Source organism: Halorubrum sp. FL23, from assembly GCF_052439115.2.
Lineage (GTDB): Archaea > Halobacteriota > Halobacteria > Halobacteriales > Haloferacaceae > Halorubrum > Halorubrum persicum.
In genome coordinates, this window is sequence record NZ_JBQVRO020000006.1 from 55,437 (window position 1) to 164,298 (window position 108,862).

Below are 108,862 nucleotides of genomic sequence, written 5' to 3' on the forward strand. Positions count from 1 at the left end.
TGTCGCCGTCACCCCCGCCGTTCGCGAGGTCGTCGTCGAGGAGGTCGTCGAGGTCGTCCATCGGGTCGCCGTCGGACGCCTCGCGCTCCTTGGAGGGTTGCATGCCCGAGAATTCGCCCGTGAGACCTTGTGTCTTGCGCCGAGCCCGAATCGAAGCGCCGATCGGCGGTTCTGCAGCGGGTCCATGCGATACGATACCGCTCGCCGTTTCACCGGAAACCCGGTGTCCCCGGGTCGGACCGCGACCGGTTCCACCGCGGTAGCCGCGCGCGAGTACGGCTCACTCCGAAGCGGGCGAGGGTTCCCGAGAGCCCCACACCAGCTTGTCGACGAGTTCGACGGTCATCGCCTCGTCGATGGCCACCTGACAGGAGAGCCGCGGGTAGCCGAACCGGTCCGCCACGCTGTCGTGCCAGTGTTCGGGTGCGGGCCCCTCGCGGATCCGGACGCCGCAGGTCGCACAGAGCCCCCGGCCCCGGCAGTTGAGTCGGTGCGTCGCGGCGGCGTACGGCGACAGCCCCGCCTCCAACAGCACCCGACGGAGGTTCCGTCCGGGGGCGACCGCGAGTTCGGTGCGCTCGTCGCCGTCGAGGACGGTCAGCGGAACGGTGTCGTCGCCGGAGCCGGTCATGCGATCGGGATTCGGGCTCCGAACGGATAGGACTGTGCTCGCTCCGCCCTCGCACCGACAAGCCGGTCGGTTCGCCGGCGTGACGCGAAGCGGGACCCGGAACGGCTTTCCGGGTCCGCGTCGACCCGGACGACATGGACACGCGTCGCGCGCTGCTCGACGCCCTCGGCGACGGCCCAGTCTCCGGCCCCGCGCTCGCCGCCGACCTCGACGTGTCGCGAGCGGCGGTGTGGAAGGCGGTCGAGTCTCTCCGGGAGGAGGGGTTCGCGGTCGAGTCGACGCCCGAGGGGTACGTCGCTCCCGATGACCCCGGCTACTCCGCCGCCGGCATCGAGTTCGGGCTCGACGCCCCCTACGCGATCGAGTACCACGCCCGGCTCCCGTCGACCAACGACCGCGCCCGCGACCTGGCGACCGAGGGGGCTGACGGCGTCGCGGTCGTCGCCGACGAGCAGACCGGGGGACGGGGGCGGCTCGACCGCGAGTGGGTCGCGCCGAGCGGCGGGGTCTGGCTCTCGCTCGTGACCCGACCTGACGTGCCGCCCGCCCGCGCCCCGCTGTTCACGCTCGCGGCCGCGGTCGCGACCGCGGACGCCTGTCGGGAGGCGGGCGTCGACGCCCACATCAAATGGCCGAACGACGTGCTCGTGGGCGGTCTCGACGGAGAGCCCGATAGCGACGCCGACACCGAAGGTCGCGGCGGTCGCAAGCTCGCGGGCATCCTCACGGAGATGCAGGGCGAGGCCGACCGCGTCTCGTGGCTCGTCGCGGGGATCGGCGTCAACGCGAACATCGGCTCCGACGCTCTCCCGCCGGGCGCGACCTCCCTGCGGGAGGAGCTCGGCGACCCCGTCGACAGGCGCCGGTTCGCCGCGACGCTCCTCGAACGCTTCGCGGCGCTCGCGGGAGCGCCGGACCGGATGGACCGGATCCTCCCGGCGTGGCGCGAGCGCGCGAGCACGCTCGGTCGCCGGGTCCGCGTCGACACCCCGAACGGGCCGGTGACGGGTACCGCGGTCGACGTAGAGTCGCCGGGCACGCTCGTGATCGACACGGACGCCGGGCCCCGCCGGGTCCACGCCGGCGACTGCGAACACCTGCGCGACGCCGGCGACTGAGCGTCGGTCGGGGTCACCCGCGACAGACGGAACTCGGCGGCTGCCGACTACCCCTGCCCCGTCGCCTCGGACTCCCCGTCGGCCGACGGCCCCCCCTCGACCGCCTTCTCCTCGGTCGCTTCCCCCGGCACGTCGCCGTCTAATCGCACCGTCAGCACGGGGACGCTCGACCCCCGGACCACCTTCTCAGCGACGCTCCCGAGGAGGAGGCGGTCGATCCCGCCCCGTCCGTGCGTCCCCATCACGATCAGGTCGCAGCCGTTGTCCTCGGCACACCGAATGATCTCCTTGCTCGGGGTGCCCTCCGCGACAGCCGTCTCGACGCCGACGTCGGTCTTCGCCGCGAGGGTTTCGACCTCCGAGACAGCCTGCTTCGCGTCGTCCCGGAGCAGGTCGCCGACTCCCTCCCACGAGCTCTCCATCGGCATCCCCGCGTAGCTCGCCGTGTCGACCACGTACAGCGTGTGGACGCTCGCGCCGTGGACCGACGCGAGGTCGATCGCGTGTGCGACCGCTCGCTTCCCCTCGGCGGAGCCGTCGGTCGGGACGAGGATCCGATCGTACAAAGTCATACGTTCACATGGATCAGGGTGATGCCGGCACATAACTCTTTGCGCGTTTTGCTGGTTCTCACGCGGCGGAGCCGTCGGGATTCCGACGAGGCGTGCGCTTAAGCCCTCGCGTGCCGATATCTACGCCATGACATCCGAAATCAACCTCTCACACGTGCAAGAGGAGTTCGCGGATCGATCGTTCCCGATTGCGCGCGAGTCCCTCTCCGAGTCCTGCGCGGGCACGACCGTCCTGTTCGCCGACGGCGACGCCGACCTCGGGGACCTCGTGGCCGACATCGACCAAGAGCGGTTCGAGAGCGCCGAGGACGCCTTCGCCGCGCTTCAGAACGTGCTCCCGGTCGAGGCGCTCGGGGAACCGGGGCAGTCGGACGGCGACGCCTGACGGCTCCCGATCCCTCGTCCCTCGTCACCTGTACGCACGCCACGGCGCGTCTCGCATCGCTTTTCACCGTGGATCGCGCACTGATAGTAATGAGTTACCGGATCGGTCTCGTCGGCAAACCCTCGGTCGGGAAGTCGACGTTTTTCAACGCCGCGACCATGAACGACGTGCCCGAGGGCGCGTACCCGTTCACCACGATCGACCCGACCGTCGGCGAGGCGTACGTCCGCGTCGACTGCGCCGCCCCCGAGTTCGAGGAGACCTGCACGCCGAACGTCGGCGTCTGCCGCGAGGGAACCCGCTTCGTCCCGGTCAAACTGGTCGACGTCGCCGGCCTCGTCCCGGGCGCCCACGAGGGGCGCGGGCTCGGCAACCAGTTCCTCACGGACCTCAACGAGACCGACGTGCTGATCCACGTCGTCGACTTCTCCGGCACCACCGACATCGAGGGCGAGGCCACCGAGGGCCACGACCCGCGCGAGGACATCGACTTCTTGGAGGAGGAGCTCGACGCGTGGTACCTCGACGTGTTGGAGAAGGGGCTCGAGAAGTTCGAGACGCGCTATCACGGCGCGGACGCCGCCATCGAGGCGGAGCTCGCCGAGCAGATGTCCGCGTTCGGCATCGACAAGGACCGGATGAAGCAGGTGATCCTCGCCGAGGGGCTCGAACTCGACCCCGAGACGTGGGACGAGGCGGACAAGGCGGCCCTCGCCCGCGAGATCCGCAAGCGGACGAAGCCGATGGTCGTCGCCGCCAACAAGATGGACACCCCCGAGGCGCAGGCGAACTGGGAGGAGATCACGACCGATCCCGACTACGACCACCTCTCGTTCGTCCCCGCGAGCGCCCACGCCGAGAAGGCGCTGAAGAACGCGGACGACGCCGGCGTCGTCGATTACACGCCCGGCGAGAGCGAGTTCGACCTCGTCGGTGACGTCTCCGGCGAGCAGGCGGCGGGCCTCGATCAGATCGGCGAGTTCGTCGCCGAGTACGACGGGACCGGCGTGCAGGGCGCGCTCGAAGCCGCCGTCTTCGACGTGCTCGGCTGTATCGCCGTCTTCCCCGGCTCCGCGAACGGGAGCAAAGACGAGAAGGGCGTCTTCCGCGACTGCTTCATCCTCCCGGGCGGATCGACGACCGAGGACTTCGCGTTCCACATCCACTCCGACATCGGCGAGGGGCTCCTCCACGGCACGGACTGCCGGAGCGGCCGACAGGTCGGCACCGACCACGAGCTCTCCCACCGCGACGTGATCGAACTGGTCTCGACGAAGCAGGCCGCGCCGTAAGCCGTCGTCGAGCGAGACCGGCCGCCCGTCGAACTCACTTATAAGGCCACACCGCGCCTACTCGTTCGTATGGAACGTACCGTCACGGTGGTCCCCGAGGCCGGACTTCACGCCCGCCCGCCCTCGAAGCTGGTGCAGGCTGCGAGCCGGTTCGACGCCGACGTGTCGATCGGTCGCGCCGAGGACGGGGACGACGGGCTCGTCCGCGCCGACAGCATGCTCTCGGTGAGCAGGCTGAACGTCGTCCGGGTCGTTGATCAGCTTCTTCATAATCAACGTCCATGGCACTCTCGACGCCATTAAAGATGAGTACCGGCCCCTACGCGTCCAATTCGTCGACGATCCGCTCGCGGACGTCGCCGGCGTCGACGGGCGCCCACGCCTCGATGTCGTAGGTCACGTCGGCGAGCAGCTCCAGTCGCTCCGCGTCGCCCGCCCCGATCGCGGCCACCGCGTCCGCGGACAGCCGATCCAACACCGCCCCGGAGAGCGTCTCCCGGTCGACCTCTCGATCGGGAACGTCGAGAATGTGCGGGAGATCCTCGGCGTCCGCCGGCAGCGACGGGAACGCCGCCGGGCCGACGGCGAGGGCGATCGCGTCGCCGTCGGGGATCTCACCCTCGCCGTCGGCGTCTCCCACGTCGCCCGGATCCGCCACCGCCTCCGGCCCGGTCCCCGCGCCGGCCTCCGCGAGCGCCGCCGGCGGCGCGGGGACGAGCGCATATTCCGCGACTGCGACGTCGATGGCGGCGGCGATGGCCTCGTCGTCGACCTCGGCGCGCTGTTTGAACGCGAGCTCCGAGAGCGCCCGCGACAGCTCCTCGCGGGTGAGCCACTCGAACAGGTCCACCACGCCGGCGAGGTCGTCGCGGGCGGCGACGCTGGGGTCGCCGTCCATGATCAGTCCTCCCCCGGCGCTGCGTCGGCGCCCGAGTCTGCTCGCCGCGGCCGGTCGATATCTCCCGCCCTCTGATCCGACCGGTCCGGACTCCCCGACCCCGATTCCCGAACTGCCGCGAGGTCGGCCCGGGCCGCGTCGGCGATTTCCGCGGGCGTGACGGGGGCGTCGCGCCACGCCGGCAGGCGGGTGTCCGGCCCCGGCGGTCCGAGGGCGTCCGCGTACGTCGCGACCTGCTCGCGTTCGGCCGCGCGGTCGTAGTCGAGCCCGTTGAACGCGGCGTCGGTCTCGTAGCCGCGGATCAGCCCGTCGGCCGCCTCGCGGTAGCGGTCGGCGAGCGCGTCGTACTCGATCTCGACGCCGGCGCCCTCGACCGCGCGGAGGGTCGCCTCACCCACCGCCCGGCTCATGTCGGCGAGCCCGGTCGGGCCGTCGACGGACCGGTGATCGTGTTCGTACCGGCCCAGATCGACCTGCGCGCTCCCCGCGAAGCCGGCGTGCGCGAACGTCTCGCCGAGCGTCCCGACCTCCAGTCCCCAGCCCCGCTGGACGCGGAGCCGCGAGACGAGGTCGGTCGTCGCCGCGAACTCCCCGGCGAGCGCGTAGCGGAACGAGTCGAGGTACTCCAACACTCCGGCCTCCCGCCGCTCGGTGGCGTCGGCGAGCGCGCGGACCAGCGGTCTGAAGAACAGCCGGAACAGCCGCCCGTACAGCGCCCCGTCCTCGACGCGGGCGTAGTACCCCTTCGAGAACTCGTGGCCGTGCGCGAGCGGGAACAGCAGCCGGGTGACGAACTCGGGCGAGTACGTCTTCGTGTCGGCGTCGTGGACGACGACGAACTCCTCCTCTAAGGCGCGACCGAGCCCGAGCCACACGTCCCGCCCCTTCCCGCGGCTCCCGTCGAGACCGCGGGCCGCGAGCAGCTCCGTGAGTCGCGGCCCGCCGCACCAGAGGGGCTCTACGGTCACGTCGAACCCGTCGAGCCAGTCGGCGAAGGGCCCGACGCGCTCGGCGGGCGCGCGGAGGGGGACGATGACCCGCGCCGGATCGACCGCCTCCAGCGCCGTCAGGACCCGATCGGCGGCGAGCGTCCCGTACTCGCGCTCCGTCATCGGCACGACGACCGCCGCCCGGCCGGTCGGGGCGTCCGGCCGGTGGTCGGTCAACGCGTGCAGCGTGGTCACGCGCTCTTGTACGTACTCCATCTACCCACTACACGGGCGGGACGCCCTAAATAGGTGCGATACCCGTGCTTCCGTGCCGGTCGCGCCGCCGGAGACGCCGGTCAGGCGACGCGCTCCGCGCCAGCGGCGCCGCCGGGAACGCGCCCGGCGTACTCGAGCACCGCGTACGCGGCGATGACGAGCGCGAGTCCCCCCGACAGCGAGAGAAACACCGCGTCGTAGCCGGCGCCGGCCTCGATCGCCTCGCCGACGACCCACGAGCCGGCCGCCTGCGTCGTCATCATCCCGGCGGAGTAGACGGCGTACGCCGACGCCCGCGACTCGTCGGGCAGTGACGCGAGCAGGTAGGTGTCGCTCGCGGGAAACAGCATGTGGATCGCGAACCCGACGACGACGCTGGCGGCGACGACCGCGATCGTGCTCGAGGAGACTACCACGAGGATCACCCCGGCGAGGAACGTCGACACGATACCGAGCAGGAACGGAACGTGCGGGAGCCGATCGGCGAGGTCCCCCGAGACGAGGAACGCCGGGACGCCCGCGGCGAAGATCACCGTCAGCAGGTTCCGAGCGGTCGCTTCCGGGATCCCCTTATCGATCATGTACAGCTCGTAGAAGTTGAACAGCCCCTGCCAGACGAAGCTCGTGAGTCCCATCAGGACGACGCCGGCGAGGATCAGCTTCCACTCGGAGCGCGCGCCGGCGAGGAAGTCGGTGTCGCCCGCGCCGGCGTCCGGGAGGTCCGTCCGGCGGGCGAAGAGGACGAAGACGGCGGTGGAGGCGGCGGCGACGACCGCGAGCCCGTAGAAGGCGAGCCGCCAGTCGTACCAGAGCGCGACCGTGACGACCGGCGCGGCGGCGACCGCGGCGAGCTGGCTCGCCATCCCGTGTACGCCCATCACCCGCCCGACGCGGGTCGGGAACAGCTCCGCGATGAAGGGGTTGGCGGCGACGAAGTAGACGCCGGAGGCCAGGCCGATCGCGAACGCGGCCGTCATCAGCGTCGGAACGCCGGGCGCGATCGCGACGCCGAGCGCGCCGAGCGTCAGCATCGCTCCGGAGACGAGGATCACGTACTGTCGGGAGAAGCGCGTGAGCGCCCATCCCGCCGGGAGCCGCGGGGCGGCCGAGCCGAGCCACGCGAGGGTGACGATCAGCCCCGCCGTCCCCTCGCCGATCGCGAACTCGCCGATGAACTCGCCCACGAGCGGCGCGAACACCACCCGCGCGAAGTTGACGAGGAAGACGATCGCACACAGCGATCCGAACAGCCGACTCCGTGACACAGGCGGCGTTGTCGGCGGCGGGAGACAAGAGTTGCGAAAGGGACGCGACCGACCGCCGTCGGACGGGGTTTTTATACCGTCACGCGATCAACGTCGAGTCATGAAATCGACGCGGAAGGGGCTTCGCGACGGCGACCTGTTCAAGGACACCTACGAGCGGCTGAACTGCGCCGACTGCGAGAAGGTACTCAAGAAGAAGAACGACCCGGACGAGGTGTTCTCCGTCCGCATCTGTCCCGAGTGCAAGGCCGAGTTCAAAGAGCTTCGCTGACCCCGGTCGGCCGAACCGCCGACTGAACCGGCCGTCCCGCGTCCCCGCGTATCTGGTTCCTTCGCTTTCAGCTGCCCCCGTGCTCAGCCGACCGAGTCGATCGCGTCGTTCACCGACGACAGCACGGGACCCGCTTCGTCGGCGACCAGACCGATCCACTGGTACCCGGCGAACGCCTCGGCGACCGGGCGGGCCTCGGGGTCGCCCTCCGCGAGCACGGCGTCGTGTTCAGCGAACAGGGACCGGAACTGCGCCCCGAGCCACCGCGCCAGCGGGTTCGCGCTCGTCGCGAGTTTTTCCACCGCTTCGGTCGCGTCGTCACGCGCACCGCCGACAGCGGCAGCGTCGGTCGGGAACATCGTTTCCCCCTCCTCGATCCGCGCGGCGAGGGCGTCAAGCGCGCGCAGCCGGACCCGCGCGAGCGCCGTTCGGGTGAGCGCGGTCGCCGGGTGGTCCGGTGTCCAGTCGTCGACCGGGATTGGGTCGAACCGGAGTTCGTCGAAGGTCCGGTAGACAGCGCCGGACAGCAGCGAGACGCTCGGCGCGTCGCGCGGGACCGGTCGGTCGTCGAGGAACGCCTCGGTCCCGGGGTTTTGTCGGAGCCGGTCGGTGTCGTCGCCGTGGAGCTCTCGGAGCCGGTCGCCGATCGCGGCGCCGACGCGCTCCGCCGCTTCCCGGAGGGGGGCGTCCACCGATCGCGGCTCGGAGAGCGACCTCTCGTACCGGTTTCGGAGATACCGACCGATCTCGACGTGCGACTGCACCCGCTCGGCCTCGCCGACCGTCTCCCCGGTGCGAAGCGGGTTCGCGCTTCCCGCGATCTCGCCAGACCCGCCGACGAGGTCCCGCCGCCGAGCGGTGTCGAGCCAGCGCTCGATCGGCCCGTACACGGCGGCTCCGGCGAGGGGGTCCGACGCTTCTCCCGGGAGGGTCTCCAGCGTCTCGGCGGTCCGATGCCGGACCGTCCCCACGCCGGCCGTCACCTCCTCCGGGTCGCCCTCGGTCGTCACGGCGGCCCACGTGCCGACCGCGGTCGCGGCGTGACCCCGCGCGGCCGCGAACCGCTCCGCCCGCCGAATCGGGACGAGCGACTCTTCCGGCGCCGGGAGCGCCGCCCGGGCCTCATCGCGCCCCGCCGCGATCTGCTCGCGGATCGCGCCGTTCGGGAGCGTCTCCGCCGGTAGCGGAGCGGGGATCGGTTCGAGGAGGCGGTCGACCCGCTCCGCGAACGCGGCCGAGACGGCCGGCTCGATCGAGACCGGGACGAGCCGCGGTCGGTCGGGAACCGGCGCCGCGAGTGCGCGCGACACCCCGTCCGTGTCGAGCGACGGCGGGTCGTCCCAGAACCGCTGCCCGCGGCCGCGACCGCCGTCGAGACACCCGGCCAGCGCGAGCGCGCCGGCCGCCAGCGCGCCGCGGCGGGTGACGCGCCGCGTCACGAGCCGTCACCCCCTGTCCCGCCGTCGGCCGATCCGGGGTGGTCCGTCTCACCGAGCGCCGTGTCGCTCCCCGGAACGGTCGCGTTCGCGTCGATCCGGTCGTACCGGGTCTCGACGGTCCGACAGGGCGACCGCCCGCTCGACCCCGACCCGCGGAGCGGCGAGTCGAAGGCGGCGGGCAGCCGGAACAGGAGCCCGACGGCGTCCCGCCTGTCGGCCTCGCACTCCGCGTCGGGGGGCCGGAGCTCGCGGCAGTACTCGTACTCGACGTGGCCCGGCCGCCACGACACCGACCGGATCCGGTACCGGTAACACGACTCGATGCCGGCGCGAGCGACGAACACCGACTCCGTCTCGTAGTCGGTCTCGTCGAGAAACGACCGGACCCGCGCCCGCCCCTCCTCGGCGACGCCCGCGGCGACCGTCAGCTCGGCCGCTCGCTCGTCGCTCGTCACGATCTCGCGCCCGACCGGGGCGGGGTCGGTGGTCGCGCCCTCACCGCCGTCCTCGTCGCTTCCGACAGCGAGGTCGACGACGACCGCCTCGCCGCCGGGGTTCCGGACCTTCAGCAGGGTCGGATCGCCGTCTCTACCCGAGGCCGATTCCTGTTCGGCTGCCGGATTCGAGCCGTCGGCGCGACTCTCCGTGCCGAGACACCCGCCGATCGCGATCGCACCGAGTGACGCGCTCCGGAGGAGGGCTCGCCGCGTGGGGGACATGCGTACGGCTTGGACCGGTCCTGCCAAACCTCTTTTCCCGGCCGCCTCCCCCCGGTTCGGTCTCCGCGCCTACTCGAACACCGCGTCGAACGCCGACGCGCCGAGGGGGTCGAACGTCCCGGCGGCGACGTTCTCGCGGAGGTGATCGAGGTCGCTCGCGCCGACGAGCGACGAGGTGACGCCCGGCGCGCTCCGGGCGAAGTTGAGCGCGCGCTGGGCCGGCGTTTCGCCCGCGAGCGTCGCGTCGACGTCGCTCGGGATCGCGCCGTCGACGGCGAGTTCGCCCTGCCCGATGCTCGCGCTCGTCACCACGGAGAGTCCGGCCTCGTGGGCGAACTCCAGCGCCGAGACCGGCTCCGCGTCCGCTCCGCCTCCCGGCGGGCGCTGGTTCCGCCGGGTGAACGCGTCCGCCATCGCGACGTTAAAGGGGAGCTGAATCGCCTCGAACCCGTGGTCGTCGTCGGGGCCGACCGCCTCGCCGGCGGCCTCGGCCCGCGAGAGCACCTCCGCGAGCGAGAGGTACCGCTCCTCGCCCTCGGGGACCCGGAACGCGTCCCACGTCGCGACGCCGTACGCCCCGATGTCGCCGGCGACGCGTCGCCGCTCAAGGACCTCGAAGGCCGCCTCCAACTGGTCGTACACCGCGCTCCTGGAGCGCGTCCCCAGCTGCGTCTCCGGGTTGTGGACGTAGTAACAGTCGATCGTGTCGACCCCGAGTCGGTCCAGCGAACGGTCGAGCGACCACGCCAGATAGTCGGGCGCGATCGCGTGCGACCCGTTCGCGAGGTCGTCGGGTGCGACGATCCCGGGCTCGACGAACCGCTCGCGGACGAACGCGGCGGGATCGGCCGGCCGCTCGCCGTCGAACGGGAGGAACCCCCCCTTCGTCGCCACCACGACCGCGTCGCGGTCGATCGGGGAGTCCCGGACGGCCTCCCCGACGACGCGCTCGGCGCGCCCACACCGGTAGTTTGCGGCGGTGTCGACGTGGTTCACGCCGGAGCGGAGCGCGAGGTCGATCGCCTCGCGGTAGGCGTCGTCGACGGCGGGCGTCGGGGCACCGAGGTACGTCCCGAGCCCGATGCTGGAGGTCACGCCGGGGCCGAACCGGCGGAAGTAGGTGCGCCCGAAGGCGTCGCCGAACTCGTCGCGGTAGTCCCAGAGGGCCTCGCGGGTCGCCATACGCGCTCGAGTAGTCACCTCGCGGGTAAAAGTCGCGCGGGAAGTCCCCCTCGGGGCCCTCCGCCGTTACGCCTCAGCCACTCCGCCGTTACGCCTCAGCCACTCCGCCGTTACGCCTCAGCCACTCCGCCGTCACGCCTCAGTCACTCCGCCTGTCGCCGCTCTCGGCGTCAGACGCTCGCATGACGCCGACGCAACGACTATACGTCGTCCGAGAGACCGTGAGCCAATGGCCTCGCTCACCGACCACCTGTCCGATCTCGTCGAGGACGCCGACGCGGTGCTGCTGTTCTCGCCGACGAACTCGTTTTACGATCGGTTCGAGGACGGCGACACCGAGGTCGTCGTCGTCGCGCCGGACAACGACATCGACGCCGAGGTGTTCGTCGAGCTCCCGCTCCCGTTCGACAACGTCAAAGACCGGATCCGGTTCGGCATCGAGGGGGCGATGGACGACGACCTCGTCTCCCAGGGGGACGAGGTGGTCTGTATCGCGTCCGTCTTCGACGGCGGATCGGACGCCGTCGTCCGGGTGACCGTCGACGAGACGGTCCACACCGGAATCTACGACCTGTTCGTCAACTCCCGGGCGGAGCCGAGCGTGATCCGCGACGTGTTCGAGGTCGCGATCGAGCTCGGACAGAAGGGGCAGAAGGGGAAGCCGGTGGGCGCGCTGTTCGTCGTCGGCGACGCGGGGAAGGTGATGAACAAGTCCCGCCCGCTGTCGTACAACCCCTTCGAGAAGTCGCACGTCCACGTGGGCGACCCCATCGTCAACGTGATGCTGAAGGAGTTCTCGCGGCTCGACGGCGCGTTCGTCGTCTCCGACTCCGGGAAGATCGTCTCCGCGTACCGCTACCTCGAACCGGGAGCGGAGGGGGTCGACATCCCGAAAGGGCTGGGCGCGCGCCACATGGCCGGCGGGGCGATCACCCGGGACACGAACGCGACCGCGATCGTCCTCTCCGAGTCTGACGGGCTCGTGCGGGCGTTCAAGGCAGGAGAACTCGTTCTGGAGATCGATCCGGAGGAGTACTGATCGAGATGTCAGCGGTATCGACACGGCTCTCCGAGTTCGTCGCGGCGGTCCCGGACCGGCTCTGGCTCGCCCTGTTCGTGCTGCTGTTCGGGCTGTTGGCGGCGTACGTCGTCGGCGTGATCAACCGCCGTCTGCTCACCCGCGCGGGCGTCCCGGAAGTGATCGAGGGGACCGCCTTCGAGCGCACCGCCCGCGAGTTCGACACCTCGACGGTGCGTATCCTGGCGAAGCTGTCGAGCTACTTCATCGTCGCCGTCACCGTCATCATCGCGCTGACCGTCGCCGACGTCAACTACCTCGAACAGTTCTGGTCGGGCGTCGCGGCGTTCCTCCCGCGGCTGTTCGTCGCCGCCGTGGTTCTCATCGTCGGCATCGTCGTGGGCGACAAGGCCGAACTGCTCGTCACCGAGCGGCTCCGCGGGATCAAACTCCCCGAACTCGGCGTGTTGCCGCCGCTCGTGAAGTACAGCGTCGTGTACGTCGCGGTGTTGATCGCGCTCGGGCAGGTCGGGGTACAGACGCTCGCGCTGATCGTGCTGTTGGGGGCGTTCGCGCTCGCCGTCGTGCTGTTCGCCGCGCTGGCGACGAAGGACCTGGTCGCCAGCGCGGCCGCCGGGGTGTTCCTCCTCCTCCGGCAGCCGTACGGGATCGGCGACGAGGTCCGCGTCGCCGGCGAGCGCGGCATCGTGCAGGAGGTGGACCTGTTCGTCACCCGCATCGAGGCCGACGGCGAGGAGCACGTGGTGCCGAACCACTCGGTGTTCCGCGACGGGATCGTCCTGATTCGGGAGTGAGGACCGAGCCGAACAGCCACTCGCCTCTCCTCACCGTTCCCACACAGTGGGAGCAGCTATCACGGTATAACTCCGCGGGGGATCGACTATCACCCATGAGCCACCACGCCACCGCCGCCTGCGACGGCTGGGACGGCAGCGAGTGCGAGGGGACGATCCACTGTCCGCCGCGCTGTCCGCGCTTCGTGGACAAACGGGGCGCCCGGTGGACGATCCGCCCCGCGGTCGCCGAGGACGCCGCGGCCCTCGCGGAGATGTACGAGGGGTTCGGGACGGCAGACCGCGCACAGGGGCTCCCGCCGGTGACCCGGAACCGCCGGGCCGACTGGCTCGACTCGATGCTCGCCGACGGGAGCAACGTCGTCGCCGAGCGGAACGGCGAACTGTTCGGCCACGCCATGTACACGCCGACCGACGCGGCCCGCCCCGAACTCGCGGTCTTCGTTCATCCCACGATGCAGGGGCGGGGCGTGGGGACGGAGCTCTGTCGCCACGTGATCGCCGACGCCGCTTCCGGCGGGCGCGAGGGGCTCGAACTCCACGTCGAGAGCGGGAACCGGGTCGCGCGGAGCGTCTACCGGACCGTCGGCTTCGAGCTCGCCGACCGCAGGGGGGACATCCGGATGACGCTCGACCTCGACCACCCGATCGCCACCGAGGTCCGCTTGCCCCCGCTCGCTCGCGAGGGGCCGTCCGAGCCGCTTCCGCGGGAACCGGTCCCGATCGAAGCCGGCGGGTCGCGGGTCGCGGGCGCAGACGATTAGGATCGACCGGGGGGACTCCCGGACCCACAGCGCCTCCCCCGCCCCGACCGCGCCAGACACGCCACCCTGACCGCAACGATTAGGCCCGGCGGCCCCCACGATACCGTAGCCGTGGAGGACGCCATCGAGTGGCTGCGGAACCGACCGTTCTACGAGGGACAGATCGCGGATCACCGCCGTCTGCCCGCCCGCGAGCCGGCGTACCGCGACGTTGACCTCGCGCCCAGAATGGCGGACGCGCTCGCGAAGGACGGGATCGACCGCCTCTACCGCCACCAGGCCGAGGCGATCGAGGCGGTCCGCGACGGCGACGACGCCGTGCTCGCCACCGAGACCGCGAGCGGCAAGTCGCTCGCGTACACCGTCCCCGCCTTCGAGGCGGCGATGGATCACGGGGGGCGAACCCTCTACATCGGGCCGCAGAACGCGCTGATCGCGGACCAGGAGGAGTCGCTGTCGGCGCTCGCTCACGGGCTGGGCTTCGGGAGCGGCGTCTCGGTCGAGTCGTACACGGGCCGGCTCTCGCGGTCGGAGAAGCGGGCGGTGCGCGACCGGGAGCCGACGGTGTTGCTGTCGAACCCGGACATGCTCCACTACGCGCTGCTCCCGTACGCCGGCCGCCTGTGGGACTGGTTCTTCTCGTCGCTGGAGTACGTCGTGATCGACGAGGTCCACAGCTACCGCGGGGTGTTCGGCTCGCAGGTCGCCCTGACCCTGCGCCGTCTCGCCCGGACCTGTGAGCGGTTCGGGTCGACCCCGCAGTTCGTCTGCTGTTCGGCGACGATCAACAACCCCGTCGAACACGTCGCGACCGTGACCGGCCGCGACCCCGCGGGGATCACTCTCGTCGACGAGGACGCGTCGGGGCGCGGGCCGCGCGATTGGGTGTTGTGGAACCCGCCGGAGTACGACGACGACTGGCGGGAGCGCGGGAGCGGTCGCCGGAAGTCGAGCCACGCCGAGAGCAAGCGGCTCTTCGTCGATCTGGTGACCGCCGGCGCGCAGACGCTGACGTTCACGCGGGCCAGACAGACCGCCGAGCAGTACGCGACCGACAGCGCGAGCGACCTCCGGGAGCGGGGCGAGCGCGACCTCGCGTCGAAGGTCGGCGCGTATCAGGCGGCCCTCACCGACGACCGGCGCCGCGAGATCGAGGCGGACCTCCACGCCGGCGACCTCCGGGGCGTCTGGTCGACGAGCGCCCTCGAACTCGGCGTCGACGTGGGCGGCCTCGACGCCGTCATCCTCGACGGCTACCCCGGCACGCGGATGTCGGCGCACCAGCGCGCGGGCCGGGCGGGCCGCGGCGACGACCCCGCGCTCGTCGTGATGGTCGGCGGCGAGGACCAGCTCGACCAGTACCTGATGCGCAATCCGACCGACTTCTTCGAGGCGCCGCCGGAGGACGCGATCTGCGACCCCGAGAACGACCGGCTGCTCCCCGGTCACGTCGCCTGCGCGGCCGACGAGAGCTGGCTCTCGCCAGCCGACGAGCGGTTCTTCGGCGAGTCGTTCCCCGGCGTCGTCGCCGATCTGACCGACGAGGGAACCCTGACGCGGCGGGAGGCCGCCGACGGCACCCGCTGGACTCACGCGGGGTCGTCGAGCCCGCAACAGTCGGTGAGCCTCCGGACCGCCGGCGACCGCGAGATAGACCTGATCGACGCCTCGCGCAGCGAGACGCTCGCCTCGCTCGGGTTCGGCGACGCGCTCCGCGACGCGCACCCCGGCGCCATCTACCACCAGCAGGGGCGCACCTACGAGGTGACGAACCTGGACCTCGAGCGCGACGTGGCCGAACTGCAGTCCTCGTGGGCCGACTACTACACGTAGCCGCTCACGGAGAAGGACATCGTCGTGAACGAGGACCTCGGCGAGCGCGCGCTGTCGGCCCGCCCGGACGTGCCCGTTCGGTTCGCGGACGTGACGGTGACGGAGCGGATCACGGGGTTCGTCCGAAAGGACACCAAGACCGGCGAGTCGCTCGGGGAGTCGACGCTGGACCTGCCGGAGACGACGCTGCGGACGAAGGCGCTGTACTTCCCGGTGCCGACCGATGTCGAGTCAGAGATACGCGCGCTCGGCGATCCGATCGACAGCGGGTCCTCCGACACGGGCGGACGGGGCGAGACCGACGACGCCGAGGCCGCTCCGGACGGCGGCGACCACGCCTTCAACGGCGGGATCCACGCGGCGGAACACGGCATCATCTCGCTGTTCCCGTTCCACCTGCTCTGTGACCGCGCCGACGTGGGCGGGATCTCGACGCCGTATCACCCGCACACCGACGCCCCGGCGGTGTTCGTCTACGACGGCCACCCCGGCGGCGTCGGGCTCACGCGGCGCGGCCACGAGCGGATCGAGGAGCTGATGACTCGCACCGCCCGGCTGATAGCCACCTGCGACTGCGAGGGCGGCTGTCCCGCGTGCGTCCAGTCGCCCCACTGCGGGAACGCCAACGAGCCGCTGGCGAAGGCGCCGGCGGTTCGGCTGCTGGAGGCGTTGACGGGTAGCGACGCGGATCGCTGATCCAGCCGGCGACGCGGCGCCCGACGGCGTCCACCCAAAGTCACTTGCTACCGGACACCGACCGATCCGTCAATGGGAATCGATCTCGACGACGCGGCGGATCCCGCGGCTCGAGCGATGGAGTGGCTCGTGTTGGGGGCCGCGTACTTCCTGCTCATCCTGTTTCTCATCGGCGTGTTCGACCTGTTCGTCTCGCTGTACCGGCTGCTCGTCACGGGCGATTTCACCGACCCCGTCGAGGTCGTGGGGTTGCTCGACAGCGTGCTGCTCCTGTTGATCATCGTCGAGGTCCACCGGACGCTCGTGGCGCACGCGCGCGGTCAGCCCGTCCTGCGGATCGTCGTGAGCGCCGCGATCATCGCCGCCTCCCGGCGCGTGATCAGCTACCGGCTCGACGAGTACGCCACGGTGGAGGAGGCGCTGCTCGCGGCGGTCGCCATCGGCGTGCTGGTGCTCGCGCTCACGGTCGCGTACTTCCTGCTCGATCGGGTGAGCGTTCCGGGCCGTCTCGAACTGTGATCCCGGTGGTTTCACGGTCCTCGCGGCCGTTGGTGCCCCATGGAGCTGTTCTGGCACCGACGGGACCTCAGAGCCGCCGACAACGTCGGACTCGCGGCCGCGGCCGGCGCGGGTGACGACGACCGAGGGCCGGCCGCACCCGTGTTCGTCTTCGATCCCGACGTGCTCGACCACGCGAGCGACGTGCGCGTCCGCCGCCTGATCGACGGGCTCGCGGCGCTGCGGGACGACTACCGCGAGCGCGGCAGCGACCTCCTCGTCGCTCGCGGCGACCCGAAGGAGGTCCTCCCCCGACTGGCCGCCGCCGTCGGCGCCGACCGCGTCGTCTGGAACCGGGACTACTCGGGGCTCGCACGCGAGCGCGACGCCGGCGTTCGGCAGGCGCTCAACGAGGCCGGGATCGACCGCGAGGCCCACCACGACGCGGTGTTACACACCCCGGACTCGATCCGGACCAACGCCGGCGACCCGTACTCGGTGTACACCTACTACTGGAGGAAGTGGACCGACCGCGAGACCGATCCGCCGGCGCCGACGCCCGAGGCGACCCACCTCGCCGACGCGGCGACGTTGCGGGCCGCGGTCGGGTCGGACGACGGAGGGGATGCCGACGCTCGCGCCGACGGCGGCGTCGAATCCGAGCGCGTCGCCGTCGGTGACCTCCCCTCACCCGCCGACTTGGGGTTCGGAGAGCCGGACGCGTCGATCGGCCCCGCCGGAACCGCGGCGGCCCGGGACCGGCTCGACGCGTTCCTCGCCGAGCCGGTGTTCGACTACGAGGCGGAGCGCGACTACCCGGCCCGCGAGGCGACCTCTCGCCTGTCCGCCTTCCTGAAGTACGGCGAGATCGGGATCCGGGAGGCGTACGAGGCGACCGAACGCGCGCTGGACGCGGCGACGGAACGCGCCGAGAGCGGTTCGGAATCCACCGACGACGCCGACGACGAAGGCCCGGTCGCCGCGGTCGAAGAGTTCCAACAGCAGCTCGCGTGGCGGGAGTTCTACACGCAGGTGTTGTACCACAACCCGGCGGTCGTCACCGAGAACTACAAGACGTACGAGGAGGGGATCGCGTGGCGCGACGACCCGGACGAGATCGCGGCGTGGAAGCGCGGCGAGACGGGGTACCCCATCGTCGACGCCGGCATGCGCCAGCTCCGCGAGGAGGCGTTCATGCACAACCGGGTGCGGATGATCGTCGCCTCCTTCCTCACGAAGGACCTGCTCGTCGACTGGCGTCACGGCTACGACCACTTCAGGGAGCGGCTGGCGGACCACGACACCGCCAACGACAACGGCGGGTGGCAGTGGGCGGCCTCCACGGGAACCGACGCCCAGCCCTACTTCCGCATCTTCAACCCCATGACGCAGGGGGAGCGGTACGACCCCGACGCGGAGTACATCAAGGCGTACGTCCCCGAACTGCGCGGCGTCGACGCCGACCTGATCCACGAGTGGCACGAGCTGTCGCCCACCCAGCGCGCGAACGCGGCGCCGGAGTACCCCGCGCCCGTCGTCGACCACTCGGCGCGGCGAGAGGAGGCGTTAGCGATGTACAAGCGAGCGCGCGGTGAGGACCCGGAGGAGTAGGGGGCGTCAGGTCGCCCCGAGGACCGCATTCACTCCTTCCGCTGCGCGTCCGACACCGCGCTCACCAGCGCGCTCACCGGAAAGTCGTCGTCGTAGTCGAACGACGCGAACACCGCGTCGTATCGGTCTGAGGGGAAGAGGAACACCGCGAGATCGTCGAAGAACAGCGTCTGTGCCCTGTACTGGCTCCGACCGACGAGCTCTTTGAAGTCGTCACCCGTGATCTGGTTCGACATCACCAGCTGGTACGCCTCGTCGAGGTCGGCGTCCGAATAGCGGTCCTTCACGTCCTCGCGCACGTGTTCGACCTCGAACGAGACGCTCCGCAAGTCGGCGACGATGCGGGGCGTTGGTCCGTCGAACTCCAGGATCGCCTCTCCGATGAGCGACATGGCCCTGCGATTCGGCTTCCGGACCCATAAATGGCGCCGAAACGCCGACCCCTCCGAAACGCTAGCCGCTCCGGAGAGGAGCGTCAGAACAGCGCGTCGCTCTCGTCGAGGACGCGCGCCGGGCCGCCGATCTCCCAGATGTCGGTGTCGATACCGATCTCGGCGATCCGGCGCTCGACCTCCTCGGCGTGGTCGGCGAGCGTGTTAACGTACACCGAGGCACCGGTGTCCGTCGAGAAGTAGACCGGGACGCCCTCCTCGCGCAGCTCGCGGACCGCGTTGAAGACGGCGATCGTCTCGGGCTGCCAGTACACCCACCCCGCCGGCCCGGTCATGGTGGTCGCAGTGAGGGAGAGCGAGTCGTGCTCGGCGGTCTCGAAGATCCGGTCGAAGTCCCCCGCGCGCAGCGCGTCGGTCATCTCGACGAGCTGGTCCTGCACGTGGGCGGTCCGGGCCTGCATCATGTGGCTCGCGGCGGCCTCGCGGTGGGCCTCTTCCGTCTCCTTGTACGCCGGGACGTGCGCGGCGACGATCCGCAGGTCCTCCTCGGGGTCGAAACCGTCCTCGCTCACGCCAACGTCGAGGCGGTGCGAGCGGCAGTCATCGTCGTTGAGTCCGGCGTCGAGCCGCGAGTACGCGCCCGTCACCGAGCGCGCCGCCGACGAGGAGCCGCGGCGGGCGACGGTGGAGACCTCCGGGAGCGAGAGGTCGAGTCCGGCGGCCTCGGTGAGCGCGAGCGCGGCCGCCGCGAAGCCCGACGAGGAGGAGCCGAAGCCGATGTTCGACGGGAAGGAGTTCTCGCTCTCCAGCCGGACGGCGGCGTCGACGCCGGCCAGTTCGCGGACGTGGTCGACGACCATGTCGATGCGCTCGGCGGCGCGCCCGTCGACCGCCTCGCCGCCGATGACGTAGGTGTCCTCGCTCGCGTCGGGCTGCCACTCGACGGTCGTCGTCGTCGCGGTCGGGGCGGTACAGAGGCTGATGCTGTCGTGGTACGGGAGCCGCAGTTCCTCGTCGCGCATCCCGTGGTACTTGACGAGCCCCTGGATCGGGTGGGCTCGCGCGGTGGCCTTCTCGGTCATACCTCGGGAAGCGTTCGGCGGGGGATTAGTCGTTGCGATGCACGAGACGGCGACCGCGGTCCCTCGCACGCCCGGCGCGGTCCGAGCGCGAACTCACAACGCCCGACGCGTCCCGCCTTCAGCCACCGTACCCCTCGGGGTCGATGGGGCCGCTGAACACGCGGTACAGATACGTGAAGTACCAGAGGACCACGGCCAGCGCGGGGAGCCCGAGGACCGTCACGAGGTTCAAGGCGAGCGGGGAGACGACCGCCGCCCTGAGGCTCAGGCCGGTCGGGGGGTAGATCGTCGGGTACACCAGGAGCGCGATGAGCGCCGTCAGCAGCGCCGGGAGCGCCAGCGCGCTGGCGAGCCACGCGCGGTAGGCGCCGCGTCTGGCGAGCGCGATGCCGCCGACGCCCGCGGCGACCGAAGAACCCACCACCGCGGCCGCGGCCAGCGACCGGAGGGTGTCGGCGGCACCGCCCGCGTCCGTCAGGAGGACGGTCGTCAGCAGGGCGACCACGCCGCCGAGGTACGCGAGCGTCGCGCCGACTCCGTACGGGCGCAGGTCCGCCGCCAGCGTCGCGTCGCTCTTGGCCGCGATGAACGCGGCGCCGGTGACGACGGAGACGGCGACCAACCCCGCGCCGGTGAGCAGCGCCGGAAGCGACAGCGTCGCCGCGTCGAACACCCAGCGGCCGGCGAGAGTCCCGAACAGCAGGGGCGCGAGGAAGCTCCCCCCGACGAAGGCGGCGTCGCAGTAGCGCTTCCACCGCGCGTCGCTCCGCTGTTCGCGGAGCTCCGGGCCGACCCCGCGGAACAGCAGCGCGAGCACGAATCCGATCGTCAGCAGGTAGTGGTCCGCCAGCAGCCGCGAGTACACCCGCGGGAACGCCGCCAACAGCATCGTTCCGAACGCGACGAGCCACACCTCGTTCGCGTCCCACACCGGGCCGAACGCGGACAGGAGCGTCTCTCGCTCGTGTTCTGACTCCCGCGTCGCGTACAGCATCCCGATCCCGAAGTCGAACCCGTCGAGGACGAGGTACATCCCCAGCGCGAACATGACGACGCCGAACCACACCTCCGGCAGCGACGCGACGAGGTAGGCGTCGACCGGGATCAGCGGCTCAGTCACCGTCGTTCACCCCGGGGAGCGGCCCGTACCAGCGGTCGTCGCTCGACGGCTCTCTGCCGAGCCGCCGGAGCTCGGCTCTGACGAGCCACTTCAGCACGTAGAGCGCCGCCGCCAGCAGGCCGACGTAGACGACGACGAACCCGATCAGCGTCAGCGTCGCCTCGGTCCCGGTCAGCGTCGACGAGACCGCCTCCGACGTCTTGAGTTCGCCCTGGATCACCCACGGCTGGCGCCCGATCTCCGTGACGTACCACCCCGTCAGCAGCGCGGCGTAGCCGAGCGGTGAGGCCGCGATCATCGCCTTCAGGTACCAGTCGCTGTCGGACAGCCGCCCGCGGGAGAACAGGTAACCGCCCCACAGCGACAGCGCGATGAACAGGAAGCCGAGCCCGACCATGACTCGGAACGACCAGAACACGAGGGCCACCGGCGGGTTCTCCTCGTACTCGTTCAATCCGATCACCTCGGCGTCGAAGTCACCCCCGCTCGCGAGGAACGACCCGAGTTTGGGCAGGCTCACCGTGATGAGGTTCTCGGCGCGGGGGTCGACCATCGCCTCCGGGCTCGTCGGCACCGCGAGCAGGTGTAGGTCGGCCGACCCGGTCTCGTAGTGGGCCTCCATCGCCGCGAACTTCTGCGGCTGGGTGTCCTCGACGTGGCGCCCGTACGCGTCGCCGTGGACCGCCTGCAGCGGGGCGGAGACGAGCAGTATTACCACCGCGAGCCGCAGCGCAGTGTTCCACGCCCTCGCGTCGCGCTTCTTCCAGACGATGTACGCCGAGACGCCGCCGACCAGGAGGGCGACCGAGATGACCGAAGCGTTGATCATGTGAACGTACATCCACCCCATTCGCGGGGTGAAGAACGCCGCAATCGGGTCGGTGAGCCTCGCGACCTCCATCCCGTTGCGGGTGATCATCTCGTACCCCCGCGGCGTCTGCATCCAGGCGTTGACGACGAGGATCCAGAACCCCGACAACCACGCCCCGACCCCCACGAGCACCGACGACGCGACGTAGCTCCGGTCGCTCACGCGGTCTCGGCCGTACAGCAGCACGCCGAGGAACACCGCCTCGAGGAAGAACGCCATCTTCGCCTCGAAGGCCAGCGGGCCGCCGATCAGCTCGCCGGCCACCGCCGAGAACTGCGGGAAGTTCGTCCCGAACTGAAAGCTCATCGGGATGCCGGTGACGGTTCCCATGACGAAGCCGACGGCGAACACCGTCACCCAGAACGAGCGCAGCTGCGCGAACCGCTCGTCGTCGGTCCGAACGTCCTTGTAGGTGAAGTAGACCATGAACGGCGCGAGGCCGACCGAAAGTGACGCGAAAATGATGTGGACGGAGATCGTCCACCCGAACTGTGCGCGGCTCGCGAGTTCTGGCGAAAGGGCCGCCACCCAACTCGGATCGACGGCGCCGAAAAGCGCGATCGGGTTCATTCGTCTCCACGTAGTCGAAGCCGCCCAAAGAGGACTCTCGCTGTTCTCTTTTTCGAAGACTGTACTACAGCAATTTATTGTCGTCACGCCGTAGTTCGTGTAGAGAGAACACAACACTGGCCTCGAGAGCGACGTTTCTCGAAGGTGGCTCGAAGGTGAGACGACGCGCTCTCGCCCTTGCGTCCCCGCGACGGCGACGTGATCGAGGGGAACCCTTTTTGAGGAGTCGGCGGGTACTCCGCGCCATGACCGAGTACACCGTCGAGTTCGTCGGCACCGGCGAGACGATCGAGGTGGCCGACACGGAGACGATCCTCCAGCCCTGCATCGAGGAGGGTATCGCCCAGGAGTACTCCTGCCGCGTCGGGATGTGTCTCGCCTGCTCCGCCGAGATCGTCGAGGGCGAGGTGACGCAGCCCGCGGCCCGCGGGCTCACCGACGAGGAGGCCGAGGAGTACGCGCTCACCTGCATGGCGCGGCCGCAGTCCGACCTGAAACTCGACCGCGGAAAGTACCCGCCGAGCATCGAGGACGACGCGGCGACCGAGGCGGGCGGCGGAGGCGGGGCGGCGGCAGACGACGACTGAGACGTATCGGGCGAGCGGGGTTATCCTTTCAAGTGAACTGTAGTTCGTCGTCGATCGGCCGATCGGTAACAGATAGTCACCTGTGGATCGGCAGTGATCACCTCCAAAGCCCCAGCCGCGAGGCGCCACGCGCCTCCGGCAGCCGGCGGCAAAGCCCCCGGCGACTGCCCCTTTGAACCCCGCCCGACCGCACCGCCTCACGCCTCCCCAGCCTCGTCGCTCGGTCGGGGCTCCCGACGGTCGCCCGCTCCCTCCCGACTCCCTCGCACGCGCTCCTCGTGGCCGCCGAAGGCGACCACTCGGAGGCGCGCGCCACCGCCTCGTTTATATATATATATATATCCCATCGCCGCTCACTTCTCGAAGCCGTTCTCCGCCACGAGCCGCCGGACCCCGGCGTACGCGACCGCGGCGATGCCGACGTAGGCGACGACCAGCGCGGTCGTCGCGGCGTCTGCGCTGTCGATCGCGAGCCGGGCGACCGCGTTCGCGGGACCGCCGGCCATCGCCGTCGCGCCGCCGAAGAGGACGAGCACGCCGATCGAGTAGAGGAACTGCGCGGCGCGCCGGTCCGGCGCCAGCGCCGCGATGGCGAGCGCGAGCGCGACGACGAGGGTCGTGAGCGCGGTCATCAGGACGAGGATCGACGGCACGTTGGCGACGGGCGTCCCGTTCGCGCGGAGGAGGAGCAGCCACAGCAGCGCCTGTCCGGGGGCGATCGCGACCGCCGCCAGCGCCTTCCCGTCGACGATCTCCCCGAGCGTGACGGGTGCGACGCGAAGCAGCTCGAAGGTCCCCTCGTCGATCTCCTCGGTGATCGAGTCGACCACGAGCGACCCCGAGATGAAGACGGGGAGGAAGACGAGCACCGGGATCAACACGGTGTACGTGAACGTGAAGTACGGGCTGGTGCCCGTGCGCTCGGGCAGCGGGAGCGGCGACTCGCTCAGGGACCCGGCCCGGTCCGCGCGCTCCTGCCGTTCGTAGGTGCGGAGCAGGTCGCGGAGCTGGACGACGATCACGGTGGTCTCCACCGTCGCGTCCGGGGCGGTGACCACCACCGAGATCCCGCCGTCGTCGTTCCGGTTCGCGACCACCACCGCGTCGGCGGCGCTGCGGTCGAACGCGAGCCGCGCCGCCCCGGCGTCCTCGTAGCGCGTGACAGACGCCCCGTCGACCTCGCTCGCGGCGCGTTCGAGGTCGGTCACGGCGTCGCCCGCGCCGGCGACCTCGACCTCCGCGCCGCCGAGCGATCCGGGGTCGTACATCGAGACGAGCCCGACGACGAGGAACGACGAGAACGCGGCGATGAACAGCTGGATACCGATCGCGAGCAGGATCGTCTTCTCCGCGCGCAGCCCCGCCAGCTCCCGCCCGGCGATCGTCAGCCGGCTGTCGCGGTTACGCATAGACGCGCACCACCCCGAAGTTGTACGCGGCATGGATCAGCGTCGCCAGCGCCAGCGTCAGGGCGTAGTACGCCCGACTCCGGCTCGCGCCCACCGCGGCGACGGTCGTCGCGAACCCGTGAAGCAGGAGCGGCGCGAAGAAGAGCCCCGCGAGGGCGATCGGGGGGAGCCCCTCCATCCCGGCCACGCTCCCGAAGGCCGCGCGGCCGACGTACAGCTCCGTGAGCCCGACCGCCTGCACGACCGCGGTGGCCTTCTCCGCGAGGAAGAAGCCGACCGCCGAGGCCGCCCCGACCGCGACGGCGACCCTGTCGGTCCGGGCGAAGGCCTCGCGCTCGAACCCGGCGTAGAGGTGGACGCTCTTGGCGACCTCCTCGATGAACGCGATCGTCACCAGAAGTACGGGGATCGACACCGTCACCGGCAGCGCGAACAGCAGCGCGACGGCCAACAGCTCCGCGACGAACACGAACGGGATCGTGCAGGCGGTGAGGAGCGCGACCGGCGCGAGGGCGCGGAGCCGGTCTCGGGGCGCCCGGTCGGAGCCCGCCTGCCCGACCGCCGCGAGACGCACCGCCAGCGCGTCGAGGAACTTCCGCCCGACCGGCTTCTGCGTGAACATGTCCTCCTCGCGGTACACCCCGAGCCCGAGCCCGAACAGGAGCGCGGCCCCGACCGTCATCGGCCCGATGGAGAAGAGCACCTCGCCGGTCCCGACCGCCTCGCCCTGCAGGTCGAACACGACCAGCGTGAGCGGCGACACCAGCGCCACGGGCGTCACGTTCGTGAAGATCGCCGGCACGAACGCGTACGTCGTGAGGAGGACGCTCACCCCCACCGTGACGAAGGTGAGCTCCTTGAACGACCGCGCGAACATGGCGCCGACGAACGTCGCCGCGAGGAAGGTCACCGCGACCGGGAGCACCGCGATCACCGAGAGCGCCCCGCCGCCGACGGCGACCGCGATGGCCGTCGTGACGAGCGCCGCGACAGCGACGTACGGGAGCGTCTTCCCGGCGACGATGTCGACCGGCGAGAGCGGCGTGACGAGCAGGGGCTCCCCGCGCCGGTTCGTCCGCTCGTCGAGGACCGAGGAGCCGTACGCCTGAATGAGGAAGTTCATGGGGACGAGGAAGACGAACGCGAGGAGCAGCGAGACGAACGGGAAGGGTGGCGAGATCGACCCCGGCGATCCGACCGTGTCGGCGCCGAACGCCCCGCCGCCGACCGAGGGGACCGCGAAGCCGTCGGTGTCGCTCGCGGTGTCGCCGCCGCTCGCGGTGCCGCCGTCGCCGGCGGTGTCGCCGCCGACCGACCCGCCGCCGGTCTCGGCGTCGCCGCTGCCACCGCTTTCCCCGCCAGAGTCGCCGCCGTCGCCGCTCCCGCCGGTGCTCCCGTCGCTCCCGCCCTCCCCGCTCCCGCCCTCCCCGCTCCCCTCGTTCCCGCCGCCGCTTCCGCCCAGCGTCGACCCCTCGTCGAGCCCGCTCGTCCGACCGACGTACTGGAGGGTGACGGTGATCGGGAACGCGGCCGTCCGGTTCTCCTCGGCCGCCATCAGCCGCTCGTTGTGCGCCTCGACCGCCTCGCGGAACTCGGCGGCCGCCGCCTCGCCCTTCCGCGTGTCGCTGGCGCGAACGGCGACGGTCTCGACCGACCCGCCTCGTTCGCCGCCGAACACGACGAGGTCGGCCGTGTCGCCGAGGGCCGCCCCCTCTGCGGGGACGCGTGTCAGCGCCGGGGCGTCCTCGACCGCCTCCGCGTAGGGCGAGTCGCGGTCGACGCCCACGCGGTACACGTCGCGGTCGACGTCGAGTCCGACGACGCCGGCCGCGAGCCCCCCGCCGAGAACGACGCCGGCGACGAGCAGGAGCGCGAGCGCCGCGAGCAGGGTTCGGCGGTCGACGCCGCCGCTCGCCCGCGCCGTCTCCCAGCGAGCGACCCGGAGGATCCGCCGAAGTCGGTCGATCACTCGGCGCCCTCCGGCGGCTCCGTCGGTCGCGCCCCGTCGCGCTCGCTCCCCGTCGGCGCGGCCTCGTCACCCGCTTCGCCGTCCGAACTCCCGGCGGCCCCGCCGCCACCGGTGTACCGTCCCGGCATCGGCCGGCCGACGATATCGAGGAACACGTCCTCCAAACTCGGCTCTCGGGTGCGGATGTCGACGACCTCGCCGCCCGCGGCCGCCGCGGCCTCGCGGACCGCCTCGACGGCGTCCATCGTCGGCACGGTCGTGCGGAACCGGTCGCCGACCTCCTCGGTCGCGGCGTCGAGGTCGTCGCCGTCGCCGAAGACCCCGACCAGCGCGTCGATCCGCGCGGGCGACACGTCGGTGAACACGCGGTACGTCGTCTCCCCGTGTCGCTCGCGGATCCCGTCGACGCTCCCGCGGGCGACGATCCGTCCCTCGTTCATCACCGCGACCCGATCGCAGACGGACTCGACGTGGTAGAGGTTGTGCGCCGAGAACACGACGGTCTTTCCGGTCTCGCGCAGCTCGCGGGTGAACTCCAGCACGGAGTTCGTCGTCACCGGGTCGAGCCCCGAGGCCGGCTCGTCGTACACGAGCACGTCGGGGTCGTTGACGAGCGACCGGGCGATGGCGACCTTGCGTTTCATCCCCTTCGACATGTCGCCGAGCCGGCGCTCGCGGTGGTCCAGTTCCAGCCGGTCGAGCGCGGCCTCGATCCGCTCGTTCGCGGCCTCGCGCGGCACGTCGTACAGGTCGGCGAAGAAGCGCAGGTACGACAGTGGCGTCATCTCCTCGTACAGCGGCGACTCCTCGGGGAGGAACCCCAACCGGCGGCGCATCTCCGGGTCGTCGGAGGCGAAGCCGGCGACCTCCACCTCGCCGTCGGTGGGGTCGACGAGCCCGGCGAGCACCTTTAGCGTCGTCGTCTTCCCGGCGCCGTTCGGGCCGACGATGCCGAACACCTCGCCCTCGGCCACGGAGAAGGTGCTGTCGACGACGGCGGCGAACTCCCCGTACGTCTTCCGCAGCCCCTCCACTTCGATCATGCGCTCGTGTCCGCCGTCGTGCGGGTTAAACTCACGCCCGCGGCTATCACCCGCGAGAACGCGGCGGGCGGTGTCGACGTAGGGGGAGGGAGGAGGTGACCCGTCGGGCCGGTGGGTCAACGGCGGTCGCGGGACGACTGATTCCCCCGCCGGTAGCCTTACAGCGTCGCTTCGACAACACGTCTCGTATGAGTGACCGACGGGGGGTCACGGATGGACGCGACGACGCGCCCGATGGGTCCGGCGGCGGCGCCGCGTCCGATCATCCGGGCGAGCGGGCGGAGGACGCGGCGTCCGGACGCCGGAACGGCGACGCCGCGATCGATCCCGCGGTCGCCGCGACGACCCGAGAGGAGCTGCGCACCACGTTCGACTATCAGGTCGAGCGGCTCCGCGAGATCGACAACAAAGCCATCGAGATCCTGAAGGCGAACCTCCTGCTCATCGGGATCGTCGTCACCGGCGGCTCGATCGTCGTCCAGACGACCGTGGACCTGGCCGTCTTCTTGAACCCCTTCACCGTGGTCGGGGGGCTCCTCCTCCTCGCGTCGACCGGGCTGGCCGCGGTCACCTACACCGCGTCGGACCTCCGCGGCGGGCTGGACCTCAAGGCCGTCGACGCGGTGATCACCGCCGAACGCGGGGAGGGAGAGGGGCCGCGGGACGCGGGCGCCAGCGCCCCCGGGTTCGAGGAGCGGCTCCTCCGGAGCTACGCCGAGTGGATCGACTACAACGCGCGCGTCACCGCAGTCAACGACCTGTTAGCGACGGTGACGGTGTTGCTGATATTCGTCGCCTTCGTCTACGTGATCGCCGGCGTCGTCGTGGGGGCGGCGGGCCTCCCAGCGGTCGGGTCGTGGGTCTCCTTCGTCGCTCTCACGGCCGTTTCGGTCGCCTTCACGTGGGTCGCCGCGCACATGGACCACCTCGGTCCCGAAACCACGCACCCGTCGGCGTCGTTCGCCGGGATCCCGATCTCGAAGGGCGGGGACAGGCGGCAGGCGTGGTCGTCGCTCCGGGCCATGCTCGGGCGGGCCCCCACGGAGGAAGAAGCGCCCGGAATCGCGACGATCGAGACGGAAGCCGAGGCGGAAGGGGGCAGCGACTCCGAGCCCCCGGAGACGGAAGGAGAGGGTCCCTCCCGGTAAGTCGGAGACGACGGCCTACCGGCGGCTCACGAGCGCGGTCGAGCCGACTCACCCGCGGATACGGCTCCCCGATCGGTATGTTGCGCGAAAGACGCAAGAAAACAGCGGTCGGGCGAGCTACTCCTCTTCTTCCTCTTCCTCGACGGGGGCGCGTCCTCGTTCCCAGACGCCTTTCGCCGATGTGTCGTTCGGGGCCGTGTGCGAGACGTCTTTCATGGTGTCGCGATCGTTTGCCATCTTGGCATGGGGTAGCGAGGATCTCCGTATTAACCCTTCGTGGAAAGAGATAATGATACCTAGTACCATTTAAGGAATTAATATGTGTCGGTTTAAGCACGACGGGACCGTTGAACGTATCGTGAATTATCGGTCTCGTCTCGGCAGCGAATCGAACGGACGTTTCGATCTCCGGGAGTGCGACGGGGGGTCCGCGTCGACGGTGGTCCGGGAGGGAACGACTCTCGCGGTGGGCCGCGACATCGCGGTCTCACCGGCGGTCGCCGCCGAGACCCTCCGCGACACGCGCCGGTGGCCTGACTGGGGACCGGCGATCGACGCCGTGGAGAGCGACGACCGGTACGTGACTCGCGGGACGACCGGACGCGTTCGCGTCGGGGGCGCGTGGCTCCCGTTCCGGGTGACCGCGTGCAACGGCCGACGCTGGGACTGGCGCGTCGCCGGGATCCCGGCGACCGGGCACCGCGTCGACAGCTACGCCGGTGACGCGGACCGCAGCCGCGTCGTCGTCGAGGTGCCGGCGGTCGCGGCCTGGTACGTCCCCGTCTGCCGGCGCGCGCTCGACCGGTTCGCGGCGCTGGTCGAGTCGTGACCGGGACCGCTCAGCTCTCGTACCCCTCCTCGAACGGGTCGATCACGCTGCTGCCGGGCTCCGCCTCGTCGCGGGTGAACCCCGGCCCCGCCGTCGCCAGTTCGAAGACGAGCCCGTCGGGGTCGCTGAAGTAGATGCTCTTGAAGTAGGTCCGGTCTTTCACCTCGGAGACGCGCACGTCCTGCTCGCGGAGGTGCGCCTGCCACTCGCGGAGCGTCTCCTCGTCTTCGACGCCGAACGCGAAGTGGTGGCTCGCTCCCGGACCGGGCGCCCCCTGCGAGTTCGGATACTCGAAGTAGGTGACGTTCGTCCCCGGCTCGCCCTTCGGCGTCGGCGAGAAGTAGTAGTGGGGAGTCCCCGGATCGTCGTAGTTCTGCGTCCGCTTGACCGTGTGCCAGCCGAGCGCGTCCTCGTAGAACGCGACGGTCTCGTCCATGTCGGTGCAGATGTTCGTCACGTGGTGCAGTCCGGTCGTCGGCGGAGCGTCGGTCATGTCCGTGTGATCGGTTCTCGTGAAGAAAGTTAGTGGTACGGGTGACCGAGAGCGAGTCGGACTCCGTCAGCGCCGCCGGATCAGAACAGCCCGAGGCCCACCGCGTACGGCCACGCGCTGCCGCCGACCGCCAGCAGCGCGAGCGCCGCGCCCGCGCCGTAGACGTTCTTGAGGAACCCCGTCATCTCGCTCTGCTTCTCCTCCGGGTCGTCGATCGACCAGAAGTCGTGCATCGTCACGGCGGAGACCAGCAGGAACGCCGCGAGCGCGCCGGCCGCGAGGACGGGGAACGCGCCCGCCGCGACCGCGGCCCCGCCGAGCACCAAGACGACCCCGGAGGCGACCACCGAGAAGCGCGGCGCCGGGAGCCCCTTGAACTCGGCGTAGCCGGCCATGGTGTCGACGTCCATGAAGTGGTTCAACCCCATGAACGCGAGCGTGGCGCCGAACAGGATCCGACCGAGCAGGAACAGTTCACCCGCGAGCGGGGCGTCGAACTGGAGCGGTATCGTCGTGAATGCAGCTAACATCGTGTAACTACGTATACGGACGTAACCTATTTATCGCTTCCCGGACAAGAGTGTAAGCAGGTAACCTCGATGTCATCGCAGGAACTCGCCGGCTCCGAACCGGCGGAGACGACCGACGCAGAGCCCGACACGGACGCGTCTTCCGCCCCGGACACGCCGTGTCCCGTCATCGACTCGCTCGAACAGATCGGCTCGCGCTGGCGGCTCGTCGTGCTCCACGAGCTGTTGAACGGCGAGTTGCGGTTCAACGAGCTCAAGCGCGAGACCGACGCCAACGCCCGGACGCTCTCGCGCGTGCTCGACGACCTCCAGGAGACCGGCTTCGTCGACCGCCGGTTGGAGGAGGATTCGCCGGTGGCGACGTACTACAGCCTCACGCCGAAGGGCGAGTCGCTGGCGCCGGTGTTCGAGGAGATCGACGAGTGGGCCCACGAGTGGCTCGCCGAGTGCAGCGGGTGACGCGCTCCCCGGCGAAACGTACTCCCCCCTCCGACCCGTACAGACCGGCGTGTACGCCGGACTGAAGAACACCCCGTGTTGCCTGTGCGGCCGCGACGACACCCACACCCGGATCGCGGTGCCGCCCCGGGCGATCCGGCTGCTGAAGAACGGCGGGCCGATCTCGTGGCGGGACGTTGTGGGGACGGTGACGCTCCGCTTCTGCGCCGACGACTGGGACCTCGTGAGCGACCTGGCGATCGAGATGGACACCCACCCGCTTTCGCGGTGCAACGCGGCGCACGTCTCGCTCGACCTCCGCGAGGACCACGAGGCGCTGCTGTCGGCGACGAAGGAGGAGACGGACCAGACCGAACTGGAGGCGCGGCTCGAACGCGAGGCGGAGTCGACGCTCGACGCCGTCGACGACCCCTACACGGAGGCGCGCGACGTGGTCGAGGCGATCGTGGTGCTGCGCGCGCTGGAGGAGCTCGACGTGCGAGACCCGCCGGGCGACCCGGTCGCGCCCTGACTCCCCCCGCCCTACCACCGGACCTCGAACCCGTCGAGCCCCTCCGGCGCCTCGTACTCGGCGTCGACCGCGTCGACGTCGGCGGCCTTGCTCCCCGTCTCGCACCACGCCACCATCTCGTCGACGGCCGCCGCTGGTCCCTCGAAGACGGCCTCGACGCGCCCGTCGTCGAGGTTGCGCACCCACCCGTCGACCCCCTTCTCGTGGGCGGTGTCGCGCGTCGTCGCGCGGTAGTAGACCCCCTGTACGCGCCCCGAGACGTACACGTGTGCTCGCGTTCGGTCGGTCATCGGTGATGGCTGCGTCCGCCGTCCTGTTAAGCGTCGCGGGGACGGGGACCCCGTCTCGTCCGGCGGCTGGAACCTGGCGACTCGCAACCGACGACTTCTAACGGAACGCGGTCGACACCACGGGTATGGACCTGTTCGGAACCGCGGGGATCCGCGGCAGCGCCGAGACCCGAGTGACGCCCGAGCTCGCGCTGGCCGTCGGTCGCGCGGTCGCGGCGGAAGTACGGGCGGCCGCTGACGGAGACGCACCCTCCGAAGTCGTGCTCGCCCGCGACGGGCGCGTGACCGGGCCGGCGATCGCGGCCGCGATGGAGTCGGGGCTCGCGTCGGGAGGCGTCCGGGTGCTCCGAGCCGGCCGGCTGCCGACGCCGGCGCTCGCGCACGCCTCGCGGGGGCGGTACGGCGTGATGCTCACGGCGTCGCACAACCCGCCGACCGACAACGGGATCAAACTGTTCCGGGACGGCAGCGAGTTCGACCGGGACGCCGAGCGCGCCGTCGAGGACCGCGTCGCGGGCGAGGGCTCCCCGGCGCCGTGGGACGAGTGGACCGAGGCGGAGCGCGTCGACACCCTCGGCGGCTACCTCGACGCGGTCCGCGCGTACGCGGAGCGCTTCGGCGACGACCTCGACGGACTCCGGATCGCGGTCGACTGCGGGAACGGGATGTCCGCGCCCGCGACGCCGACCGTGCTGCGAGAGCTTGGCGCCGAAGTCGTCACGCTCAACGGGAACGTCGACGGCTACTTCCCCGGTCGCGGGAGCAAGCCGACGCCCGAGACCCTCCGCGACCTCCGGGCGTTCATCGCCGACGCCAACGAGGGAGTGGCCGCTCCCGGTCGCCCGACCGCGGACGGCGAGCGCGCCGGCGACGCCGAGGGGTTCGCCTTCGGGATCGGCCACGACGGCGACTCCGACCGCATCGTGATCGTCGACGCCGACGGCGACGTGGTCCACGAGGACACCGTTCTCGCGCTGCTCGCGGAGCGGTACACTCGGGAGAGCGACGCCGCCGACCCGGTGGTCGTGACGACGCCGAACGCCTCGGGTCGGATCGACGAGCGCGTCCGCGAGGCCGGCGGTCGAGTCGACCGCGTTCGCCTCGGCGCGCTCCACGAGGGGATCGCGGCGGTGCGGGCGGACGCCGCCGAGACCGGCGGCGACACGCGCGTCGTCTTCGCCGCCGAGCCGTGGAAACACATCCACGTCGGCTTCGGCGGGTGGATCGACGGCGTCGCCTCGGCGGCCGTGATCGCCCGGCTCGTGGCCGAATCGGGGCTCGACGCGCTCCGCGAGCCGATCGCGGAGCGCCCGTACCGCAAGGTCAGCGTCGACTGCCCGGACGAGGCCAAGCCCGGCGTGATGGAGCGACTGGCGACGGCCCTCCCCGACGCCTTCCCGGACGCGACGGTCGACACCGACCACGGCGTCCGCCTCGAGTTCCCGGACGCCTCGTGGACGCTGGTGCGCCCCTCCGGGACGGAGCCGTACGTGCGTGTGTACGCCGAGAGCGACGAGGTCGACGCGCTGATCGCGGACGCCGTGGCGGTCGTCGAGGACGCGGTGGCCGCTGTCGGCGGCGACGAGTAGTCCCCCCCGCGGGCCGGCGGCGCTCGCGTCCCCCGGAAATGTCTCCCGATCGTTCTTGACACACCACGAATATGGAACGATCCCCGATCGATCGGGGCGTATCGGCGAGGATGTTTCCGCCGGATCGCGCGAACGTGCAACGCAGGGGCGGCGAGAGCGACGAATTTATGCCGTGTACCGACCCCGTTGTAGGTGACATGGCATCCGACTTCGAACGGCGGCGGTTCCTCAAGGCGGCGAGCGCGGCGGGCCTCGTGGGCCTCGCCGGCTGTAGCGGCGGACCGGGGAGCGACGGCTCCGACGGGTCTGACGGCTCCGACGGCTCGACGAACATCGGGATGGTCTACGCGACCGGCGGCCTCGGTGACGGGTCGTTCAACGATCAGGCCCAAGAAGGCGCGATCCAGGCGGAAGAGGACCTCGGCATCGCGTACCGCGAGTCTCAGCCCGACGAGGTGTCGCAGTTCAGCACGTTCCAGCAGCAGTTCGCGGAGTCGACCGACCCGAACTACGACCTGGTGTGCTGTGTCGGCTTCCTCCAGGCGGACTCGCTCTCGGAGACCGCCGAGTCGTACCCCGACCAGGACTTCATGATCGTCGACTCGGTCGTCGAGGGAGACAACGTCGCGAGCTACACGTTCCGCGAGCACGAGGGGTCGTACCTCGCGGGCCTGATGGCGAGCCTGCTCACCACCCGCGACTTCACCGCGGGCGGGGGTTCGACCGCGGGCGACTCCACGAACGTCGGCTTCGTCGGCGGCGTCGAGTCCGACCTGATCCAGAAGTTCCAGGCCGGCTTCGAGGCTGGCGTCTCCGCCGGCAGCGACAACGTCGACGTCAGCGTCAACTACACCGGTAGCTTCAACGACCCCGCCGCGGGCCGCGAGGCGGCGACCGCGATGTACAACAGCGGCGCCGACATCGTCTACCACGCCGCGGGGAACAGCGGCACCGGCGTCTTCCAGGCCGCACAGGAGCAGGACGGGTTCGCGATCGGCGTCGACCGCGACCAGTCGATCACGCGCCCCGACTACGCCGATGTCATCCTCGGGAGCATGGTCAAGCGGGTCGACACCGCCGTCTACAACGCGATCGAAGCGACGGTCGACGGCGAGTTCCCCGGCGGCTCGAACGTCGCGCTCGGCCTCGGCAACGAGGGCGTCGCGCTCGTCTACGGCGACCAGCTCGGCTCCGAGATCCCCGACGACGTCGCCGACGAGGTCGCGGCCGCACGCGAGAGCATCATCGCCGGCGATGTCTCCGTCCCCTCCGAAGTCTAGCGGAGCGCTCGCACGCTCCGGTCGAATTGTCGCCTGTTTGACCGTCTGATCGGGCCGAAACATATCCAAACATATTCAGCCGCCCTGAAACCAGGGAGTAGTAGACCAATGGCCTCAGCCGTCCATCTCGACGGGATCACGAAGCGGTTTCCGGGGGTCGTGGCGAACGATAACGTCGATCTCGAAGTCGAACCCGGCACCGTTCACGCCCTCTTAGGCGAGAACGGGGCCGGCAAAACGACGTTGATGAACGTTCTCTACGGCCTCTACGAACCGACGTCGGGGACGGTTCGGCTAGACGGGGAGCCGCAGACGTTCCGCTCGCCGCGAGACGCTATCGACGCCGGGGTCGGGATGATCCACCAGCACTTCATGCTCGTGGACCCGATGACCGTCACCGAGAACATCACGCTGGGCAACGAGCCGCGGAAGTGGGGCGGACTCGCGGTCGACCGATCGGCGGCGCGCGAGGCCATCGTCGACCTCGCCGACCGATACGGCTTCGACGTCGATCCGGACGCGCGGGTCGAAGACATCTCCGTCGGCGAGCAACAGCGCGTCGAGATCCTCAAGGCGCTGTACCGCGGCGCCGACACGCTGATCCTCGACGAGCCGACGGCCGTGTTGACGCCCCAAGAGGTCGACGAGCTGTTCGACGTGCTCGAGGAGCTGACCGCCCAGGGAAAGACGATCATCTTCATCACCCACAAGCTCGGCGAGGCGATGCGCGCGGCCGACGAGATCTCGGTCCTCCGAGACGGGCGGAAGGTCGGGAGCGTCGACGCGGACGGCACCACCCAAGAGGAGCTCGCGGAGCTGATGGTCGGCCGCGAGGTCCTCTTGGATGTCGACCACGGGACCGCGGAAACGGGCGACGTCGTCGCGTCGGTCTCGGACATCGTCGTCGAGGACGACCGGGGAGTCCCGGCTGTCAACGGCGTCTCCTTCGAGATTCGGGGCGGTGAGGTGTTCGGGATCGCCGGCGTGGACGGCAACGGCCAGTCCGAACTCGTCGAGGCGGTGACCGGCCTCCGGACCCCCGACACCGGCGAGATCCGGTTCCGCGGTGAGGACGTCACGTCCGCCTCGCGGCGGGACCGGATCGACGCCGGGATGGCGTACGTTCCCGAGGACCGCCAGGAGCGCGGGTTGGTGATGGAGTTCGACCTCGTCGAGAACGGGCTGTTGGGGAGCCAACACGACCCGGAGCTCGCCGCAAACGGGCGGATCGACTGGTCGAAGACCCGCGGGCACGCGGACGCCATCATCGACGAGTACGACGTGCGCCCGCCGGACGCCGACGCCGAGGCGCACTCCCTGTCCGGCGGCAACCAGCAGAAGTTCATCGTGGGCCGGGAGTTCGAGCGCGACCCCGAGCTGGTCGTCGCCTCCCATCCGACGCGGGGCGTCGACGTCGGCTCGATCGAGTTCATCCACGAGCGGCTGTTGGAGCTCCGCCAGCAGGGCGTGGCGATCCTCCTCGTCTCCTCGAAGTTAGAGGAGGTACAGGGGCTCTCGGACCGGTTGGCCGTCGTGTACGAGGGCGAGTTCATCGACGTGGTCGACCCGGACGAGACGACGGAGGAAGAGCTCGGCCTGCTGATGGCCGGCGAGCGCCCGGGAGACGGGGGCGAACCGGAGGCGACCGAAAGCGAGGCGACGGAGCGAGACGAGCCGGCGGACCTCACGGACTCCGCGGACGGTGAGCGAGCGTGAGCGCGGCCGACCGCGCGCGGAAGGCGCTCTCTCGGCTCGTCGACGCGTCCGCGACCGAGCGGATCCTGATCAGCACGGCGGCGCTCGTCCTCTCCGTCCTCATCGGGGCGGTGCTGGTGCTGGTGGCCGGACGCATGACGACGTGTACCGCCGGCGAGGCGGTGTACTACTTCGGCACCGGGTTCTGTTACGACCCCGTCGTCGTCTTCGACCGGCTGTTCCTCGGGGCGCTCGGCGACCCGCTCAGCGGGAGCTGGTCGCCCAACGGCCAGTTCGCGGTCACGCTCCGAGAGACGACGCTGCTGATCTTCACCGGCCTCTCGGTCGCGCTGGCGTTCCGCGCCGGGATCTTCAACATCGGGACGCAGGGGCAGATGGTCGTCGGGGCGTTGGCGACCGCGCTCGGCGTCCTCTGGGCGTCGTCGCTGGTGTCGGGCGTCGTCGGCACCGTCGTGCTGATCCCGTTCGGGCTCCTCGTCGGTGGGGTGTTCGGCGGCCTCTACGGCGCGGTGCCGGGGCTGTTGAAGGCGTACGCCGACGCCAACGAGGTGATCACGACGATCATGCTCAACTTCATCGCCACCGGCGTCGCGCTGTACCTGGTCAGCGGCGTGTTCAAGGACCCCGAGAGCGCCGCGAACCAGACCGTTCCGCTCCCCGAGTTCGCGCAGTTCCCGGCCCTGCTGTTCGGCGGCCGGCAGGACTTCTCCCTCGTCGCGCTCGCCTTCGGACTCCTCGCCATCGGCGGGCTGTACTACGTCCTCGAGCACACGGCGTTCGGGTACGACATCCGCACGAGCGGCGTCCAGCCCGAGGCGGCCGAGTACGGCGGCGTCGACGCCAAGCGCACCGTCGTCGCGAGCCTGACGCTCTCGGGTGCGCTCGGCGGCATCGCCGGCGCGATGTACGTGATGATGGTGCTCGGGACGTTCCAGACGGGGATCCCCTCCTACGGCTTCGACGGGATCACCGTCTCGATCCTCGCCGGCAACAACCCGCTCGGCGTCGGCGTCGCCGCGCTGCTGTTCGGCGTGCTCAAGAGCGGGACGACGGTGGTCCAGTTCGCGACCGACGTGCCGCCCCAGCTCGTCGGCGTCCTCCGCGGGCTCATCATCCTGTTCGTGGCGATGCCGGAGTTCTTCCGGCTGCTGGGCCGCGGGCTGCCGGGCGCGGGATCGAAGCCGGAGGCGGTCGCGACCGACGGCGGGACCGTGACGGAGAGCGGGGGTGAGACCGATGAGTGACGCCGACCGAAGCGAGGGCGAGAGCCTCTTAAAGCGATATTCGACCCGCGCGCTGGTCGCTGGCGTGACGATCGCCTTGGTCGTCGCGCTGCTGCTGGCGGGTCTGCTGTTCCCCGACTCGCTCGCCGGGACGCTCTCGGACGCGCTCACCAGCCGGAACACGCTCGCGTCGGCGCTGCGGCTCTCCGTGCCGATCGCCTTCGCCGCCCTCGGCGGGATCTTCGCGGAGAAGTCGGGCGTGATCAACATCGGACTGGAGGGACTCCTGATCATCTCGGCGTTCAGCGCCATCTACGTCGCCGACATCACCGGCGGCGTCTGGATCGGCTTCGCCGGCGGCGTGGTCGCGAGCACGCTGCTCGCGGCGCTGTTCGCCGTCGTCACGATCGGGTTCCGCGCCGACCAGATCATCGCCGGGCTCGCGGTCTGGCTCATCGCGCTCGGGCTCGCGCCGTTCGCCTCGCAGGTGATCTACTCCAGCCCGAACACCCCGACCGTCGCGACGACGGGGTCGATCACGGTGCCGGTGCTCGCCGACCTCCCGTTCTTCGGCGCGCTCTTCTCGGCGTCGCCGTCGGTGTACATGCTGTTCGCCGCGGTGTTCGGCTCGTGGTACGTCTTCGAGCGGACGGCGTTCGGCCGGTGGATCCGCGCCAGCGGCGAGAACCCGAAGGCGCTCGACACCGCCGGCGTGAGCGTCACGCACGTCCGGTACGCGGCGGTGCTGATATCCGGCGTGCTCGCCGGGATGGGCGGGGCGGCGCTGTCGCTCGACCTCGGCCAGTTCACCGGGAACGGCCCGACGATGGTCAACGGGAAGGGGTTCATCGCCATCGTGGCGTACCTGTTCGGGAACTACAACCCGGTCGGGGCGTTCCTCTCGACGATGCTGTTCGCTGGGCTGGACGCGCTGCAGACGGTGCTCCAGCTCCAGGGGATCGGGATCCCGCGTCAGCTCATCCGGATCACCCCGTTCGTGGTCGTGATCCTCGTGCTCGCGCTGGTCGGCCGGACGCGGCTCCCGGAGGCGGCCGGGGAGCACTACGACACCGAGGAGTGACGGCTCCGGCGGCTCGACCGCTCGGGTAGCCGGGTCGCTCTGACGACTCGGTCGCGCGGTCGGACGGCGCGTCCGACCTGACGCGCTTCGTTTCCCAGATCGCTTCCCTGTCGTCCCCGAGGCGACCGAATCGGGAACAAAGAGTTTTGCCACAGGGGCGACCACGCACGAGGTATGAGCATCGACGAGTACGACGTCGTCGTGGCGGGCGCCGGGACCGCCGGCTGTTACGCGGCCGCGACGATCGCGAACGAGGGGCTCGACGTCGTCATCGTCGAGCGGAAGGACGCGGAGGAGGCCGGCCACATCGCCTGCGGCGACGCGCTGAAGGGCGCCGACGCCTTCCCGGAAGCGATCCCGAAAGACCGGCTGGAGCCGGCGTTCACGAACACCGGCGTCGACCACGGCCGCTTCGAGATCCCGCAGGAGGACACCGTCCTCGAGATCCCTGTTCCCGGCGAACTCGCAGTCATCGACCGCTGGGAGTACGGCCGACGGATCATCGACGCCGCCGCGGACGCCGGGGTCGAGTTCCACTACGACACCGTGATCAACGACGTGATCCAGACCGACGGCGGTCGGGTCACGGGGCTGCGGGCCAAGCGCAACGGCGACGCGGTCACCTACGAGGCGGACCTCGTCATCGACGGCGCCGGGTCGCTGTCGCTGCTGCAGGACAAGGCGGACTTCGAGGAGACGACGTTCGACACCAACGTCCGGTACTCGCAGTTCTGCTCGGCGTACCGCGAGATCGTCGAGGTCCCGGAGCCGGTCGAGTGGGACGACGCCCTCGTGTTCAAGGCGACCGACCGCGCCGCGGGCTACCTCTGGTACTTCCCGCGGACGAGCACCGAGATCAACGCCGGGCTCGGCTTCCAGATGAACGAGGAGCCGATGCAGCTCGTCGAGGCGCTGAAACGCGACCTCCGCAACCGCCCCGAGTTCGAGGGGGCCGAGGTCACGGACAAGCTCGGCGCCGCGCTCCCGACCCGTCGCCCCTACGACTCGGCGGTCGCACCGGGGTACATGGCGGTCGGCGACGCCGCGGGCCACGTCAACCCGACCACCGGCGGCGGCATCGCCGGGGCGGCGTACGCGGGCAAGTACGCCGGCGAGCAGGCGGTGAAGGCGGTCTCCGACGGCGACGTGAGCGAGGAGAACCTCTGGCGGTACAACACCCGCGTGATGGACCACTTCGGCGGCCGGTACGCCGGCCTCGACGTATACAACGTGCTCTCGACCGCGGTCGACGTGGACGACCTGATGGGGCTGCTGGCGGCGCTCCCGGGCGAGAAGCTCGCCGAGGCGCTGTATGAGGGGTCGACCTCGATGTCCTTCGGCCTGAAGCTGAAGGCGGCGGTCAAGAGCTTCGGCTACTGGGGGACGATCCGGAACTTCTACCAGACGAAGACGCTCGCGGACGAGCTGCTCGACCACTACGGCTCGTACCCCACCAGCCCCGCCGCGATGGCGAACTGGACCCGCGAGCGCGACGCGATCATGGACCGGATCTACGAGACGACCGGCGCGGACGCGAAGTACTGAGCCGGGGGTTCCTCGCCGCCGCTTCGTTGCCAACGACGCACTGTTCGCCGAGCCTTTGCCGAGCGGTTCGCCCTCCCCTCCCCGCTCAGGGACGCGTCTCCGCGACTCGCCGAATCGCCCCGGAAAGCACGTCGATCCCGACCGCGATGTCGGATTCCACCACGTCGAACGCGCTCGTGTGGTGGCCGCCGGGGTGGTCGGTGCCGACGCCGACGTAACAGGCGAGCCCGCCGCGCTGCTGGACCGACTGCATCAGGTAGGTCGCGTCCTCGGAGCCGCCCAGGTCGTCGCGATCGACGATCCGCGTGACCCCGTCGACGCCGCCGGCGACCTCGCCGACGATCCCGGCGAGCGCGTCGTCGCTCGTCGCGCTCGGGGCCTCCCCCTTCGTCGCGACCTCGACCTCGCAGTCGTGCATCCCCGCCGCCGACTCCAGGATCCGGTCGGCGTGCTCGGACATGTAGTCGGCCAGCTCCGTCGTCGCGCCGCGGAGCTCGCCCTCGATGTACGACTCCTCCGGGATGACGTTCGTCGCCGTGCCCCCGCCGACCAGCCCCGCGTTCACCCGGGTCGGCCCGTCGGCGTGGCGGGGGATCGCGTAGAGGTTCTGGACCGCCGCCGCCATCGCCTGCACCGCGTTCCGTCCCTGTTCGGGGCGCGCGCCAGCGTGCGACGGCTCGCCGGTGAACTCCGCGAGGAAGTGCCTGACCGCGAGGAACCCGTCGACGCCGCAGACGACCTCGCCCGAGGGGTGATCGAGGCCGACGTGGACCGCGTAGAGGTAGTCCACGTCGTCGAGGTGGCCCGACTCCGCCATCGGCTTGGCGCCCGCGACCTGCTCTTCGCCCGGCTGGAAGAACACCTTGAGGGTGCCAGAGAAGTCCGAGTCGAGCACCGCGTCGAGGGTTCCGAGCCCCATCGTCGCGTGCGCGTCGTGACCACACGCGTGCATGTACCCCTCCCGCTCCGAGCGGAACCCCTCGGCGGCGGGGACGTGGTCGTCGTCCGCGGACTCGCGAACGGGGAGTGCGTCGATGTCGACGCGGAGCCCGACCACGGGACCCGGACCCCGCTCGGCGACCGCGACGCAGCCGGTGTAGCCGCCAGAGAGCCGGTCGACGATCTCCGGATCCGCGCCCGCGTCGCGGGCCCGCCGTTCCCACTCCGCGAGCTCCTCGTCGTCGGGGACGTTCATGCGGTCCTCGGTCGCCAGCGCGTCCGGGCCGACGTACAGCTCCGTGAGGTCGCGCTCGCGGAGCTCCTCGGCGATCCGGGCGGTGGTGTAGAACTCGCGCCACGCGGGCTCGGGGTGGCGGTGCAGGTCGCGGCGGAACGCGCGGTACGCGTCGTCGTCGAGAGCGCTCATACCGGCGGGAGGCCGCGGCCGGGCTTAAACGATCGCGTGGCGGTGGGGTTCGCGGCGAAGGTGATCCAGCCGGAGATCGCGGCGCGTGCGACCGGCGACGACGACTGAGCCGCGCCTCGTCTCGCGGTCGCTTACAAAATCAGTCTCGCCGGTGACCGAGCGGCTTCTTCTGGTCGACCTCGACCTCGACGTGGATCGAGTCGGGGAAGTCGCGGGCGACGACCTCGCGGGCGATGTCGTCGGAGCCGTGGATCTCCATCGAGCGCTTGTACACGTCGTAGCTCCACGGCGGGAACTCGTCGCCGGCGCGGAGCTGCTTATACAGCGGCACGCGCACGGTCTCGGCGGGCGTGGCGTGCGGGCCCTTACACTCGGCGCCCTTGCGTTCGAGCGTCGACTTGAGGTCCTGGACGGTTTCGGCGAGCACGTCGTGGTCGCCGGAGGTGAAGGAGAGTTTCGTGACGAAGGTCATGGCTGGGGGTCGTCCGGGTATGGTCGCCCGAGGAGTAAAAACGCATCTACCGCGAACGGAGCGCTCCATCCGCCGCCGACACCGACGTAAAAAACCGCGGTGAAGGGCAACCAACACCGGACAAATCGGCCGAAGAAGGCCGCAGCAGCCGATGCGTTCACGACTCCGACACCCTCTTTAGGGGTGATTGCTTACCTGACGATAATGACGGTCGAAGCGACCAGTGCTGGAGCCATCCTCTTCCGCGACACCCGCGGCGAACGGGAGTACTTACTCCTGAAGAGCCGTCCGGGGGACTGGGAGTTCCCCAAGGGCGGGGTCGAGGGGGACGAGGAGCTCCAGCAGACGGCGATACGGGAAGTCGGCGAGGAGGCCGGGATCGAGGATTTCCGGCTGATCGACGGCTTCCGCAAGGAGTACGACTACGTGTTCGAGGCGAACGGCGACACCATCCACAAGACGGTTCACCTGTTCATCGCGCGCTCGTTCGAGGCGAGCGCCGAGATCTCGAACGAACACCGCGACCTGCAGTGGCGCGACTACGATCAGGCGCTCAACACGATCACCCAGACCGGGCCCCGAGAGATCCTCGAAGACGCCCACGACTACCTCGACGAGCGGAAAGACGAGGAGACGGGCGAGTACGTCTAACCGTCGGGGTTCCCGTGGCGCTTCGTTTTTCAATCCGGCGTCGACTCCCGCGACCGTGACTCCGGACGCCGAGTTCGGCTACGAGCTCCTGGTCTGTCGGTACGCCGAGCTGGCGTGGCACCCGAGCGAGGGCCCCCGCCCCGCGATCGTTTCCCGCCAACTCGGCACCGCGGAGCGCCGCTGGGACACGGTCGTGATCGAGGTCGACCCGGCGGCGTTCGCGGCGCGGCGCGCCTTCGGCGAGCGCACGATCGACTCCGACCTCCTCCACGTCGTGCGCAACGCCCCCGCCGAGTGGGCGTGGTACCGCGACGCCCTCCCGCACCCGGGCTACCCGTGGCGCTACGTCCGACAGGCGGTCCACCGGGCCGCGGGGCGGGACCTGATCGAGAAGCGCCGCCGGAACAACCGGATCCAGCTTCGCCGAAAGCGACCGTACCCGGAGTGGGTCCAGCGAATCGTCGCGATCGAGAACAAGCCGGACCTGGACCGCTCCGCGGCCGACCGCCTCGCCGACCAGCTCGCCCACGACGTGGAGACCGGCCTCGCCGACGAGGCGTGGCTCGCCACCGAGACGACCGGCGACCGCGTCGAGCCGGCGCTGCTCCGCGAGATGCCGGTCGAGGCCGGCATCCTCGCGACCGACTTCGCCGATGGCGTCGACGCCGACGCGGCCGAGGTGGCGTGGCACCCGAGCGATCTGGCGCCCGCGGAACGCGAACGCCGCGCCCCCGACGCCGAGACCCTCCGGCTGGAGATCGCCGAGCGAGCCTACGGGAAGGGGTGGCGCTCGTTCCACGACACGATGCGACCGGACTGCCGCCACTTCGAGCTCCGCGGCGAGGGGCGAGCGCTCGTGCCGCGCTGCGCGGCGAAGGCGAAATCGCCGACGGCGCGCGAGTGTTCGGGCTCCTGCCCGAAGTTCTCGCCCGAGCCGCCCCAGTGGCGGACGAAGGGGTGGCCGATCGAGGGCGGTCCGGGGAAGGGGCTCGAACTGGTCCTCGACCGGCGACGGGATCGAGCGCGCGATCGGATCGTCGACGGCGAGAGCGAGTGAGTCGGCGACCCCGTCCGGATCGCTCCTCCCCTACGCCAGCGCGCCCGCCAGCTTTTCGACCGGGTGCGGCGGCTCCGGCGCGTCGCCGTCGCGCTCCTTCAGTTGGCTCCGGCAGGAGGCGCCCGGCGCGACCACCTCGTCGCCGTCGCTCTCGTCGACCTGATCGAAGAGGATGCGCCCGATGGACTTGCTCATCGAGTAGTGCTCGGCCTCGTAGCCGAACGAGCCCGCCATCCCGCAACACGAGGAGTCGAGCGGATCGACGCCGTAGCCGGCGCGCCGGAGCACCCCCACCGCGTGGTGGTCCTTCTTCGTCGCCTTCTGGTGGCAGTGGCCGTGATAAGTGAGCGACTCGGTCGGCGCGTCGAGGTCGATCCCCTCGTCGAGCCGGTGGGCGTCGACGTACTCCATGATCCCGTACGTGTTCCCGGAGACGGCCGCCACGTCGTCGTCGGGCACGTCGCTGGCGTCGCCGTCGAGCAGGTCGTGGTAGTCGCTCTGGAGCATCACGGCGTCAGTCGGCTCCACGACGACGATCTCCCACCCGTCGCGTACGTCGGGCGCGAGCGCCTCCACGACGTCTTCCGCCGCCGCCCGCGACTTGTCGAGCATCCCCTTCGAGTGCGGCGGCCGCCCGCTGCCGTCGACGTCGGGTATCCGGACGTGGCAGTTCGCGGCCTCCAACACGCGCACCGCGGCCTTCCCCGCGCCGGGGTTCGTGTAGGTGGTGTACACGTCGGGGAACAACAGCACGTCGCGGTCGGCCTCGGCGCGGGGGACGCCGGCGCCGCCGCGGGCTTCGAACCAGTCAGTCAGGCTCTCCGAGCGGAACGTGGGGAGGTCCCGCTCCTTCGAGATACCGAGGACCTTCTCCATGACGAGGCCGCCGCCGGGGAGCTTTCCGGGGAGGTTCGAGAGGGGCGCGAGCTTCGAGCCGAGCGGCGCCAGCTTCTCGAAGTTCCCGAGCAGTCGCGTCCGCAGGTCGATCCCGTGTTCCTCGTGGTGGGCGTGTTCGACCTCGGCTTTGAGCTTCGCCATGTCGACGCCGCTGGGGCAGTCCTTCGTACAGCCCTTACAGCCGACGCAGAGGTCCATCACCTCGGTGACGAACTCGTCGTCGGTCGGGTCGTCGGGGAGCTCGCCGTTCATGGCGCCCCGGAGCATGTTCGCCCGGCCGCGCGTCGCCTGGATCTCCTCCTCGGAGGCGCGGTAGGTCGGACACATCACGCCGCCCGTCGTCTCTTGCGGGCCGCGACAGCCGCCGCAGCCGTGGCAGAGCTCGACCATCCCCTGCATTCCGTTGTCGATCGCCCACTCCATCGCGGGGTCGAAGCCGGCGTCGTGCTCGTACTCCGCGTCGAACCGGAGGTTCTCGCGCATGTCGAACTCGCCGCAGACGTTGCCCGGATTGAGCAGCCAGTCGGGGTCGAACGCGGTCTTCAGCTCGCGGAACGCATCCCACAGGTCGTCGCCGTACAGCTTCCGGTTCCACTGGGTCCGGGCGCGGCCGTCGCCGTGCTCGCCCGACACCGACCCGCCGAGCCGGACCACGGCGTCGGTGACGCGGTCGGCGATGTCGACCATCGCGTCCACGTCGTCGACGTCCTTCGTGTTGATCAGCGGTCGGATGTGGAGGACGCCCGGTCCCGCGTGGGCGTAGAAGGTCGCGAACGTGTCGTTGTCGTCGAGGATCTCCTGGAACTCGCGGGTGTACTCGGGGAGGTGCTCCGGCGGGATCGCGCAGTCCTCGATGAACGAGATGTGTTTCTCGTCCGTGGTCCGCGACAGGAGGATCGGGAGCCCGGACTTGCGCATCTTCCAGAACCGGTCGCGTTGCTCGGGGTCGTGCGCCTCCATCGCGTCGACCGCGCGGCGCGGCTGGCTCGTTATCTCGGCGGCGCCCTCCCCCGGATCGACCTCGGTCTCGGGGACGATCGCGTCGGCCGCGCCGTCGTCGCCCACCCGGTCCGCGATCAGGTCAGCGACCTTCTGTTTCCCCTCGGCGTCGCTCTCGGCGTAGAACTCGACGAGGAGGACGGACTCGGTCCCCTCGGGCAACATCCCCACGACCTCCTCGAACTCCGGCGTGTCGGCGGCGAGGCCCAACAGCACGTCGTCCATCACCTCGACGGCGGCGGGGTCGTGGTCGAGGATCGGCGACACGTCCTCCATCGCGTCGAGGAGGTCGTCGTAGGTGAGCAGCGCCACCGCCTTCGTCTCCGGAATCTCGACGAGCGAGACGGTCGCCTCCGTCACCGTCGCGAGGGTCCCCTCGCTGCCGGCCATGAGCCGCCCGAGGTTGACGACGCCCGCCTCGCCGTGCTCGCCGCGGTACTCGGCAAGCAGGCGGTCGAGGTTGTAGCCGGAGACGTTCCGCTTCATCTCAGGGAAGCGCTCGTCGATCGCGGCTTCCTCCTCGTCGAGTATCCGGATGACCTCGGCGTGGATTCGCGGCAGGAGCGCGTCGGCGTCGGCGTCCGCCGACGCGCGCAGCTCCTCGACGGCGACGTCACCGAACGTCGTCACCGTCCCGTCCGCGAGCACGACCTCGACCTCCTCGACGTAGTGGTCGGTCTTCCCGTACTTCAGCGAGTGCGACCCGGTGGAGTTGTTGCCGATCGCCCCGCCGATCGCGGACTTGTCGCGCCACGCCGGGTCGGGCGCGAACTTCAGCCCGTGCGGCTCGACCGCGGCGTTGAGGTCGCCGACGTACGCCCCCGCCTGCGCCCGGGCGGTCCCCGCTTCCGCGTCGGTCGACAACACCTCGTCCATCGAGTCGGTGAGGTCGAGGACCACCGCCTCGTTGACGGTCTGGCCGGCGAGCGACGTGCCGCCGCCGCGGGGTAACACGGGGATCTCCTCTCGGTAGCAGTACTCCTGGACCGCCGCCACGTCCGCCGTCGACTCCGGCATCACGACCCCGATCGGCGTGACCTCGTACGCCGAGGCGTCGGTCGCGTACAGCCGCTTCGAGTAGTCGTCGAACCGCACGTCGCCGTCGACGCGGTCGTCCAGCGCCTCGACGAGGTCCGGGCGCTCTACCGCCCCTCCTGTGTAGTCGAAGTCTCCCCCGTCCCGCGGATCCGGGCCCGGCGTGTTGGTCGCCATGAGGAACCCTCACGGTCGAACCGTGAAAAAGCTCCCCCAGTCGGCGAATCCTGAGCGCTCCTGCGAGCCGGTGAAACCGACGCAAAACCCAAATACTCGCCGCCTGACCACCCCGTATGTCACTCGCCGACCGATCGGCGTTCAAGCGCCGGCTCGACGCCCTCGGTGTGACGGTCACCGAAGGCCCCGAGAGCGCGTGCTCGGAACTGGTTGACGAGGCCGCCGGAGAGCCGGCCGTCGGCGTCGCGCTCAGCGACGCCCCGTCAGCGGGCGCCGCGCTCCCCGACCGGATCGAGACCGAACCGACGACCGCCGACCTCCGCGCGGCCCACACCGGGGTCACCGCGGCGGAACTCGGCGTCGCCGCCTACGGCAGCGTCGCGATCGAGGCCGACCGGGACGGCACCGAGCCGGTGAGCCTCTTCGTCGACCGCCACGTCGTGGTCCTCCGTGAGGCCGACCTCGTCCCCGACATGGCCGACGCGTTCGAGTGGCTCGGCCCCCGAGCGCGCGACGAGTCGGTCGACGTGGTGTTCGCCACCGGCCCCAGCGCCACCGCCGACATGGGCGGGCTGGTCCACGGGGCGCACGGGCCGAAAGCGGTGCACGTGGTGTTGCTTCGGGCGGACGACGAGGATGCCGCCGAATCGGAGGTGACCGCCGATGAGTAGCGACGCCGCGAAGGCCGACCGCATCCGCGAGCTGATGGCGACCGAGGGCGACGCGGTCGCCGCGAACACCCGCGGGTTCAACGAGGGGCGCTACGAGTCGACGGGGCGGCTGGAGGACTACGAGGAGCTGAAAGACGAGGCCCGGGCGATCAAGGAAGACGCGATCGGTCGGCTGCCGGAGCTCGTCGACGAGGTGCGCGAGTCGGTGGAGGCCAACGGCGGGACCGTCTACGTCGCCGACGACGCCGCCGACGCGAACCGATACATCACGGAGCTGACCGCCGAGGAGCGCGACGCCGACCGCCTCGTCAAGTCCAAGTCGATGACCTCGGAGGAGATCGAGGTGAACGAGGCGCTCGCGGACGCGGGCGTCGACGTGCTGGAGACCGACCTCGGCGAGTGGGTGCTCCAGCTGGCCGACGAGGCGCCCTCGCACATCGTCGCGCCGGCGATCCACAAATCCCGCGAGGGCATCTCGGAGCTGTTCGCGGAGCAGTTCGACCTCGACGACCCGCCGGAGACCGCCGAGGAGCTCACGATGTTCGCCCGCGAGCGCCTCGGCGAGCTGATCGAGGACGCCGACGTAGGGATGACCGGCGCGAACTTCATCGCGGCCGACTCCGGCACGATGCTCCTTGTCACCAGCGAGGGGAACGCCCGGAAGACGGTGACGGCGACCGACACGCACGTCGCGGTGGCCGGCGTCGAGAAGCTCGTCCCGACCGTCGAGGAGTTCTCCCCGTTCGTCGAGCTGATCGGGCGCTCCGGCACGGGACAGGACGTGACCTCCTACATCTCGACGCTCACCCCGCCCGTGGACTCGCCGGTGCCCGACTTCGAGGCGGACGAGACCCCGCTGGCGGACGACTCGGGCGCCGACCGCGACTTCCACCTCGTGCTCATCGACAACGGTCGCATGGCGATGCGCGACGACGAGGAGCTGCGAGAGACGCTGTACTGCATCCGGTGCTCCGCCTGCTCGAACGCCTGCGGTAACTTCCAGAGCGTCGGCGGCCACGCCTTCGGCGGCGAGACGTACTCCGGCGGGATCGCCACCGGCTGGGAGGCGGGCATCGAGGGGCTCGACGTCGCCGCCGAGTTCAACGACCTCTGTACCGGCTGTTCGCGCTGCGTTCCGGCGTGTCCGGTCGGGATCGACATCCCGTGGATCAACACGGTGGTCCGCGACCGGATCAACCGCGGCGAGGTCGACTCCCGCCAGACCGACTGGCTGTTCGAGGAGCTGGTCCCCGACGAGGAGCCCGCCGGCCTCGATCTCGGAACCCGGATCGTCGGCAACTACGAGACGGTCGCGAAGCTCGGGAGCCTCACCGCGCCGGTCGCGAACCGGCTGGCCGACGCCGGACCGCTGCGCGCGCTCGCCGAGCGCGTGACCGGCATCGATCGCCGACGCGACCTCCCCGAGTTCGCGAGCGAGTCGCTCGTCGACTGGTTCGAGCGCCGGGGCGGCGCCGCGGTCCCGAGCGGCGAGGCGGCGCGAACCGTCGTGCTCTACCCGGACACCGCGACCAACTACGTCGACGTCGAGCGCGGGAAGGCGGCGGTGCGCGCGCTCGAGGCGCTCGACGTTCACGTTCGCGTTCCGGACCTTCCGGGGAGCGGTCGCCCGCCGCTCTCGCAGGGGATGATCTCGACCGCGACGGCGGCGGCCGAGGACGCGTACGCCGGGCTCGTCACCCACGTCGACGCCGGTCGCGACGTGGTCGTGATCGAGCCGAGCGACCTCGCGATGTTCCGGAGCGAGTACGAGAAGCTCCTCCCGGAGCGCTCGTTCGAGCGCCTCGCCGACGCCAGCTACGATATCATGGAGTACCTCTTCGGCCTGCTGGAGAACGGCGGGGACCCGGGGGCGCTCCGGGCGCCGGCGGCGGGGACCGGGCCGGTGGCCTCGGGGAACCGGATCGCCTACCACCCGCACTGTCAGGCGCGGACGATCGGCGTCGGCGAGCACGCGACCGCCGTGATGGAGCGGCTCGGCTACGACGTGCGCGTCTCCGAGACGGAGTGTTGCGGGATGGCCGGCTCGTTCGGCTACAAGGAGGACTACTACGAGCTGAGCATGGACGTGGGCGAACCCCTCCGCGAGCAGTTCGGCGACACCGACCGGACCGTCGTCGCCGCCGGCACCTCCTGTGGCGAACAACTCGACGCGCTGTTGGGATCGTCGCCGATGCATCCCGTGGAGCTGGTCGCACCGCGCGAGTGATCCCGGCCACGAGCAACCCCGGCCACGAGCGACCCGGCGCTCGCCGCGTCTGACGGGCGTCGTTCGACAACGAACGCTTAATAGGCGCGCTCGCGACCGTATCGCATATGAACGCTGCTCCGGAGGAGATCACGTCTCTCGTCGGTCGCGAGGTGTACTCGAACAACGGCGTCTTCGTCGGTGAGATCGAGGACGTGCGCCTCGATCTGGACGCGCAGGCGGTGACCGGGCTCGCGCTCGCGGAGCTCAACCACGAGCTGTTCGCCGGTCGCGTCGGCGGAAACACGGGCGTCATCGTTCCGTACCGCTGGGTCAGAGCCGTCGGCGACGTGGTGTTGATCAACGATATCATCGAGCGTCTCGACACCGGGAGCGACGAGCCCGAGGCGGAAGCCGAAGTGGAAGTGTAGGCGCCCCGGACGGCGGCTCGCCGACGCCCCGCAGTTCAGAAGGGGAGCGCGTCTCGCAGGCTCGTCAGGAATCCGCCGCCCTCTCGTCGCTTTCGGTCGAACACCGGGTACAGCGCGTCGAGGAGTTCCGTCTCGTTTTCGAACCGCTCCTGCGGCACCTGATCGAGCGCCTCGTCGAGCGCGATCGTCCGCCCCTTGGCGTCGTAGGGGACCTCGCGGTCGTCGAGCCCGTCGCGTACCTCTCGGGCCGTCGCCGGGAACGACACGTCCGCCTCCTCGATCCGCTCGCCGAGCACGGCGATGCCGAACTCGATCGCGTCCGGCTCCGAGGATCCGCCGCCGCCGGGTGGGCGTGCTGCCATTGCGGCGTGATACTCGCTCGGGGCTTTTTAACCCAATGCTCGGAGCGGGCGGTCTGCGCTCGTCGTCCGCCTGCCGAGGCCCGTTACTCCGGGAGCGACTCCTCCGGCGGCGCGGCGTCGAGAACCGCGAGTTCGATCCCGTCGCCGGCGCGGTCGAACGCGGCGACCCCGTCGTCGTCGTAGGGCGGAATGGCCACGAGCACCACCGCCGCGAGGTCGTCCGTCTTCGACACGCCGAGGAACCCGTCTGGGTGCGACACGAACCGCGCCCCGCCCCGACCCGCGGGCGTTCCGATGTCGACGCCGAACACCGCGTTCACCGATCCGCCGACGCCCGCCGGCGTGAAGTGGGTCAACACCGGCGTCTCCGGGTCCAGTCCCGTCTCCTCGTCGAACTCGCCGGCGCGGGTGGCCGAGAGCCGCAGGCTCGTCGCCTCGGGGTCGCTCTCGGCGGCGTGCTCGAGCAGCACCGTCAGCAGGTCGCGCGTGACGTGGATCACGAGCAGACAGAGACCGACACGGTCAGATCCCGAGCGCCGAGCGCAGGGTCTTCGCGTACAGCCCGGGCGCCTTGCGGCGCGATCCGGAGAGCGCGTCCTCGACGGCGAGCGCGCCCCGCTCCTCCACGCCGACGCCGTGACCCACGCGCACCCGCTCCGGGTTCAGCCCGGAGAGCGCCTCGGTCGGGGGGGTCAGTCGCAACATCGGGTGGACGCCGAGCCGCTCGCGGTCGCCCCGGAAGTACGTGGCGGAACCGAGCGACTCGGGGACGATCAGCGTCTCGCCGTCGAAGAACCCGACCTCCTGCCACGGCGGGACCGTCGAATCGCGGATCCGGAACGCCTCGAACCCCGACTTCGCCACCTCCGAGTCGAACCGTTCGACCGGCGCGTCGAGTTCGTCCGCGACGCCGGTCATCCACTCGGCGACGTAGACGGGCGCGTCGTGACGGGTCGCGATCGCGGCGCTGTCGCGCTTGTGGCGGTCGAGGCCGATCACGACGCCCGCGACCGTGCCGAGCTCCGCCAACAGCTCGTCGAGGCCGGGCGCGTCGACCGGATCGAACACCCACACGTCGTCCGTCTCGTCCCCCTCGTTCGGGACCGCTATCGCGTGGCTCGCCCGCTCCATCTCCTCGCCCGGGTACGCGATCCAGCCGACGCCGCGGCCGAAGCGATCGATCTCGTGGAGCTCCGCCTCGCCGTCACCTTTCATTCCCATACCGCGCATTCGGTCCGGACCCTTTTCAACCCGTCTCCGCTGGAACCGGCGTCGCGACCGGCCGGCGGCGGTCGGGTCGACGCTGCCGACGCCCGATCGCTATCCCGAAAACTCGGACTCGCTCACCCGCACGATCACCGTCTCGTCGACGTCGCGGAGGTCGTACCCGGGCGTCTCCCCCTGCGTCCGGCGGACGTAGAGGGGTTCGACCGGTCGGCCGTCGACGAGCCCGAACACCTTCAGGCGCTGGTCCGTCTCCTCCGGGGGGACCGCGCCGTCGCGCACCTCGCGGGCGAGGTCGCGAGAGAGCCACTCGTCGGGGGAGACGGAGGGTTCACGCACCAGCGCCTCGTCGACGAAGCGCACGAGGTACCAGTTGAGATCGTTCAACAGCGCGACTGCGGCGCCGAGGCTCACCGTGTCGACGGCGACGCTGTTCTCGAAGGGCTCCTCGATCTCGTAGGTCGCGAGCGCGTCCCGGGCGGTCTCGCGAGACAGCAGCTCGTAGGTGAGGTTCACGTCGGAGTCGCCGAGGAGACACACCCGCGTCACACGCTATCGGAGTCAGTCGCTCCACAAATCGGTTGCGGTCGGCGTCCCGCGCCCCTCGCCCGCCGGATCAGAACGTCGACACGTCGCCGTCGATGACGCTCCGCGTCACGTCCGTGACGTTCGCCAGCTCCTCGTCGACGATCGCGACGACCTCGTCTTCGATGTCGGCGATGTCGAGCCCCTCCTCGGTGACGAGCTGCGCGTCGGCGACGTGGGGCTCGTCGATCGGGCGTCCGATCTGCGACAGCAGGCGGACCTGTAGGTCGCGGATCCCGTCGACCTCGTCGGTGACGGACTCCGCGATCCGCGTCGACAGGAGGTTGTAGATCTTCCCGATGTGGTTGACGGGGTTCTTGCCGGAGGTCGCCTCCATCGACATGGGGCGGTTCGGAGTGATGAGCCCGTTCGCGCGGTTGCCGCGCCCCACGGAGCCGTCGTCGCCCTGCTCGGCGGAGGTGCCGGTGACGGTGAGGTAGACGGAGCCCTCGTCGTAGTCGTCGGCGGTGTTGACGTCGACGTGGACCTCACGGTCGGTGCGCGCCTCGGCCAGTTCGGTGACGAACTCGCGCACGTCGGCGACGGCGTCGTCGTAGTCGTCGAGGTCGTCGACGTACCGGTCGACCATCGCGGCCGCGACGGTGATGTCGATGCGGTCGCCCTCGCGCTTGCCCATGATCTTCACGTCCGGCCCGAGCTCGGGGTGGTCGGAGTGGTAGGTCGTGTTGAGCTCGTGCTCGGCCTCGTGGACGATCGCCTCCGTCTCGGTCAGCGGGGCGTGTCCGACGCCGAAGGAGGTGTCGTTGGCCATCGGCACCTGCTGGGTGTCCTCGCCGAACACGTCCTGCAGGTCGCCCGACCCCTCGCCGAGCTTCACGTCGACGATCACGTCGGTGCCGTACTCGAGCTCCGGGATCGCCTCGGAGAGGTAGTCGCGGGCGGCGGCGAGCGCGGTCGAGTCGACCGGGAGCTGCTCGCCCTCGTACTCCTTCGTCGCGCGCCCGACGATGAGCACGTAGAGCGGCTCGACGACCTCGCCGCCGCCGTAGGCGGGCGCGGCGCGACCGGCGACCAGCTGCGTCTCGTCGGTGTTGTAGTGGAGTACCTTCCCGACGCGGTCCAAGTAGAGCTGCGAGAGCGCGCGCGACACCGACTCCGCGATACCGTCGCAGATCGAGTCCGGGTGTCCGATACCCTTCCGCTCGACGATCTCGACCTCCTGGTCCTCGACCGCTCGGCGGTCGAGACGGCTGACCTGTATGTTCCGGTCCATTACGCGTCGGTACTTCGCCGGCGGCAGTATAACTTGCGGAAACCTCCCGACGCCGGCTAATGTTCTCGGGTTATCGTTCGGCAAAAGTGGCCGTTATCTTGCGCCTACTTCGCCGCCTCGTAGGCGTCCGCCATCACGTCGAGGGCGTCGTGGAGCTCGCTCTCGTCGGTCGCGTACGAGATCCGAGCGTGGCCGCGCCCGCCCTCGCCGAACGCCTCGCCGGGGACCACCACGACCCCGCGGTCGAGGCACTCGTCGACGAACCCCTCCGGAACCCGCGGCATCGCGTAGAACGCGCCCTGGGGCGTCGGGCAGTCGATCCCGATCTCGTCGAAGCCGTCGAGGAGGAGGTCGCGGCGGCGCTCGAAGGAGGCGGTCATCTCGTCGACGACCCCGCGGTCGCCCCGCAGGGCGGCCTCGGCCGCGTACTGCGCGGGCGCCGACGCGCAGGCCTGCGCGTACTGGTGGACCCGCAGCATGCGGTCGACGCGCTCCGCGGAGCCGTACACCCACCCGAGCCGCCACCCCGTCATCGAGAACAGCTTCGAGGCGGAGTTGACCACGACGACGCTGTCGGTCTCGGCGAACTCCATCGGCGAGTGGTGTGTCCCGTCGAAGACGGTGTACTCGTACACCTCGTCGGAGATGCAGAGCACGTCGTGCTCGTCGGCGATCCGCGCGAACTCGCGCACGTCGTCCGCCGAGGAGACCGCGCCGGTGGGGTTGCCCGGCGAGTTCACCACGAACGCCGCGGTGTCGTCGGTGATCGCCGCCTCGATCGCGGCGGGGTCGACGGTGAGGTCGTCGCGCAGCGGGACCGGCACCGGCTCCGCGCCCGTCAGCTTCGTCAGCGCGTCGTAGGAGACGAACCCCGGGTCCGGGATCAACACCTCGTCGCCGGCGTCGACGTGCGCCTCCAGGGCGACGTGGAGCGCCTCGCTGCCGCCAGCGGTGGCGATGACGTTGCCCGGATCGAGGTCGACCCCCTGATCCGACCGGTGTTTCTCGGCGATCGCCTCGCGGAGCGACCGGGTGCCCTTGTTCCCGGTGTAGGCGTCGGCCTTCCCGCTCTCGATGGCGTCGACCGCCGCCCGTCGCGCGTGGTCCGGCGTCGGGAAGTCGGGCTGGCCGAGCCCGAGGTTGATCGCGTCGTCGCCGGCCGCCTCGAACACCTCGCGGATCCCGCTGATGGAGATCCGCTCGACCCTGTCGGAGAAGTTCGGCATACCCGTTCGGGGGCGCCGCCGGGAGTTAGTTCTTGTCACGTCGCGGCCGATCCCACACCGGCCGCCGCTCGTCGCCTCCGGGTAGGTCGCGGACCCGGCCGTCCTCGTCGACCGGGAGCGCGAACCGCCCCCGGAGCACGCTGAGCACCTCCTCGGGCGTCGCGCGGAGCAGCGCGTCGTCGATCGCCCGGAGCCGGAGCCGCGGTCGCCCGGCCCCCGCGGGCACCTTGATCGCCTCGATCAGGCCGCGCTGCACGAGGACCCGCCGGTCTCCGGTGAGGTCCTGTCCCGCGGCGATCCCGACGCCCTCGCCCTCGCCGCTTCCGTCGTCCGGCTCCGTCCCGGTACCGATCCACCGCCGCAGATCCCACAGCAGGTGGTCGTGGCGCGCCGCCAGCGCCGTGAGGAGCGTCCGGTCGGTGAGCTCGCCGGTTCGACCGACCGCGCCGTACGGCAGCGCGTCGAGCACCGCCGCCACGTCGTCCGCGAACCGGTCGTCGAGCGTCTCTCGGGCGCCCGCGAGCAGGCGGCTCCGGCCGGGCATCTCGACGCTCGCCGGCGCCGCGGCCGCGAACCGTTCGCGCATCGATCGGGCGGCCGGAGCGACCCGCGCCGGCGCCGCCTCGGTCACGAGCGTCCGATCCCCCTCCGGCCCCGCGACCGCGTCGACGCGCTCGGCCGACGCGAACAGGATCCGTCCGGCGTCGCTCTCGGCCGCTCTCGCCCGGGGTTCGGCCTCCGTCCGCAGTTCGATAGCCCCCCCATCGATCGCTTCGGCGACCGCGGTGCCGAGGACGAGCGCCCGACCGAGCGCGTCGGCGACGCCGGGTCGGCAGGCGACCCGCCACGGCGCGTCGGCCTCGGTCCGTTCCCTCGCGTCGAGTATCGGCGGGAGCAACGCCAGTGGAACGCCGACGGCGACGAGGTCGGACCGCCCGGCGAGCGCCGATTCGATCGCCTCGGCGAGCCCGTCGTCGGCCTCGTTGAGCGCGACGGCGACCTCGGAGGGGTCGTCGCTGTCGAGAGACGACGCGCCGTCGTCGCCCGTCGATCGAGCCATACGCTCCGTGGCGTCGGAATCGGAAAGAACGTTGCGCCGGTCCGCTACGGCGCCCGGCCGAACACCAGGTAGCCGGTGTGGCCGACGCCCGCGGTGGAGGGGCGGGAGCCGCGGTCGGAGAAGTCCATCTCGCGCTGGATCGTTTCGAGGGTCTCGATGCCCTCGAAGCCGGCCTCACGGGCGGCGAGCGCGGCCTCGCGGGTCCCCTCGACGAACGGTGAGTAGACGGCGAGATACCCGCCGGAGACCAGCAGGTCGTCAGCGCGCTCGACGATCGCCGGGGCGTCGCCCGTGTCGAGCGTCAACACGTCGAAGGGCTCCTCGTCGGCGAGCGCGTCGAGTTCCTCGGTGAGATCGCCGGTGCGGACCTCCACGCGGTCGGCCACGCCGGCGGTCGCCATGTTCCCGCGGGCGACCTCGGCGAAGTCGGCGTCGATCTCGTAGGTGGTCACGTCGGCGCCGGCGCGACCGAGGTAGGCGGCGAGGATCCCCGACCCCGTGCCGGCGTCGAGCACGCGGTCGCCGCCCGAGGCGCCGGTGTGGCCCATCACGAGCCCCACGTCGCGGGGCATCATCGGCGCGCCGGTGCGTTCGAGGTGGTTGAACAGGTCCGGGCCGCGGAGCTCCCGGACCTCGAAGACGGTGCCGAGGTGGGTCTCGACGGTGTCGCCGTCCTCGACGTCTTCGGGGACCTCGAGCACGCCGAGGTCGGTGCCGAACTCCTCGCCCGGCTCCAGCAGGTACTCCCGGTCGTCGTGAACCAGCAGGTACGCGGCGTCCGTCACGCCGGATCAGTCACTCCAGCTCCGCGATCGCGGCCGCGAGGTCGCCGTCGGCGTCCTCGAGGGCCTCGCGGGCCGTCGACTGCGGGACGCCCGCGCGCTCGGCGACGAGCGCCACGTCCTCGTCGGGGATACCGGCGTCGTCGCTGTCGCCGTCCTCGATCGCCGCCGCGCCCGACTCGTCCTCGACCGCCGAGGCGCTTCCGCCGGCGTCGGCGACCGCGTCGGGCGAGCCGACGATCTGGTACGTCTCCTGCCCTTGGGCGTCCATCTTGGTCACCTGGGCGCCGTCGAAGACGAGATCGTCGCCGTCGGCCGTCTCGATGACGACCCGCTCGGCGTCGAGCTCCTCGACGTCGATCCCCATCTGTTTCATCATCTGTTTCATCTTCCGCGGGTTCATACCGCCGCCTCCAAACATACGCCGGATTTCGGCGGGAGGACACAAAAAGGGTGGCGACACGGGCCGACGGCCTCGTTCGGGTCGTTCGGCGTCGCTCTCACCGGGGTTCGAGGCTGCCGCTCCCGGCGAACGCGACCGCGAGAGCGGGGTTCATACGTCCCCGAGCCCGAGATCAAGTATGTATCTCGCCGACCACACGTGGCCGGAGCTCAGCGAGGCGTTGTCGGACGGGTCGGTCGCGCTCGTCCCGCTCGGCTCCACCGAACAGCACGGTCCGCACCTGCCGCTGGCGACCGACCACCTGATCGCCGAGGCGCTCGCGACCGCGGCCGCAGAGGAGACGGACGCCGTCCGCACTCCCACGATCACGGTCGGGGTCAGCCCGCACCACCGGCAGTTCCCGGGGACGATGTGGGTCGATCCGCCGGAGTTCCGCGACTACGTCGAGTCGTTCACCCGGAACCTCGCGTACCACGGGATCGACCGCGTCGTGTTCGTGAACGCCCACGGCGGCAACGTCCAGCACCTCCGAGAGGTCGGCCGCCGACTCCACGAGGACGAGGCGGCATACGCGATCGAGTGGATGTGGGACGAGTCGATCCCGGAGCTCGTCGACGACCTGTTCGAGCACAACGGGCCGCACGCGGGCCCGAAGGAGACCGCGATGATCACGCACATCGCCCCGGAGCTCGTCGACACGGACCGGCTGGCGGACGCCCGCGACGACGGGCTCGTCCACCTCAGCGAGTCGGACGCGATGGTCCACGGCGCCCGGACGTTCTACGACGCGATCGAGAACTCCGCGAACGGGGCGTTCGGCGATCCGACCGACGTGACCCCGGAGAAGGCCGAGCGGCTGTTCGAGGCCGCGAGCGACCAGCTCGTTCAGCTGGTCGAGTGGCTCGACGCCCGCGACCGATCCGAGCTACTGCCGGCAGATCGCGTGGCATAGCTCCTTCTGAGGCCGTTTCACCCCCCGTCGCGTCCACGAAGGATCGGCTCGAGCGCCTCGTCGAGCCCCCCGCGGCGCCCGTCGAGGATCCCGAACCGTTCGTCGCGGCGGCGTTCCAACCACCGCAGCAGCCGCGCCGCCCAGTCGAGCTTCCGCGCCTTCATCGGGCCCACGTCCGGGTCGTCGAACTTCCACCCCGGGAAGACGAGCCGCCCGGCGCTGACGTGGTCCGCGAGGAAGGCGGCGCGGTCGCCGTCCGTGAACCCGCCGAGGTTTCGGACCGGACCGACGGGGACCGCCTGCGTCGTCGCCAGCGTCGCCGCGTCCGCGAATCGGGGGAGCCACTCGCGGACCGCGGGGATGTTGTCGCCGTGGGCGTGGGCCGCGACCGGGACTCCCTCTCGGGTCAGCTCCGCCGCGGTGTCGGGGTTCTTGTCGAGGTCGGTCACCATGCAGTCGACGGCGACGCCGCGCTCACGGAGCACGTCGACCGCGGTGGAGGCGGCGACGACCGCGTCGGCCTCGCGGGCGATCCCGACCTCGTCCGCCAGAGTCGGAGCGGCGCCCGCGATCGCCACGGTGTCGCCCCGCCAGTCGCCGAGTCGGTCGAGCGGGAACGGCGTCGCGATCTCGGCCGCGGCGTCGCGGGCGCGCTCGTCGGCCGCCCGATCGAAGCCGAAGTCCGCGAGGATCGCCTCGTACACCGGCTCGAAGGTCTCGAAGTTCATCGGTTCTCGCTCACCCCCAGCACGCCGACGCCGCGCCTCGGCCGCGGCGCCGGACGGCGCCGTCGCTGGCGGAGTCGAATATGGTATGGGCCGGAGTGGCACAGAGTACCCCTACCCGCGTGCCCCTCCGGCGTCCACTGAACGGGTTGTCTACACGACGGCATAAACTTTCTCTTACTTCGAGGTGTCGTCGATCGATTCGAGCGCGGCGTCGAGCGCCGACGAGACGCCCGAAACGGCCGATCGGACCGCTGACACACCGGTCGGCGTCCCGACGAGGAGCCCGGCGCCGCCCTCGGCGCCGATGCGGTCGGGCGACCCACCGTCCGTGGCGGAAGACGGCGTCGCGGCCTCGTGGGGGGCTGAGCCGGCGATAGCGAACGCCGCACCGGTGTCGGAGTCGGCGGTCGCCGCCCGGAGCGCGCCGACGGCCTCGTCGGTGAGCCCGCGGAGCTCGTAGGTACGGACGACGGCGTCGCCGGCGACGCCGCGGTCGGCGCCGAGCCGGTCGAGGTGGCGCTCGGCCTCTCGGACCGTCGTCACGTCGAGCTCCTCGAGGGTGACGGCGCCGGAGTCGGCGGTCGGGCGGACCCGGTCGCGGGCGAACTCCGCCCCGACCAGCGCCGCGTCGCGCGTCTCGGCCACGTCGTGGGTGCGGATCACGTGGGCGCCCCGCTCGACCGCCATCGAGGTGGCCGCCAGCGACACCGGCAGCGCCTCCTCGGTGCTCCGGCCCGCGATCGTCTTGAGGAAGCTCTTGCGGTTGATCGAGACGAGCAGCGGGCGACCGTACCCGCGGAACTCGCGTAGCCGGTGGAACGTCTCGCGGTCGTCGGCGTGGGTCTTCTCGACGGACCAGCCGCCGAAAGCGGGGTCGAGGATCGTCTTGTCGGTGAAGCCGTTCATCGAGAGGGCCTCGTAGATGTCGTCCGCGTAGCTCCAGCTACGCTCTGGACTGGCGGCGCTTCGCGCCGCCCAGTCGACGTCCTCTATCGCGCCCGGCCGCTCCAGATCCGGCGGCGAGGCCATCTTCGAGACCGCCGCGTCGTGCTCGCGGCAGACGCGGGGCATCTCGGGGTCCGCGAAGCCGCAGATGTCGTTGACCATGTCGAACCCCCGCGCGAGCGCCTCGTCGGCGACCTCGTGGTAGCGGGTCTCGATCGACCAGACGGCGTCGCCCGAGGTCGACGCCAGCGTCTCGACCGCGGTGTCGAGCCGATCGAGCTCCTGCTCGGCGGAGAGCACGTCGAGGTCCTTGTTGGCCGACTCGAGTCCCACGTCGACGATGTCGGCGCCCTCGCCGATCAGCTCCTCGTCGACGTACTCCGCGGCCTCGCCGGGGTCGTCGTACACGCTCGGGTCGTACGGCGACTCCGAAGAGACGTTGAGTACGCCCATGATCCGGGGCGGGTGATCGTCGCCGATCCCGAGGCCCGCGGCGTCCACGTTTCGCATACGATCACCACGGGCGCGAGCGATATAAACGGGGCGAGTACCCGACGCGCTCGCCGGGGGTTCGGACCGGCGTCCCGACCGGGTCCGCCGGGGCTCACGGCGTGAACGCCAGCGAGTCCCCCACGTCGACGCCGCGCCGGTCGGTCCACTCGTAGGGGACTTCGAGCACGTACTGCCCCGAGCCGGAGTATCTCTGCTCGTTCCCGTCCTCGTTCGGTCCCGGCTCCGGCGCGTTGTGGATCTCGACGATCTCTCTGTCGCCGGCGACGTACACGATGTCAATCCCGAAGTCCATCTCGCGCATCACGTACGTTAGGGAGTCTCGAGGCGTGTCGTAGACGAACAGCATCCCGGCGTTTTCCGGGAGCGACGCCGCGTCGCTCAGTCCGAGATACCGCTTCTCGCCGGTGTCCGCGATCGCGGCGCGGACCGCTCCCAGCTCGTCGCCCTCGGCGGTCCGGGCGGTGACCGTGGTCACGTCGTAGTCGGCGTACGTCCCGGACGGCCAGTCGGTGGGGAGGGTGTCGGACTCGTCTCCGGCTCCTCCACTTCCGTCACCGTCGTCGCCCCCGCCGCCCGCCGTGGGGGCGCTTCCGACACAGCCCGCGAGCCCGCCGATCGACGCGGCACCCATCGCCGAGAGAACTCCCCGTCGTCGCATTGTCCGCGATACGCGCCGCGTCGGTATATGCCTCGCGAACGGGGCGTTCGTCCCCGGAAGGACGCGTTTTTATCTGCGCCTCGCGTACCCCCGCCCATGGCGAAAGTGAGCGTCGGCCTCCGCGGGTGGCGGTTCGACGAGGAGGAGATATTCACCGACGACGAGGAGCTGAAGCCCCTCGACGAGATCCCCGAAGAGCCCCGAGAGCGTCTCGTCCGGCTCGTCAGCCTCGTCGAGGAGCCCTGCGACGTCTGTTACCTCGAACACGGCGAGGACGAGGTCCACCGCTGTAATCAGGCCGAGATCGTCTACGGCGAGCCGAAGGGGGAGGTGCTGCTCTGCCCCGAACACGAGCCGGAGCTGATCTACTGGTTCCGCGAGGAGGGCGGCAGCGAGCACGCCGGCTCGCGCGAGTTCGGCGACCGGTTCCACGAGTGGGTCGCCGCGGGCAACGGCGCCCCCGAGGGGTACGGCTCCGTCGAGCACGTCGACGAGGACCCGGACGGGCTTCCGGACCTGCCGGACCAGCAGGACATCCAGGAGCGCGTCGAACAGGACTTCGACGGCGACCGGATCGACATTCTCGAACTCGCCGGCAAGGACGGCGACGAGGAGGAGAAGCTGAGCGAGGACGACTTCGAGGACGTCGACCTCTCGACCGACTACCCGTCGAACCGATGAGCGGCGCAGACGAGACCGACGCCGAGCGAGACGAGACCGACGCTGCCGCCGGTTCTGACGCTGATCCACAGGCCGACCGATCACCCCGCCGCAAGCCGGTCGTGGTCGTGGTCGAGCCCGAGACGCCGGGCAACGTCGGCACCATCGCCAGAGCGATGAAGAACTTCGGCCTCACCGACCTCAAGCTGGTCGACCCGCCGGAGCTGGCGGAGGACGGCGAGGCGTACGGCTTCGCCGGCCACGCCCGCGAGGACGTGCTCCCGAACGCCGACGAGGTGACCTTCGACGAGGTCGTCGCGAACTACCACACGGTCGGCACCACCGCGATCACCGGCGAGGACGACCGGAGCCACGAGCGGTATCCCTTCAAGACGCCGGCCGAACTCCGGGAGTCGCTGAAGACGGTCGACGCGCCGACCGCCATCGTCTTCGGGCGAGAGGGACGCGGCCTCAACAACGACGAACTCTCGCGGCTCGACGAGGTGTGTTCCATCCCGGCCGACGACGACTACCCCGTGTTGAACCTCGGGCAGGCCGCCACGGTCCTCCTGTACGAGCTCCGCGAGCTCACCGTCGACGAGACGCAGCTGCCCGACACCGAGGTCACCCGCGCCCCGGAGAGCGACGTGGAGCGCTTCCACGGGTTCTTCGACGAGTTCCTCGACGCGACCGGCCAGCGCGAGCACGTGCGAGAGAAGAACGCGCTGCTGATGCGCCGGCTGCTCGGCCGCGCCCACCCGACCGAGCGCGAGGTCCACTCCCTGCTCGGCACGTTCCGCAAGGCCAACGCGAAGCTGGAACACGCCGACCACCTCGCGGCGAAGTACGACGAACCGGTTTACCCCAAAGAGTGACCGTGGACGGGGACCTCCTCGACGCCGACCTCCGGGCCGGCGTCCGTGACGTGTCGCCGCTGCTGCTCGGGATCGCTCCCTTCGCGCTCGTCGCCGGCATCGCCGCCGTCGACGCCGGGCTCGGGCTCGCCGAGGCGGTCGGGATGTCGGTGATCGTGTTCGCGGGCGCCTCGCAGCTCGCCGCGCTCGACCTGCTCGGGTCCGGCGCCCCGCTCGCGGTCGTGGTCGGCACCGCGGTCGTGATCAACGTCCGGATGGTGATGTACTCGGCGTCCATCGCGCCGCACTTCGCGGACTACGGTCGCCGGCTCCGCGCGGGGCTCGCCTACGTGCTCACCGACCAGGCGTACGCGCTCTCGCTCGCGGAGTTCGAGTCGAACCCGGAGCGTAGCCGCTGGCGCTACTACCTCGGGGCGGCCGCCTCCCTGTGGGTGGTCTGGCAGATCGGGACGGTCGCCGGCGTCGTCGTCGGCGCCAGCGTCCCCGACGCCTGGGGGTTGACCTTCGCGGTTCCGCTTGTGTTCCTCGCGCTCCTCGTCCCAGCGATGAAGGACCGACCGACCACCGCCGCTGGCGTCGCCGGCGGCGCCATCGCGGTCGTCGCCGCCGGGCTCCCGATGAACCTCGGGCTGCTCGCGGGCGCCGTCTCCGGAATCGCCGTCGGGCTGGCGACGGAGGTGTTCGTCGAGTGACGGACGCCCCCGTTCTCGGCGGCTCGCTCGGGGTCTGGCTCGCCATCGTGCTCATCGGACTCGCGACCTACGGGTTCCGCCTCTCGTTCATCCACCTGTTCGGCCGGATCGACGAGGTCCCCCCGCGCATCAAGCGCCCGCTCCGATACGTTCCGCCCGCGGTGCTCGCGGCGCTCGTGCTCCCCAAATTGCTGACGATCCGCCCCTCGGTCGTCGCGACGGTCGCCGACGAGCGGCTGATCGCTGGCGCCGTCGCCGGCGTGATCGCGTGGCGCACGGAGAACGTGATGGCGACCATCGCCGGCGGGATGGTCACGCTGTGGCTGTTCCGGGTCGTGGTGTTCGCCTGACGGCGTCGATAGGTTCGCGTTCTCCCGACATTTCCCGCCGATTCTTCGCTGCGACTCTCCCAACCGACTCACCTACCGACACCGCCCCCCGACTCACGCGATCCGAGTCGCGTACCGACGAGCGAGCAGGAACGCGGCGATCGCACACACCGCGGCGAACGGGACCGCGGTCTCGACGCTGACGAAGCGACGAGCCGGCGGCACCGAGTACGAGACCGCGGCGACGGCGAGGAGGGCGTAGCCGAACGCGGCGGTCCCGAGCAGATGCGGGCGGGCCCGCGAGACGCCCCAGAGGCGGGTCCACGTCGCGATCCCCGACGCGGCGCCAGCGACGAGTCCGACGGGGAGACCGACGATCGCCGAAAACGCGATCCGCGCCGCGAGGAGGTCGGTGAGAAGCGCGGCGACGACGAGAAACGTCGTGAGCGCGACGCCCAGCGCCGCGACGGGACGGGCGTTCATGAACGTACCGTCGTCAGGTCGCTATATAAAACCGCAGCCGGCCTCTCAGGCGACGAACTTCAGCAGGTCGTCGCGGTTGTGCTCGTGGAAGCGCGTTCGAAGGCACTCCTCCAGCGCCTCGATGTCGCCCCGCTTCGCGCAGATCGGAGCGATCCGATCGGACCACTGCTGCCACGGCGGGTAGAGGCCGAGGCGGTCGCAGATCTCGTCGAGCCGCTCGTCGAGGTCGTCGATCTTGTCGGTCTTGTTGACGGCGACGATGGGCTCGACGCCCACGTCCTCGAGGAAGCCGAACATCTCCACGTCGTGCGGGATGTTCCCGCGCTCGGCGTGGCGGTCGATGATGTCGACGGCGGCCTTCCCGTCCATCACGACGACGCCCGCCAGGATCGAGTCGGCGTTCTCCTCCAGGTAGCGGACGATGTTCGTCTTGATCGCCTCGCGGTGCTCCTCCTCGACGCCGGACATGAACCCGAAGCCGGGCAGGTCGGTGAACATGAAGCTCTCGCTGGCCCAGTCGAAGTGGTTCGGCTGGCGGGTGACCCCCGGCTTGCCGCCGGTCGAGAAGTCGTGACCCGTCAGCTGGCGCATCAGCGTGGACTTGCCGACGTTCGATCGCCCCACGAGGACGACCTCGGCGTCGCGGTCCGGCCGGTCTTCGAACATACTCCTACGTGGGTGGTTGAGCGGTTTAAAAGGCGCGTCGCGAGACGGGGTAACGGTCGGTCGGCCGTCGTATCCGATCCCAGTCGGGTACGCGAAACCGTCCCGCCGCCGGTTCAGTACGCGAGGTCGTCGCCGCCGACCGCGCCGCCGACCGACCCCGTCTCGATCCGGTCGTTCACGGTCGCAAACGCGGCGCCGAACATCCGGAACACCGCGACCTGGCCGTAGAACTGGACGAACGGGACGAGCAGGAGGCCGACGACGGTGACGGCCAGCACCGCGGTGGCGATCCACGAGACCACCGCGACGACGATCGGCATGAGCACTGCGACGAGGTACTCGGTGCTGAACACCGCCGGCTTCAGCAGGTCGGGGTCGAACGCGGCGCTCATCTCGCCGCGGGCCGCGTACGCCGACAGCGCGGCGGGAACCGCGTAGTAAATGAGGAACAGCACGGGGATGAACGCCAGCGCGAGCAGCACGCCGACAACGCCGATGAGCGCGCCCGCGTCGCCGCCGATCGCGCCGCTCGTTCCCCCCACGACCGCGACGACGACGCCGTACACGACCACCGGGATGACCGTGTACGCGATCGTGATGATCGTCCCGATCACGCCCTTCATCAGCAGGTCGCCCCAGTCGGTGAACTCCGGCGGCACGTCCTCGCCGCCGATCGTCTCTTCGAGCACCCGGACGAGATAGCCGACGATGATGAACGCCGGGAGGAGCAGCACCGAGAACAGCCCCAGTATCCCTCCGATAGCGATTCGGCCGATCCAATCGCCGCGAACCGGATACGAGAGCCCGTCTTCAAGCATGAGAAAAATCACACACATCTGATATATAAACCCCGGCACTCCGTCGATCGCGAGACGGACGCACGACGAACGCGCGACGAGCGAACGATGAACACGCGACGGAAGCGCGACGAGAGCGCGACGGAGCCGGTGAGCGAGAGATACTTGTCGCCGCGATTTTAACGCCGATCATGGACAAACAGGCCGTTCGCGAGGCCGTCTGGGACGCCTTCGAGGACCGCGGCGAAGCCCGGTTCCCGTTCCCGCCCCACGACCGCATCCCGAACTTCGCGGGCGCCGCCGCCGCGTGCGATCGGCTGACCGACACCGACGCGTGGGCCGCGGCGTCGACGCTGAAGTGCAACCCCGACGCGCCGCAGCTCCCCGTGCGCCGCGCCGCGCTCCGGGCCGGGAAGACCGTCTACGTCGCCCAACCGCGGCTCCGCGACGCCGACCCGTTCCTTCGGCTCGATCCCGAGTCGCTCGTCGACGCCGAGAGCGACGGCGACGCACCGCCCGACGCCCCGACCGTCGACGACGCCACGACCGTCTCCGGCATCTCCACCCACGGGACGCCGGTCCCGCCGGAGGAGGTCCCGCACGTCGACCTCGTGGTCGCCGGTTCGGTGGGCGTCACGACCGACGGCGCCCGGATCGGGAAAGGCGAGGGGTACAGCGACCTCGAGTGGGGCGTGCTCAGCGAGCTGGGCGCCGTCGACAGCGAGGCCCCCCGCGCCTCTGGCGGCGAGGGACAGAGTCCCCCTGGCAACCGAGCTTCGCCCGGTGACAGTCGGTCGGAGCCCGACGACGACGCGACCGTCGTGGCGACCACGGTCCACGAGCTATCGGTCCTCGACGGCCCCGAATCGCCGGTCGCCGACGCCGCGGAGCTTCCCGCGCCCGACGCTCACGACGTACCGCTCGACCTGGTGGTCACTCCCGAGCGGACGGTCCGTACCGACACGCCGCACACGCGTCCGACGGGAATCGACTGGGACGCGCTCGACGACGACAAACTGGACGCGATCCCGGTGTTGGCCGAACGAGCCCCGGAAAGGGAGTGAGGCGCGGCGAAGGCGGACGCTGCGGGAAGGGCCGGAGGCGAGACGGGGGGACAGGAGGGTAGGAAAGCGAGAGCCGCGAAACCGACCGGCCGATCGGACCGCCCGTTCAGTCGGCCCTTGGCGCCGGGGCTGACCGCTCCGTCCGGTGGTCGGCGACGTGACCGCACTCCGGACAAACGATCGTGCGCTCGTCGCCGTCGCTGACGACGAGCCACCCCTCCGAAACGGGGTTTTCGAAGCTGCACTCCGCACAGAACAGGACCGACTTGCCGCGAACCGACCGGGGACCGTTGGCGTCTGCGTTCATGGATAACCTCAGTATCCGGAGGTATAAGGGTCTTTTTCGACCTGATCGTTCGGTATGGTCCGTATTGTCACGGACACATTGTGCACAAAATCGCCTGAAACGGATCGAACGTTTCGGAATGCCGGAGAATGGTGATCGCTGCGCTGCGCAGGACCTCTCGTTCCGGACGTATCTACCGCGCGAGCGGCATGTTGTAGCTCGTCTCTTCCTCCATGACGAGCTCCCACGTCGCCTCACACTCGCAGGACACCTGCTCGAAGACGCTCGGGTCCTGCCGCTTGTCGAAGTCCTTGATCGCGGTTTGGACGCGGTCGTCGCACTCGCCGCAGTTGTGCGCGCCCCGGTCGGAGCCGTGACCGACCGGATCCGAGACGACGATGGCGTCGACGTCGGCGGTCGCTTCGAGGACGTGCGCGACCGACCAGAGCCACGGCGGACGGTACCCCCCCTCGAAGAACAGCTCGTCGACCATCGTGTACCGCTGGACGTTCGTCGGGTTCATCGAGACGGTGTGGCACCCCTCGACCGCGGCACAGCGCCGGATCGAGTCGATCATGTCGGCGGCGGCCTCCGGCTCCGCGAGGAAGGGCGGCTTCATCAGGAGGTACGCCTTGATCCCCACGTCGGCGTCGACTGTCTCGTCGGCCGCGGCCGCCTCGGCACAGGCGTCCTCGAAGTCGGCGAAGTCGAAGTACTTGTTCACGCAGTCGTGGCGGACGCGGTCGGTCGCGGTCTCCAGCCCGACCGCCACGTCGGTCGCGATGCCGCGGTCAGCGAAGTCGCGGACCTTCTCCCGACTCACGAAGTCCGGCAGCGACTCGACGACGATCCGGTCCCGGTCCGCGAACGTCTCGGCGATGGCCCGTCGGGTCTCCGCGGGGACCTCGCGCTCGTCGAGGAACGAGCCGGAGGTGTAGATCTTGATCAGCTCGGCGGGCGCGTCCGCCTCCTCGCGCTCGTGGTCGAGACACACCTCGATCTGGTTCATCAGGGCCTCGTGGCTCACGCTGCCGCCCTCGACCGACTCCGCGACGTAGCCGCACATGGTACAGCCGCCGGCGCGGGCCCACCGACAGCCGCCCGTGTTGAGGATGATAGTCAGGGAGTTCACCACGCCGTCCGGCGTGTTGTCCTCGTCGATCCACACGCGGGTGGGCTGGGTCGGGTCGTACGTCTCCGAGCGCTCGGCGCGGATGTCGCGCATCACGGCGTTGTGCGCGTCCATCCCGCGCCCCTGCTCGTACGCGTCGGGGCTCGGCTTGCTCATTACCGGAGGAAGCGGACGAGCGCGTAAAGCCGTGTCGTCATCGCCGCTCGCCGCCGGCGCTCCGCGGGTAACCGGCGCCCGCGAGGACCGCCGCGCCCCCGATCCCCGCGCCGACGGCGTTGACGGCGGCGTCCCCCCACGCGAACGACCGCCAGGCGATCGGCGCCTGGACGAGTTCGACGCCGAATCCGACGGCGACGGCGACACCGATGCCGACCGCGGCCGCCGCGACCGATTCTCGTCCCGATCCGATCGCTGTTCGGGTCGCCAGCGCGGCGAGGACGACGTACCCGACGAGGTGGAACGGGGTCGTGAACCCGATCCACGCGGGAAGCGCGACCCCCGAACCGCCGCTCCCGGACCCGACTGCCGGGACCGGGACGAGCGACGCGATGACGACGAGCGCTGCGAACGCGGCGGTGGACCGCCACGAGCCGCCGAGCCGCTTTCGACCGTGGCGGTCTCGCTTCCGCCGTGTGGCCGCGTCGTCGGAGTCGTTCACGCTTTCGGCTCGGTCCCGATCGGGTTAATCCCTTCTCGACGCCGTCGCGGCCGACCGCCCCCAGAGCATCGATCCGCCGACCGAACACGCACCGCAGCCGGGAGGAGGACCGGATCTTCCCGACGCGCTGTAACCGATCTTGGTTGCGTGACCGAATTAACAACTAACACGGTACGGCCCTAATATAATGAAAGAGCATTACATGACTAAAATGGGCGGCTACAGAGACCGAGTTGCACAGATCGATCTCGGGGATGGAACGGTCGAGTACCGCGGGATCGACGACGACGACGCCAAGAAGTACATCGGCGCGCGCGGGCTCGGCGTGAAGTACGTCTTCGACAAGGGGCCCGACGTGGACCCGCTGGGGCCGGAGAACCGACTGGCGTTCATGACCGGTCCGCTCACGGGCACCCAAACCGTGATGAGCGGTCGGATCGCCCTGGTGACGAAGTCCCCGCTGACGGGGACGGTCACCGACTCCCACCACGGCGGCTGGTCCGGGGCCCGACTCAAATGGTCCGGGCTCGACGGCCTCCTACTGGACGGCGCGAGCGACGAGCCTGTCTACCTGTTCGTCGAGGACGGCGAGGTCGAGGTACGCGACGCCGCCCACCTCTGGGGACAGGGCGTCCACGACACGATCGACCAGATCGGCGAGGAGGTCGACGGGAAGGTCGGTCGGAACGTCTCCGTGATGGCGATCGGGCAGGGCGGCGAGAACGAGGTGCGCTACGGCTGCGTCATCAACGAGGACGACCGCGCCTCGGGTCGCGGCGGCACCGGCGCCGTGATGGGCTCGAAGAACGTGAAGGCCGTCGTCGTCAAGAGCGGCACCGACATGCCGAAGCCGGCCTCCCCGGAGACGTTCCAAGAGGGGTACCAGCAGGCGATGGAGGTCATCCGCGAGTCCGACGTGACCGCGCCCAACGAGGGCGGGCTCTCGATGTACGGCACCAACGTCCTGATGAACGCGACGGAGGAGATGGACGGCCTCCCGACGAAGAACGCGAAGTACACCTCGACGGAGGCGTACCACGACGCCGAGGGCACCGACATCGAGGCGGAGCGCGTCTCCGGCGAGAACGTCCGCGAGAACATCCTCGTCGACGAGCCCACGTGTCACTCCTGTCCGGTGGCGTGCAAGAAGGAGGTCGACGTCGACGTCACGCACAAGGGCGAGGACATGAACGTCCGCACGGAGTCGTACGAGTACGAGTCCGCGTGGGCGCTCGGGCCGAACTCCGGCCACTCCGACCGCGACGAGATCGCGCTGATGCTCCAGCGCTGTAACGACCTCGGCATCGACACCATCGAGGCCGGCAACATGATGGCGATGGCGATGGAGATGAGCGAAGAGGGGAAACTCGACGACGTCGGCCACCTCGACTGGGGCGACTCCGAGACGATGATCGATCTCCTCGACGAGATCGGCCACCGCTCCTCGGACCTCGGCGACCTCCTCGCGGAGGGGCCCGAGCGCATCGCCGACGCGAAGGACGCCCACGGCAACAAGCTCTCGGTCAAGGGCCAGACGATGGCCGCCTACGACCCGCGCTGTATGAAGGGGATGGGGATCGCGTACGCGACCTCCAACCGCGGCGCCTGCCACCTGCGCGGCTACACGCCGGCCGCCGAGATTCTCGGCATTCCGGAGAAGGTCGATCCGTACGAGTGGGAGGGCAAAGGCGAGCTCACCGCCACCTTCCAGGACCTGCACGCCGTCTCCGACTCCTTCGACATCTGCAAGTTCAGCGCGTTCGCGGAAGGGATCGAGGAGTACGTGCTCCAGTACAACGGCATGACCGGCCGCGACGTCACCGAAGACGAGCTGTTCGAGGCCGGCGAACGGGTGTACAACCTCGAGCGCTACTACAACAACCTCGTCGGCTTCGACGGTGCCGACGACACCCTGCCGAACCGCTTCATCGACGGGCACCCGGACGCCGTCCCCGGCACGGGCGCCAGCGAGGGGCAGCTCTGCGAGCTCGACGAGATGAAGGCGGAGTACTACGAGACCCGCGGCTGGGTCGACGGCGTCGTCCCCGACGAGAAGCTCGAAGCGCTCGGGATCGACATCGGCCCCGGCACCGGCGTCTCCGCCGGCGACTCCGCGGCTCCCGCCGACGACTGACGACGGTCGCGTCGCCGCCGCCGCTCCGTTTCGCGCCCGTTTTTAGTATCTCGCCCCGATAGCGGAGGGTATGCCGCACGACCCGCTCTCGCCCTCCGACGCCCTTCGAACGCCCATCGGCGCGGCGTTGGCCGCCCTCTCCCTCCTCGCGCTCACGTACTCGGCCGTGATCGTCGCAGAACTCCTCCTCGGCGTTCTGATCGGCGTGGGTCTACCGTTCGGACTCTACCTCAGCTACCGGACGCTCGCCGTCTTCGACTCGATCGCCGACGCCGCCCAACGGGTGGCCGACACCCGCGAGCGCGAAGCCGACGGCGCGTCCCGGGTCGGCTCCGCGACCGAGCGCGAACCCGACTCCGACCGCGACTCCGCCCCGTCGCCGCCGTCGGACCGGGTCAGGGAGCGCGAGCGATAGGGCGCGACCGCCCGGCGCTTCGGACTCCGATTCGCTTCCCGCTCAGAACTCGAAGCCGACGGCGTCGCGGTGGGGCCGAATCGGACTCATCGGGTACGGCGGCGACGCCTCGGGGTCGTTGAACGGTCGAGGGGCCACGTCGTTCGGTCCGTCCGGGTAGAAGAGCGCCGCGAGCGTCTGGATCGCGGTCCGACCGCTGGCGAGTTCGAACTGGCCGCCGCCGTACAGGTCGATCCCCTTCGACCGACAGTGCGCGATCGTCTCGAACAGCGACTCGAGCGTCCCGAACCGGGAGGGCTTGATGTTGCACCACCCCGGCTCGACGGGGAGCGATTCGAGGCTCTCGACCCCGTCGATCGGGTAGTCGAAGGAGAGTCGGTCGGCCTGCGGCTCAACGAGCGGGCGCGTCTCGGGCGTGAACCCGGGGTCCTCCACGACCGCGGCCGGGAACGCGGCGAACACGTCGCGGTACAGCTCGGGGTCGGGCTCGACGTCGACGTCCGTGTCCTCGTACCACCCTTTCAGATCGAGGATCCGGACCGCGTCGGTTTCTCTGAGCGTGACGAACGCCTCCTCCGGCCAGTCGGGCGTCGGGTCGAGCTTGAACTCCAGGTCGTCGTCGAGCGCGAGGAGCTCTTCGACCCGGTCGGTCGTCGGCGGCTCCCCGAGGCGCGTCGAGACGACGAACCGGACCGGCTCGGGCTCGATCCCGAGCCGCTCGCCGAGCGACACTCCACGCTGTCGGAGCGCGAGATCGAGCGCGGCGCTCTCGACCGCCCATCGCCTGTAGTTGCGGAAGTACGCTCGTTCGGGGGGTTTGTGCGCGAACAGGTCGATCTCGTCGAGGCGCGCCGACAGCTCGTCGATGGTCCACTCCCCCTCGATGTCGATGGGGTCGGTCCCGACCAGCGCGGCGTGGTCCTCGGTCTCGTACGTCACGTCCTCGCCGCGTCCGACGACGCCGTCGCCGGCGAGGCGGAACTCGGTGGTCGTTCGCTCGAACCCGCTCGTGGTCTCGCCGGTGTACCGGCGGCGCTCAACCGACTCGATGGTCACGGTGAGGTCCGCGATCCGCTCGTACGCGCTCATGCCCGACCCGACGGTCCGGGAGGACTTAAACGGGGGACGCCGCTGGCGGCGTCAGGCCGTCTCTCCGGATCGGCGCCGGAGCGTGGCGACCCGCGTCGCGAGCGCCCAGAACAGGGGGATCACGGTGAGCGCGACCGCGCCGGCCGCCGCGACCTGCAACACGGTCGTCGTGAACCACGGCTCGGCGTCGGCGTATGGGATCGAGGTGTGGGTCACTTCGCCGATCACCGGGACGAAGTAGTCCATCAACAGGTCGACCGTGTACCACGCGGTCGCGACGCCGACCGCCTTCAGCGGGAAGTCGGTGATCCGGTGGAGCACGAACGCCTGCACGACCATCCCGAGGTGGCTCACGAAGAGGAACGCGTACATCGCGGGGCCGGAGTTCGCGAGGAACGCCGGCCAGAAGACGACGAGGACGTACGGGGTCCAGAGCCCGAGCTTGATGTTCCCGAAGAAGGCGAGCGTCGCGAGCGTGTCGCTCGAGCGGCCGACCCCCCACGCCGCGAGCGCGAGCGCGATCAGCAGCGTCGCGCCCGGACTGTCGGGGATGAACGGCCACATCTCGACCGGAAGCTCGCGGAACTGGAACCGGTAGTACCAGAAGCCGAACGCGGTGCCGAGCAGGTTGATGGCGACGATCACCCAGATCAGCCGGAAGGCGATGTCCTCCAGCGGCTTCGGGAGCGGGGCGAGCCACCGCGGCAGCGACTCGCGGTCCGGGGGATCGCGGCCGAGCGCGCCGACGATATCCATACGGTCGGCTCGGACCGGGCGGTCAAAGCCGTGGCGGTCGCGGAGCGGACGGCCGCGAAGCGACGGCGGCCGCGGGGCGGTCGGTCGCGGAGCGGGCAACTCCGGACGAAAAGGGCTATGCGTCCCCGGCGGGAAGGCGACGGTATGCGCCCGCGAACGCTGCTCGCGCTGCTCCTCGTCGTCCCCCTCGTGGACGCGCTGTTCCTGATCGTCGTCGCGACGCGGCTGGGGTGGGCGGTCACGGTCGCGCTCGTCGTGTTGACGGCCGTCCTCGGGATGCTCCTCCTCCGCGCCGAGGGGCGCGCGACGCTCGCACGGGTTCAGCGCAAGCTGGCCCGCGGCGAGCCACCGACCGACGAACTGCTCGACGGTGGCCTCCTGATCGCCGCCGGCGCGTTCCTGCTCACGCCGGGACTCGTCACCGACGCGGTCGGCTTCCTGCTCGCGCTCCCGCTCTCGCGGGTTCCGATCCGGATGGCCCTCAAAAAATACGTGGTCATCCCGTACCTCGACAGCGAGACCAACGGCTTCACCACCGGCAACGTCTACATCGGGGGGTTCCCCGGCGGCGACGGTGACGGTGACGGCGCCGGTGCCGGGTTCACGATGGGCGGCGGCGCGTTCGGGGGGAACTTCGACGCCGACGATTTCGACGGCGACGGCTTCGACGAGGGTCAGTTCGACGGCACCGACGACTTCAACGGCCAGCGGTCCGCCGGTGACGGCGCCGGCAGCGACTCCGACGGCGACCGCTTCGACGACCCGGACCACGCGGACGACGTCGTCGACGTGGACTTCACAGTCGAAGACGAGGAGACCGATCGAACCGACTGAGACGCCGCCGTTCGCGGGCTGTCCCCGCCGCGTGAGCCGTTTCTCCCGTGATCGAAAACCGGCTGACTGCGGTCGATTCGCGAAAGGAAACCCTTAAAATCCTACCAGCGCAACGATTGAATGCGCTCACCTGGGCCAATAGCTCAGTCAGGTTGAGCGCTCGGCTGATAACCGGGAGGTCCACGGTTCAAATCCGTGTTGGCCCACCTACAACGTCCACGGTCTTTGGCCGTGGCGTGTTAGGGGCCGGGAACTCCCCAGCCACCTAATTCGGTTGTTCTACTCCACTAGAGACTCCGCTAGCGTGTCTCGCTCGTGTAGGAATCACGTCGGTAGTCTCGGTCGCCTTCCGTCGGCGGTACCGATGTGACCTCGGAGCGGGGGTACTCAGATCTCACCGTCGCCGGAGCAACTGCGCCCAGTGTGACGCACACGTCCCGAGCGACGTCCGGTGTACTCTGGGAGACTTCGGATGGCTGTCCGCGGCTTGTGTGATAGCCGGCAGTCACCGATGCTTGTCGATCCACCCTGTCGTCGGGCTCCGTCTCTTTGAGTGCCCGTCGGGAGTGAGAGGAAGCCGAACGTTTCGGAGTTTCTGACGGCTGATTCCGCGATGACTCAGCAGTTTAACACCAGTCGTTGGTTGGATACAGCGAGAAAATGAAAAAGCGACCGCGACGGAAACGCTAACTTAGTTAGCTGAAGTCGACGGTCTGCTGGAAGATCGTGTTCCCACTCGGATCGTGGATGATGCGAACAGTTTCCTCCTGATTAATTGTTGCATTTCCTATAGATACGCCCCTACTTTCTCCAGTCCGCCAACGTCCCTGACTGAACTGGCCTTCTCTGGTCCCATTGACAGAGACCGTGAGATCGCTCGCTTCAATCGATTCTCCACCGGTCTTTGTGAAGTTGATGTTATCGGTGTCTACGCTGTCCACGGTGAACGACGCCTGCGGTGCAGTATCGTTCAGCGAGTCGCCGAGTCCGAGCACGAACGTCCCGATGACGGCGGCCAGGATCACGGTAATTGCGACCATGAGGATAACCCCGATAACGGGACTCACACCACGGTCGTCCTTGCTGAATAGCTTGCTTGATTTCATGTTTGAACCCAGCTGGGGCCGAGGCGCGATCCCGAATCTCTGTGGGGACGCGTCCGTCGGGTCACTGGCTAGTTTAGCTTAAGTCACTCTGATATTTATAAACGTTGACCCAAATCTCATAGGTGAAAACCCACCAGCCATATTCATTGGCGATCCGGTTACATCGGCGTAATATCTCTGCGGCCTAACTCTCGTCCGGACCTGTGAGGGGCCGAGTGTCTCCTGACTCTTCGTTCGTGTCGAGAACTCGAACCGTAGCGGTCGCTCGGAGGTGAAGGTGCTTGCGCTCACCGGCGAACGCGGGGGCCCTACGATGTCGATCGGCGACGGGATCGTCGCTCGTTGTATTCGCCTTGCTGGTGGGGCGACTCAGGCCCGAACGTCGATATCCGCGAGTTCCCGCGCGAGGTGCTCGGCGATCGACACGTCCGCCTCCTCGACGAAGCGCGCGACCTCCTCGCCGCCGGCGGTCTCGACGACGACCGTCGGGATCAGCCGGATGTCGTACTCGTCGACGCCCTCGCCCTCCTTGCCGTTCGGCCCCTTCGTCACCGGGAAGTCCTCGATCCGGTCGTCGGGGACGCCGGCCGCGTCGAGCGCCGCGCCGAAGTCCGGGAGCTGTCGTTGGCAGTCGCCACACCAGTCGCCGCCCCACACCTTGAACCGGTAGTCGTCGGCCGCGAGCGCGTCCAGTACGGCGGGGTCGATCTCGTCGGCGTCGCCGGCGTCGGGAGCGAGCGTTTCGAGGGTCATACGCCGTGGTACGCCGGCGACGCATGTAAACGCCGCGTCGGTGGCAACGGGTCGGCCCGCCCTCGCCGGACACGACTCGCCGGACACGACTCGCCGGAGTCCGCTGGGCATTTGGGTGCCGCCCCCGTGGGTCGCCCATGGACGATGACGTGTTGGACGGGCTCGGATCGCCGCTCGTGCGAGTCGACTCGCCGTCGGAGACGACCGTGGCGGCGAAGGTCGAGTCGCGCAATCCGGGCGGCTCCGCGAAGGACCGCCCGGCGCTGTACATGGTCGAGGCCGCCGAGGAGGCCGGCGAGCTGACGCCCGGCGACGGGATCGTCGAACCCACCTCCGGCAACACGGGGATCGGGCTGGCGATGGTCGGCGCGGTGAAGGGGTACGACGTGACGCTCGTGATGCCGGACGGGAAGTCGATCGAGCGACGGCGGCTCATGCGCGCGTACGGCGCCGACGTGGATCTCGTCGACGGCGACATCTCCGACGCCAAGGACCGCGCCGACGCGCTCGAACGCGACGAGGGGATGGTCCAGCTCCGGCAGTTCGACAACCCCGCGAACCCGCTGGCCCACTACGAGACCACCGGCCCGGAGATTCTCGATCAGGTGGCCGACCGCACCGTCGACGCCCTCGTCGCGGGCGTCGGCACCGGCGGCACGCTCACCGGGATCGGGCGGCGGCTCCGCGAGGCGTTTCCCGACGTGCGGATCGACGCGGTCGAGCCGAGCGACAACGCCGTCATCTCCGGCGGCGAGCCCGGTGTCGACGAGTTCCAGGGGATGGGTCCGGGGTTCGTCTCGCCGAACCTCGACACCGACCTGATCGACCACGTGCACACGGTCGACATCGAGAGCGCCGAGACCGAGTGTCGCCGGCTCGCCCGCGAGGAGGGGCTGCTCGTCGGCCAGTCCTCCGGCGCCTCCAACCTCGCGGCCAAAAACGTCGCCGCCGAACTCCGGGAGTCGGGCGCGTTCGCCGGTGATGAGCCGCTCGTCGTCACCGTCTTCTGGGACAGCGGCGAGCGCTATCTCACCGCCGGTACCTTCGACGAATAGGCGCCACTCCACCGTCTTAGCCCCCCGTCAGTGACCGATCGCGAGGTGGCTCTGTAGAGTTGTACAACATTTATCTGTTGACAGGTGTCACTCCGGATGTGGATTCCGTCGCGTCGCCCTCCGCCCCGACGGGTGGGATCGAACGCCTGTCGGCTTGCACTCCCCCTGCCGCAGCGCTCCGCGCTCGCGGTCCGTCGCCGCCGTTTCACCATCAGTATCAATGTCACCGCGCCCTCCTGCCGACGATACGGACGAACCGTCATCAGACGAGGACCAATCCGATCGGCCGCCGACCGATCTGACGCAGCGGACTCCGGCTCGGTCGTGGGTTCTGCTCGGTGTCGTCGGACTCGTCATCATCGCGATCGGGTGGTTCTTTCGACCGTGGCTTCACGGCCTCGTCTACACCCTGTACACCACGCCGCTGTTGCTGCTCGGCGTCGCTGCTGGCGCCCTCGCCGCGTGGGCCACCGCACGTTCGGGCGATCGGATTGCGACTGTCGTCAACGCAGTCGCCAGCGACGAGCAGACGATTACGCCGCTCCGTGTCGGGATGGTCACCTTCGTGCTCGTGGCGTTCGCGCTGCTGCCCGTCGCAAACGCGGTGGCCGGCGTGACCCTGAGCGACCAGACGATGGGAGAAACGGCCACCGTTGAGCGACTCGACAACGTCGATGCGGACAACCCGCGGATCGTCACGCGGGCGGTCGCGGATCGGTACGCCTCGAACACGCTCAACCGACCACAGTACCGGGTCGGCGAGACCGACATCAGCGTGGTAAACGGCACGCCCTACTGGGCGGCCCCGCTCGCCCCGGATGGACTGTTCAACATGATCACGAAGGGGCAGCCCGGGACCGTTCTCGTCGACATGACGACACAGGGAGCGAACGTGCGGTCCGTCGACGGCGAACTCGAAACCGGCGTCGGAACCATCTTCTACCGGAACTACCGGTGGGAGCTCCTCAAATCGCAGTCGTACCTCGTCGACTACGGCGACCCTAAGATGGTCGTTCACGACGGCACCCAGTACATCGTCGTCCCCTACTCCGAGCCGCAGTTCCACCTGACGCCGCTTCCGCACTCCACGCCGAGGTGGGGCGGCGTCGCCGTCATCGATCCGAGCGGCTCGATCGATACCCTCTCACCGAGCGAGGCCGCGGACACCCCCGTTCTCGACGACCAGCAGCTGTTCCCGGAAGACCTCGCGCTCCGAGCGGTCGGAGCGACGAAGTACCGCAACGGGATCGTCAACACCTACACGAGCCACGAGGACGAGATCGAGATCGCACCGCTGCCCGGCGACGAGAACGACCAGCCGTTCTTCGTCCTCTCCGAGTCGGGCCCGCAGTACGTCGTCGCCGTCGAGCCCTACGGCGATGCGCAGGGTCTCCAGGAGCTGTGGACGATCGACGGGCAAACGGGCGACTTCGAGCGGTACGTGCCGAGTGACTCGCTGTTCGGTCCGCAGCGAGCGGCGGACCTCGTGCGGCAGTCGGCGCCCCAGACGGACTGGGACCGGTTCGACCCGGCCGAACCGATCCTCACGGTCATCGACGACCGAGAGTACTGGCAGGTGCGCGTCGTCCCCGAAGACAACAGCGGGATCGCGTACGTCGCGTTCGTCGACGCCCGGTCCGGCGATGTCGACTCGTTCGCCGAAACCGACGCGATCACCGCGTTCCTCAGCGGCGAGACGCCCGCCGAGACCCAAACCGAAGCGGGACCGAACGGAACGGATGCGAAGGTCCCCGCGGTCGTCGTCCGACGCGTCGCTGCAAACGGAACCGTGATCGAGACCATGGAGGTGTACGACGACGAATCGGTCGAGGTCCGGACGCCGACGAACGCGTCAGCGTCTGGTACCGGGAACGCCACCACCCGAGCGGTCGCGGGTTAGGCCGCGGCGCGTGGCTCGCCGATTGACGGCGGGTACGCCGTCTCCGAGCACTCAACGGCCCTCGACGACACTTCTGATCCGGACGTTGATTACTCTCCGTCCCCCAGTTCGGTCGTGAGAACCCATCCCGAATCGTTCTCCGGTGCGCCCGGCCCCGGAGCCGACGCCGACGCGAGCGACCGCCGGTTCGACGGGCCGTGGCTGCGGTTCCTCGCGGTCGCCGCCGCCGGCTGGACGCTCCTCTACGCGATCGACTGGGCGTTGCTCTCGGCAGGCACCCCGACGGGCGCCGCCGTCGCGTTCGCCCACGGCTACCTCCTCGCGCCGCTCGCGACCGCCGCGATCCTCCTCGACGCCCTGTCGCTCGACGAGCGCGGCGTCGCCGACCTCGGGCTCTTCAAATGGCTGTACGCGCTGGTCGCGCTGCTCGCGCCGCCGGTCGCGATCGTCTACTACGCGCACCGCGAGTGGCTGAAGCCGGGGGACCCGTCCCTGCTCGGAGGGCCGTGATGGCGGAGGACGTGGCCGTCGGCACGGTCCGCGACCTCGTCACCGCCTCCGAGAGCGGTGCGCCTCCCGAACTCCGGGACGCGGTCGAGGTCCGTCCCCACGGGATCGCGGGAGACCGCTACCACCGCGGTGGGGGCACCTTCCAGCTCGACGCCTGCGCGGTCACGCTCGTCGCCGCCGAGGCGCTCGATGCGGTGCGCGAGGAGACCGGCATCGACGTCTCCGACGGGCGCCACCGACGCAACGTCGTCGTTGCGGGGTTCGGCGCCGGAATGGACGACCTGCTGGACGCGACCGTCGCGGTCGGCGAGGCGCTCCTCCGCCCGACCCGCCGGCGCCCGCCCTGTGCCCACGTCGAGGAGCTAGCGGGTGCGGACGGGCTCGCCGCGGCGCTCAAACGGCGCGGCGGGCTCTGCTGTGACGTGCTCGAACCCGGTCGCGTCGCGGTCGGCGACCGGGTCGAACTGCGGGAGGCCGACCCCCGGACCGCGGGCGCAGCGATCGCGGAGCGACTGCAGTCGCGCTCGGCGGACGGGACCCGCTCCGCCGATTCGGACGAGTCGACCCGTTCCGACCCGCACGGGGAGTAGGCGCCGGCGTCACCGGCCGGAACCGAAAGCATTGAGCCCGGACCGGCCGGACGAAACGACAGTGACGGTCGGATGAGCTGGCAGTACCGGCACACGGTGCTGTCGCTGTGTATGCTCGCCTTCCTCGTGACGTACTTCGCCCGGCTGGCTATCAGCCCCGTCGTCCCGCTGATCGTCGACGACTTCGCGGTGTCGAACACCGCCATCGGAGTCGCGCTCTCGGGGATGTGGCTGGCGTACGGCGCGGCCCAGTTCCCGAGCGGCGTGCTCGCGGACCGACACGGCGAGCGACTCGTGATCCTGGTCGCCGTCGGCGGCACCGCGGCGATGAGCGTCGTGCTCGCGCTCGCGCCCGTCTTCCCCGCGTTCGTGCTGGCGGCGGTGCTGTTGGGGCTCGTCGCCGGACTCCACTACGCGGTGGCGACGACGCTGCTCTCCCGGACCTTCGACGACCTCGGGACCGCGATCGGGCTCCACTCGGTCGGCGGCCCCCTCGCCGGGCTCGTGGCCCCCGTCGCCGCCGCGTGGGTCGGGGTCCGGTTCGGGTGGCGCCCCGCGGTCGCGCTGGCCGCGCTGGTCGGCGTGCCGGTGTTCCTGCTGTTCGCGTGGCGCGTGCGCCCGACGGAGCCGCGGCGCCCGGACCAGCCGATGCGGGAGCGGTTCGCGCTCGCGCCGCTCGTCGAACTCCTCTCGCGCCCCAGCGTCCTCCTCCCGCTGTTCGTCGCGATGACCGGGACGTACGTGGTCCAGGGTGTGATGTCGTTCCTCCCGACGTTCCTCGTCGAGTTCCGCGGCTACTCGCCGTCGCTCGCCGCCGGGGTGTTTTCGGCGTTCTTCGTCGTCCGCGCCGTCGCGCAGGTCGGGCTCGGACGGCTGTCGGACCGGGCGGGCCGCGACGTCGCTATCGGCTCGGCGATGCTGGCGGGCGCGGTTGGGACCGCCGCCTTCGTCTTCGGTCCGGGACTCGCCGGCGTCGCGGTCGCGGTGCTGTTGGCCGGCTCCGGCGCCAGCTTCTTCTCGGCGATCGATCCGCGGTTCATGGACGCGCTGAGCGACGCGGAGCGCGGCGCCGGCTTCGGGCTCGTCCGGACGGTTTACACCGTGATCGGCTCCGCGGGCTCGTTCGGGGTCGGGCTCGCCGCCGACCTGTTCGGCTGGGGCGTCTCCTTCGGGATCTTGGCGGTGTTGTTCGGGATCACGTTCGCCGCGCTCGTCGCGAACTGGGCGCTCGGGACGGGATACTGACCCGGTACGCGCCGGTCTGAGCGCCGGTACGCGACCGGCCTGAATGTCTACGCCCCCGGCCGAACACCCGTGCGGCGGCGTCGCACGCGACCCGAAACTACGAGTCGATCCGGGACGAATCCCGGCTGTGCACGACTACCACGTCCATTCGAACTACTCGGACGGCGCGTTTCTCCGCCGGATGGTGGACGCCGCCGCCGAGGCGGGAGTCGACGGGGTTGGGATCGCCGACCACTGCAACGTCTCGCCCGACCCGAGCGCGGAGCGGTTCAAGCGCGCGCTCGGCTTCAACCTCGACCTGACGTACGAGCGGCGGCGCGAGGCGATCGAGGCGCTCCGCGGGGACCCCGCCGTCGAGGTCGACGTGTTCGACGCCGTGGAGATGGACTACGACCCGGACCACGAGGCGGCGATCGCCGACTTCCTCGGCGAGGCCGGGTTCGACTACGCGATCGGGAGCGTCCACGACCTCGACGGCGCGAACGTCCACACGCGCTCGCACTTCGCCGACAAGCCGGCGGGGGAACGGCGGGCGCTCGTCGACCGATACTTCGAGAAGCTGGTCGCGCTGGTCGACGCCGAGCTGTTCGCGATCGCCGCGCACCCGGACCTGATCGAGCGCAATCCCCACCTCCGCGGGTTCGCGACCGAAGACCACTACGCGGCGGTCGTCGAGGCGTTCCGCGACTCGCGGACCGTTCCGGAGATCAACGCCGGCCGCCTGCTCGACGACTACGGTGAGTTCCACCCGGCGCCCGCCTTCCTCGACCGGCTCGCCGACGCCGGCCTCCGGGTGAGCGTCGGAACCGACAGCCACGACCCGGATGTCATCGCGCCCCGGATCGACGAGATCGAAGCGGAACTCGATCGCCGCGGGCTCGACCCCGTGCGGGTGGACGAGGTAGCCGCGGACTGAGCGACGCCTGGGGTTACGCGTCGGTGGTCTCGCCCGGGTGTGCTCGATGGGTGACCGGCCCGCCTGCGCCCGCCCGATCAGTGAACCGTCCGGTCGTCGTCGGTGTCGATCTCCTCGATCGGGTCGGCGTTGCCGAAGTCGGGCGTCGGGCCGTCACCCGGATCCGCCCACTCGACCGCGTTCCGGAGCACCTGCCGCACGTCGTCGTCGTGGTAGATCGGGTACGTCTCGTGTCCGGGGCGGAAGTAGAACACCCGCCCGTTCCCGCGACGGTAACAGCAGCCGGAACGGAACACCTCGCCCCCGGCGAACCAGGAGTTGAACACGAGCGTGTCCGGCGCTGGAACGTCGAACCGCTCGCCGTACATCTCCGTCTCGCCGAGTTCGATGTACTCGCCGATCCCGTCGGCGATCGGGTGACTCGGCTCGACCGCCCACAGTCGCTCGGTCTCGGCGGCCTCCCGCCACTTGAGCGAGCAGCTGGTGCCCATCAGCCGCCTGAAGACCTTCGAGTAGTGTGCTGAGTGGAGCACCAACAGGCCCATGCCGTCGAGGACCCGCTCGTGGACGCGATCGACGACCGCGTCGCGCACCTCGTCGTGGGCCGCGTGCCCCCACCACGTGAGCACGTCCGTGTCGTCCAGCACGTCCTGGGTGAGCCCGTGGTCCGGCCCCGCGTCGAGTGTCGCGGTGCGGACCTCGTGACCGGCCCCGCGGAGCGCGTCCGCGATGACCGCGTGGATCCCGTCGGGGTACACGTCGGCGACCGCGTCGCTCTCGCGTTCGTGCCGATACTCGTTCCAGACCGTGACGCGTGCCATGCGTTCGCTCCCCGCCGAACCGACTTGTAGGCTCGTATCGGCGCCGAACGACCGGAACACCCGCGGCGGGCCGGTGATCGAGAACGCGGGCCCTCAGAGGCGACCCCTCGGGGGCCGGTGGTGTCGGCTTCGTCGGCTCCCTTCGTCGTCCGCGTCGCTCGCCCCGGCTGTCACGTCACTCTCGCCTCGTCACCCCCGCCCGGTCACTCCTCCGGCCACTTGATCGAACACCCTCGCGAGGGGCGGTCGGGGATGTCGACGGCCTCGCCGGCGAGCACGGCGTCGACGGCGTCGCGGACGTAGTACTCGGTCGGCTCGTCGTCCGGGTTCAGCGCGTCGTCGAGGCGGCCGTGATACCGAAGCCGGAACGCGTCCCCGTCGCGGCCGAACAGGAACGGGTCGGGGGTACACACCGCGCCGTACGCGTCCGCGACCTCGCCCGTCTCGTCGCGGAGGTACGCGTCGTACGCGATCGTCCCGTCGGCGACGCGGTCGCGCATCGCCTCGAAGGAGTCGTCGGGGTACTCGTCGGCGTCGTTCGGATTGATTCCAACGACCGCCAGATCCTCGTACTCGGTCGCCAGATCGTTGAGGAGGTCGAACTTCGCCTGCGCGTACGGGCAGTGGTTACACGTGAACACCACGAGCAGGGCGTCCGCGTCGAACGAGTCGAGCGTGTACGTCTCGCCGTCGGTGCCGGGTAGCTCGAACGGCGGCGCGGCGTCGCCGCGATCGAGGTCCGAGTCGGATTCCGTTGCGACCATACGCGCCCCTTCGGGTGCCGGCCGCAAAACCGTTCCGCGGAACCGTTCCGCGAGGCCGACTCCCTGAGGTGTTCAGCGGCTTGCCCCGCCCCACCGTGCGGCGGCTCCCGCCGCGATGTGGGCGACGACGACAGCGCTCAGCACGCATCCCGCGACGACGGCGCACACCGCGATCGCGAGAGACCACTCTCGGAGCACCCGGCCCGTCGACCGGATCGCGGCGAGGGTCACGACCGCGAGGAGCGCGCCGAGGGTGACGCCCGGGATGAGCACCGGGGACGAGGGTCCCTGCGGCGCAGAGCCGGTTCGGTCGCGTCCCGCTCCTCGTCGGGAGCGGGAGCGTTCCCGAGCGTCCGGTCCCCGCCGTCGCTCCGGCGCGTATCGCCCCCGGTCTGCCGGATCGTCTCGCGGTCGCATGGGGCGGGTGGCCGCGGCATCGGTCCTAAATCGTCACCTCGTCGCGTTCGGACCACCCCGCGCCCGCCCGAAACCGGCCTGAGTCGTCGTCACGATCGCGGCACCCGACGCCCGGCCGCCGACGGTTCGCGATCACCGGTGACTCGTGGGTTTTAGGGTGGGGAACTCGTACCACGGGTATGTCCACCCGGGAGCCGTCATACCGAACGCTCCGGCTGCTGTGCGCGAACGCGGTCGGCATGGCCGGGTTTCTGCTCGCGTTCGCCGTCGCCGGGGAGTTCGCCGTCGCGCTCGTCGCGGCGCTTCTCATGGCGGCGATCGGGTACGCCGCGTCCAGCGCCGTCGTCGCGTACGCGTCGGCGTGACGGACGAGGCGCGAAATGTAAAATGGAAATAATTACTATATCACCTATTCGATGCGTAAACGGATGACGACACGGGACGGTCACAGGACGGACGCGCTCGCGGCGGACCTACAGTCAGATCCGGTGCGGGTGCTGCTCGTCGCCGATCGCCCGGAGGTGGGGGACCGTGCGGCGACGGCCATCGAAACTCACGCCGACCGGTTCGCGGTGACGACAGCCGCCGACGCGGCCGAGGGCCTCAGTGTCATCGACTCGGGCGAAGTCGACTGCGTCGTCAGCGGCTACGACCTGCCTGGAATGGACGGCGTGGAGTTCCTCAGAACCGTCCGGGACCGAGTCGGCGACCTCCCGTTTCTGCTGTTCACGGCCCACGGATCGGAGGCCGTCGCGAGCGAGGCGATCGCCGCGGGCGTCGACGAGTACCTGCCGGTGGGCGGTGGCACCGACGGCTCCGCCGACCCTGCCCCTCTCGACACCAGCGATCTCGAGCACGCCGACGGTCCTTACGCGACGCTCGCCTCCCGCATCGCCCGCGCCGTCTCTCGATCGCACACCGAGCGCCGGGTGACCGAGCACCTCGATCGGATGACGGACGCGTTCTGCGGCATCGACGAGTCGTGGCGGCTCACGTATCTCAACGAGCGGGCGGCGGAACTGGTCGAGCGCGACGCCGAGGACCTGCTCGGGGACCGGATCTGGGACCGCTTCCGGGCGCTCCGCGGGACCGAGGTCGAATCGCAGTTCCGCGACGCGATGGCGTCCGGCGAGCCGACCACCTTCGAGTTTCACTTCCCCGGGCCGGACCTCGATCTCGCGATCGACGCGTACCCCTCCGACACCGGCCTGTCGGTGTACTTCCGCGACGTGACCGAGGAACGCGAGCGCGAGCGCGAGCTCCAGGAGCTCTCCGAGCGGTTCCGACTCGCGGTGGAGGGCGCCGACGTCGGGGTCTGGGACTGGGACATCAGGAGCGGCGAGGTGCGGTTCGACGAGCGGTGGGCCGGCATGTTGGGATACGACCGGTCCGAGATCGCCTTCGAGCTCTCGGAGTGGGAAGAGCGTGTCCACCCCGACGACCTCGAGGAGACGTGGGCGGCGCTCGAGGAGCACTTCTCCGAGGAGACGGCGTATTATCAGTGCGACCATCGGATGGAAGCGAAATCTGGCGACTGGAAGTGGATCCGCGACCGCGGGCGCGTCGTCGAGCGCACCGACGACGGGGAGCCGGTTCGCGCCGTCGGGATCCACATCGACGTGACCGAGGAGAAGGAGCGAGAGCGCGACTTGGAGCGCTACCGGCGGATCGTCGACGAGCTCCCCAACTCCGTGGCCCTGTACGACGCCGACCGGCGATTCGCGGTCGTCAACGACCGACTGACGAGGGTGTACGAGACAACTCGCGAGGAGCTCATCGGTCGGCCGAGTCCCCTGTTACAGCAGCTCCGCGAGGACCGAGACGACGACCCGTTCGCGGAGCTGGTCGCGGGAGAGCGCGAGGCGCTGTCCGGAACGGTCGAACTCGACATTCCCGAGCGCTCCGACGCGATCATCGACTTCTCGCTGCGCCGGCTTGCCATCAACGGTGAGTTCGACGGCGTGATCAGCATCACCCGCGACGTGACCGTGGAGCGCCGTCGCCAGCGAGAGCTCGAACGAACCTCCGCGCGGCTGGAGGCCCTCTACGAGGACTCGCCGGACATGATCGACATCCACGACGAGGCGGGCGAGATCGTCGACGCGAACCCGGTGATGGCGGCCGAACTGGGCTACGACCGCGAGGAGATCGTGGGAATGGACGTCTGGGATATCGACGCGGAGCTGGACCAGTCGGAGGGTGTCGACCTCTGGCAGTCCATCGAGATGGGCGAGACGCGCCGGACAGAGACGACGTTCCGACGGGCCGACGACACCACGTTCCCGGTCGAGGTCCAAGTTCGCCGCGTCGACGTTCAGGGCGAGGATCGCTTCCTCGCCACCAGCCGCGACATCTCGGAGCGGAAGGCGTACGAACGCCGGATCGAACGCGAAAACGAGCGGCTCGACGAGTTCGCGAGCATCGTCTCGCACGACCTCCGAAACCCGCTCAACGTGCTCTCCGGATACCTCCGGCTCGCCCGCGAGACCGGCGACGAGTCGTACTTCGACCGCTGTGAGACCGCGCTCGACGAGATGGAGCGGCTGATCGAGGACGTGCTCACGCTCGCCCGGCAGGGCGACACCGTCGGCTCGGTCGATCCGGTCTCCCTCGCCGAACTGGCGACCCGACACGCGAACGACGTGCTCGGATCCATCGACGGCTCCGAGAGCGGCGGGGACGGATCTGCGGGGGCGATCGAGGTCGTCGTCGAGACCGAGGGGGAGGTGCTCGCGGACCCCGGGCGGACCAAGCGACTGCTCCAGAACCTCTTCCGAAACGTGGCCGAACACGGCGGGGACCGCGTCGTCGTCGGCGACCTTCCGGACGGGTTCTACATCGAAGACGACGGCCCCGGGGTCCCCGAAGACCGGCGCGAGGAGGTGTTCGAGAGCGGCCACACCACCTCCGAGTCGGGGACCGGATTCGGACTCGCCATCGTCGAGCGCATCGCGGAGGCCCACGGCTGGGACGTGACGCTGACCGAGGGTGACGACGGGGGCGCTCGCTTCGAGTTCACGGGCGTCGACCGACACTGAGGACGCTCCGCGGGCGGTTCTGCGGCTCTCGAGTCGGCGTCGTCGATGCAAAAAATTGTCGAACTGCTGAACCGTTCGCGCCGCCGGCTCAGAACGCGCCGGTGTAGACGCTGATGTCGGCGTGGAGCTCGTCGCGCAGCGCGGTGTGGACGTGACAGATGCCCTCGGCGCGCTCGGCGATGTCGGCCGCGGTCTCCTCGTCGAGGTCGGCCTCGACGTGGACGTCGAAGGCGATGGACTCCAGGTCGTCGTCGTCGTCGAGCGCCGCGCTCGCGTCGATCTGGACCTTGCCGAGCTCCTCCTCGCCGCGCTGGCTCCCGCCGACTCGGAACGCGGGGAGGTAACAGGAGGCGTACGTCGCGACGAGCGCGGCGTTCGGGTTCGGTCCCGTCTCGTCGGTCGCGTCGATCTGCATGTCGAACTCGCCGACCTGACTCGTGCAGGCGTACCCTTCCTCGGAAACGGTGGATGTCTCGATGTCTGCCATGGTCGTCTTCCGGTTCGGTCTCGCGAGGATAAAGGTTACCGGCATCGGCACGCCGGGCGCGCTCTGCCCGGCGCGCTCGGTCGGCCGCTCGGTCAGTCGTCGCCGCGCACGTCCGCCGCCGGTCCCGTCGCGCCGCGGAGGTCAGCCTCGATCGCCTCGAGCGTTCGGCCCCTCGTCTCGGGGACGGTCCGGTAGGTGAAGAGCAGGGCGACGACGCTGCACGCGCCGAACAGCCAGAACGTCGCCGGGGTACCGATTCCGTCGAGCAGCACGGGGAACGACAGCGCCACGGCGAGGTTCGCGAGCCAGTTGGCGACGGTCACGAGCCCCATCGCGCTCCCCCGGACCGCGAGCGGGTAGATCTCGGAGATGAGGAGCCAGAACACCGGCCCGAGTCCGATCGCGAAGAACGCGACGAACGACACGAGCGTGAGCGTCGCGAGCCAACCGACCCCGCCGGTGGGGTCGGCGAACTGGAAGACGAGGCCCGCGACGGCCAGCGACCCGATCATCCCTCCGGTCCCGACGAGCAGGAGGGGGCGCCGCCCGACGCGGTCGACGAGGAGGATGGCGACGACCGTCATCGCGACGTTGACGGTGCCGATGAACACCGACGCGAGGATGGACTGCGAGCTTCCGAACGCGGTCGATTCGAGGATCGTCGGCGCGTAGTACATCACTGCGTTGATCCCGGTGATCTGCTGGAAGATCGCGAGCCCGAGTCCGACGACCAGGGCCGGGCGTATCCACGGGCTGAGGAGGTCGCGGACGCCGTTCCCGGACTGCGCCTCGACGGTCGACTCGATCTCGGAGAGCTCCGACTCGATATCGCCGTCCCGCGTACGGCGAAGCACGGCACGGGCCTCGTCGGTTCGCCCTTCCTCGTAGAGCCACCGGGGGCTCTCGGGCATCCGGAGCATCCCGACGGCGAGCACGACGGCGGGGATCATCCCAGCGCCGAGCATGATCCGCCAGGACCCGGAGCCGGAGAAGGCGTAGTTGACGAAGTATGACGAGAGAATCCCCACGGTGACCATCAGCTGGTTCAGCGACGTGAGTCCGCCGCGGACGGACGGGGGTGCGATCTCGGAGATGTACAGGGGGCCGACGATCGACGCGAAGCCGATGGCGACCCCGTCGATCATCCGCCCCGCGACGAGCACTTCGACCGTCGGCGCGACCGCCATCAGGAACGAACCGACGAAGAACACCCCGGCCGAGAGGAGGATGAACCGCTTGCGACCGATGCGGTCGGACAGCTGTCCGCCGACGGCCGCGCCGGCGGCCGCCCCGACCATCGCGCCGCTGACGACGATTCCCTCCACCAATGGCGTCAGCTCGAAGGCGGTGTCGATGAAGAGGATGGCTCCGGAGATGATCCCCGTGTCGAACCCGAACAGAAGACCGTTGAGCGCTGCGAGCGCGGAGACGACGTACACGAACCGTCCGCCCTCCCCGCGGATCACAGCCCGCATATCTGCGGTTGACATGGCGTACCAATCCGACGGTAACCGTCTTTTATTTAGAAGGCTTCTGATTTATTATTAATTTAAAAATGTTTGATTGTTATATGCCAGTCGAGGTGAAAATGAATCTACTACGCGCTGAATAATATTTATTCGAACTCGAATAGTATTCTACACTCGCGAGTCCGCGGCGACGCAACCGCGGATCGAAGGCCCGAGTGCCGCGGCTCGCCGGGTAGGTCGTTCGGTTATAAAAACGACCGCTGTCGCGTGCCGGGGCGACTACTCCAGTACGTACGTCTCGTCACCGTCGAGGACGACGGGCTCCGCCGCGGCGCCGGCCGCCTTCACCTCGTTGACGAACTCCCGCGTCTCGATCTCGATCGGCGGGAACGTGTCGTAATGCATCGGGAACACCACGTCGGCGCCCACCCAGTCGGCGGCGATGCCGGCCCCCGCGGGCCCCATCGTGAAGTGGTCGCCGGTCGGGAGCGCGGCGGCGTCGGGTTCGAGGTACGGCGCGATCACGTCGACCATCTCGGACATCAGCGACGTGTCGCCGGCGTGGTAGAACGTCGTGCAGTCGGGGTCCGACTCCTGCGTCGGCTTCTTGTCGCCGATCACGAAGCCGGCGGGCATTCCCGCGGAGTAGTCGGGGTCGTTCTCGATCCCGTTCGAGTGGTCGGCGCGGACCATCGTCACCCACGCGTCGCCGCACTCGACGGTGCCGCCGATGTTCATCCCGCCGGCGGGAACCGTGTGCTCGTGGCCGAACTCCTCCTGGACGTAGGCGGTCAGTTCCGGCGTGGCGACCACCGTCGCCTCCGGAAACGCCGCGGCGTCGGCGATGTGGTCGCTGTGGCCGTGAGTCAAGAGGAGGTAGTCGGGGTCGAGCTCCCCGGGGTCGACGTCGGTCATCGGGTTGTCGAAGAACGGATCGATCAGGAGCTCCGTGTCATCGACGACGACGTGCCACGTCGAGTGGCCGTGCCAGCTGAGTTCCATGGTACGCGTAGCACGTCTCGGCGAGTCATAATAAAAGCCGACGCCGCGGTCACCCCGCCCGCTGGGAGAGGAGTTAACCCCCCGCCGTTCGAATCGGTCGCCGATGCCCTCCACGCGGAACGATCCCCCGCCAGGGACCGACCGATGTCGCGAGTGCGATCGGGCGGTCGCCCCCGACGCGAACTTCTGCCCGGGCTGTGGCGCCGACCTGCGTGCCGCGGATTCCCGAGGCGACGCCCCGTCGGCGTACTGCGCGGCGTGCGGCGCCCCCGTCGCGGCGGACGACGAGTTCTGCGCGAACTGCGGCGCGCCGTGCGGGGACGCCGAAGTCCTGACCGGCGAGGCGGCGGCGAGCGGCGACGACACGGACTCGGAGGCCCGGCAAGCCTTCCGCGCCCGGGTCCGCGACCACCTCGACGCCGGCTGGGAGCTCACCGAGGACCACGGCGACCGAGTCGTGCTCGTCGACCGGGACATCGGCTCGATCCCGGTCCACATCCTCCTGCTCGTGACGACCGGCGGCGTCGGGAACCTGCTGTACGGCTGGTACCACTACGCCGAGCTGGCGGAGACGCGCCGGCTCAGCGTCTCCGACGGTCCGATCCCCGACGGGGAACTGCCGACGCGCGGCGACGACGACCCGCTCGTCACGCTCTCCGGATACCTCTTGGGCGGCATTCTCCTGCTGATCGGGCTGGGTATCGCCGCCGTCGGGGCCGAAGCGGGAGCGACCGCCGGAGCGCTGTTCGGGCTCGGCTTCGCCGCGATCGGGCTGGCGCTGACGCCGCCCGCGGAGCGGCGGCTGGAGCGCCGCCACGGCCTCTCCCGGTTCGGGCGGGTCCGCACCGTCGACCACCGGATCACCCCCGCGACGGAGCGGACGGCGGCGCCCTGCGTCGTCTGCGGCGAGGCGTTCGAGCGCGGGGTCGTCCGCCGGCGCCGCGACGAGACGGTCGTGGCGGGCGTCCCGATTCGGACCCACTCCATCAGCCACAACCACTACTGCGCCGACTGCGCCCTCGCGGAACTGTTCGGCGACGGGAGCGACGCCGCGACGCTGGAAGGGGTCGTCGCCGACTCGGAGTCGTCCGGCGAGAGAGAGTCGGAATCGCCCGACGAGACGGGGTCGAAATCGCCCGGCGAGACGGGGTCGAAATCGCCCGGCGAGACCGGATCTGAGTCGCTGGATCGCGCCGAGTAACCCGCCCCGTTTGCCTCACCGGGAACGCTTTTGCGGCGGCCGCTCTATCGTCGGCGCATGCATCACGTTCGATTCCGCGACCCGGCCGGTTCGATCCGCGAGGGAACCTACGATTCCGAGACCGACACCGTCGCTTTCGCGGGCGAGGAGTACGCGCTGGACGATCCCGCGATCGACGTGCTTCCGCCCACTGAGCCGACGAAGATCGTCTGTATCGGCCGCAACTACGCCGACCACGCCGACGAACTGGGCAACGAGGTTCCGGACCGCCCGCTCCTCTTCTTGAAGCCGCCGAACGCGCTGGCGAGCCACGGCGACGAGATCACGGTGCCCGCGGGGAAAGACCGGATCGACTGGGAGGCCGAGATCGCGGTCGTGATCGGCGAGCAGTGCAAGGACGTCGACGCCGCCGACGCGATGGACGTCGTGGCCGGCTTCACCTGCATGAACGACGTGTCGAACCGCGACGACCAGAATCAGGAGCAGAACTGGGTGCGCGGCAAGGCGTTCGACGGCGCCGCGCCGCTCGGCCCGGTGCTGGCGACCCCCGACGAGGTCCCGGACGACGCGAGCGTCGAACTCCGCGTCAACGGCGAGACGAAGCAGTCGAGCGACCGCGCGCACCTCATGTTCGACGTGCCGACGCTGATCGAGGAGATCACGACCTACCTCACCCTGGAGGCGGGCGACGTGATCTCGACCGGCACGCCCGAGGGCGTCGGCGCCCTGTCGGACGGCGACACCGTCGCGGTCGAGGTCGAGGGCGTCGGGACGCTCGAACACGACGTGCGCGTTCCCTGAGCCCGCGAGGGACGGGCCTGCCGCCGTTGTGCGTCTTCTCCCCCTGTTTGTGCGCTTCCCTCTCGCTCTCCTCCGTCCCGTCTCCGCTCGTTCCGGTCGAGCGTCTGCGCTCCCTGTCGCCCGATCGCACACCGTGTTTCCGGTGAACGATCGGTTCGGCCACTCTTAAGAGCGCCGCGCCCGGATCGACGCCCATGCAACCACGGGATCTCTCCGATCACTCGCCGTACGTGCCCGGCCGGGGCGTCGAGGAGGTCGCCCGCGACCGCGGGATCGACCCCGACGACCTCATCAAGCTCTCCTCGAACGAGAACCCCCTCGGCCCGAGCCCGGCGGCCGTCGAGGCGATCCGCGAGCACGCCGACCGCGTCCACCAGTATCCGAAGTCATCGCACACCGACCTCACCGCGAAGCTGGCCGAGAAGTGGGACGTGTCGACCGAGCAGGTGTGGGTCTCGCCCGGCGCCGACGGCTCGATCGACTACCTCTCGCGGGCCGCGTTGGAGCCCGGCGACGAGGTGCTCGTCCCGGAACCCGGCTTCGCCTACTACGCGATGTCCGCCCGCTATCACCACTGCGAGGTCTCGGAGTACGCCCTCTCCCCCGACGACGGGTTCGCCCAAGACGCCGAGACGGTGCTGACCGCCTACGGCGGCGAGCGGATCGTCTACCTCACCTCGCCGCACAACCCCTCGGGCTCGACGATGCCGCTCGACGAGGTGCGGGCGATCGCTGACGCGACCGCCGAGGAGACGCTCGTCGTCGTCGACGAGGCGTACGGGGAGTTCGCCGAGGTCGACAGCGCGATCCCGCTCGTCGACGAACGCGACGACGTGGCGGTGCTCCGGACCTTCTCGAAGGCGTACGGACTCGCCGGGCTCCGAATCGGCTACAGCGTCGTCCCCGAGGCATGGGGGGAGGCGTACGCCCGGGTGAACACCCCGTTCGCGGCGAGCGAACTCGCCTGCCGGGCCGCGCTCGCCGCCCTCGACGACGAGGGGCACGTCGCGGAGTCGGTCGAGACCGCGCGCTGGGCCCGCGAGTACATCGCCGACGAGCTGGACGCCCCGACCGTCGAGTCGGCGGGGAACTTCGTGCTCGCCGAGGTGGGCGACGCGGAGCGCGTCGCCGACGCGGCACAGGAGCGCGGCGTGATCATCCGCGACTGCACCTCCTTCGGGCTCCCGGACCACGTCCGGATCTCGACCGGCACGCGCGAGGGGACCCGCGAGGCCGTCGACCGGCTCAACGAGACGCTCGCCGACCTCGGGCTGGGTGTCCGGGCGTGAGCGAGGAGCCAGCCGACGCCGGAGACGGCCGGCCGACCCGCGTCGCGGTCACCGGCACTCCCGGCACCGGCAAGTCGACGGCGACCGACCTGCTCGCCGACGAGTACGAGGTCGTCCACCTCAACGAGCGCATCAAGGGCGACGAGTCGCTCTGGACCGAGCGCGACGCCGACCGCGACACGCTCGTCGCCGACCTCGACGCGGTCCGGGACCACCTCGGCGACTGGACGGGCGTCCTCGACTCCCATCTCGCCCACCGGTTCGATGTCGATCGCGTGGTCGTCCTGCGCTGTCACCCCGAGACGATCGAGGCGCGGCTCCGCGAGCGCGGCGAGTCCGCCGCGACCGCCGAGGAAAACGCGGAGAGCGAGGCGCTCGACGTGATCCTCTCGGAGGCGGTCGCCGAACACGGGACGGAGAGCGTCTACGAGATCGACACGACCGGCCGCGACCCCGAAGCGGTGGCCGACGCGATCCGCGCGGCGATCGAGGGTGAGCGCGAGCCGAGCGCGGGAACCGTCGACTTCATGGATTATATATGAGCCCGCCGCGACGGTCGGATCGATAGATGACACTCGACCAGTACCGCTCCGTCGCGGACCGCCTGCTCGGCCCGTGGGTGCGCGCCGCGGCGCGGCTCGGGCTCTCCCCGGACCAGGTGAGCGTCATCGCGTTCGGCGTCGCGATCGCCGCGGCCGGCGCGTTCGCGGTCGGTGAGCCCGTCTTTTACCTCGCCGGAGCGGTCTGCGTCCTCCTCAACGGCTGGCTCGATCTCGTCGACGGCGCGCTCGCGCGCCACCTGGAGATCTCCTCCGACGGCGGCGACCTCCTCGATCACGTGCTCGACCGCTACGCCGACATCGCGGTGATCGCCGGGTTCACCGTCGGAGTGGACGCGTACGCGCTCGGCTTCGCGGCGGTGACCGGCGTGCTGATGACCTCGTACATGGGCACGCAGATCCAGGCGGTCGGCATCGGCCGCGAGTACGGCGGGCTGCTCGGGCGCGCCGACCGGCTCGCGCTGATGGGGATCGTCGGCGTCGTCGCCGCGGTCTACTCGGCGCCGATCGTCGCCGGCCTCACCGTCGTCGGCCTCCTGCTCGCGCTGTTCGCGGCCGTCGGTCACCTCACCGCGGTCCAGCGGTTCCTCGGCGCGTGGAGCGACTTATAACGCTTCGCGCCGGCGTCGCCCCGCTCCGAGAGCGAGCGCAGAGGAGAGACTCCGCCCGCACACGCCGGCCACCGGCGAGGGAACGCTTAAAAGCGTCCGGGCGGAACGGGTGCGTATGCCCACCTTCGAGCTGAACCTGTCCGACGACGTATACGCGGAGTTTCAGCAGCTCGCCGAACAGGAGTTCGTGTCCGAGGAGCAGGCCGCCGAGGACCTGATCGCGTCCGGCATCGAGGCGTACAACGTGAGCGTCGTTGACGACGAGCCCCGCGACGAGATGCTCGACGGCGCCGAGAACAACATGTTCGACACGGCGGAGGACCCGGGAAGCCTCGAAGACGACCGACTGTAGTCGAGATCTCCTCGCGAACTGAAGCCTGTTGCGCGGACGACCACCACGCTAGTAGCCGAGCCGCAGCACCCGGTTCGCGAGCAGCGTTACCAGCCCGACTCCCATCACGCCGGCGAGCAGCCCGAACGCGACCGGCCACCCGGCGGCGTCGGAGACGGCCCCGACGACGACGCTCCCCGACGCGCCGACGACCATGTAGGCGGTCCGGACGAGCCCGAAGCCGGCGCCGCGCTCCGCGTCCGAGAGGAGGTCCATGAACCGCGACTGCAGCGGCGCGCCCCACGACATCGCGAGCCCCACGAACCCGACGCCGGCGACGGTGACGGGGACGCCGAACCCGAACTCCGCCGCCGCGACGAGCAGGCCGTAGCCGACGACGCCCGCGGCCATCGTCGCCATCACGGTCGCGTCGCGGCCGATCCGGTCGGACACCGACCCCGTCACCGGCTGCGTCGCGCCGTGGACGAGGAAGTACAGCGAGAACAGCAGCGCAGACAGCCCCGTCGACAGTCCCGTCCCGAACTCGAGGAACGACGGGAGGAAGGAGGCGGTCGCCTGCCACGTGAACGCGCCCATCGTCGCCAGCGCGGTCGTGTAGAGGATCCCGGGCCGGGAGAGCAGCTCCGCGAGGGGTCCGAGCGCGAACCGCTCGCGCACGGGCTGGTCGGGTCTGAGCGGCTCGGTGGGGCGCACCCGCCACGCGAACAGCGCGAACACGGGGACCGCGGCGGCGACGCCGAGCGCGATCCCGGCGCGCCAGCCGTACCGCGATCCGACGACCGCGGCCAGCGGCGGGGCGGCGAGCCCCGCGATCGGCCCCCCGGCGACGTGGACGCCGATGGCCCGGCCGATGTCGTCGAACTGCCGCGTGAGGAAGGTGGTCGCCACCGAGTAGTGGAGGCCGGCGCCCGCGCCCAGCACCACGGCGAAGGCGATGAACGCGACGATCGACGGCGAGAGGGCGATGAGCAGGGAGGCGACCGCGGTGGCGCCGACGGCGGTCAGGATGACGGCGCGCTCGCCGTACCGGTCGCCGAGCACGCCGGAGGGGAACTGCGAGAGCGCGTATGCCAGCCACATTCCGGACAGCCCGAGGCCGACGGTCGCGTTCGTGACCCCGAACGCGACGCGTATCTGCGGGATCAGCGGGCTGATCACCAGCCGCGCGACCATCGTCGCGGTGAACGCGAGCGTGCAGAGGGCGAGCGCGGTGTGTTTGTACCGCCAGTTCACGGTCGCCGTTCACGACCCGGGTCAAAGCGGGTTCCGGTCGCGGCCAGCCGAACCGGGTGTGGTGTGTGCGTACTCATCGCGGCGTCCGGTGACGCCCCTCAGACCTCGAACTCGATCGGGTACTCCGTGAAGTTCTCGTAGCCGTCCTCGGTGACGACGACGATGTCCTCGATCCGGACGCCGCCCACGTCCGGGTCGTAGAGCCCGGGCTCGACGGTGATCACGTGGCCGGGCTCCAGCTCTTCCCCGCCGCTCGCGAGCCGCGGCGCCTCGTGGACGTCGAGCCCGACCCCGTGGCCGGTGGAGTGGATGAACCCCGTCTCGGTCTCGGGGTCGGTCCGAAACGTCGGCTCGCCGGCGTCCTCGTACACCTCACACGCCGCCGCGTGCACGTCTCCGCCGGTCGCGCCCGGCTCGACCGCGTCGAGCGCGGCGTCGAGCGCCCGCTCGGTGAGGTCGTACCACTCGCGGAGCGTCTCGCCCGGCTCGCCGACGCAGAACGTTCGGGTCATGTCGGCGTTGTACTTGGTCGCCTTCGACCGCGGGAAGATGTCCACGATGATCGCCTCGTGCGCTCGGAGCGGCCCCGACCCGCGGTCGTGGGGGTCCGCGGCCTGCGCGCCGCCGGCGACGATCGTCTGGTCGAGCGCGCACCCGTGCCGTAGCAGCGTCACCTCGATCTCCTCGGTCACCCGCTCGCTGGTGAGCGGCTCGCCCTCGTGGAGAAGCACCCCGGCCTCCGCGTCGTCACCCGCGCCGGCCACGTCGGCGCCGGCGATCAGGGCCTCGGCCGCCCGCATCGCCGCCTCGTTGGCGCGCTGGGCCTCGCGGATCGCGTCGACCTCCTCGTCGGTCTTGACCGCCCGGACCTCCCGAAGTCGGTCGTCGGCGTCGACGGCGACCTCGATCCCGCGCTCGCGGAGGGCGTCCGCGGTGCCGACCGGGCCGCGCGGCGGCATCGAGACGGACTCCACCCCCTTGTCGCGGACGAACCGGGCGTACATGTCGTTGCGGGCCTCGCGACCGCCGTACTCGTAGTCGTAGTCGGCGTGGCGCTCGACCGTGTCGGCGGCCACCTCCTTGCGAGCGCGACCGTACTCCAGTCCGTCGACGAGAACGTGGATCTCTCCGTCGGCGTACAGCGTGAGGAAGGGGTCGGGACCGGTGAACCCGGAGAGGTACAGCTGGTTGGCGTCGTCCTGTGAGGCGTCGATCAGGTAGCCGTCCGTCTCGAGGTCGGCGAGCCGGTCGGCGAGCCGCGCGCGGTTCATACGTCACCTGCTCGGGCGACCCCCAAATCCGTTGTCCTCGCGGCACTCCCCTCGGCGGTCGCGGCGGCGATCAAGACGGTGGTCGAGGCGGGATTCGAGCCGGCGCTCGCTCCGAGAAATAGTTAAATAGGGGCTGTCGCCGATCGCCGATCGGATCCGGTCGTCGTTAAGGTTGGCCGAAAAAAGGTCAATAATTGCCGAACAGCGCCTTCTGAACTCCTCTTTCGGTGCTTCTCCGATCTACAATGAGGCCGAGGATTTAAATATTTCCGGCACTTACTTGACGATGAGGAAAACCAACCGAGACGCGTCTCTCGGTCCCCTCGTTCCCTCCAGTTAATCTCACCAATGAGCGAAAACGTTCGAACGTATACGGCGGAGCACGCCGACGAGACCGAGACCGAGACCGAGTCGGCCGACGAGGAGCTGCGCTGCCCGGAGTGCGGCGGCCAGCTCGCGACCGACACGGAGCACGGCGAGACCGTCTGTGTCGACTGCGGCCTCGTCGTCGAGGAAGACGAGATCGACCGCGGGCCGGAGTGGCGCGCGTTCGACTCCAAGGAGAAGGACAACAAGTCGCGCGTGGGCGCCCCGACGACGAACATGATGCACGACAAGGGGCTCTCGACGAACATCGGCTGGCAGGACAAGGACGCCTACGGCAAGTCCCTGTCCAGCCGCCAGCGCGAGAAGATGCAGCGGCTCCGCACCTGGAACGAGCGGTTCCGCACCCGTGACTCGAAGGAGCGCAACCTGAAGCAGGCGCTCGGCGAGATCGACCGCATGGCCTCGGCGCTCGGCCTCCCGGACAACGTCCGCGAGACCGCCTCGGTCATCTACCGCCGCGCGCTCGACGAGGACCTCCTCCCCGGCCGCTCCATCGAGGGCGTCTCGACCGCGTCGCTGTACGCCGCGGCCCGACAGGCCGGAACGCCGCGAAGTCTCGACGAGATTTCGGCGGTCTCGCGCGTCGAGAAGGACGAGATCGCCCGCACGTACCGCTACGTCGTCCGCGAGCTCAAACTGGAGATCCAGCCCGCTGACCCCGAGAGCTACGTCCCCCGGTTCGCCTCCGACCTGGGGCTCTCCGACGAGGCGGAGCGCCGGGCGCGCTCCCTGCTCAACACGGCGAAGTCGCAGGGGATCCACTCGGGCAAATCGCCCGTGGGGCTCGCGGCCGCCGCCGTCTACGCCGCCTCCCTGCTCGTCAACGAGAAGGTGACGCAGAGCGAGGTCAGCGACATCGCGAACATCAGCGAGGTCACCATCCGGAACCGCTACCACGAGCTGTTGGAGGCCGAGGACGGCGTCGCGCTGGAGTAAGCCGGAGGGAGCGACCGGTCGACCGAAGGATTGGTCGGCCGAAGAACTGGCCGGTCGAACGACGCCCCCGGCGTCCGCCGCTTTTCCGAACGCCCAAACCGCCGCGGGCCGAGCCACCGGTATGGAGACCACTCGCCATTTCACGGCGACGACGTACGTCGTCAACGACGGCGCGACCGCCCTCCACGCGCACGAGCGGCTCGGGATCCGCCTCCCGCCGGGCGGGCACGTCGACCGCGACGAGCTCCCGCACGAGGCCGCGCTCCGGGAGGTCCGCGAGGAGACGGGGCTTGAGGCGGAGCTCGTCGCGACCGAGTCGTCGATCGAGGGGCCGAACACGCGCGGGCTCCCCGAGCCCGCCCACCTCATGCTCCACGACATCAACGTCCACGAGGACGGTTCCGTCGGCCACCAGCACGTCGACCACCTCTACTACGCCCGAGTCGACTCGCGCGCGATCGCGCCGAACGGCGGCGACGAGGTCGATCCCGAGAACTGGCGCTGGTACACTCCGACGGAGTTGGCCGAGAGCGACCTCCAACGCGACGTGATCGAACTCGGCCGCGAGGCGATCGCCGCGGTCGACGGAGCGTAGCCGAGCGCCGGAGTCGCCTCGGGTTACCCCCGGACCGCCCGGCGGGCACCGTCAGACGGCCGTCTCACGCTCCGGAAGGTATTTGGGTCGTTGCAGGCGACGTAAACGCAAGAATGGACGCAGAGCGCAGAGCGGAGATAACCGGGTGGGACGCCCGGGAGTTCTCGGACGGCTTCGAGGGTCTCAGGCGTCTCGTCGACCGGGGGTTCTCCGGCGCGGTGACGAACGGCGCGGGGTGGCTGTTCGTGTTCGAGGGCCGCGTCGTCGGCACCGCCGACGCCGACCTCGACGCGTTCGCGGACGCCTCGGGAACGATTTATAAAGCACCCGACGAGGCTCTCCCGGTCCTGTTCGCCATGCAGGAGCGGGGTGGAGAGCCGCGAGCGCAGTACTACACGAACGACACGCCGCTCTCGGAGGCCGACCGAAAGCTCTCGCAGGGCGGATTCACCGGCTACGTCGAACTGTCGGAGAACGTGCTCTCGGGCGACTACTACGTCACCTACACCGCGGGCGAGTCGATGGCCGCGGCGTACGTCGGCAACTCGCGCCGGCTCGAAACCGGCGAGGACGCCTTCGAGCTGGCCGACGACGAGGTCGGGATCTACACCGTCTACGAGGTCGACCTCGACGTACAGGAGATCCCCGAACCCAGTACCTCCGGTGGCGCGGGCGCCGTGGCCGCGGAGCCGACCGCCGACGCGGAGACAGCCGCCGATGAGGACAACGGCGACGACCACGCCGAACGCGGGGCCGATGGGGATCGCACCGGCGAGGGCCGCCCCGACGAGGACCGCATCAGCGGGGATCGAACCGACGAGGGCCGCACCAGCGAGGATCGAACCGACGAGGGCCGAACCGCCGGCGACGCGACACCCGGCAGTGAGGCCGATGAGGAGCCCTCCGACGAACGGACCGTTGACGAGCGGACTGCCGGCGGGACGGCTTCCGACGAGAGAGCCGCCGGTGGGCCGACCGCCGACGGCGAGACGACCGCTGACGGCGAGACGACCGCTGGCCGCGAGGCGGAGCCGACATCCCGCGGATCCACGAAGCGATCCGACGAAGCGCCGCCGTCGGCACAGAGGCGGGCGAACGAGACGAACGGGACCGGCGGTGGCGCGGACGCGGTCGAGCGGCCGGCGGCCGAGAGCGGAAACGGGGGCTCCTCCGGTACGGAGGCGCCGAGTAGCGGTCCTGCTGCGACCGACGCACCCGATTCTGCGGGATCTCCCCCGACCGACGACGTGTTCTCCGAGGAGGAGCAGTGGCGCGAACAGAAGTCGATCCCCGCGCTCGACCCGTCCGAAGCGAGCGATCCGCCGGGTGGTCGAGGCCGAAGCGGGCCCGACCCGAACGGAAGCGGACGGACCCAGAGCGAGCCTGACGACCGGCGTCGATCCGGGGCAAGCGACCGAAGCAGGGGCGCCGGCGCCGCCGCTGACGACGATCGGTCTCCAGAGCCGCGCTCCACCGATCGGGACCGATCGAATCGCTCGGCCGTCTCGCAGCGCGCTTCGAACGCGGGCGCAGGCGAGCGCGGCTCGCCCGACGAGCGGCTCGAACAGCTCCGCGACGAGCTCGAAGCCGCCGAGAAGAAGCAGGCGTCGCTGGCGGCGGAACGCGACAGACTCGCCACCGACCGCGACGAGATCGCCGCCGAGCGGGACGAGCTCGCGAGCGAGGTCGATCGGCTGGAGTCGGAGCTGTCGACGGTTCGCGAGGAGCGCGACCGGCTGGAGTCGGAGCTGTCGACGGTCCGCGACCGGCTTCCCGAGAGCGACCGGACGCTCTCCCCGGCGGAGGCGCGGAGCGGAACGAACCTCTTCGTCAGGTACGAGTCGAAGGGCGGCGCGACGCTCGAAGACGCCCACGACGGGGCGGTCGACCGCGACGCGCTCCGCGAGAACCTGCGGATCGAACACCACACCAGCTTCGAGACGGACGGGCTCGCTGTCGACGGTCGCCCGTACGAAGCGTTCCTGGAGGACACCATCGAGTACGGCTTCACCCGGTGGCTCGTCGAGGACCTCCCCTTCGAGGTGAGCAGCACCGGCAACCAGAGCGTGCTCCGCGACCTCTACGACGCCATCCCGGAGGTCGACCGCGCGGAGATCGGCGGCTCCGTGTCGATCGCGATCAGAGAGGGCGGGGAGGAGACGCGCGAGCAGCGCTCGTTCGACCTGGTGTTGCGCGACCGGATGGGGAACCCGCTGTTCGTCGCCGACCTCAACGACAGCCGCGACCCGACCGCCGAGGGGACGTTGGAGTCGCTGGTCGAGAACGGCCGCGACATCGCCGGATCGAACGAGCAGTTCGCCGCGGCGTTCGCGGTGACGGAGAGCTTCTTCGAGCCGGGCGCGCTCGAGACCGCGAGCGACGCGGTCGGCGGCGGGCTGTTCAGCCGCTCGAAGCGCGCGAGCTTCGTGAAACTCTCCCGCAAGCGCGGGTACCACCTCTGTCTGGTCGAGGCGCGCGACGGCGGCTTCCACATGACGGTCCCGGACCTGTAGCTGACGGGGCGGATGACACACTCGACCGACGTGCGATCGAAACGCGCCCGAACAAACCTCAAGCGGGCGTCAAACGCGACCTAAACGCTGTTTTGGCTGCCGTCACAACGCGGTTCGTCGCCGCCTTGTGTGCGGTCGAATCGGTTCAGTTCTCGAGCTCTGCGGCGTCGTCGATCCGCATGGAGCCGAGCTTGTCGACAGTCTCGTCGAGCTTCTCGTCGAGCTCGTCGACGAACTCGTGGGTCCGCTCGGTCGTGATCGCTCCCTGGCTGGACGGCTCGATGAGGTTCTCCTCCTCGAGCACGCGCAGCGAGTAGCGGACCTTGTGATGGGGGTATCCCGTCTCGTTCGACATCTTCACGATGCCGATCGGCTCGTTTTCGATGACCATCCGCAGGACTTGGAGGTGGCGTTCCAGCATGTCTACCTCCTTCTCTAGTCGATCTATCATGGCACATGTTAACTCGTCATGCCCCTGTTTAAAAGTTGCTGTCGGAGGGCGCCCGAAATCGCTCGACTCGACGCTTTGACGTGGGAGTAGTTAACGCGTTCGATCGCGCGGCTCGGTCGCCGTCGGCTTCGCTACCGCCCACTATCGGGAGGGTACCTACACGAACGACGATAGCGACACGCACACGCCGCGGATCTAATGCACGTTCGTGATGTGTTCTCGGCGTTGGACCGTAATCGGTTTTACCTCCCGCCCAGAATCACCGGGTCGTATGACACTCACCATCGTCGGCTCTCAGCTGGGAGACGAGGGCAAGGGCGCGCTCGTCGACCGGTGGGGAGGGGACGCGGACGTTGTAGTCCGTTATCAGGGCGGCGACAACGCCGGCCACACCGTCGTCGAAGGCGGCGTCGAGTACAAGCTGTCGCTCGTCCCGAGCGGCGCGGTTCGGGGCACGACCGGTATCCTCGGCAACGGATGCGTCGTCAACCCGAAGACGCTGTTCACCGAGATCGACGACCTTCGAGAGCGCGGGCTCGACCCGGACGTGCGGGTCGCCCGTCGGGCGCACGTGATCCTCCCGTACCACCGCGTGCTGGACGGGATCGAAGAGGAGGTCAAGGCGGACGACGATGCCGGCGACGCGGTCGGCACGACCGGTCGCGGCATCGGTCCGACCTACGAGGATAAGGCCGGTCGCCGGGGGATCCGGATCGCGGACCTGCTCGATCCCGACGTGCTCCGCGAGAAGCTCGAATACGCGGTCCCGCAGAAGCGCGCGCTCGTCGAGGAGGTGTACGGTCTCGACCTCGACGACGACCGGGCCGAGGCGTTCGACGTCGACGCGCTCCACGAGGAGTTCGCCGCGATCGGCGAGCGGCTCGCCGACGAGGGGATGACCGTCAACTGCTCCGACTACCTCCACCGCCGCCACGAGGCGGGCGACGAGATCCTCTTCGAGGGCGCGCAGGGCACCCACATCGACATCGACCACGGCAACTACCCGTTCGTCACCTCCTCGAACCCGACCGCCGGCGCCGCGTCGGTCGGCTCCGGGCTCGGCGTCACCACGGTGGGCGACGGCGAAGTCGTCGGCATCGTGAAGGCGTACCTCTCGCGGGTCGGCGAGGGGCCGCTCCCGACCGAACTCGACGGCGACGCCGACGAAGAGGCGCTCGCCGACGACATCCGCGAGAAGGGTGGCGAGTTCGGGACGGTCACCGGTCGCCCGCGCCGGATCGGCTGGCTCGACCTCCCCATGCTCCGGCACGCCGCGCGCGTCTCCGGCTTCACGGGCGTCGCGGTCAACCACGTCGACGTGCTCGCCGGGTTAGACGAGCTGAAGGTGTGTACGGGGTACGAACTCAACGGGAACGAACTCGACACCGTCCCCACCACGACCGACCGGTGGGAGCGGTGCGAGCCCGTTTACGAGACGCTCGACACGTGGGAGCCGTTCGACTCGGCCGCGGTCGCCGAGAACGGATACGACGCGCTCCCCGAGGCGGCCCGCGAGTACCTTGAGTTCGTCGCCGACGAGATCGACACCCCGATCTACGCGGTCGGCGTCGGTCCCGACCGCGAGGAGACGGTCGAGCTGACGAACCCGTTCGACGAGTAGAACGTTCGCGCGGCTACGGTGCGGACTTCGTGCGGCTATTCCTGCGGATCGATCTCGTTCAGTGCGGCCATATCCTCGTCGGTCAGCGACAGGTCCGCGGCCGCGAGGTTCGATTCGAGATGGTCGACGCTCGACGTGCCCGGGATCGGGAGCGTCACGTCGGAGTGGTCGAGCAGCCACGCGAGGGCGACCTGCCGGGTCGTCGCGTCGCGGCGGTCGGCGACCTCACCGAGCGCGTCGGGGGTCTCGTCGTCGACCGCGTACATCGGCCCCCACGGGATGAACCCCACGTCGTTGCGCTCGCAGGCCCGCAACACGTCCTCGTCGTCGCGGTGGCCGACGTTGTACCGGTTCTGGACGGTGGCGACGTCGACGATCTCGGTGGCGGTCTCTAACTGCTCGACGGTGACGTTCGAGAGCCCGACGTGAGCGATCTGCCCGGCGTCTTTCATCTCCGCGAACGCGTGGACCGACTCCTCGAAGTCGGTGTCCGGGTCGGGGCGGTGGTACTGGTACAGGTCGATCGTGTCGGTCCCGAGTCGGTCGAGGCTACACAGCACCTGATTCTTCAGGAAGTCGGGGTCGCCGTGGGGGAGCCAGTCGCCCTCGCGGTTGCGAAGCAGGCCGGCCTTCGAGGCGACGACGGCGTCGTCCGGGTCACCGAGCGCCTCGCCGATCAGGCGCTCCGAGACGCCCGGCCCGTAGGAGTCGGCGGTGTCAATGAAGTCGACACCGAGTTCGACGGCGCGCTGGAGAACCTTTTCGGCCTCGTCCTCGTCGTCGGGTCGTCCGATGATGTCCTCGCCCGTGATCCGCATCGCGCCGAAGCCGAGGCGGTTGACGGTCAGATCGCCGCCGATGTCGAACGTGCCGCTCCGGCCGGTGGTGTCTGAAGCCATGGTCGAACGTTCGCGTGCCACGCGGAAAGCCGTGGGGATGGCGGAAGGGCGTGCTTCGAAGGTCGCGTTCCGATGTCGTACCGAGTCGCCTGTCTTGCGTGCGTCGCTACTCATAAACCGCCCCCGCGTGATCGTGAGGTATGGACGCCGAGCGCGAGGTACTCGACGTGTTGGCGCGGAACGCCCGCGAGGACATCGACGACATCGCGGCCCAGACGGGCCTTGACGCGGACGCGGTAGCGGACGCGATCGACGAGCTGGAGGCGAACAACGTTGTCCACGGCTATCAGGCCGTCGTCGATTGGGACCGCGTCGACGAGGGGAAGATCCGGGCGATCGTGGAGATCAACGTCGAGCTCGACCGCGAGACCGGCTACGAGCAGGTCGCCGACCGGATCGCGAAGTTCCCCGCGGTCGACGCCCTCCACCTCGTCTCCGGCGACTACGACTTCGCCGTGGAGGTGCTCGGCGAGACGATGCAGGACGTCTCGCGGTTCATCTCCGAGCAGGTCGCGCCCATGCCCGAGGTCACCCAGACGGTGACTCACTACATCATGGAGACCTACAAGGACGGCGGGATCCGGTTCGAAGACGGCGACGACGACGACCGCCTCTCCGTCTCCCCATGAGGCTGTCCGACCGAGCCCGCGACCTCCCCGAGTCGGGGATCCGGAAGTTCTTCGAACTCGCGGAGGCGCGGGACGACGTGATCTCGCTGGGGGTCGGCGAGCCCGACTTCTCGGCGCCGTGGGCCGCCCGGACCGCCGCGATCGATTCGCTCGAACGCGGGAAGACCTCCTACACCTCGAACCGCGGGATGGCCGAGCTCCGCGAGCGAATCGCGGCCCATCACGAGCGGTACGACCAGACGTACGACCCGGCCGAGGAGGTGCTCGTCACGACCGGCGCGAGCGAGGCGGTCGATCTGGCCTTCCGCGCGCTCGTCGACCCGGGCGACACGGTCGCGGTCCACGAGCCGACGTACATCTCCTACGGCCCGGGGATCGAGCTCGCCGGCGGCGAGCAGTTGACGGTCCCGACTCACCCGGAGGACGACTTCGCGCTCACGCGAGCCGCGCTGGAGGAGGCGGGCGCCGCGGAGGCCGACCTGCTCGTCTGCTGTTACCCGAACAACCCGACGGGCGCGACGATGACCGAGGAGGAGTACGCCGAGGTCGCCGCGTTCTGCCGCGACAACGACCTCCGCGTGATCGCCGACGAAATCTACTCCGCGCTCACCTACGGCGCCGACCACGCTTCGATCGCGACCCAGCCGGGGATGCGCGAGCGGACGGTGGTCGTCAACGGGTTCTCGAAGGCGTACGCGATGACCGGTCTTCGACTGGGGTACGCGCTGGGCCCCACGGACGCGATCGACGCGATGAACCGGATCCACCAGTACACGATGCTGTCGGCGCCGACGACGCCGCAGTACGCGGCGATCGAGGCGCTCGATCGCTGCGACGACGAGGTGGCCGAGATGGTCGACGAGTACAACCGCCGGCGTCGGCTGGTCGTCTCTCGGTTCAACGAGATGGGCCTCGACACCTTCGAGCCGGGCGGCGCGTTCTACGCGTTCCCCGACTGCGGCGGCGACGACGAAGTCTTCGCCGAGGAGCTGCTGGAGGCGCAGGGCGTCGCGGTCGTCCCCGGCTCCGTCTTCGGCGAGGGCGGCGAGGGCCATCTCCGGGTGTCGTACGCGACCTCGATGCGCGAACTGAAGGAGGCGACCGACCGGATCGCGACGTTCGTCGAGAACCGCTGAGGCGCCGTTCGCCGACACGTAAACGGACAACTCTTTGCCAATTGTCTTTCGTTCGCTAACGATTATCACGCATTATCCTGATACTTCGTGTATGGAGTTCCAGCTAACGGACGAGCAGAAGCACCTACGAGACGAGGTTCGCCGGTTCGCGGACGAGGAGATCCGACCGGTCGCGACCGAGTACGACGTGAACGAGGAGTACCCACACGAGGTGATGGAGAAGGCGGCCGACATGGGGCTGCTCGCGCCGCACGTGCCGGTCGAGTACGGCGGAGTCGGCTACTCCTCGCTGGAGAACGCGATCCTCACCGAAGAGCTGTTCGCCGCCGATCCCGGGATCGGCCTCTGCGTCTCCAGTGCCGGCTTCGGCGCCGAGGCGCTGATGGAGTTCGGCACCGAGGACCAGAAGGAGCGCGTCCTCCCCGAGGTGACCGCCGGGGACGCGGTGATGGGTTCGGCCATCTCGGAGCCGCAGGCCGGCTCCGACGTGACGTCGGTCGCCACCCGCGCCGAGAAGGACGGCGACGAGTGGGTGATCAACGGCTCGAAGATGTGGATCACGAACGGCACCGTCGCCGACTACTTCGTCGTCGTCTGCGAGACCGACCCGGAGATCGACGACCGCTACTCCGGCTACTCGCAGATCCTCGTCGAGGGCGACCGCGACGGGCTCACTCGCGACAAGATCACCGGAAAGCTCGGGATCCGCGCGAGCGACACCGCCGAGCTGCGGTTCGACGACGTCAGGGTGCCGGAGGAGAACCTGATCGGCCAGCGCGGAATGGGCTTTCTCCAGCTCATGCAGTTCTTCGACGAGACCCGCACCGCGGTCGCCGCGCAAGGGGTCGGGATCGCCCGGGGCGCGGCCGAGCGCGCGCTGGAGTACGCCGAGGAGCGCGAGCAGTTCGACCGCCCGATCAGCGACTTCCAGGCGATCAAACACAAGCTCGCCGAGATGCACACGAACACCGAGGCGGCGCGCTGGCTCACCTACCGCTCGGCGTGGGCGGTCGACAACGAGTCGGGCGACCTGACCGCGCTCGCGTCGATGGCGAAGGAGTTCGCCTCCCGGACCGCCGTCGAGGTCGCCGACGAGGCGGTCCAGATCCACGGCGGCGCCGGCTTCGTCAACGATCACGATGTCGAGCGGCTCTACCGCGACGCGAAGATCACCCAGATCTACGAGGGGACCACGGAGATCCAGAAGAACATCATCGCCCGTGAGCTGCTGGGCGAGGGGGTGTGAACCCCGCTTCACGGGCACGTCTGATCGCCGATACCCCCGATCGGTGGCTAAAAAGTTTCGGCGACGAACAATGAGACATGAGCAACGCTAACGCGGCGGAGCGTCTGAAGCGTCAACGAGACGACCTGCGACTGTTGAATCAGGTGATGCGTCACGACATCAGGAACGACCTGCAGCTCGTGGAGGCGTACGCGGAGCTGCTCGACGACCACGTCGACGAGGAGGGCGAGGAGTACCTCTCGGTGATCAAAGAGAGCGCACGCAACGCCGTCGGGCTGACGACGTCCGCGCGAGACCTCGCGCAGGTGATGCTCCGTGACGAGGCCGAGCCGACGAGCGTCTCGCTCAGTCGGGAGCTCTCCCAGCAGGTCGAGGAGGTACGGTCCGCCTACCCGGGAGCGGTCGTGACGGTCGAGGGGTCGTTCCCGGAGTGCGAGGTCGTCGGCGACGAGATGCTCGGGTCGGTGTTCCGAAACGTCCTCCGGAACGCGATCCAGCACAACGACGAGACCCCCGCGGAAGTGGTGGTGTCCGCCGTCGAACGCGACGGCGAGGTCGCGGTGCGCATCGCCGACAACGGTCCGGGGATCCCCGAAGACCACCGCGAGGAGGTGTTCGGAAAAGGCGAGAAGGGGCTCGACAGCCCGGGTGCGGGGATCGGGCTCTACCTCGTGCGATCGCTCGTCGACCTGTACGGCGGCGACGTGTGGATCGAGGACAACGAGCCGAAGGGCACCGTGTTCGTCATCACGCTCCCGGTGGCCGAGTGACGAGGAATCGCATCGCCCCGGCCGCGCCGGGAGCGCTCACTTCTCGTCGTACTCCATCGCGACCGAGTTGATACAGAACCGCTTGCCGGTGGGTTCGGGCCCGTCGTCGAACACGTGCCCGAGGTGCGAGTCGCAGTTCGCACACCGGACCTCGGTGCGGCGCATCCCGTGGCTGGTGTCGACCGTCGTCGTCACCGACTCCTCCTCGGCGGCGTAGAAGGCGGGCCAGCCGCAGCCGGACTCGTACTTCGTCTCGGCGTCGAAGAGGACCGTTCCGCAGGCGGCACAGCGGTACTCCCCGTCGTCGGGGTGGTGGTCGACGTACTCCCCGGAGAACTTCGCCTCCGTGCCGCTCTCGCGGAGCACGCGGTACTCCTCCTCGGAGAGCCGTTCGCGCCACTCCGCGTCGGTCAGGGCTTCCGGGTCGGCCTGCTCCCGATCGTCGGTTTCGCTCATGCCCTGCGTACGAGCCCCACGCTCAAGGCGGTTGCGGCGGTCGCGACGGCAGCCCCACGCCCCGCGCCCGCAAACCGTATTCGGATGGCCGCTCATCGGTGACCATGGCACGCGAGGTCACGCACGAGGAGGACGGACCGACGATACTCGACGAGTCCGACACCGGCGACGACGGGAAGATATACGTCTGCCGGTGCGGGCTCTCCGATTCGAAGCCGCTCTGTGACGGCTCGCACAATGCGACCGCGGACGAGGAGGACGGGGTCGTGTACAAGTACGACGGCGACGACCCGGACGGCGAGCGCCGCGCGATCGACGAGATCGTGTACGAGCGGGAGTAGCGTCTCGGATCGGCTCCGGCGAGGCCCTTACAACACGC

At 70.0% G+C, this 108,862-nt stretch carries 115 protein-coding genes, 1 tRNA gene and 1 pseudogene (2 of these 117 only partly in view); 60 read left to right on the forward strand and 57 right to left on the reverse strand.

What is annotated here, in order from left to right; genetic code table 11:
- Positions 1 to 103: the beginning of a DUF8526 domain-containing protein gene (locus ACT4MF_RS09020; protein ID WP_099255208.1), read on the reverse strand. The gene continues 458 nt to the left of window position 1, outside the view; only the first 103 of its 561 coding nucleotides appear in the window; the start codon lies at positions 101 to 103; its stop codon lies beyond the left edge, outside the window.
- A 177-nt stretch (positions 104 to 280) separates the two neighbouring features.
- Positions 281 to 631: a 2Fe-2S iron-sulfur cluster-binding protein gene (locus tag ACT4MF_RS09025; RefSeq protein WP_444682485.1), complete on the reverse strand. Its 351-nt coding sequence runs from the start codon at positions 629 to 631 to the stop codon at positions 281 to 283.
- 134 nt (positions 632 to 765) lie between these two features.
- Here ACT4MF_RS09025 and ACT4MF_RS09030 point away from each other — a divergent pair, with 134 nt between their 5' ends.
- Positions 766 to 1,749 (forward strand): biotin--[acetyl-CoA-carboxylase] ligase, encoded by a 984-nt coding sequence (locus tag ACT4MF_RS09030; protein WP_444682484.1) that lies wholly within the window; start codon positions 766 to 768, stop codon positions 1,747 to 1,749.
- Positions 1,750 to 1,796: 47 nt separating this feature from the next.
- Here ACT4MF_RS09030 and ACT4MF_RS09035 read toward each other — a convergent pair whose 3' ends face one another.
- Positions 1,797 to 2,321 (reverse strand): universal stress protein, encoded by a 525-nt coding sequence (locus ACT4MF_RS09035; RefSeq protein ID WP_444682483.1) that lies wholly within the window; start codon positions 2,319 to 2,321, stop codon positions 1,797 to 1,799.
- Between the two features lie 127 nt (positions 2,322 to 2,448).
- Here ACT4MF_RS09035 and ACT4MF_RS09040 point away from each other — a divergent pair, with 127 nt between their 5' ends.
- The 3 genes from ACT4MF_RS09040 (at position 2,449) to ACT4MF_RS09050 (ending at position 4,301) form a co-directional block, all read left to right on the forward strand.
- Positions 2,449 to 2,706, forward strand: coding sequence for a DUF5789 family protein (locus tag ACT4MF_RS09040; protein WP_444682482.1), 258 nt, complete (start codon positions 2,449 to 2,451; stop codon positions 2,704 to 2,706).
- An 89-nt stretch (positions 2,707 to 2,795) separates the two neighbouring features.
- Positions 2,796 to 3,998, forward strand: coding sequence for a redox-regulated ATPase YchF (locus ACT4MF_RS09045; RefSeq protein ID WP_099256265.1), 1,203 nt, complete (start codon positions 2,796 to 2,798; stop codon positions 3,996 to 3,998).
- 69 nt (positions 3,999 to 4,067) lie between these two features.
- Positions 4,068 to 4,301 carry an HPr family phosphocarrier protein gene (locus ACT4MF_RS09050; RefSeq protein WP_444682481.1) on the forward strand — a complete coding sequence of 78 codons (234 nt, stop codon included), beginning with the start codon at positions 4,068 to 4,070 and terminating at the stop codon, positions 4,299 to 4,301.
- Between the two features lie 16 nt (positions 4,302 to 4,317).
- Here the strand turns inward: ACT4MF_RS09050 and ACT4MF_RS09055 are convergent, their stop codons facing one another.
- The 3 genes from ACT4MF_RS09055 to ACT4MF_RS09065 all read right to left on the reverse strand — a co-directional run bounded on the left by ACT4MF_RS09055 (position 4,318) and on the right by ACT4MF_RS09065 (position 7,366).
- Complete coding sequence (locus tag ACT4MF_RS09055) at positions 4,318 to 4,896, reverse strand: DUF7109 family protein (protein ID WP_444682480.1); 579 nt, start codon at positions 4,894 to 4,896, stop codon at positions 4,318 to 4,320.
- Positions 4,897 to 4,898: 2 nt separating this feature from the next.
- The gene (locus ACT4MF_RS09060) at positions 4,899 to 6,101 is read right to left on the reverse strand and encodes a glycosyltransferase family protein (protein WP_444682479.1); all 1,203 of its coding nucleotides are present in this window, start codon (positions 6,099 to 6,101) and stop codon (positions 4,899 to 4,901) included.
- 80 nt (positions 6,102 to 6,181) lie between these two features.
- Positions 6,182 to 7,366 (reverse strand): MFS transporter, encoded by a 1,185-nt coding sequence (locus ACT4MF_RS09065; RefSeq protein WP_444682478.1) that lies wholly within the window; start codon positions 7,364 to 7,366, stop codon positions 6,182 to 6,184.
- 100 nt (positions 7,367 to 7,466) lie between these two features.
- Here ACT4MF_RS09065 and ACT4MF_RS09070 point away from each other — a divergent pair, with 100 nt between their 5' ends.
- Positions 7,467 to 7,637: an HVO_0758 family zinc finger protein gene (locus tag ACT4MF_RS09070; protein ID WP_180271838.1), complete on the forward strand. Its 171-nt coding sequence runs from the start codon at positions 7,467 to 7,469 to the stop codon at positions 7,635 to 7,637.
- An 83-nt stretch (positions 7,638 to 7,720) separates the two neighbouring features.
- Here the strand turns inward: ACT4MF_RS09070 and ACT4MF_RS09075 are convergent, their stop codons facing one another.
- The 3 genes from ACT4MF_RS09075 to ACT4MF_RS09085 form a co-directional block, all read right to left on the reverse strand.
- Positions 7,721 to 9,076, reverse strand: coding sequence for a hypothetical protein (locus ACT4MF_RS09075; protein WP_444682477.1), 1,356 nt, complete (start codon positions 9,074 to 9,076; stop codon positions 7,721 to 7,723).
- Positions 9,073 to 9,795, reverse strand: a complete 723-nt coding sequence (locus ACT4MF_RS09080; protein WP_444682476.1) for a hypothetical protein — start codon at positions 9,793 to 9,795, stop codon at positions 9,073 to 9,075. The genes ACT4MF_RS09075 and ACT4MF_RS09080 overlap by 4 nt, the downstream gene beginning before the upstream one ends.
- A 69-nt stretch (positions 9,796 to 9,864) precedes the next feature.
- Positions 9,865 to 10,977, reverse strand: a complete 1,113-nt coding sequence (locus tag ACT4MF_RS09085) for an aldo/keto reductase (RefSeq protein ID WP_444682475.1) — start codon at positions 10,975 to 10,977, stop codon at positions 9,865 to 9,867.
- Positions 10,978 to 11,206: 229 nt separating this feature from the next.
- On the opposite strand from ACT4MF_RS09085, the gene dacZ reads away from it, so the two are divergent.
- The 6 genes and pseudogenes from dacZ to ACT4MF_RS09115 all read left to right on the forward strand — a co-directional run bounded on the left by dacZ (position 11,207) and on the right by ACT4MF_RS09115 (position 18,212).
- Complete coding sequence (gene dacZ, locus ACT4MF_RS09090) at positions 11,207 to 12,016, forward strand: diadenylate cyclase DacZ (protein ID WP_099256273.1); 810 nt, start codon at positions 11,207 to 11,209, stop codon at positions 12,014 to 12,016.
- Positions 12,017 to 12,021: 5 nt separating this feature from the next.
- Positions 12,022 to 12,810 (forward strand): mechanosensitive ion channel family protein, encoded by a 789-nt coding sequence (locus tag ACT4MF_RS09095; RefSeq protein ID WP_444682474.1) that lies wholly within the window; start codon positions 12,022 to 12,024, stop codon positions 12,808 to 12,810.
- A gap of 95 nt (positions 12,811 to 12,905) precedes the next feature.
- A complete protein-coding gene (locus ACT4MF_RS09100) occupies positions 12,906 to 13,574 on the forward strand; it encodes a GNAT family N-acetyltransferase (RefSeq protein ID WP_099256275.1) in 669 nt (222 codons plus the stop codon).
- A gap of 111 nt (positions 13,575 to 13,685) precedes the next feature.
- Positions 13,686 to 16,103 (forward strand): annotated as a pseudogene (locus ACT4MF_RS09105) (DEAD/DEAH box helicase).
- Positions 16,104 to 16,175: 72 nt separating this feature from the next.
- The gene (locus ACT4MF_RS09110) at positions 16,176 to 16,622 is read left to right on the forward strand and encodes a phosphate-starvation-inducible PsiE family protein (RefSeq protein ID WP_099256277.1); all 447 of its coding nucleotides are present in this window, start codon (positions 16,176 to 16,178) and stop codon (positions 16,620 to 16,622) included.
- A gap of 39 nt (positions 16,623 to 16,661) precedes the next feature.
- Positions 16,662 to 18,212: a cryptochrome/photolyase family protein gene (locus ACT4MF_RS09115; RefSeq protein ID WP_444682473.1), complete on the forward strand. Its 1,551-nt coding sequence runs from the start codon at positions 16,662 to 16,664 to the stop codon at positions 18,210 to 18,212.
- A 29-nt stretch (positions 18,213 to 18,241) separates the two neighbouring features.
- Here the strand turns inward: ACT4MF_RS09115 and ACT4MF_RS09120 are convergent, their stop codons facing one another.
- The 4 genes from ACT4MF_RS09120 to ACT4MF_RS09135 form a co-directional block, all read right to left on the reverse strand.
- Positions 18,242 to 18,604 (reverse strand): DUF7522 family protein, encoded by a 363-nt coding sequence (locus ACT4MF_RS09120; protein ID WP_444682472.1) that lies wholly within the window; start codon positions 18,602 to 18,604, stop codon positions 18,242 to 18,244.
- A gap of 83 nt (positions 18,605 to 18,687) precedes the next feature.
- Positions 18,688 to 19,686 carry a phosphomevalonate decarboxylase MvaD gene (gene mvaD, locus ACT4MF_RS09125; protein WP_444682471.1) on the reverse strand — a complete coding sequence of 333 codons (999 nt, stop codon included), beginning with the start codon at positions 19,684 to 19,686 and terminating at the stop codon, positions 18,688 to 18,690.
- Positions 19,687 to 19,804: 118 nt separating this feature from the next.
- Entirely contained in the window at positions 19,805 to 20,806 is a 1,002-nt protein-coding gene (locus tag ACT4MF_RS09130; protein WP_444682470.1) for a cytochrome d ubiquinol oxidase subunit II, read from the reverse strand.
- Positions 20,799 to 22,247, reverse strand: a complete 1,449-nt coding sequence (locus ACT4MF_RS09135) for a cytochrome ubiquinol oxidase subunit I (RefSeq protein WP_444682469.1) — start codon at positions 22,245 to 22,247, stop codon at positions 20,799 to 20,801. The genes ACT4MF_RS09130 and ACT4MF_RS09135 overlap by 8 nt, the downstream gene beginning before the upstream one ends.
- A gap of 245 nt (positions 22,248 to 22,492) precedes the next feature.
- Between ACT4MF_RS09135 and ACT4MF_RS09140 the strand changes: the two genes are divergently transcribed.
- Complete coding sequence (locus tag ACT4MF_RS09140; RefSeq protein ID WP_444682468.1) at positions 22,493 to 22,834, forward strand: 2Fe-2S iron-sulfur cluster-binding protein; 342 nt, start codon at positions 22,493 to 22,495, stop codon at positions 22,832 to 22,834.
- A 353-nt stretch (positions 22,835 to 23,187) separates the two neighbouring features.
- Here ACT4MF_RS09140 and ACT4MF_RS09145 read toward each other — a convergent pair whose 3' ends face one another.
- The 3 genes from ACT4MF_RS09145 to ACT4MF_RS09155 are packed head-to-tail and all read right to left on the reverse strand — an operon-like array spanning position 23,188 to position 27,255.
- Positions 23,188 to 24,243, reverse strand: coding sequence for an ABC transporter permease (locus ACT4MF_RS09145; protein WP_099256282.1), 1,056 nt, complete (start codon positions 24,241 to 24,243; stop codon positions 23,188 to 23,190).
- Positions 24,236 to 26,212: an ABC transporter permease family protein gene (locus ACT4MF_RS09150; protein ID WP_444682467.1), complete on the reverse strand. Its 1,977-nt coding sequence runs from the start codon at positions 26,210 to 26,212 to the stop codon at positions 24,236 to 24,238. Before ACT4MF_RS09150 ends, ACT4MF_RS09145 begins: the two co-directional genes overlap by 8 nt.
- Positions 26,209 to 27,255, reverse strand: a complete 1,047-nt coding sequence (locus ACT4MF_RS09155; RefSeq protein WP_444682466.1) for an ABC transporter ATP-binding protein — start codon at positions 27,253 to 27,255, stop codon at positions 26,209 to 26,211. The genes ACT4MF_RS09150 and ACT4MF_RS09155 overlap by 4 nt, the downstream gene beginning before the upstream one ends.
- A 188-nt stretch (positions 27,256 to 27,443) precedes the next feature.
- On the opposite strand from ACT4MF_RS09155, the gene ACT4MF_RS09160 reads away from it, so the two are divergent.
- Entirely contained in the window at positions 27,444 to 28,403 is a 960-nt protein-coding gene (locus ACT4MF_RS09160) for a hypothetical protein (protein WP_444682465.1), read from the forward strand.
- Positions 28,404 to 28,520: 117 nt separating this feature from the next.
- Here ACT4MF_RS09160 and ACT4MF_RS09165 read toward each other — a convergent pair whose 3' ends face one another.
- Positions 28,521 to 28,640, reverse strand: a complete 120-nt coding sequence (locus tag ACT4MF_RS09165; protein ID WP_512053272.1) for a DUF7989 family protein — start codon at positions 28,638 to 28,640, stop codon at positions 28,521 to 28,523.
- A 121-nt stretch (positions 28,641 to 28,761) separates the two neighbouring features.
- Here ACT4MF_RS09165 and ACT4MF_RS09170 point away from each other — a divergent pair, with 121 nt between their 5' ends.
- Complete coding sequence (locus tag ACT4MF_RS09170; protein ID WP_444682464.1) at positions 28,762 to 29,232, forward strand: SRPBCC family protein; 471 nt, start codon at positions 28,762 to 28,764, stop codon at positions 29,230 to 29,232.
- A 10-nt stretch (positions 29,233 to 29,242) separates the two neighbouring features.
- Here ACT4MF_RS09170 and ACT4MF_RS09175 read toward each other — a convergent pair whose 3' ends face one another.
- Together ACT4MF_RS09175 and ACT4MF_RS09180 are read right to left on the reverse strand one after the other, a co-directional pair.
- Entirely contained in the window at positions 29,243 to 29,725 is a 483-nt protein-coding gene (locus tag ACT4MF_RS09175; protein WP_099254814.1) for a VOC family protein, read from the reverse strand.
- Positions 29,726 to 29,805: 80 nt separating this feature from the next.
- Positions 29,806 to 30,255, reverse strand: a complete 450-nt coding sequence (locus tag ACT4MF_RS09180) for a DoxX family membrane protein (protein WP_099254815.1) — start codon at positions 30,253 to 30,255, stop codon at positions 29,806 to 29,808.
- 69 nt (positions 30,256 to 30,324) lie between these two features.
- On the opposite strand from ACT4MF_RS09180, the gene ACT4MF_RS09185 reads away from it, so the two are divergent.
- Both ACT4MF_RS09185 and ACT4MF_RS09190 read left to right on the forward strand, forming a co-directional pair.
- Positions 30,325 to 30,714, forward strand: a complete 390-nt coding sequence (locus ACT4MF_RS09185; protein WP_099254816.1) for a winged helix-turn-helix transcriptional regulator — start codon at positions 30,325 to 30,327, stop codon at positions 30,712 to 30,714.
- Between the two features lie 49 nt (positions 30,715 to 30,763).
- Entirely contained in the window at positions 30,764 to 31,225 is a 462-nt protein-coding gene (locus ACT4MF_RS09190; protein WP_099254817.1) for a DUF7960 family protein, read from the forward strand.
- 11 nt (positions 31,226 to 31,236) lie between these two features.
- Here ACT4MF_RS09190 and ACT4MF_RS09195 read toward each other — a convergent pair whose 3' ends face one another.
- Positions 31,237 to 31,515 carry an acylphosphatase gene (locus ACT4MF_RS09195; protein ID WP_099254818.1) on the reverse strand — a complete coding sequence of 93 codons (279 nt, stop codon included), beginning with the start codon at positions 31,513 to 31,515 and terminating at the stop codon, positions 31,237 to 31,239.
- 125 nt (positions 31,516 to 31,640) lie between these two features.
- On the opposite strand from ACT4MF_RS09195, the gene ACT4MF_RS09200 reads away from it, so the two are divergent.
- The 6 genes from ACT4MF_RS09200 (at position 31,641) to ACT4MF_RS09225 (ending at position 39,949) form a co-directional block, all read left to right on the forward strand.
- On the forward strand, positions 31,641 to 33,104 hold the full coding sequence (locus ACT4MF_RS09200) for a phosphohexomutase domain-containing protein (RefSeq protein WP_444682463.1): 1,464 nt from the start codon (positions 31,641 to 31,643) through the stop codon (positions 33,102 to 33,104).
- Between the two features lie 197 nt (positions 33,105 to 33,301).
- Positions 33,302 to 34,384, forward strand: coding sequence for a BMP family lipoprotein (locus tag ACT4MF_RS09205; protein ID WP_099254820.1), 1,083 nt, complete (start codon positions 33,302 to 33,304; stop codon positions 34,382 to 34,384).
- A gap of 108 nt (positions 34,385 to 34,492) precedes the next feature.
- Positions 34,493 to 36,100, forward strand: a complete 1,608-nt coding sequence (locus ACT4MF_RS09210; protein ID WP_444682462.1) for an ABC transporter ATP-binding protein — start codon at positions 34,493 to 34,495, stop codon at positions 36,098 to 36,100.
- Positions 36,097 to 37,344: an ABC transporter permease gene (locus ACT4MF_RS09215; RefSeq protein ID WP_444682461.1), complete on the forward strand. Its 1,248-nt coding sequence runs from the start codon at positions 36,097 to 36,099 to the stop codon at positions 37,342 to 37,344. Before ACT4MF_RS09210 ends, ACT4MF_RS09215 begins: the two co-directional genes overlap by 4 nt.
- Positions 37,337 to 38,404, forward strand: a complete 1,068-nt coding sequence (locus ACT4MF_RS09220; RefSeq protein WP_444682460.1) for an ABC transporter permease — start codon at positions 37,337 to 37,339, stop codon at positions 38,402 to 38,404. The genes ACT4MF_RS09215 and ACT4MF_RS09220 overlap by 8 nt, the downstream gene beginning before the upstream one ends.
- 174 nt (positions 38,405 to 38,578) lie before the next feature.
- Positions 38,579 to 39,949 (forward strand): geranylgeranyl reductase family protein, encoded by a 1,371-nt coding sequence (locus ACT4MF_RS09225; protein ID WP_099254824.1) that lies wholly within the window; start codon positions 38,579 to 38,581, stop codon positions 39,947 to 39,949.
- Positions 39,950 to 40,034: 85 nt separating this feature from the next.
- Here ACT4MF_RS09225 and ACT4MF_RS09230 read toward each other — a convergent pair whose 3' ends face one another.
- Positions 40,035 to 41,315, reverse strand: coding sequence for an amidohydrolase (locus ACT4MF_RS09230; protein ID WP_444682459.1), 1,281 nt, complete (start codon positions 41,313 to 41,315; stop codon positions 40,035 to 40,037).
- Between the two features lie 139 nt (positions 41,316 to 41,454).
- The gene (locus ACT4MF_RS09235; RefSeq protein ID WP_099254826.1) at positions 41,455 to 41,787 is read right to left on the reverse strand and encodes an uS10/mL48 family ribosomal protein; all 333 of its coding nucleotides are present in this window, start codon (positions 41,785 to 41,787) and stop codon (positions 41,455 to 41,457) included.
- A gap of 204 nt (positions 41,788 to 41,991) precedes the next feature.
- Here ACT4MF_RS09235 and ACT4MF_RS09240 point away from each other — a divergent pair, with 204 nt between their 5' ends.
- The gene (locus tag ACT4MF_RS09240) at positions 41,992 to 42,438 is read left to right on the forward strand and encodes a bis(5'-nucleosyl)-tetraphosphatase (RefSeq protein ID WP_099254827.1); all 447 of its coding nucleotides are present in this window, start codon (positions 41,992 to 41,994) and stop codon (positions 42,436 to 42,438) included.
- A 55-nt stretch (positions 42,439 to 42,493) separates the two neighbouring features.
- Positions 42,494 to 43,495: a DUF5787 family protein gene (locus ACT4MF_RS09245; RefSeq protein WP_444682458.1), complete on the forward strand. Its 1,002-nt coding sequence runs from the start codon at positions 42,494 to 42,496 to the stop codon at positions 43,493 to 43,495.
- Between the two features lie 30 nt (positions 43,496 to 43,525).
- Here the strand turns inward: ACT4MF_RS09245 and ACT4MF_RS09250 are convergent, their stop codons facing one another.
- Complete coding sequence (locus ACT4MF_RS09250; protein ID WP_444682457.1) at positions 43,526 to 46,603, reverse strand: FAD-binding and (Fe-S)-binding domain-containing protein; 3,078 nt, start codon at positions 46,601 to 46,603, stop codon at positions 43,526 to 43,528.
- Between the two features lie 116 nt (positions 46,604 to 46,719).
- Between ACT4MF_RS09250 and ACT4MF_RS09255 the strand changes: the two genes are divergently transcribed.
- From ACT4MF_RS09255 to ACT4MF_RS09265, 3 genes are all read left to right on the forward strand, one after another.
- A complete protein-coding gene (locus ACT4MF_RS09255; protein ID WP_099254830.1) occupies positions 46,720 to 47,274 on the forward strand; it encodes an LUD domain-containing protein in 555 nt (184 codons plus the stop codon).
- Entirely contained in the window at positions 47,267 to 49,501 is a 2,235-nt protein-coding gene (locus tag ACT4MF_RS09260) for an LUD domain-containing protein (protein WP_444682456.1), read from the forward strand. The genes ACT4MF_RS09255 and ACT4MF_RS09260 overlap by 8 nt, the downstream gene beginning before the upstream one ends.
- 107 nt (positions 49,502 to 49,608) lie before the next feature.
- The gene (locus ACT4MF_RS09265) at positions 49,609 to 49,911 is read left to right on the forward strand and encodes a PRC-barrel domain-containing protein (protein ID WP_099254832.1); all 303 of its coding nucleotides are present in this window, start codon (positions 49,609 to 49,611) and stop codon (positions 49,909 to 49,911) included.
- A gap of 35 nt (positions 49,912 to 49,946) precedes the next feature.
- Here ACT4MF_RS09265 and ACT4MF_RS09270 read toward each other — a convergent pair whose 3' ends face one another.
- From ACT4MF_RS09270 to ACT4MF_RS09310, 9 genes are all read right to left on the reverse strand, one after another.
- Positions 49,947 to 50,273 carry a hypothetical protein gene (locus ACT4MF_RS09270; RefSeq protein ID WP_444682455.1) on the reverse strand — a complete coding sequence of 109 codons (327 nt, stop codon included), beginning with the start codon at positions 50,271 to 50,273 and terminating at the stop codon, positions 49,947 to 49,949.
- Positions 50,274 to 50,356: 83 nt separating this feature from the next.
- Entirely contained in the window at positions 50,357 to 50,773 is a 417-nt protein-coding gene (locus ACT4MF_RS09275; protein WP_099254834.1) for a JAB/MPN domain protein-containing protein, read from the reverse strand.
- A gap of 22 nt (positions 50,774 to 50,795) precedes the next feature.
- Positions 50,796 to 51,488, reverse strand: a complete 693-nt coding sequence (locus ACT4MF_RS09280) for a hypothetical protein (RefSeq protein WP_444682524.1) — start codon at positions 51,486 to 51,488, stop codon at positions 50,796 to 50,798.
- Positions 51,489 to 51,593: 105 nt separating this feature from the next.
- Positions 51,594 to 52,046, reverse strand: coding sequence for a DUF5804 family protein (locus tag ACT4MF_RS09285; RefSeq protein WP_444682454.1), 453 nt, complete (start codon positions 52,044 to 52,046; stop codon positions 51,594 to 51,596).
- Positions 52,047 to 52,113: 67 nt separating this feature from the next.
- Entirely contained in the window at positions 52,114 to 53,316 is a 1,203-nt protein-coding gene (locus ACT4MF_RS09290; protein WP_099254836.1) for a methionine adenosyltransferase, read from the reverse strand.
- A gap of 104 nt (positions 53,317 to 53,420) precedes the next feature.
- The gene (locus ACT4MF_RS09295) at positions 53,421 to 54,542 is read right to left on the reverse strand and encodes a pyridoxal phosphate-dependent aminotransferase (protein ID WP_444682453.1); all 1,122 of its coding nucleotides are present in this window, start codon (positions 54,540 to 54,542) and stop codon (positions 53,421 to 53,423) included.
- A 25-nt stretch (positions 54,543 to 54,567) separates the two neighbouring features.
- A complete protein-coding gene (locus tag ACT4MF_RS09300) occupies positions 54,568 to 55,602 on the reverse strand; it encodes a transcriptional regulator TbsP domain-containing protein (RefSeq protein ID WP_444682452.1) in 1,035 nt (344 codons plus the stop codon).
- Between the two features lie 44 nt (positions 55,603 to 55,646).
- On the reverse strand, positions 55,647 to 56,387 hold the full coding sequence (locus ACT4MF_RS09305) for a methyltransferase domain-containing protein (protein WP_444682451.1): 741 nt from the start codon (positions 56,385 to 56,387) through the stop codon (positions 55,647 to 55,649).
- Positions 56,388 to 56,397: 10 nt separating this feature from the next.
- On the reverse strand, positions 56,398 to 56,805 hold the full coding sequence (locus ACT4MF_RS09310) for a nascent polypeptide-associated complex protein (protein ID WP_444682450.1): 408 nt from the start codon (positions 56,803 to 56,805) through the stop codon (positions 56,398 to 56,400).
- Positions 56,806 to 56,965: 160 nt separating this feature from the next.
- Here ACT4MF_RS09310 and ACT4MF_RS09315 point away from each other — a divergent pair, with 160 nt between their 5' ends.
- Positions 56,966 to 57,739: a creatininase family protein gene (locus ACT4MF_RS09315; RefSeq protein WP_099254841.1), complete on the forward strand. Its 774-nt coding sequence runs from the start codon at positions 56,966 to 56,968 to the stop codon at positions 57,737 to 57,739.
- Between the two features lie 17 nt (positions 57,740 to 57,756).
- Here the strand turns inward: ACT4MF_RS09315 and ACT4MF_RS09320 are convergent, their stop codons facing one another.
- The 3 genes from ACT4MF_RS09320 to ACT4MF_RS09330 all read right to left on the reverse strand — a co-directional run bounded on the left by ACT4MF_RS09320 (position 57,757) and on the right by ACT4MF_RS09330 (position 60,583).
- Positions 57,757 to 58,467 carry a 6-hydroxymethylpterin diphosphokinase MptE-like protein gene (locus ACT4MF_RS09320; RefSeq protein WP_444682449.1) on the reverse strand — a complete coding sequence of 237 codons (711 nt, stop codon included), beginning with the start codon at positions 58,465 to 58,467 and terminating at the stop codon, positions 57,757 to 57,759.
- Positions 58,468 to 58,641: 174 nt separating this feature from the next.
- Positions 58,642 to 59,922 (reverse strand): dihydropteroate synthase, encoded by a 1,281-nt coding sequence (locus ACT4MF_RS09325; protein ID WP_099254843.1) that lies wholly within the window; start codon positions 59,920 to 59,922, stop codon positions 58,642 to 58,644.
- 94 nt (positions 59,923 to 60,016) lie between these two features.
- Entirely contained in the window at positions 60,017 to 60,583 is a 567-nt protein-coding gene (locus ACT4MF_RS09330; protein WP_444682448.1) for a DUF192 domain-containing protein, read from the reverse strand.
- A gap of 96 nt (positions 60,584 to 60,679) precedes the next feature.
- On the opposite strand from ACT4MF_RS09330, the gene ACT4MF_RS09335 reads away from it, so the two are divergent.
- The 4 genes from ACT4MF_RS09335 to ACT4MF_RS09350 are packed head-to-tail and all read left to right on the forward strand — an operon-like array spanning position 60,680 to position 63,160.
- A complete protein-coding gene (locus ACT4MF_RS09335; protein WP_099254845.1) occupies positions 60,680 to 61,264 on the forward strand; it encodes a DUF8114 family protein in 585 nt (194 codons plus the stop codon).
- Entirely contained in the window at positions 61,261 to 62,118 is an 858-nt protein-coding gene (locus tag ACT4MF_RS09340; protein ID WP_444682447.1) for an RNA methyltransferase, read from the forward strand. The genes ACT4MF_RS09335 and ACT4MF_RS09340 overlap by 4 nt, the downstream gene beginning before the upstream one ends.
- Before the next feature lie 2 nt (positions 62,119 to 62,120).
- Positions 62,121 to 62,810, forward strand: coding sequence for an AzlC family ABC transporter permease (locus ACT4MF_RS09345; protein WP_099254847.1), 690 nt, complete (start codon positions 62,121 to 62,123; stop codon positions 62,808 to 62,810).
- Positions 62,807 to 63,160 (forward strand): branched-chain amino acid transport AzlD family protein, encoded by a 354-nt coding sequence (locus tag ACT4MF_RS09350; protein WP_099254848.1) that lies wholly within the window; start codon positions 62,807 to 62,809, stop codon positions 63,158 to 63,160. The genes ACT4MF_RS09345 and ACT4MF_RS09350 overlap by 4 nt, the downstream gene beginning before the upstream one ends.
- 93 nt (positions 63,161 to 63,253) lie before the next feature.
- Here ACT4MF_RS09350 and ACT4MF_RS09355 read toward each other — a convergent pair whose 3' ends face one another.
- The 3 genes from ACT4MF_RS09355 to ACT4MF_RS09365 form a co-directional block, all read right to left on the reverse strand.
- On the reverse strand, positions 63,254 to 63,622 hold the full coding sequence (locus ACT4MF_RS09355) for a DUF8147 domain-containing protein (RefSeq protein WP_444682446.1): 369 nt from the start codon (positions 63,620 to 63,622) through the stop codon (positions 63,254 to 63,256).
- A 45-nt stretch (positions 63,623 to 63,667) separates the two neighbouring features.
- Positions 63,668 to 64,288 (reverse strand): GTP-binding protein EngB, encoded by a 621-nt coding sequence (gene engB / locus ACT4MF_RS09360; RefSeq protein WP_099254850.1) that lies wholly within the window; start codon positions 64,286 to 64,288, stop codon positions 63,668 to 63,670.
- Positions 64,289 to 64,401: 113 nt separating this feature from the next.
- Positions 64,402 to 65,106: a DUF4013 domain-containing protein gene (locus ACT4MF_RS09365; RefSeq protein WP_099254851.1), complete on the reverse strand. Its 705-nt coding sequence runs from the start codon at positions 65,104 to 65,106 to the stop codon at positions 64,402 to 64,404.
- Between the two features lie 170 nt (positions 65,107 to 65,276).
- On the opposite strand from ACT4MF_RS09365, the gene ACT4MF_RS09370 reads away from it, so the two are divergent.
- Positions 65,277 to 66,149, forward strand: coding sequence for a 5-formyltetrahydrofolate cyclo-ligase (locus ACT4MF_RS09370; RefSeq protein WP_444682445.1), 873 nt, complete (start codon positions 65,277 to 65,279; stop codon positions 66,147 to 66,149).
- 106 nt (positions 66,150 to 66,255) lie between these two features.
- Here the strand turns inward: ACT4MF_RS09370 and ACT4MF_RS09375 are convergent, their stop codons facing one another.
- From ACT4MF_RS09375 to ACT4MF_RS09385, 3 genes are all read right to left on the reverse strand, one after another.
- Positions 66,256 to 66,456: a DUF8106 domain-containing protein gene (locus ACT4MF_RS09375; RefSeq protein WP_099254853.1), complete on the reverse strand. Its 201-nt coding sequence runs from the start codon at positions 66,454 to 66,456 to the stop codon at positions 66,256 to 66,258.
- Between the two features lie 172 nt (positions 66,457 to 66,628).
- On the reverse strand, positions 66,629 to 67,723 hold the full coding sequence (locus ACT4MF_RS09380; protein WP_444682444.1) for an archaeosine biosynthesis radical SAM protein RaSEA: 1,095 nt from the start codon (positions 67,721 to 67,723) through the stop codon (positions 66,629 to 66,631).
- Between the two features lie 37 nt (positions 67,724 to 67,760).
- The gene (locus ACT4MF_RS09385; protein WP_444682443.1) at positions 67,761 to 68,225 is read right to left on the reverse strand and encodes a hypothetical protein; all 465 of its coding nucleotides are present in this window, start codon (positions 68,223 to 68,225) and stop codon (positions 67,761 to 67,763) included.
- Between the two features lie 202 nt (positions 68,226 to 68,427).
- On the opposite strand from ACT4MF_RS09385, the gene ACT4MF_RS09390 reads away from it, so the two are divergent.
- Together ACT4MF_RS09390 and ACT4MF_RS09395 are read left to right on the forward strand one after the other, a co-directional pair.
- The gene (locus ACT4MF_RS09390) at positions 68,428 to 70,359 is read left to right on the forward strand and encodes an aldehyde ferredoxin oxidoreductase family protein (RefSeq protein ID WP_444682523.1); all 1,932 of its coding nucleotides are present in this window, start codon (positions 68,428 to 68,430) and stop codon (positions 70,357 to 70,359) included.
- Between the two features lie 70 nt (positions 70,360 to 70,429).
- Positions 70,430 to 70,774 carry a DUF8066 domain-containing protein gene (locus tag ACT4MF_RS09395; RefSeq protein WP_444682442.1) on the forward strand — a complete coding sequence of 115 codons (345 nt, stop codon included), beginning with the start codon at positions 70,430 to 70,432 and terminating at the stop codon, positions 70,772 to 70,774.
- Between the two features lie 42 nt (positions 70,775 to 70,816).
- Here the strand turns inward: ACT4MF_RS09395 and ACT4MF_RS09400 are convergent, their stop codons facing one another.
- Both ACT4MF_RS09400 and ACT4MF_RS09405 read right to left on the reverse strand, forming a co-directional pair.
- Positions 70,817 to 71,863: a hypothetical protein gene (locus tag ACT4MF_RS09400; protein WP_444682441.1), complete on the reverse strand. Its 1,047-nt coding sequence runs from the start codon at positions 71,861 to 71,863 to the stop codon at positions 70,817 to 70,819.
- A gap of 51 nt (positions 71,864 to 71,914) precedes the next feature.
- Complete coding sequence (locus ACT4MF_RS09405) at positions 71,915 to 72,619, reverse strand: DUF1405 domain-containing protein (RefSeq protein WP_099254597.1); 705 nt, start codon at positions 72,617 to 72,619, stop codon at positions 71,915 to 71,917.
- Between the two features lie 144 nt (positions 72,620 to 72,763).
- Between ACT4MF_RS09405 and ACT4MF_RS09410 the strand changes: the two genes are divergently transcribed.
- Positions 72,764 to 73,453 carry an FxsA family protein gene (locus ACT4MF_RS09410; protein WP_099254598.1) on the forward strand — a complete coding sequence of 230 codons (690 nt, stop codon included), beginning with the start codon at positions 72,764 to 72,766 and terminating at the stop codon, positions 73,451 to 73,453.
- Between the two features lie 132 nt (positions 73,454 to 73,585).
- A tRNA-Ile gene (locus tag ACT4MF_RS09415) sits at positions 73,586 to 73,659 on the forward strand.
- A 489-nt stretch (positions 73,660 to 74,148) separates the two neighbouring features.
- Here ACT4MF_RS09415 and ACT4MF_RS09420 read toward each other — a convergent pair.
- Both ACT4MF_RS09420 and ACT4MF_RS09425 read right to left on the reverse strand, forming a co-directional pair.
- Positions 74,149 to 74,559: a type IV pilin domain-containing protein gene (locus ACT4MF_RS09420; protein ID WP_444682440.1), complete on the reverse strand. Its 411-nt coding sequence runs from the start codon at positions 74,557 to 74,559 to the stop codon at positions 74,149 to 74,151.
- Between the two features lie 369 nt (positions 74,560 to 74,928).
- The gene (locus tag ACT4MF_RS09425) at positions 74,929 to 75,312 is read right to left on the reverse strand and encodes a TlpA family protein disulfide reductase (protein ID WP_099254600.1); all 384 of its coding nucleotides are present in this window, start codon (positions 75,310 to 75,312) and stop codon (positions 74,929 to 74,931) included.
- Positions 75,313 to 75,449: 137 nt separating this feature from the next.
- Here ACT4MF_RS09425 and ACT4MF_RS09430 point away from each other — a divergent pair, with 137 nt between their 5' ends.
- From ACT4MF_RS09430 to ACT4MF_RS09455, 6 genes are all read left to right on the forward strand, one after another.
- The gene (locus ACT4MF_RS09430; RefSeq protein WP_099254601.1) at positions 75,450 to 76,367 is read left to right on the forward strand and encodes a PLP-dependent cysteine synthase family protein; all 918 of its coding nucleotides are present in this window, start codon (positions 75,450 to 75,452) and stop codon (positions 76,365 to 76,367) included.
- 220 nt (positions 76,368 to 76,587) lie between these two features.
- Positions 76,588 to 78,267, forward strand: a complete 1,680-nt coding sequence (locus tag ACT4MF_RS09435; RefSeq protein ID WP_099254602.1) for a hypothetical protein — start codon at positions 76,588 to 76,590, stop codon at positions 78,265 to 78,267.
- 114 nt (positions 78,268 to 78,381) lie between these two features.
- On the forward strand, positions 78,382 to 78,777 hold the full coding sequence (locus ACT4MF_RS09440; RefSeq protein WP_099254603.1) for a hypothetical protein: 396 nt from the start codon (positions 78,382 to 78,384) through the stop codon (positions 78,775 to 78,777).
- On the forward strand, positions 78,777 to 79,367 hold the full coding sequence (locus tag ACT4MF_RS09445; protein ID WP_444682439.1) for an MOSC domain-containing protein: 591 nt from the start codon (positions 78,777 to 78,779) through the stop codon (positions 79,365 to 79,367). Before ACT4MF_RS09440 ends, ACT4MF_RS09445 begins: the two co-directional genes overlap by 1 nt.
- A gap of 72 nt (positions 79,368 to 79,439) precedes the next feature.
- Positions 79,440 to 80,612 carry an MFS transporter gene (locus ACT4MF_RS09450; protein ID WP_444682438.1) on the forward strand — a complete coding sequence of 391 codons (1,173 nt, stop codon included), beginning with the start codon at positions 79,440 to 79,442 and terminating at the stop codon, positions 80,610 to 80,612.
- 127 nt (positions 80,613 to 80,739) lie between these two features.
- Entirely contained in the window at positions 80,740 to 81,528 is a 789-nt protein-coding gene (locus ACT4MF_RS09455; protein WP_099254606.1) for a PHP domain-containing protein, read from the forward strand.
- A gap of 77 nt (positions 81,529 to 81,605) precedes the next feature.
- Here ACT4MF_RS09455 and ACT4MF_RS09460 read toward each other — a convergent pair whose 3' ends face one another.
- The 3 genes from ACT4MF_RS09460 to ACT4MF_RS09470 all read right to left on the reverse strand — a co-directional run bounded on the left by ACT4MF_RS09460 (position 81,606) and on the right by ACT4MF_RS09470 (position 83,530).
- Positions 81,606 to 82,349 carry a ThuA domain-containing protein gene (locus tag ACT4MF_RS09460; RefSeq protein WP_099254607.1) on the reverse strand — a complete coding sequence of 248 codons (744 nt, stop codon included), beginning with the start codon at positions 82,347 to 82,349 and terminating at the stop codon, positions 81,606 to 81,608.
- A 203-nt stretch (positions 82,350 to 82,552) separates the two neighbouring features.
- Complete coding sequence (locus tag ACT4MF_RS09465; protein WP_099254608.1) at positions 82,553 to 83,113, reverse strand: thioredoxin family protein; 561 nt, start codon at positions 83,111 to 83,113, stop codon at positions 82,553 to 82,555.
- Positions 83,114 to 83,185: 72 nt separating this feature from the next.
- A complete protein-coding gene (locus tag ACT4MF_RS09470; RefSeq protein ID WP_444682437.1) occupies positions 83,186 to 83,530 on the reverse strand; it encodes a hypothetical protein in 345 nt (114 codons plus the stop codon).
- A gap of 179 nt (positions 83,531 to 83,709) precedes the next feature.
- Between ACT4MF_RS09470 and ACT4MF_RS09475 the strand changes: the two genes are divergently transcribed.
- Together ACT4MF_RS09475 and ACT4MF_RS09480 are read left to right on the forward strand one after the other, a co-directional pair.
- Complete coding sequence (locus ACT4MF_RS09475; RefSeq protein ID WP_099254610.1) at positions 83,710 to 83,895, forward strand: hypothetical protein; 186 nt, start codon at positions 83,710 to 83,712, stop codon at positions 83,893 to 83,895.
- A gap of 63 nt (positions 83,896 to 83,958) precedes the next feature.
- Positions 83,959 to 86,568, forward strand: a complete 2,610-nt coding sequence (locus tag ACT4MF_RS09480; protein ID WP_444682436.1) for a PAS domain-containing sensor histidine kinase — start codon at positions 83,959 to 83,961, stop codon at positions 86,566 to 86,568.
- 88 nt (positions 86,569 to 86,656) lie between these two features.
- Here the strand turns inward: ACT4MF_RS09480 and ACT4MF_RS09485 are convergent, their stop codons facing one another.
- From ACT4MF_RS09485 to ACT4MF_RS09495, 3 genes are all read right to left on the reverse strand, one after another.
- Positions 86,657 to 87,055 (reverse strand): OsmC family protein, encoded by a 399-nt coding sequence (locus ACT4MF_RS09485; RefSeq protein WP_099254612.1) that lies wholly within the window; start codon positions 87,053 to 87,055, stop codon positions 86,657 to 86,659.
- Between the two features lie 92 nt (positions 87,056 to 87,147).
- On the reverse strand, positions 87,148 to 88,545 hold the full coding sequence (locus ACT4MF_RS09490) for a sugar porter family MFS transporter (protein WP_099254613.1): 1,398 nt from the start codon (positions 88,543 to 88,545) through the stop codon (positions 87,148 to 87,150).
- Between the two features lie 258 nt (positions 88,546 to 88,803).
- Positions 88,804 to 89,526: a metal-dependent hydrolase gene (locus tag ACT4MF_RS09495; RefSeq protein ID WP_444682435.1), complete on the reverse strand. Its 723-nt coding sequence runs from the start codon at positions 89,524 to 89,526 to the stop codon at positions 88,804 to 88,806.
- A 103-nt stretch (positions 89,527 to 89,629) separates the two neighbouring features.
- Here ACT4MF_RS09495 and ACT4MF_RS09500 point away from each other — a divergent pair, with 103 nt between their 5' ends.
- From ACT4MF_RS09500 to ACT4MF_RS09525, 6 genes are all read left to right on the forward strand, one after another.
- Positions 89,630 to 90,727 (forward strand): zinc ribbon domain-containing protein, encoded by a 1,098-nt coding sequence (locus ACT4MF_RS09500; RefSeq protein WP_444682434.1) that lies wholly within the window; start codon positions 89,630 to 89,632, stop codon positions 90,725 to 90,727.
- Between the two features lie 57 nt (positions 90,728 to 90,784).
- Positions 90,785 to 91,528: a fumarylacetoacetate hydrolase family protein gene (locus ACT4MF_RS09505; protein WP_099254616.1), complete on the forward strand. Its 744-nt coding sequence runs from the start codon at positions 90,785 to 90,787 to the stop codon at positions 91,526 to 91,528.
- A gap of 194 nt (positions 91,529 to 91,722) precedes the next feature.
- On the forward strand, positions 91,723 to 92,817 hold the full coding sequence (gene hisC, locus ACT4MF_RS09510; RefSeq protein ID WP_099254617.1) for a histidinol-phosphate transaminase: 1,095 nt from the start codon (positions 91,723 to 91,725) through the stop codon (positions 92,815 to 92,817).
- Positions 92,814 to 93,359, forward strand: coding sequence for an adenylate kinase family protein (locus tag ACT4MF_RS09515; protein ID WP_444682433.1), 546 nt, complete (start codon positions 92,814 to 92,816; stop codon positions 93,357 to 93,359). The genes hisC and ACT4MF_RS09515 overlap by 4 nt, the downstream gene beginning before the upstream one ends.
- Positions 93,360 to 93,385: 26 nt before the next feature.
- Positions 93,386 to 93,988 (forward strand): CDP-alcohol phosphatidyltransferase family protein, encoded by a 603-nt coding sequence (locus tag ACT4MF_RS09520; protein ID WP_099254619.1) that lies wholly within the window; start codon positions 93,386 to 93,388, stop codon positions 93,986 to 93,988.
- 115 nt (positions 93,989 to 94,103) lie between these two features.
- Positions 94,104 to 94,340, forward strand: a complete 237-nt coding sequence (locus tag ACT4MF_RS09525) for a DUF7120 family protein (protein WP_004045847.1) — start codon at positions 94,104 to 94,106, stop codon at positions 94,338 to 94,340.
- Positions 94,341 to 94,388: 48 nt separating this feature from the next.
- On the opposite strand, the gene ACT4MF_RS09530 is transcribed toward ACT4MF_RS09525, so the two are convergent.
- Together ACT4MF_RS09530 and ACT4MF_RS09535 are read right to left on the reverse strand one after the other, a co-directional pair.
- Positions 94,389 to 95,573 carry an MFS transporter gene (locus ACT4MF_RS09530; RefSeq protein WP_444682432.1) on the reverse strand — a complete coding sequence of 395 codons (1,185 nt, stop codon included), beginning with the start codon at positions 95,571 to 95,573 and terminating at the stop codon, positions 94,389 to 94,391.
- Positions 95,574 to 95,671: 98 nt separating this feature from the next.
- Complete coding sequence (locus tag ACT4MF_RS09535; protein WP_444682431.1) at positions 95,672 to 96,844, reverse strand: M24 family metallopeptidase; 1,173 nt, start codon at positions 96,842 to 96,844, stop codon at positions 95,672 to 95,674.
- A 348-nt stretch (positions 96,845 to 97,192) separates the two neighbouring features.
- Between ACT4MF_RS09535 and ACT4MF_RS09540 the strand changes: the two genes are divergently transcribed.
- From ACT4MF_RS09540 to ACT4MF_RS09550, 3 genes are all read left to right on the forward strand, one after another.
- Positions 97,193 to 98,167 (forward strand): transcription initiation factor IIB, encoded by a 975-nt coding sequence (locus ACT4MF_RS09540; RefSeq protein ID WP_444682430.1) that lies wholly within the window; start codon positions 97,193 to 97,195, stop codon positions 98,165 to 98,167.
- Positions 98,168 to 98,288: 121 nt separating this feature from the next.
- The gene (locus ACT4MF_RS09545) at positions 98,289 to 98,762 is read left to right on the forward strand and encodes an NUDIX hydrolase (protein ID WP_444682429.1); all 474 of its coding nucleotides are present in this window, start codon (positions 98,289 to 98,291) and stop codon (positions 98,760 to 98,762) included.
- A 113-nt stretch (positions 98,763 to 98,875) separates the two neighbouring features.
- Entirely contained in the window at positions 98,876 to 101,275 is a 2,400-nt protein-coding gene (locus ACT4MF_RS09550) for a DUF7527 domain-containing protein (protein ID WP_444682428.1), read from the forward strand.
- Positions 101,276 to 101,420: 145 nt separating this feature from the next.
- Here the strand turns inward: ACT4MF_RS09550 and ACT4MF_RS09555 are convergent, their stop codons facing one another.
- The gene (locus tag ACT4MF_RS09555; RefSeq protein WP_004045854.1) at positions 101,421 to 101,726 is read right to left on the reverse strand and encodes a hypothetical protein; all 306 of its coding nucleotides are present in this window, start codon (positions 101,724 to 101,726) and stop codon (positions 101,421 to 101,423) included.
- 271 nt (positions 101,727 to 101,997) lie between these two features.
- On the opposite strand from ACT4MF_RS09555, the gene ACT4MF_RS09560 reads away from it, so the two are divergent.
- A complete protein-coding gene (locus ACT4MF_RS09560) occupies positions 101,998 to 103,347 on the forward strand; it encodes an adenylosuccinate synthase (protein ID WP_099254625.1) in 1,350 nt (449 codons plus the stop codon).
- 35 nt (positions 103,348 to 103,382) lie between these two features.
- Here the strand turns inward: ACT4MF_RS09560 and ACT4MF_RS09565 are convergent, their stop codons facing one another.
- Complete coding sequence (locus tag ACT4MF_RS09565) at positions 103,383 to 104,246, reverse strand: aldo/keto reductase (protein ID WP_444682427.1); 864 nt, start codon at positions 104,244 to 104,246, stop codon at positions 103,383 to 103,385.
- A gap of 140 nt (positions 104,247 to 104,386) precedes the next feature.
- Here ACT4MF_RS09565 and ACT4MF_RS09570 point away from each other — a divergent pair, with 140 nt between their 5' ends.
- The 4 genes from ACT4MF_RS09570 to ACT4MF_RS09585 all read left to right on the forward strand — a co-directional run bounded on the left by ACT4MF_RS09570 (position 104,387) and on the right by ACT4MF_RS09585 (position 108,027).
- Positions 104,387 to 104,875, forward strand: a complete 489-nt coding sequence (locus ACT4MF_RS09570; RefSeq protein ID WP_444682426.1) for an Lrp/AsnC family transcriptional regulator — start codon at positions 104,387 to 104,389, stop codon at positions 104,873 to 104,875.
- A complete protein-coding gene (locus ACT4MF_RS09575; protein WP_444682425.1) occupies positions 104,872 to 106,011 on the forward strand; it encodes a pyridoxal phosphate-dependent aminotransferase in 1,140 nt (379 codons plus the stop codon). Before ACT4MF_RS09570 ends, ACT4MF_RS09575 begins: the two co-directional genes overlap by 4 nt.
- 91 nt (positions 106,012 to 106,102) lie before the next feature.
- Positions 106,103 to 107,257, forward strand: a complete 1,155-nt coding sequence (locus tag ACT4MF_RS09580) for an acyl-CoA dehydrogenase family protein (protein WP_099254629.1) — start codon at positions 106,103 to 106,105, stop codon at positions 107,255 to 107,257.
- A gap of 77 nt (positions 107,258 to 107,334) precedes the next feature.
- A complete protein-coding gene (locus ACT4MF_RS09585) occupies positions 107,335 to 108,027 on the forward strand; it encodes a sensor histidine kinase (RefSeq protein ID WP_099254630.1) in 693 nt (230 codons plus the stop codon).
- A gap of 36 nt (positions 108,028 to 108,063) precedes the next feature.
- Here ACT4MF_RS09585 and msrB read toward each other — a convergent pair whose 3' ends face one another.
- Positions 108,064 to 108,483: a peptide-methionine (R)-S-oxide reductase MsrB gene (gene msrB / locus ACT4MF_RS09590; protein WP_444682424.1), complete on the reverse strand. Its 420-nt coding sequence runs from the start codon at positions 108,481 to 108,483 to the stop codon at positions 108,064 to 108,066.
- 104 nt (positions 108,484 to 108,587) lie between these two features.
- Here msrB and ACT4MF_RS09595 point away from each other — a divergent pair, with 104 nt between their 5' ends.
- Complete coding sequence (locus tag ACT4MF_RS09595; RefSeq protein ID WP_444682423.1) at positions 108,588 to 108,824, forward strand: CDGSH iron-sulfur domain-containing protein; 237 nt, start codon at positions 108,588 to 108,590, stop codon at positions 108,822 to 108,824.
- A 27-nt stretch (positions 108,825 to 108,851) separates the two neighbouring features.
- On the opposite strand, the gene ACT4MF_RS09600 is transcribed toward ACT4MF_RS09595, so the two are convergent.
- Positions 108,852 to 108,862, reverse strand: partial view of a DNA topoisomerase IV subunit A gene (locus tag ACT4MF_RS09600; RefSeq protein ID WP_099254633.1) — the final stretch only. Its footprint extends 1,075 nt past the window's final position; only the last 11 of its 1,086 coding nucleotides appear in the window; its start codon lies off the right edge, out of view — the gene reads right to left on this strand; its stop codon occupies positions 108,852 to 108,854.

Coding starts and splice junctions, on each gene's coding strand:
- ACT4MF_RS09025 (WP_444682485.1), bottom strand. CDS start 631: ATGACCGGCTCCGGCGACGACACCGTTCCGCTGACCGTCCTCGACGGC.
- ACT4MF_RS09030 (WP_444682484.1), top strand. CDS start 766: ATGGACACGCGTCGCGCGCTGCTCGACGCCCTCGGCGACGGCCCAGTC.
- ACT4MF_RS09035 (WP_444682483.1), bottom strand. CDS start 2,321: ATGACTTTGTACGATCGGATCCTCGTCCCGACCGACGGCTCCGCCGAG.
- ACT4MF_RS09040 (WP_444682482.1), top strand. CDS start 2,449: ATGACATCCGAAATCAACCTCTCACACGTGCAAGAGGAGTTCGCGGAT.
- ACT4MF_RS09045 (WP_099256265.1), top strand. CDS start 2,796: ATGAGTTACCGGATCGGTCTCGTCGGCAAACCCTCGGTCGGGAAGTCG.
- ACT4MF_RS09050 (WP_444682481.1), top strand. CDS start 4,068: ATGGAACGTACCGTCACGGTGGTCCCCGAGGCCGGACTTCACGCCCGC.
- ACT4MF_RS09055 (WP_444682480.1), bottom strand. CDS start 4,896: ATGGACGGCGACCCCAGCGTCGCCGCCCGCGACGACCTCGCCGGCGTG.
- ACT4MF_RS09060 (WP_444682479.1), bottom strand. CDS start 6,101: ATGGAGTACGTACAAGAGCGCGTGACCACGCTGCACGCGTTGACCGAC.
- ACT4MF_RS09070 (WP_180271838.1), top strand. CDS start 7,467: ATGAAATCGACGCGGAAGGGGCTTCGCGACGGCGACCTGTTCAAGGAC.
- ACT4MF_RS09080 (WP_444682476.1), bottom strand. CDS start 9,795: ATGTCCCCCACGCGGCGAGCCCTCCTCCGGAGCGCGTCACTCGGTGCG.
- ACT4MF_RS09085 (WP_444682475.1), bottom strand. CDS start 10,977: ATGGCGACCCGCGAGGCCCTCTGGGACTACCGCGACGAGTTCGGCGAC.
- dacZ (WP_099256273.1), top strand. CDS start 11,207: ATGGCCTCGCTCACCGACCACCTGTCCGATCTCGTCGAGGACGCCGAC.
- ACT4MF_RS09095 (WP_444682474.1), top strand. CDS start 12,022: ATGTCAGCGGTATCGACACGGCTCTCCGAGTTCGTCGCGGCGGTCCCG.
- ACT4MF_RS09100 (WP_099256275.1), top strand. CDS start 12,906: ATGAGCCACCACGCCACCGCCGCCTGCGACGGCTGGGACGGCAGCGAG.
- ACT4MF_RS09110 (WP_099256277.1), top strand. CDS start 16,176: ATGGGAATCGATCTCGACGACGCGGCGGATCCCGCGGCTCGAGCGATG.
- ACT4MF_RS09115 (WP_444682473.1), top strand. CDS start 16,662: ATGGAGCTGTTCTGGCACCGACGGGACCTCAGAGCCGCCGACAACGTC.
- ACT4MF_RS09120 (WP_444682472.1), bottom strand. CDS start 18,604: ATGTCGCTCATCGGAGAGGCGATCCTGGAGTTCGACGGACCAACGCCC.
- mvaD (WP_444682471.1), bottom strand. CDS start 19,686: ATGACCGAGAAGGCCACCGCGCGAGCCCACCCGATCCAGGGGCTCGTC.
- ACT4MF_RS09135 (WP_444682469.1), bottom strand. CDS start 22,247: ATGAACCCGATCGCGCTTTTCGGCGCCGTCGATCCGAGTTGGGTGGCG.
- ACT4MF_RS09140 (WP_444682468.1), top strand. CDS start 22,493: ATGACCGAGTACACCGTCGAGTTCGTCGGCACCGGCGAGACGATCGAG.
- ACT4MF_RS09145 (WP_099256282.1), bottom strand. CDS start 24,243: ATGCGTAACCGCGACAGCCGGCTGACGATCGCCGGGCGGGAGCTGGCG.
- ACT4MF_RS09155 (WP_444682466.1), bottom strand. CDS start 27,255: ATGATCGAAGTGGAGGGGCTGCGGAAGACGTACGGGGAGTTCGCCGCC.
- ACT4MF_RS09160 (WP_444682465.1), top strand. CDS start 27,444: ATGAGTGACCGACGGGGGGTCACGGATGGACGCGACGACGCGCCCGAT.
- ACT4MF_RS09165 (WP_512053272.1), bottom strand. CDS start 28,640: ATGGCAAACGATCGCGACACCATGAAAGACGTCTCGCACACGGCCCCG.
- ACT4MF_RS09175 (WP_099254814.1), bottom strand. CDS start 29,725: ATGACCGACGCTCCGCCGACGACCGGACTGCACCACGTGACGAACATC.
- ACT4MF_RS09180 (WP_099254815.1), bottom strand. CDS start 30,255: ATGTTAGCTGCATTCACGACGATACCGCTCCAGTTCGACGCCCCGCTC.
- ACT4MF_RS09185 (WP_099254816.1), top strand. CDS start 30,325: ATGTCATCGCAGGAACTCGCCGGCTCCGAACCGGCGGAGACGACCGAC.
- ACT4MF_RS09195 (WP_099254818.1), bottom strand. CDS start 31,515: ATGACCGACCGAACGCGAGCACACGTGTACGTCTCGGGGCGCGTACAG.
- ACT4MF_RS09200 (WP_444682463.1), top strand. CDS start 31,641: ATGGACCTGTTCGGAACCGCGGGGATCCGCGGCAGCGCCGAGACCCGA.
- ACT4MF_RS09205 (WP_099254820.1), top strand. CDS start 33,302: ATGGCATCCGACTTCGAACGGCGGCGGTTCCTCAAGGCGGCGAGCGCG.
- ACT4MF_RS09210 (WP_444682462.1), top strand. CDS start 34,493: ATGGCCTCAGCCGTCCATCTCGACGGGATCACGAAGCGGTTTCCGGGG.
- ACT4MF_RS09220 (WP_444682460.1), top strand. CDS start 37,337: ATGAGTGACGCCGACCGAAGCGAGGGCGAGAGCCTCTTAAAGCGATAT.
- ACT4MF_RS09225 (WP_099254824.1), top strand. CDS start 38,579: ATGAGCATCGACGAGTACGACGTCGTCGTGGCGGGCGCCGGGACCGCC.
- ACT4MF_RS09230 (WP_444682459.1), bottom strand. CDS start 41,315: ATGAGCGCTCTCGACGACGACGCGTACCGCGCGTTCCGCCGCGACCTG.
- ACT4MF_RS09235 (WP_099254826.1), bottom strand. CDS start 41,787: ATGACCTTCGTCACGAAACTCTCCTTCACCTCCGGCGACCACGACGTG.
- ACT4MF_RS09240 (WP_099254827.1), top strand. CDS start 41,992: ATGACGGTCGAAGCGACCAGTGCTGGAGCCATCCTCTTCCGCGACACC.
- ACT4MF_RS09250 (WP_444682457.1), bottom strand. CDS start 46,603: ATGGCGACCAACACGCCGGGCCCGGATCCGCGGGACGGGGGAGACTTC.
- ACT4MF_RS09255 (WP_099254830.1), top strand. CDS start 46,720: ATGTCACTCGCCGACCGATCGGCGTTCAAGCGCCGGCTCGACGCCCTC.
- ACT4MF_RS09260 (WP_444682456.1), top strand. CDS start 47,267: ATGAGTAGCGACGCCGCGAAGGCCGACCGCATCCGCGAGCTGATGGCG.
- ACT4MF_RS09265 (WP_099254832.1), top strand. CDS start 49,609: ATGAACGCTGCTCCGGAGGAGATCACGTCTCTCGTCGGTCGCGAGGTG.
- ACT4MF_RS09270 (WP_444682455.1), bottom strand. CDS start 50,273: ATGGCAGCACGCCCACCCGGCGGCGGCGGATCCTCGGAGCCGGACGCG.
- ACT4MF_RS09280 (WP_444682524.1), bottom strand. CDS start 51,488: ATGAAAGGTGACGGCGAGGCGGAGCTCCACGAGATCGATCGCTTCGGC.
- ACT4MF_RS09290 (WP_099254836.1), bottom strand. CDS start 53,316: ATGGACCGGAACATACAGGTCAGCCGTCTCGACCGCCGAGCGGTCGAG.
- ACT4MF_RS09295 (WP_444682453.1), bottom strand. CDS start 54,542: ATGCCGAACTTCTCCGACAGGGTCGAGCGGATCTCCATCAGCGGGATC.
- ACT4MF_RS09300 (WP_444682452.1), bottom strand. CDS start 55,602: ATGGCTCGATCGACGGGCGACGACGGCGCGTCGTCTCTCGACAGCGAC.
- ACT4MF_RS09310 (WP_444682450.1), bottom strand. CDS start 56,805: ATGTTTGGAGGCGGCGGTATGAACCCGCGGAAGATGAAACAGATGATG.
- ACT4MF_RS09315 (WP_099254841.1), top strand. CDS start 56,966: ATGTATCTCGCCGACCACACGTGGCCGGAGCTCAGCGAGGCGTTGTCG.
- ACT4MF_RS09320 (WP_444682449.1), bottom strand. CDS start 58,467: ATGAACTTCGAGACCTTCGAGCCGGTGTACGAGGCGATCCTCGCGGAC.
- ACT4MF_RS09325 (WP_099254843.1), bottom strand. CDS start 59,922: ATGCGAAACGTGGACGCCGCGGGCCTCGGGATCGGCGACGATCACCCG.
- ACT4MF_RS09330 (WP_444682448.1), bottom strand. CDS start 60,583: ATGCGACGACGGGGAGTTCTCTCGGCGATGGGTGCCGCGTCGATCGGC.
- ACT4MF_RS09335 (WP_099254845.1), top strand. CDS start 60,680: ATGGCGAAAGTGAGCGTCGGCCTCCGCGGGTGGCGGTTCGACGAGGAG.
- ACT4MF_RS09340 (WP_444682447.1), top strand. CDS start 61,261: ATGAGCGGCGCAGACGAGACCGACGCCGAGCGAGACGAGACCGACGCT.
- ACT4MF_RS09355 (WP_444682446.1), bottom strand. CDS start 63,622: ATGAACGCCCGTCCCGTCGCGGCGCTGGGCGTCGCGCTCACGACGTTT.
- engB (WP_099254850.1), bottom strand. CDS start 64,288: ATGTTCGAAGACCGGCCGGACCGCGACGCCGAGGTCGTCCTCGTGGGG.
- ACT4MF_RS09365 (WP_099254851.1), bottom strand. CDS start 65,106: ATGCTTGAAGACGGGCTCTCGTATCCGGTTCGCGGCGATTGGATCGGC.
- ACT4MF_RS09370 (WP_444682445.1), top strand. CDS start 65,277: ATGGACAAACAGGCCGTTCGCGAGGCCGTCTGGGACGCCTTCGAGGAC.
- ACT4MF_RS09375 (WP_099254853.1), bottom strand. CDS start 66,456: ATGAACGCAGACGCCAACGGTCCCCGGTCGGTTCGCGGCAAGTCGGTC.
- ACT4MF_RS09380 (WP_444682444.1), bottom strand. CDS start 67,723: ATGAGCAAGCCGAGCCCCGACGCGTACGAGCAGGGGCGCGGGATGGAC.
- ACT4MF_RS09390 (WP_444682523.1), top strand. CDS start 68,428: ATGACTAAAATGGGCGGCTACAGAGACCGAGTTGCACAGATCGATCTC.
- ACT4MF_RS09395 (WP_444682442.1), top strand. CDS start 70,430: ATGCCGCACGACCCGCTCTCGCCCTCCGACGCCCTTCGAACGCCCATC.
- ACT4MF_RS09400 (WP_444682441.1), bottom strand. CDS start 71,863: ATGAGCGCGTACGAGCGGATCGCGGACCTCACCGTGACCATCGAGTCG.
- ACT4MF_RS09405 (WP_099254597.1), bottom strand. CDS start 72,619: ATGGATATCGTCGGCGCGCTCGGCCGCGATCCCCCGGACCGCGAGTCG.
- ACT4MF_RS09410 (WP_099254598.1), top strand. CDS start 72,764: ATGCGCCCGCGAACGCTGCTCGCGCTGCTCCTCGTCGTCCCCCTCGTG.
- ACT4MF_RS09420 (WP_444682440.1), bottom strand. CDS start 74,559: ATGAAATCAAGCAAGCTATTCAGCAAGGACGACCGTGGTGTGAGTCCC.
- ACT4MF_RS09425 (WP_099254600.1), bottom strand. CDS start 75,312: ATGACCCTCGAAACGCTCGCTCCCGACGCCGGCGACGCCGACGAGATC.
- ACT4MF_RS09430 (WP_099254601.1), top strand. CDS start 75,450: ATGGACGATGACGTGTTGGACGGGCTCGGATCGCCGCTCGTGCGAGTC.
- ACT4MF_RS09435 (WP_099254602.1), top strand. CDS start 76,588: ATGTCACCGCGCCCTCCTGCCGACGATACGGACGAACCGTCATCAGAC.
- ACT4MF_RS09445 (WP_444682439.1), top strand. CDS start 78,777: ATGGCGGAGGACGTGGCCGTCGGCACGGTCCGCGACCTCGTCACCGCC.
- ACT4MF_RS09450 (WP_444682438.1), top strand. CDS start 79,440: ATGAGCTGGCAGTACCGGCACACGGTGCTGTCGCTGTGTATGCTCGCC.
- ACT4MF_RS09460 (WP_099254607.1), bottom strand. CDS start 82,349: ATGGCACGCGTCACGGTCTGGAACGAGTATCGGCACGAACGCGAGAGC.
- ACT4MF_RS09465 (WP_099254608.1), bottom strand. CDS start 83,113: ATGGTCGCAACGGAATCCGACTCGGACCTCGATCGCGGCGACGCCGCG.
- ACT4MF_RS09470 (WP_444682437.1), bottom strand. CDS start 83,530: ATGCGACCGCGAGACGATCCGGCAGACCGGGGGCGATACGCGCCGGAG.
- ACT4MF_RS09475 (WP_099254610.1), top strand. CDS start 83,710: ATGTCCACCCGGGAGCCGTCATACCGAACGCTCCGGCTGCTGTGCGCG.
- ACT4MF_RS09480 (WP_444682436.1), top strand. CDS start 83,959: ATGACGACACGGGACGGTCACAGGACGGACGCGCTCGCGGCGGACCTA.
- ACT4MF_RS09485 (WP_099254612.1), bottom strand. CDS start 87,055: ATGGCAGACATCGAGACATCCACCGTTTCCGAGGAAGGGTACGCCTGC.
- ACT4MF_RS09490 (WP_099254613.1), bottom strand. CDS start 88,545: ATGTCAACCGCAGATATGCGGGCTGTGATCCGCGGGGAGGGCGGACGG.
- ACT4MF_RS09495 (WP_444682435.1), bottom strand. CDS start 89,526: ATGGAACTCAGCTGGCACGGCCACTCGACGTGGCACGTCGTCGTCGAT.
- ACT4MF_RS09500 (WP_444682434.1), top strand. CDS start 89,630: ATGCCCTCCACGCGGAACGATCCCCCGCCAGGGACCGACCGATGTCGC.
- ACT4MF_RS09505 (WP_099254616.1), top strand. CDS start 90,785: ATGCATCACGTTCGATTCCGCGACCCGGCCGGTTCGATCCGCGAGGGA.
- hisC (WP_099254617.1), top strand. CDS start 91,723: ATGCAACCACGGGATCTCTCCGATCACTCGCCGTACGTGCCCGGCCGG.
- ACT4MF_RS09520 (WP_099254619.1), top strand. CDS start 93,386: ATGACACTCGACCAGTACCGCTCCGTCGCGGACCGCCTGCTCGGCCCG.
- ACT4MF_RS09525 (WP_004045847.1), top strand. CDS start 94,104: ATGCCCACCTTCGAGCTGAACCTGTCCGACGACGTATACGCGGAGTTT.
- ACT4MF_RS09535 (WP_444682431.1), bottom strand. CDS start 96,844: ATGAACCGCGCGCGGCTCGCCGACCGGCTCGCCGACCTCGAGACGGAC.
- ACT4MF_RS09540 (WP_444682430.1), top strand. CDS start 97,193: ATGAGCGAAAACGTTCGAACGTATACGGCGGAGCACGCCGACGAGACC.
- ACT4MF_RS09545 (WP_444682429.1), top strand. CDS start 98,289: ATGGAGACCACTCGCCATTTCACGGCGACGACGTACGTCGTCAACGAC.
- ACT4MF_RS09550 (WP_444682428.1), top strand. CDS start 98,876: ATGGACGCAGAGCGCAGAGCGGAGATAACCGGGTGGGACGCCCGGGAG.
- ACT4MF_RS09555 (WP_004045854.1), bottom strand. CDS start 101,726: ATGATAGATCGACTAGAGAAGGAGGTAGACATGCTGGAACGCCACCTC.
- ACT4MF_RS09560 (WP_099254625.1), top strand. CDS start 101,998: ATGACACTCACCATCGTCGGCTCTCAGCTGGGAGACGAGGGCAAGGGC.
- ACT4MF_RS09565 (WP_444682427.1), bottom strand. CDS start 104,246: ATGGCTTCAGACACCACCGGCCGGAGCGGCACGTTCGACATCGGCGGC.
- ACT4MF_RS09570 (WP_444682426.1), top strand. CDS start 104,387: ATGGACGCCGAGCGCGAGGTACTCGACGTGTTGGCGCGGAACGCCCGC.
- ACT4MF_RS09575 (WP_444682425.1), top strand. CDS start 104,872: ATGAGGCTGTCCGACCGAGCCCGCGACCTCCCCGAGTCGGGGATCCGG.
- ACT4MF_RS09580 (WP_099254629.1), top strand. CDS start 106,103: ATGGAGTTCCAGCTAACGGACGAGCAGAAGCACCTACGAGACGAGGTT.
- ACT4MF_RS09585 (WP_099254630.1), top strand. CDS start 107,335: ATGAGCAACGCTAACGCGGCGGAGCGTCTGAAGCGTCAACGAGACGAC.
- msrB (WP_444682424.1), bottom strand. CDS start 108,483: ATGAGCGAAACCGACGATCGGGAGCAGGCCGACCCGGAAGCCCTGACC.
- ACT4MF_RS09595 (WP_444682423.1), top strand. CDS start 108,588: ATGGCACGCGAGGTCACGCACGAGGAGGACGGACCGACGATACTCGAC.